General features: G+C 42.2%; 106 protein-coding genes, 2 tRNA genes, 1 other RNA gene and 1 riboswitch (2 of these 110 only partly in view). Of the genes, 59 read left to right on the top strand and 50 right to left on the bottom strand.

The window, feature by feature from the left end; genetic code table 11:
• Nucleotides 1–168 carry the 3' portion of a hypothetical protein gene (locus tag P2G54_RS05970; protein WP_275869172.1) on the top strand. 60 nt of this gene lie to the left of the window's left edge, so only the last 168 of its 228 coding nucleotides appear in the window; its start codon lies beyond the left edge, outside the window; the stop codon is at nt 166–168.
• 13 nt (nt 169–181) lie between these two features.
• Here P2G54_RS05970 and P2G54_RS05975 read toward each other — a convergent pair whose 3' ends face one another.
• The 4 genes from P2G54_RS05975 to P2G54_RS05990 are packed head-to-tail and all read right to left on the bottom strand — an operon-like array spanning nt 182 to nt 3,706.
• On the bottom strand, nt 182–1,108 hold the full coding sequence (locus P2G54_RS05975) for an aspartate carbamoyltransferase catalytic subunit (protein ID WP_275869174.1): 927 nt from the start codon (nt 1,106–1,108) through the stop codon (nt 182–184).
• A 2-nt stretch (nt 1,109–1,110) separates the two neighbouring features.
• On the bottom strand, nt 1,111–1,659 hold the full coding sequence (pyrR, locus tag P2G54_RS05980) for a bifunctional pyr operon transcriptional regulator/uracil phosphoribosyltransferase PyrR (RefSeq protein ID WP_275869176.1): 549 nt from the start codon (nt 1,657–1,659) through the stop codon (nt 1,111–1,113).
• A gap of 32 nt (nt 1,660–1,691) precedes the next feature.
• Nucleotides 1,692–3,311: a hypothetical protein gene (locus P2G54_RS05985; RefSeq protein WP_275869177.1), complete on the bottom strand. Its 1,620-nt coding sequence runs from the start codon at nt 3,309–3,311 to the stop codon at nt 1,692–1,694.
• Complete coding sequence (locus P2G54_RS05990) at nt 3,308–3,706, bottom strand: EVE domain-containing protein (RefSeq protein WP_275869663.1); 399 nt, start codon at nt 3,704–3,706, stop codon at nt 3,308–3,310. Before P2G54_RS05990 ends, P2G54_RS05985 begins: the two co-directional genes overlap by 4 nt.
• Nucleotides 3,707–3,881: 175 nt before the next feature.
• Between P2G54_RS05990 and polX the strand changes: the two genes are divergently transcribed.
• The 3 genes from polX (at nt 3,882) to P2G54_RS06005 (ending at nt 6,635) form a co-directional block, all read left to right on the top strand.
• Complete coding sequence (gene polX / locus P2G54_RS05995) at nt 3,882–5,576, top strand: DNA polymerase/3'-5' exonuclease PolX (protein ID WP_275869179.1); 1,695 nt, start codon at nt 3,882–3,884, stop codon at nt 5,574–5,576.
• 135 nt (nt 5,577–5,711) lie between these two features.
• Nucleotides 5,712–5,999: a hypothetical protein gene (locus P2G54_RS06000; protein WP_275869181.1), complete on the top strand. Its 288-nt coding sequence runs from the start codon at nt 5,712–5,714 to the stop codon at nt 5,997–5,999.
• 168 nt (nt 6,000–6,167) lie between these two features.
• A complete protein-coding gene (locus P2G54_RS06005) occupies nt 6,168–6,635 on the top strand; it encodes a hypothetical protein (protein WP_275869183.1) in 468 nt (155 codons plus the stop codon).
• Nucleotides 6,636–6,706: 71 nt separating this feature from the next.
• On the opposite strand, the gene P2G54_RS06010 is transcribed toward P2G54_RS06005, so the two are convergent.
• The 4 genes from P2G54_RS06010 to P2G54_RS06025 form a co-directional block, all read right to left on the bottom strand.
• Entirely contained in the window at nt 6,707–9,244 is a 2,538-nt protein-coding gene (locus P2G54_RS06010; protein ID WP_275869184.1) for an ATP-dependent Clp protease ATP-binding subunit, read from the bottom strand.
• An 82-nt stretch (nt 9,245–9,326) separates the two neighbouring features.
• On the bottom strand, nt 9,327–9,950 hold the full coding sequence (locus tag P2G54_RS06015) for a WbqC family protein (protein ID WP_275869186.1): 624 nt from the start codon (nt 9,948–9,950) through the stop codon (nt 9,327–9,329).
• Nucleotides 9,951–10,033: 83 nt separating this feature from the next.
• On the bottom strand, nt 10,034–10,663 hold the full coding sequence (locus P2G54_RS06020; protein WP_275869188.1) for an L-threonylcarbamoyladenylate synthase: 630 nt from the start codon (nt 10,661–10,663) through the stop codon (nt 10,034–10,036).
• 13 nt (nt 10,664–10,676) lie between these two features.
• Entirely contained in the window at nt 10,677–11,063 is a 387-nt protein-coding gene (locus tag P2G54_RS06025) for a (deoxy)nucleoside triphosphate pyrophosphohydrolase (RefSeq protein ID WP_275869189.1), read from the bottom strand.
• A gap of 150 nt (nt 11,064–11,213) precedes the next feature.
• Here P2G54_RS06025 and mltG point away from each other — a divergent pair, with 150 nt between their 5' ends.
• From mltG to P2G54_RS06045, 4 genes are all read left to right on the top strand, one after another.
• Nucleotides 11,214–12,257: an endolytic transglycosylase MltG gene (gene mltG, locus P2G54_RS06030; RefSeq protein ID WP_275869191.1), complete on the top strand. Its 1,044-nt coding sequence runs from the start codon at nt 11,214–11,216 to the stop codon at nt 12,255–12,257.
• A gap of 2 nt (nt 12,258–12,259) precedes the next feature.
• Entirely contained in the window at nt 12,260–12,664 is a 405-nt protein-coding gene (locus tag P2G54_RS06035) for a thioesterase family protein (protein WP_275869193.1), read from the top strand.
• Between the two features lie 13 nt (nt 12,665–12,677).
• Nucleotides 12,678–13,661, top strand: a complete 984-nt coding sequence (locus P2G54_RS06040; protein ID WP_275869195.1) for a YihY/virulence factor BrkB family protein — start codon at nt 12,678–12,680, stop codon at nt 13,659–13,661.
• A 178-nt stretch (nt 13,662–13,839) separates the two neighbouring features.
• Nucleotides 13,840–13,924, top strand: a tRNA-Ser gene (locus P2G54_RS06045).
• Nucleotides 13,925–14,108: 184 nt separating this feature from the next.
• On the opposite strand, the gene nagB is transcribed toward P2G54_RS06045, so the two are convergent.
• The 5 genes from nagB to P2G54_RS06070 all read right to left on the bottom strand — a co-directional run bounded on the left by nagB (nt 14,109) and on the right by P2G54_RS06070 (nt 19,663).
• Nucleotides 14,109–14,921, bottom strand: coding sequence for a glucosamine-6-phosphate deaminase (nagB, locus tag P2G54_RS06050; protein WP_275869197.1), 813 nt, complete (start codon nt 14,919–14,921; stop codon nt 14,109–14,111).
• A gap of 245 nt (nt 14,922–15,166) precedes the next feature.
• Nucleotides 15,167–15,418: a hypothetical protein gene (locus P2G54_RS06055; protein WP_275869199.1), complete on the bottom strand. Its 252-nt coding sequence runs from the start codon at nt 15,416–15,418 to the stop codon at nt 15,167–15,169.
• Nucleotides 15,419–15,535: 117 nt separating this feature from the next.
• A complete protein-coding gene (locus P2G54_RS06060; protein ID WP_345795462.1) occupies nt 15,536–17,119 on the bottom strand; it encodes a calcineurin-like phosphoesterase family protein in 1,584 nt (527 codons plus the stop codon).
• 414 nt (nt 17,120–17,533) lie between these two features.
• On the bottom strand, nt 17,534–19,042 hold the full coding sequence (locus P2G54_RS06065) for a sodium:solute symporter (RefSeq protein ID WP_275869201.1): 1,509 nt from the start codon (nt 19,040–19,042) through the stop codon (nt 17,534–17,536).
• Nucleotides 19,043–19,222: 180 nt separating this feature from the next.
• Nucleotides 19,223–19,663, bottom strand: a complete 441-nt coding sequence (locus tag P2G54_RS06070; protein ID WP_275869203.1) for a response regulator — start codon at nt 19,661–19,663, stop codon at nt 19,223–19,225.
• 247 nt (nt 19,664–19,910) lie between these two features.
• On the opposite strand from P2G54_RS06070, the gene P2G54_RS06075 reads away from it, so the two are divergent.
• The 3 genes from P2G54_RS06075 (at nt 19,911) to P2G54_RS06085 (ending at nt 25,995) form a co-directional block, all read left to right on the top strand.
• Nucleotides 19,911–20,396, top strand: a complete 486-nt coding sequence (locus P2G54_RS06075; protein WP_275869205.1) for a thermonuclease family protein — start codon at nt 19,911–19,913, stop codon at nt 20,394–20,396.
• An 86-nt stretch (nt 20,397–20,482) separates the two neighbouring features.
• On the top strand, nt 20,483–22,903 hold the full coding sequence (locus tag P2G54_RS06080) for a penicillin acylase family protein (protein ID WP_275869207.1): 2,421 nt from the start codon (nt 20,483–20,485) through the stop codon (nt 22,901–22,903).
• 89 nt (nt 22,904–22,992) lie between these two features.
• Complete coding sequence (locus P2G54_RS06085; RefSeq protein WP_275869209.1) at nt 22,993–25,995, top strand: PVC-type heme-binding CxxCH protein; 3,003 nt, start codon at nt 22,993–22,995, stop codon at nt 25,993–25,995.
• Between the two features lie 84 nt (nt 25,996–26,079).
• Here the strand turns inward: P2G54_RS06085 and P2G54_RS06090 are convergent, their stop codons facing one another.
• On the bottom strand, nt 26,080–26,622 hold the full coding sequence (locus P2G54_RS06090; RefSeq protein WP_275869210.1) for a hypothetical protein: 543 nt from the start codon (nt 26,620–26,622) through the stop codon (nt 26,080–26,082).
• 143 nt (nt 26,623–26,765) lie between these two features.
• Between P2G54_RS06090 and P2G54_RS06095 the strand changes: the two genes are divergently transcribed.
• The 9 genes from P2G54_RS06095 to P2G54_RS06135 all read left to right on the top strand — a co-directional run bounded on the left by P2G54_RS06095 (nt 26,766) and on the right by P2G54_RS06135 (nt 32,914).
• Nucleotides 26,766–27,371: a hypothetical protein gene (locus P2G54_RS06095; protein ID WP_275869213.1), complete on the top strand. Its 606-nt coding sequence runs from the start codon at nt 26,766–26,768 to the stop codon at nt 27,369–27,371.
• Between the two features lie 20 nt (nt 27,372–27,391).
• Nucleotides 27,392–27,823: a VOC family protein gene (locus P2G54_RS06100; RefSeq protein ID WP_275869216.1), complete on the top strand. Its 432-nt coding sequence runs from the start codon at nt 27,392–27,394 to the stop codon at nt 27,821–27,823.
• 112 nt (nt 27,824–27,935) lie between these two features.
• Nucleotides 27,936–28,022: signal recognition particle sRNA small type (gene ffs / locus P2G54_RS06105), an RNA gene on the top strand.
• A gap of 97 nt (nt 28,023–28,119) precedes the next feature.
• Nucleotides 28,120–28,779, top strand: a complete 660-nt coding sequence (gene fsa / locus P2G54_RS06110; protein ID WP_275869218.1) for a fructose-6-phosphate aldolase — start codon at nt 28,120–28,122, stop codon at nt 28,777–28,779.
• A gap of 55 nt (nt 28,780–28,834) precedes the next feature.
• Entirely contained in the window at nt 28,835–29,038 is a 204-nt protein-coding gene (locus P2G54_RS06115) for a fructose-6-phosphate aldolase (RefSeq protein ID WP_275869221.1), read from the top strand.
• Nucleotide 29,039: 1 nt separating this feature from the next.
• Nucleotides 29,040–29,750 carry an ATP-binding cassette domain-containing protein gene (locus P2G54_RS06120; protein WP_275869224.1) on the top strand — a complete coding sequence of 237 codons (711 nt, stop codon included), beginning with the start codon at nt 29,040–29,042 and terminating at the stop codon, nt 29,748–29,750.
• A 70-nt stretch (nt 29,751–29,820) separates the two neighbouring features.
• Entirely contained in the window at nt 29,821–31,206 is a 1,386-nt protein-coding gene (locus tag P2G54_RS06125; protein ID WP_275869226.1) for a S41 family peptidase, read from the top strand.
• A 161-nt stretch (nt 31,207–31,367) separates the two neighbouring features.
• Entirely contained in the window at nt 31,368–32,585 is a 1,218-nt protein-coding gene (locus tag P2G54_RS06130; RefSeq protein WP_275869229.1) for a S8 family peptidase, read from the top strand.
• A 116-nt stretch (nt 32,586–32,701) separates the two neighbouring features.
• Complete coding sequence (locus P2G54_RS06135; protein WP_275869231.1) at nt 32,702–32,914, top strand: hypothetical protein; 213 nt, start codon at nt 32,702–32,704, stop codon at nt 32,912–32,914.
• 56 nt (nt 32,915–32,970) lie between these two features.
• Here P2G54_RS06135 and P2G54_RS06140 read toward each other — a convergent pair whose 3' ends face one another.
• The 4 genes from P2G54_RS06140 to P2G54_RS06155 form a co-directional block, all read right to left on the bottom strand.
• Nucleotides 32,971–33,675, bottom strand: coding sequence for a tetratricopeptide repeat protein (locus P2G54_RS06140; RefSeq protein WP_275869233.1), 705 nt, complete (start codon nt 33,673–33,675; stop codon nt 32,971–32,973).
• Between the two features lie 13 nt (nt 33,676–33,688).
• Nucleotides 33,689–35,113, bottom strand: coding sequence for an HD domain-containing protein (locus P2G54_RS06145; protein WP_275869235.1), 1,425 nt, complete (start codon nt 35,111–35,113; stop codon nt 33,689–33,691).
• Entirely contained in the window at nt 35,110–35,580 is a 471-nt protein-coding gene (locus P2G54_RS06150; RefSeq protein ID WP_275869237.1) for a hypothetical protein, read from the bottom strand. Before P2G54_RS06150 ends, P2G54_RS06145 begins: the two co-directional genes overlap by 4 nt.
• Before the next feature lie 114 nt (nt 35,581–35,694).
• Nucleotides 35,695–36,036, bottom strand: a complete 342-nt coding sequence (locus P2G54_RS06155; protein ID WP_275869239.1) for a DUF6249 domain-containing protein — start codon at nt 36,034–36,036, stop codon at nt 35,695–35,697.
• Between the two features lie 110 nt (nt 36,037–36,146).
• Here P2G54_RS06155 and P2G54_RS06160 point away from each other — a divergent pair, with 110 nt between their 5' ends.
• Nucleotides 36,147–36,722, top strand: a complete 576-nt coding sequence (locus tag P2G54_RS06160; RefSeq protein ID WP_275869241.1) for a sigma-70 family RNA polymerase sigma factor — start codon at nt 36,147–36,149, stop codon at nt 36,720–36,722.
• A gap of 11 nt (nt 36,723–36,733) precedes the next feature.
• A complete protein-coding gene (locus P2G54_RS06165) occupies nt 36,734–37,126 on the top strand; it encodes a hypothetical protein (RefSeq protein ID WP_275869243.1) in 393 nt (130 codons plus the stop codon).
• A 56-nt stretch (nt 37,127–37,182) separates the two neighbouring features.
• On the opposite strand, the gene P2G54_RS06170 is transcribed toward P2G54_RS06165, so the two are convergent.
• Nucleotides 37,183–37,584 carry a hypothetical protein gene (locus P2G54_RS06170; protein WP_275869245.1) on the bottom strand — a complete coding sequence of 134 codons (402 nt, stop codon included), beginning with the start codon at nt 37,582–37,584 and terminating at the stop codon, nt 37,183–37,185.
• A gap of 125 nt (nt 37,585–37,709) precedes the next feature.
• The gene (locus tag P2G54_RS06175) at nt 37,710–38,471 is read right to left on the bottom strand and encodes a hypothetical protein (RefSeq protein WP_275869247.1); all 762 of its coding nucleotides are present in this window, start codon (nt 38,469–38,471) and stop codon (nt 37,710–37,712) included.
• A 257-nt stretch (nt 38,472–38,728) separates the two neighbouring features.
• Between P2G54_RS06175 and P2G54_RS06180 the strand changes: the two genes are divergently transcribed.
• From P2G54_RS06180 to lepB, 7 genes are all read left to right on the top strand, one after another.
• Nucleotides 38,729–40,342 (top strand): CTP synthase, encoded by a 1,614-nt coding sequence (locus P2G54_RS06180; RefSeq protein WP_275869249.1) that lies wholly within the window; start codon nt 38,729–38,731, stop codon nt 40,340–40,342.
• 45 nt (nt 40,343–40,387) lie between these two features.
• Nucleotides 40,388–42,184, top strand: a complete 1,797-nt coding sequence (gene yidC / locus P2G54_RS06185; protein WP_275869252.1) for a membrane protein insertase YidC — start codon at nt 40,388–40,390, stop codon at nt 42,182–42,184.
• 303 nt (nt 42,185–42,487) lie between these two features.
• Nucleotides 42,488–43,270, top strand: coding sequence for an AAA family ATPase (locus tag P2G54_RS06190; protein WP_275869254.1), 783 nt, complete (start codon nt 42,488–42,490; stop codon nt 43,268–43,270).
• Nucleotides 43,271–43,273: 3 nt separating this feature from the next.
• Nucleotides 43,274–44,185, top strand: coding sequence for a ParB/RepB/Spo0J family partition protein (locus P2G54_RS06195; protein WP_275869256.1), 912 nt, complete (start codon nt 43,274–43,276; stop codon nt 44,183–44,185).
• An 86-nt stretch (nt 44,186–44,271) separates the two neighbouring features.
• Nucleotides 44,272–44,781, top strand: coding sequence for a DUF5683 domain-containing protein (locus P2G54_RS06200; protein ID WP_275869258.1), 510 nt, complete (start codon nt 44,272–44,274; stop codon nt 44,779–44,781).
• Nucleotide 44,782: 1 nt separating this feature from the next.
• A complete protein-coding gene (gene dapB, locus P2G54_RS06205; RefSeq protein WP_275869260.1) occupies nt 44,783–45,505 on the top strand; it encodes a 4-hydroxy-tetrahydrodipicolinate reductase in 723 nt (240 codons plus the stop codon).
• A gap of 14 nt (nt 45,506–45,519) precedes the next feature.
• Nucleotides 45,520–46,590, top strand: a complete 1,071-nt coding sequence (gene lepB, locus P2G54_RS06210; protein WP_275869262.1) for a signal peptidase I — start codon at nt 45,520–45,522, stop codon at nt 46,588–46,590.
• A 36-nt stretch (nt 46,591–46,626) separates the two neighbouring features.
• Here the strand turns inward: lepB and ung are convergent, their stop codons facing one another.
• The gene (gene ung / locus P2G54_RS06215; protein ID WP_275869264.1) at nt 46,627–47,289 is read right to left on the bottom strand and encodes a uracil-DNA glycosylase; all 663 of its coding nucleotides are present in this window, start codon (nt 47,287–47,289) and stop codon (nt 46,627–46,629) included.
• 65 nt (nt 47,290–47,354) lie between these two features.
• On the opposite strand from ung, the gene apaG reads away from it, so the two are divergent.
• Complete coding sequence (apaG, locus tag P2G54_RS06220; protein WP_275869266.1) at nt 47,355–47,741, top strand: Co2+/Mg2+ efflux protein ApaG; 387 nt, start codon at nt 47,355–47,357, stop codon at nt 47,739–47,741.
• 1 nt (nt 47,742) lies between these two features.
• Nucleotides 47,743–48,522, top strand: a complete 780-nt coding sequence (locus P2G54_RS06225; RefSeq protein WP_275869268.1) for a class I SAM-dependent methyltransferase — start codon at nt 47,743–47,745, stop codon at nt 48,520–48,522.
• Here the strand turns inward: P2G54_RS06225 and P2G54_RS06230 are convergent.
• Nucleotides 48,516–49,103 (bottom strand): SAM-dependent methyltransferase, encoded by a 588-nt coding sequence (locus tag P2G54_RS06230; protein ID WP_275869270.1) that lies wholly within the window; start codon nt 49,101–49,103, stop codon nt 48,516–48,518. The two genes, P2G54_RS06225 and P2G54_RS06230, sit on opposite strands and share 7 nt — an antisense overlap.
• A 22-nt stretch (nt 49,104–49,125) precedes the next feature.
• Here P2G54_RS06230 and P2G54_RS06235 point away from each other — a divergent pair, with 22 nt between their 5' ends.
• The 4 genes from P2G54_RS06235 to rplI all read left to right on the top strand — a co-directional run bounded on the left by P2G54_RS06235 (nt 49,126) and on the right by rplI (nt 51,309).
• A complete protein-coding gene (locus tag P2G54_RS06235) occupies nt 49,126–50,055 on the top strand; it encodes a hypothetical protein (protein WP_275869272.1) in 930 nt (309 codons plus the stop codon).
• Between the two features lie 151 nt (nt 50,056–50,206).
• A complete protein-coding gene (gene rpsF, locus P2G54_RS06240) occupies nt 50,207–50,575 on the top strand; it encodes a 30S ribosomal protein S6 (protein WP_275869274.1) in 369 nt (122 codons plus the stop codon).
• Nucleotides 50,575–50,826 (top strand): 30S ribosomal protein S18, encoded by a 252-nt coding sequence (gene rpsR / locus P2G54_RS06245; RefSeq protein WP_026955569.1) that lies wholly within the window; start codon nt 50,575–50,577, stop codon nt 50,824–50,826. Before rpsF ends, rpsR begins: the two co-directional genes overlap by 1 nt.
• A gap of 39 nt (nt 50,827–50,865) precedes the next feature.
• A complete protein-coding gene (rplI, locus tag P2G54_RS06250) occupies nt 50,866–51,309 on the top strand; it encodes a 50S ribosomal protein L9 (protein ID WP_275869281.1) in 444 nt (147 codons plus the stop codon).
• A gap of 55 nt (nt 51,310–51,364) precedes the next feature.
• Here rplI and P2G54_RS06255 read toward each other — a convergent pair whose 3' ends face one another.
• The gene (locus P2G54_RS06255; protein WP_275869283.1) at nt 51,365–51,610 is read right to left on the bottom strand and encodes a hypothetical protein; all 246 of its coding nucleotides are present in this window, start codon (nt 51,608–51,610) and stop codon (nt 51,365–51,367) included.
• Between the two features lie 308 nt (nt 51,611–51,918).
• Here P2G54_RS06255 and P2G54_RS06260 point away from each other — a divergent pair.
• A tRNA-Gln gene (locus tag P2G54_RS06260) sits at nt 51,919–51,991 on the top strand.
• Between the two features lie 29 nt (nt 51,992–52,020).
• On the opposite strand, the gene P2G54_RS06265 is transcribed toward P2G54_RS06260, so the two are convergent.
• The gene (locus P2G54_RS06265; protein ID WP_275869285.1) at nt 52,021–52,737 is read right to left on the bottom strand and encodes an EcsC family protein; all 717 of its coding nucleotides are present in this window, start codon (nt 52,735–52,737) and stop codon (nt 52,021–52,023) included.
• Between the two features lie 122 nt (nt 52,738–52,859).
• Nucleotides 52,860–55,559 (bottom strand): M14 metallopeptidase family protein, encoded by a 2,700-nt coding sequence (locus P2G54_RS06270; RefSeq protein ID WP_275869287.1) that lies wholly within the window; start codon nt 55,557–55,559, stop codon nt 52,860–52,862.
• A 254-nt stretch (nt 55,560–55,813) separates the two neighbouring features.
• Between P2G54_RS06270 and P2G54_RS06275 the strand changes: the two genes are divergently transcribed.
• The 4 genes from P2G54_RS06275 (at nt 55,814) to P2G54_RS06290 (ending at nt 59,417) form a co-directional block, all read left to right on the top strand.
• The gene (locus P2G54_RS06275; protein WP_275869289.1) at nt 55,814–56,740 is read left to right on the top strand and encodes a ribose-phosphate pyrophosphokinase; all 927 of its coding nucleotides are present in this window, start codon (nt 55,814–55,816) and stop codon (nt 56,738–56,740) included.
• Nucleotides 56,741–56,765: 25 nt separating this feature from the next.
• The gene (locus P2G54_RS06280; RefSeq protein WP_275869291.1) at nt 56,766–57,341 is read left to right on the top strand and encodes a 50S ribosomal protein L25/general stress protein Ctc; all 576 of its coding nucleotides are present in this window, start codon (nt 56,766–56,768) and stop codon (nt 57,339–57,341) included.
• A 74-nt stretch (nt 57,342–57,415) separates the two neighbouring features.
• Nucleotides 57,416–57,976 carry an aminoacyl-tRNA hydrolase gene (gene pth, locus P2G54_RS06285; protein WP_275869293.1) on the top strand — a complete coding sequence of 187 codons (561 nt, stop codon included), beginning with the start codon at nt 57,416–57,418 and terminating at the stop codon, nt 57,974–57,976.
• A 62-nt stretch (nt 57,977–58,038) separates the two neighbouring features.
• Nucleotides 58,039–58,139: riboswitch (SAM riboswitch) on the top strand.
• A gap of 105 nt (nt 58,140–58,244) precedes the next feature.
• Complete coding sequence (locus P2G54_RS06290) at nt 58,245–59,417, top strand: PLP-dependent transferase (protein ID WP_275869295.1); 1,173 nt, start codon at nt 58,245–58,247, stop codon at nt 59,415–59,417.
• A 36-nt stretch (nt 59,418–59,453) separates the two neighbouring features.
• Here P2G54_RS06290 and P2G54_RS06295 read toward each other — a convergent pair whose 3' ends face one another.
• The 4 genes from P2G54_RS06295 to P2G54_RS06310 form a co-directional block, all read right to left on the bottom strand.
• Nucleotides 59,454–59,915, bottom strand: a complete 462-nt coding sequence (locus P2G54_RS06295) for a CBS domain-containing protein (RefSeq protein WP_275869297.1) — start codon at nt 59,913–59,915, stop codon at nt 59,454–59,456.
• 99 nt (nt 59,916–60,014) lie between these two features.
• Nucleotides 60,015–61,571 (bottom strand): VCBS repeat-containing protein, encoded by a 1,557-nt coding sequence (locus P2G54_RS06300; RefSeq protein WP_275869299.1) that lies wholly within the window; start codon nt 61,569–61,571, stop codon nt 60,015–60,017.
• Complete coding sequence (locus P2G54_RS06305; RefSeq protein ID WP_275869301.1) at nt 61,568–62,311, bottom strand: copper homeostasis protein CutC; 744 nt, start codon at nt 62,309–62,311, stop codon at nt 61,568–61,570. The genes P2G54_RS06300 and P2G54_RS06305 overlap by 4 nt, the downstream gene beginning before the upstream one ends.
• Before the next feature lies 1 nt (nt 62,312).
• Nucleotides 62,313–63,290: a N(4)-(beta-N-acetylglucosaminyl)-L-asparaginase gene (locus P2G54_RS06310; RefSeq protein WP_275869303.1), complete on the bottom strand. Its 978-nt coding sequence runs from the start codon at nt 63,288–63,290 to the stop codon at nt 62,313–62,315.
• An 85-nt stretch (nt 63,291–63,375) separates the two neighbouring features.
• Here P2G54_RS06310 and P2G54_RS06315 point away from each other — a divergent pair, with 85 nt between their 5' ends.
• Nucleotides 63,376–64,137, top strand: coding sequence for a creatininase family protein (locus tag P2G54_RS06315; protein ID WP_275869305.1), 762 nt, complete (start codon nt 63,376–63,378; stop codon nt 64,135–64,137).
• Here P2G54_RS06315 and P2G54_RS06320 read toward each other — a convergent pair whose 3' ends face one another.
• The 4 genes from P2G54_RS06320 to P2G54_RS06335 all read right to left on the bottom strand — a co-directional run bounded on the left by P2G54_RS06320 (nt 64,138) and on the right by P2G54_RS06335 (nt 75,076).
• A complete protein-coding gene (locus tag P2G54_RS06320) occupies nt 64,138–67,659 on the bottom strand; it encodes an FG-GAP-like repeat-containing protein (RefSeq protein ID WP_275869307.1) in 3,522 nt (1,173 codons plus the stop codon).
• 137 nt (nt 67,660–67,796) lie between these two features.
• On the bottom strand, nt 67,797–69,530 hold the full coding sequence (locus P2G54_RS06325; RefSeq protein ID WP_275869309.1) for a RagB/SusD family nutrient uptake outer membrane protein: 1,734 nt from the start codon (nt 69,528–69,530) through the stop codon (nt 67,797–67,799).
• 52 nt (nt 69,531–69,582) lie between these two features.
• Nucleotides 69,583–72,837: a TonB-dependent receptor gene (locus tag P2G54_RS06330; RefSeq protein ID WP_275869311.1), complete on the bottom strand. Its 3,255-nt coding sequence runs from the start codon at nt 72,835–72,837 to the stop codon at nt 69,583–69,585.
• Between the two features lie 478 nt (nt 72,838–73,315).
• Nucleotides 73,316–75,076, bottom strand: a complete 1,761-nt coding sequence (locus P2G54_RS06335; protein ID WP_275869313.1) for a hypothetical protein — start codon at nt 75,074–75,076, stop codon at nt 73,316–73,318.
• A 97-nt stretch (nt 75,077–75,173) separates the two neighbouring features.
• Here P2G54_RS06335 and P2G54_RS06340 point away from each other — a divergent pair, with 97 nt between their 5' ends.
• On the top strand, nt 75,174–75,392 hold the full coding sequence (locus tag P2G54_RS06340) for a PspC family transcriptional regulator (protein ID WP_275869315.1): 219 nt from the start codon (nt 75,174–75,176) through the stop codon (nt 75,390–75,392).
• Here the strand turns inward: P2G54_RS06340 and P2G54_RS06345 are convergent.
• Genes P2G54_RS06345 through hisS form a run of 3 tightly spaced genes read right to left on the bottom strand, consistent with a single transcriptional unit; the run spans nt 75,389 to nt 78,136 of the window.
• Nucleotides 75,389–76,396, bottom strand: coding sequence for a glycosyltransferase family 2 protein (locus P2G54_RS06345; protein WP_275869318.1), 1,008 nt, complete (start codon nt 76,394–76,396; stop codon nt 75,389–75,391). The genes P2G54_RS06340 and P2G54_RS06345 overlap by 4 nt on opposite strands.
• The gene (locus P2G54_RS06350) at nt 76,393–76,728 is read right to left on the bottom strand and encodes a YbaB/EbfC family nucleoid-associated protein (protein ID WP_275869320.1); all 336 of its coding nucleotides are present in this window, start codon (nt 76,726–76,728) and stop codon (nt 76,393–76,395) included. The genes P2G54_RS06345 and P2G54_RS06350 overlap by 4 nt, the downstream gene beginning before the upstream one ends.
• Before the next feature lie 46 nt (nt 76,729–76,774).
• Nucleotides 76,775–78,136: a histidine--tRNA ligase gene (gene hisS, locus P2G54_RS06355; protein ID WP_275869322.1), complete on the bottom strand. Its 1,362-nt coding sequence runs from the start codon at nt 78,134–78,136 to the stop codon at nt 76,775–76,777.
• A 164-nt stretch (nt 78,137–78,300) separates the two neighbouring features.
• Here hisS and P2G54_RS06360 point away from each other — a divergent pair, with 164 nt between their 5' ends.
• A complete protein-coding gene (locus P2G54_RS06360) occupies nt 78,301–78,447 on the top strand; it encodes a hypothetical protein (protein WP_275869323.1) in 147 nt (48 codons plus the stop codon).
• 58 nt (nt 78,448–78,505) lie between these two features.
• Here the strand turns inward: P2G54_RS06360 and P2G54_RS06365 are convergent, their stop codons facing one another.
• Nucleotides 78,506–79,015, bottom strand: coding sequence for a metallophosphoesterase family protein (locus tag P2G54_RS06365; RefSeq protein WP_275869325.1), 510 nt, complete (start codon nt 79,013–79,015; stop codon nt 78,506–78,508).
• A 68-nt stretch (nt 79,016–79,083) separates the two neighbouring features.
• Here P2G54_RS06365 and P2G54_RS06370 point away from each other — a divergent pair, with 68 nt between their 5' ends.
• From P2G54_RS06370 to P2G54_RS06380, 3 genes are all read left to right on the top strand, one after another.
• Nucleotides 79,084–79,485, top strand: coding sequence for a rhodanese-like domain-containing protein (locus P2G54_RS06370; protein ID WP_275869327.1), 402 nt, complete (start codon nt 79,084–79,086; stop codon nt 79,483–79,485).
• A complete protein-coding gene (locus P2G54_RS06375; protein WP_275869328.1) occupies nt 79,478–80,848 on the top strand; it encodes an NAD-dependent succinate-semialdehyde dehydrogenase in 1,371 nt (456 codons plus the stop codon). The genes P2G54_RS06370 and P2G54_RS06375 overlap by 8 nt, the downstream gene beginning before the upstream one ends.
• 85 nt (nt 80,849–80,933) lie before the next feature.
• A complete protein-coding gene (locus tag P2G54_RS06380; RefSeq protein WP_275869330.1) occupies nt 80,934–81,914 on the top strand; it encodes a pyruvate dehydrogenase complex E1 component subunit beta in 981 nt (326 codons plus the stop codon).
• A gap of 138 nt (nt 81,915–82,052) precedes the next feature.
• Here the strand turns inward: P2G54_RS06380 and P2G54_RS06385 are convergent, their stop codons facing one another.
• Nucleotides 82,053–84,722: a TonB-dependent receptor gene (locus P2G54_RS06385; RefSeq protein ID WP_275869332.1), complete on the bottom strand. Its 2,670-nt coding sequence runs from the start codon at nt 84,720–84,722 to the stop codon at nt 82,053–82,055.
• Between the two features lie 100 nt (nt 84,723–84,822).
• On the opposite strand from P2G54_RS06385, the gene P2G54_RS06390 reads away from it, so the two are divergent.
• Genes P2G54_RS06390 through P2G54_RS06400 form a run of 3 tightly spaced genes read left to right on the top strand, consistent with a single transcriptional unit; the run spans nt 84,823 to nt 87,168 of the window.
• The gene (locus P2G54_RS06390; protein WP_275869334.1) at nt 84,823–85,905 is read left to right on the top strand and encodes a sensor histidine kinase; all 1,083 of its coding nucleotides are present in this window, start codon (nt 84,823–84,825) and stop codon (nt 85,903–85,905) included.
• Nucleotides 85,902–86,645 (top strand): LytTR family DNA-binding domain-containing protein, encoded by a 744-nt coding sequence (locus P2G54_RS06395; protein ID WP_275869336.1) that lies wholly within the window; start codon nt 85,902–85,904, stop codon nt 86,643–86,645. Before P2G54_RS06390 ends, P2G54_RS06395 begins: the two co-directional genes overlap by 4 nt.
• Nucleotides 86,646–86,691: 46 nt before the next feature.
• Entirely contained in the window at nt 86,692–87,168 is a 477-nt protein-coding gene (locus P2G54_RS06400; protein WP_275869338.1) for a nucleoside deaminase, read from the top strand.
• A 110-nt stretch (nt 87,169–87,278) separates the two neighbouring features.
• Here the strand turns inward: P2G54_RS06400 and P2G54_RS06405 are convergent, their stop codons facing one another.
• The 3 genes from P2G54_RS06405 to ffh all read right to left on the bottom strand — a co-directional run bounded on the left by P2G54_RS06405 (nt 87,279) and on the right by ffh (nt 89,554).
• The gene (locus tag P2G54_RS06405) at nt 87,279–87,413 is read right to left on the bottom strand and encodes a hypothetical protein (RefSeq protein WP_275869340.1); all 135 of its coding nucleotides are present in this window, start codon (nt 87,411–87,413) and stop codon (nt 87,279–87,281) included.
• 238 nt (nt 87,414–87,651) lie between these two features.
• On the bottom strand, nt 87,652–88,005 hold the full coding sequence (locus tag P2G54_RS06410) for a hypothetical protein (RefSeq protein WP_275869342.1): 354 nt from the start codon (nt 88,003–88,005) through the stop codon (nt 87,652–87,654).
• 211 nt (nt 88,006–88,216) lie between these two features.
• The gene (gene ffh, locus P2G54_RS06415) at nt 88,217–89,554 is read right to left on the bottom strand and encodes a signal recognition particle protein (RefSeq protein ID WP_275869344.1); all 1,338 of its coding nucleotides are present in this window, start codon (nt 89,552–89,554) and stop codon (nt 88,217–88,219) included.
• A gap of 149 nt (nt 89,555–89,703) precedes the next feature.
• Between ffh and P2G54_RS06420 the strand changes: the two genes are divergently transcribed.
• The 9 genes from P2G54_RS06420 (at nt 89,704) to P2G54_RS06460 (ending at nt 98,643) form a co-directional block, all read left to right on the top strand.
• Complete coding sequence (locus P2G54_RS06420) at nt 89,704–92,124, top strand: YfhO family protein (RefSeq protein WP_275869346.1); 2,421 nt, start codon at nt 89,704–89,706, stop codon at nt 92,122–92,124.
• On the top strand, nt 92,105–92,824 hold the full coding sequence (locus tag P2G54_RS06425; RefSeq protein ID WP_275869348.1) for a class I SAM-dependent methyltransferase: 720 nt from the start codon (nt 92,105–92,107) through the stop codon (nt 92,822–92,824). Before P2G54_RS06420 ends, P2G54_RS06425 begins: the two co-directional genes overlap by 20 nt.
• A gap of 11 nt (nt 92,825–92,835) precedes the next feature.
• A complete protein-coding gene (locus tag P2G54_RS06430; protein ID WP_275869350.1) occupies nt 92,836–93,360 on the top strand; it encodes an FKBP-type peptidyl-prolyl cis-trans isomerase in 525 nt (174 codons plus the stop codon).
• Between the two features lie 140 nt (nt 93,361–93,500).
• A complete protein-coding gene (locus P2G54_RS06435; protein ID WP_275869353.1) occupies nt 93,501–94,328 on the top strand; it encodes a sugar phosphate isomerase/epimerase in 828 nt (275 codons plus the stop codon).
• 139 nt (nt 94,329–94,467) lie between these two features.
• Nucleotides 94,468–95,133: a hypothetical protein gene (locus P2G54_RS06440; protein WP_275869355.1), complete on the top strand. Its 666-nt coding sequence runs from the start codon at nt 94,468–94,470 to the stop codon at nt 95,131–95,133.
• Nucleotides 95,134–95,188: 55 nt separating this feature from the next.
• Nucleotides 95,189–95,785: a DUF2911 domain-containing protein gene (locus P2G54_RS06445; RefSeq protein WP_275869357.1), complete on the top strand. Its 597-nt coding sequence runs from the start codon at nt 95,189–95,191 to the stop codon at nt 95,783–95,785.
• A 140-nt stretch (nt 95,786–95,925) separates the two neighbouring features.
• A complete protein-coding gene (locus P2G54_RS06450; RefSeq protein WP_275869359.1) occupies nt 95,926–96,768 on the top strand; it encodes a sulfurtransferase in 843 nt (280 codons plus the stop codon).
• Nucleotides 96,765–97,424 (top strand): hemolysin III family protein, encoded by a 660-nt coding sequence (locus P2G54_RS06455; protein ID WP_275869361.1) that lies wholly within the window; start codon nt 96,765–96,767, stop codon nt 97,422–97,424. Before P2G54_RS06450 ends, P2G54_RS06455 begins: the two co-directional genes overlap by 4 nt.
• A gap of 112 nt (nt 97,425–97,536) precedes the next feature.
• Nucleotides 97,537–98,643 (top strand): DUF5009 domain-containing protein, encoded by a 1,107-nt coding sequence (locus P2G54_RS06460; protein WP_275869363.1) that lies wholly within the window; start codon nt 97,537–97,539, stop codon nt 98,641–98,643.
• Nucleotides 98,644–99,091: 448 nt separating this feature from the next.
• On the opposite strand, the gene P2G54_RS06465 is transcribed toward P2G54_RS06460, so the two are convergent.
• The 9 genes from P2G54_RS06465 to P2G54_RS06505 form a co-directional block, all read right to left on the bottom strand.
• The gene (locus P2G54_RS06465) at nt 99,092–100,138 is read right to left on the bottom strand and encodes a proline iminopeptidase-family hydrolase (RefSeq protein WP_275869365.1); all 1,047 of its coding nucleotides are present in this window, start codon (nt 100,136–100,138) and stop codon (nt 99,092–99,094) included.
• A gap of 123 nt (nt 100,139–100,261) precedes the next feature.
• Nucleotides 100,262–101,428, bottom strand: a complete 1,167-nt coding sequence (locus tag P2G54_RS06470) for a Gfo/Idh/MocA family oxidoreductase (RefSeq protein ID WP_275869367.1) — start codon at nt 101,426–101,428, stop codon at nt 100,262–100,264.
• 146 nt (nt 101,429–101,574) lie between these two features.
• Nucleotides 101,575–102,597 (bottom strand): TIM barrel protein, encoded by a 1,023-nt coding sequence (locus P2G54_RS06475; RefSeq protein ID WP_275869369.1) that lies wholly within the window; start codon nt 102,595–102,597, stop codon nt 101,575–101,577.
• Nucleotides 102,598–102,665: 68 nt separating this feature from the next.
• Nucleotides 102,666–103,874 (bottom strand): hypothetical protein, encoded by a 1,209-nt coding sequence (locus P2G54_RS06480; protein ID WP_275869372.1) that lies wholly within the window; start codon nt 103,872–103,874, stop codon nt 102,666–102,668.
• A 79-nt stretch (nt 103,875–103,953) separates the two neighbouring features.
• Nucleotides 103,954–105,012, bottom strand: coding sequence for an aldose 1-epimerase family protein (locus P2G54_RS06485; protein WP_275869374.1), 1,059 nt, complete (start codon nt 105,010–105,012; stop codon nt 103,954–103,956).
• A 277-nt stretch (nt 105,013–105,289) separates the two neighbouring features.
• A complete protein-coding gene (locus P2G54_RS06490) occupies nt 105,290–106,054 on the bottom strand; it encodes a DUF1080 domain-containing protein (protein ID WP_275869377.1) in 765 nt (254 codons plus the stop codon).
• Nucleotides 106,051–108,738, bottom strand: coding sequence for a c-type cytochrome (locus tag P2G54_RS06495; protein ID WP_275869379.1), 2,688 nt, complete (start codon nt 108,736–108,738; stop codon nt 106,051–106,053). Before P2G54_RS06495 ends, P2G54_RS06490 begins: the two co-directional genes overlap by 4 nt.
• 230 nt (nt 108,739–108,968) lie before the next feature.
• A complete protein-coding gene (locus tag P2G54_RS06500; protein WP_275869382.1) occupies nt 108,969–110,483 on the bottom strand; it encodes a RagB/SusD family nutrient uptake outer membrane protein in 1,515 nt (504 codons plus the stop codon).
• Between the two features lie 36 nt (nt 110,484–110,519).
• Nucleotides 110,520–113,618 carry a TonB-dependent receptor gene (locus tag P2G54_RS06505; protein WP_275869384.1) on the bottom strand — a complete coding sequence of 1,033 codons (3,099 nt, stop codon included), beginning with the start codon at nt 113,616–113,618 and terminating at the stop codon, nt 110,520–110,522.
• A gap of 458 nt (nt 113,619–114,076) precedes the next feature.
• On the opposite strand from P2G54_RS06505, the gene P2G54_RS06510 reads away from it, so the two are divergent.
• Nucleotides 114,077–115,343, top strand: partial view of a PVC-type heme-binding CxxCH protein gene (locus P2G54_RS06510; protein ID WP_275869386.1) — the 5' portion only. It continues 1,886 nt past the right edge of the window; the window shows 1,267 of its 3,153 coding nt (coding positions 1–1,267); the start codon lies at nt 114,077–114,079; the stop codon falls past the right edge of the window.

Raw genomic sequence — 115,343 nt, forward strand, 5'->3', positions numbered from 1 at the left:
ATGGTCAATCCTGCTGATTATACAGGGATAGAACTCATCATCCACCCTGATGGATCAGTGGAAAAAACCGAAATGACCTTCGATGAAGAAATTTTTGAAGATCTGGAAGTAGACGAATTCCAGACATGTAGCCCTCTTGAATTTCAGCTTCAGCTAGCCAAAGCCTAAATCGGCGGAAACTTTATCCTTTCACTCCGGCAAGAAGGTAGAGCACGGCCATCCGTACGGCCACCCCATTTTCAACTTGGTGAAGAATAATGGAATGCTCGGAGTCCGCTACATCGGAACTGAGTTCCACTCCACGGTTGATTGGCCCGGGATGCATGATCACGATCTCTTTATCCAATTCCTGAAGCAGCTTTTTGTTGATCCCGTAATAAAGGGAATATTCTCGCAAACTTGGAAAATACTTGATTTGCTGGCGCTCGAGCTGAATACGTAGCACATTAGCTACATCGCACCATTCCAGAGCTTTTTTCACATCCAATTCCACTTTGACCCCCAAGCTGGCAATATGCTTTGGAAGTAAGGTAATCGGCCCGCAAACCATCACTTCCGCACCGAGTTTCTGAAGGCAGAAAATATTGGAAAGGGCTACACGGGAATGCAGGATATCACCGATGATGGCAATCTTTTTACCATGAAGATCTCCCAATTTTTCCCTCATGGAATAAGCATCCAACAAGGCTTGTGTAGGGTGCTCATGTGTTCCATCCCCTGCATTGACAATATTGGCCGATACATTTCTGGAAAGAAAGTGGGGAGCTCCTGGACTGCTGTGTCTCATGACCACCATATCGACTTTCATGGATAAAATATTATTGACTGTATCCACCAAAGTCTCCCCTTTTTTCACAGAACTATTACTAGAGGAGAAATTGATCACATCTGCAGACAGGCGCTTTTCCGCTAGTTCAAAAGAAAGCCTGGTCCTAGTGGAATTCTCAAAAAAAACATTGGCTATGGTAATATCCCTCAATGAAGGAACTTTTTTGATCGGTCTATTGATGACTTCCTTGAAATTGGCAGCTGTATCAAGAATCAGATGGATATCTTCCGGTGTAAGGTCTTTGATACCCAATAAGTGGCGTGTGCTGAGTTGCGACATGATTAGCTTTTAACTTTCTCTGTGATCCAAACTGCGTCTTTTTCCTGCCCTTGATTTTCCCATTCGACGACAACGTATTGGGATTCGAGGGTATTGACCCTGATCCCGAAATAATCAGGCATGATAGGGTAATCACGGGTTAGTTTTCGATCCACCAACACCATTAATTCCACTTTCTGAGGCCTACCAAATGCGATCATGGCATCCATGGCAGCTCTTACGGAGCGCCCCTTGTAGAGCACATCATCCACCAGAATCACCTTTTTCCCCTCTACCAAAAAATCAATTTTTGTCTCATTTGCCTTTAGGGGAAAATCTCTCCTACGAAAATCGTCTCTGTGGAAAGTTGCATCCAAATAGCCGGAAAGCACCTTCACTCCTGAAATTTCTTCCAGGACTGGCACCAATTGGTCCAACAAAATAGTTCCTCGGGGCTGAAGTCCCAAAAGAACGGTATTTTCGAAATTATCGTGGTTTTCGATGAGTTGATGGCAGAATCTCCTGAGAATGATCCCGATCTGTTCCTGGTCTAGTACGAGCCTTTTATGCATGGGGTCAATTTGCCTGTAAATATAAATAAATTCTATTTCGGGCTGTCCTCCGGCTCATACAAATCGCCGGCAACAAGCACTTTGGTTAGAAAAAAAACCTCACGGCTTTTACCCGCTCCACTTTCGTCCTGATACCTAACCCTCTGTGTACCACTTAAAATATAATACCGATCATACCAATGCACAAGTTGAAGGGTTTCCGAATTGGTATCCGCGATCCGTTCATTTTCATTGATCAAATCGATTTCAAAGTCCAGATTGTCAAATATCTTTTCCCCATTTTTAAAATAGGCCAATAGGATGGACTTGTCTTTAACATAGGCATGATAAAGTTCATCCCCGATGATAGCAACTTCCCCAAAGCCCATTGGGTAGACAGTACTCAAATCATCATAGGTTGCGGCATTGTCCCAAAGAACCTGTCCTTCTGATCCCAGTTTGACGAAATGAGCAGAAATGTAATTATACTCTGTTTGTACCTGATATGAACCTCCAACAGGATACCGGTTGCTATAAAAGGGATCTGTGGAAGGCAGACCATATCGCATCCTGCTCAATCTGTCCAATGTTCCAATTGAACTTGCAGAATAAGGATTTCTGTAACTTCCTCTGGGGTTGATCACATCGTAATGATCCAAATAGAAATAGTAGCCATCATCCATCTGTCTTGCCATTCGAATTGAATACACATTTCGGATGGATGGAATTTTATTTTTATCGATTTCCTTGAGAACTTCCTTGTCTTTACGAATCTTCGATTTTTCGGTCATGTAATTATAAAAGTTAGGGAAATCCTCCAGGGTGTAGAACTTGGTTCCATACTCTCCAAATTCATTAATATCCATCAGGTACATGCCTTGATAGGAATCTCTTCTCTCTAATCCAAAGGCCCCTACCATCATCTGTCCGTAATTCTTTTTAGGAACTAGGAGCGCATCCATGATTTCCTGACCAGACTCCCCAAACTCCTCCACCTGAATACTCCTCAGTAAATTACCGTCCAAATCATAGGTGTTTATACTAATTTCCACATCCTTATATTTCCCTTTTCTACTCAAAACCACCTCAAATGCCAATACATCAGGCATTTTTTGGATTTGAAGAATTTGGGTATTGTTTCCATAAATCCCCTGAATGGTGTTGAGCCTTTTGTCGGTGAGGTTATAAACCTGAATTGCGGGTCTCCCTTCAGAGTTCCCTAAAAAAATCACCCTATCCTCCTGTACGAAAAACTCAACCAACTCCATTTCTAGAACATTATTGACCAGATATTCAAACCCTTGGCCAGTTTCTAGATCAATTTGAAGCACATATTTTTCTGCATTGAGAGAATAGCCTCTCTGAAACAGAATGTACAAGAACTTACCGTAGGTATCGTAGCCCACCATATCATAACCTTCCCTTGCAGGAAGTTCAATTATGCCCTTGCTGTTTAGGTTTTCATCAGAAATAAAATATTGAAATGTCCTGTCTGAACCCAATACTTTTTTCTGAAGGGTCCGAAAAGAAACCAGCCCATTTGCAGTATTGACAGTTTCAAAAACTGGATCAAAAAAATCTGTTTCTACTTCGAAACGAGCAACGTATTTCACTTGAGCCTGTGAGGCAATTCCCCAAAAGAGGAAGACCAATAGAATTCCAACCCTTCTCATGAACCCATTTTGAGGATTAAGTCAAACTCCTCTTTTCCGACTGGCAGAACAGAAAGCCGACTCTGTTTTAACATGGGTAATTCCGACAGACGATCTTCAGATTTGATCTGGGCTAAAGTCACAGGCTGGTTAAGGGCTTTTTTCACCTTGAGCTTCACTGCCGTCCAGGCTTCATCTTTGGGGTCTGGAAAAGCTTCCTCTGAGACCTCCGCGATTCCGACAACTTCTTTATCCTTACCACTGTGGTAAAATAAAACCAGCTCTCCCAATTTCATCTCTCGGAGATAATTTCGGGCCTGGTAGTTTCGGACCCCATCCCAGACCTCCTCCTCTATTTTTACAAAATCATCCCAGGAGTAAGATCCCGGTTCGCTTTTCACCATCCAATAGTTCATGCTCATAAGGAAAAAGGTTAGACACACTTTAGCAATCTTTGCCTTCACCCGATTTTTTACATCCAGAGTACTCCCAGGTGACAGATTGGATTTTAAGTTAAAACCTTCAGACTTTAAATTGAAATAATAATTGAAGACATTTGTCTATATCTCCTAATGAAAACTAAAAAAAATTTTGGACCACAAGAATATTCTTAAAAAACTGAAGCTCTGCATCCAACTTATGGAGCTTCATGAAGAAAACAGCTTTAAAATCAGGAGTTACCAATCTGCCTTGAACTCCCTGGAACGGGGTGATCAGGATATCATGGAGCTTAGCGAAGAAGAACTCAGCCAAATACAAGGAGTGGGAAAAAGTATTCTAGAAGCCATCCGTTCATTGAAGGAAAGAGAAAGTTTCGACCTTCTGGATGAGTTAATTGAGAAAACTCCACAGGGAATCTTGGAAGTTCTTCAAATCAAAGGACTCGGCCCCAAAAAAGTGAAGGCTCTTTGGGAAGAACTGGGCATCACTTCTACCCATGAATTGATGGAAGCTTGCCAATCTGGAAAAGTTGCCAAAATCAAGGGATTCGGAGAAAAAACCCAAGACACCATCATTCAAAACCTGGAATTTAAAGCATCCAACGAAGGCAAATGGCTGTTTGCGGATGTAGAGGAAATAATCGAAAATTTACTAGATGATCTTAAGAAACTCCTCCCAAACGTTGATCTGGCCGTGATTGGTGATTTTGCAAGGAGAATGGAGATTATTTCCAGTGCTGATTTTTTGATAGGCAGCAACTCCTCCACGGAAAAAGACAAATTGAAAAAAGCTGCGCATATTTCTTGGGACTGGGCTGCTTCGGGTCCTCGGGTATGGAGAGGGAAGTTGAAAGATGAAGACCTGAAAATAGAAGTGCAATTTTGCGAGCAGGCCGATTTTCTTTGGAAAAAGATAGCTTCTTCGGCTTCCAAGCACTTTCTGGAAACCATTATTGACGGAAAGGATACGATTGGTGAGAAACTGAAGCAAAAAGACTTCAATTCTGAGGAGGAATTTTTCGCGAAAAACGATCTCCAATTTATTCCGGTAGAAATGAGGGAAGGATACGGAGAAGTGGAAATGGCCAAGGAACACAAAATCCCGCGTCTCTTGGAGGAGAATGACCTCATCGGAATCCTACACAATCACTCGACTTATAGCGACGGAAAACACAGTCTACGCCAAATGGCTGAATACTGTAAAAAACTGGGCTATGAGTATTTAGGAATTTCGGATCATAGCCGTTCGGCATTTTATGCTGGCGGTCTGGAAGTCGAAAAAATCCAGAAACAACATGCAGAGATAGATGAACTCAACAAAGAACTGGCTCCATTCAAAATATTCAAAGGGATAGAAAGTGACATTCTAGCAGATGGAAGCTTGGACTATGAAGAGGATATTTTGGCTAGCTTTGATTTCATCGTTTCCTCCGTTCACTCCATCCTGAATATGGACATCAAGCGGGCAACTTCCCGACTTTTGACTGCCATAGAAAACCCCTATACAACCATATTAGGCCATCCTACAGGAAGATTATTACTCAGAAGAGCTGGCTACCCAATTGACCACAGGGCAATCATAGATGCTTGTGCAAAGCATAATGTGGTGATCGAGATCAATGCCAATCCATGGAGACTGGATTTAGATTGGAGATGGGTGCATTATGCAATGGAAAAAGGCGTTATGCTTTCCATTAATCCAGATGCTCATGAAATGGAAGGATATGCCGACATGAAATACGGTGTGCTTACCGGAAGGAAAGGAGGATTGACCAAGGAAATGACTTTGAATGCGCTTTCCGCTAAGGAAATTGAAAGCTACTTTGAAAAAAGAAAGAAAAAGTAAACCCCAAACAAAAGTCACTCATGCTGCCCAAAATTGGGCAGCGCTTTTCATTTTCTGAAAAAGCATCCCAATAATTAGACTCTCACACATCGTATTTCTAGCCTAATCCGTATCTTCGCCCAATTCGATTTTATCATGAAATGGACCAATCAGCCTGAGGGCGTACTCTTACAGCGCTCTTTTTTATTCGGAATCACCGGGATTGTTCTGGGAACCTTATCCATTCTGAATTCCAATTTCTTTTTTATCCAAGCCCCCATGGGCCCGCTTAATGGTGTAGCCCTTTTACTTCAGTTGATTGGATTGAGTTTGTCAGTCTTAGTTTTACGCAGGAGAAAGGTAAACAAGGAGGATTTGGAAAAAGCGAAAGTCATGACTCTGATTTTGGGTGTTTCTCTGCTGTTCTTCATCCTTTCTATTTAAAATTCAGCATCTAGCCCACTTCTTATAACTGCTGACTTTTTCTATAATCTGGCATTTTTTTAAGACAGGTTGGCAAGAAACATACCCATCCCAAAGGACTTTATTTTAAAAACTCAAACCTTTGAAATGGAATTGCCGTTTGGGTGAATGTTTAAAATTTTACCAACTATGAAAAAATTGATTTTAGGGCTAGTTGCAGTATTTGCCCTCAACCACAGCATTTTTGCGCAGGAAGTTTCTACCGCCTCCTATCAGGAATTTAAAATTGTCACGGTAGTAGAATCCATTGTTCCAATGGGGCTTGGAAGGTCAAGAATTATTGACACTCAAACTCAGGTGGACTCCAACCAATTTGCCACTGAAAGAACAGATGGAAAAAAGAGCAATCAAAAAGAAATTGACAGAAAGGACATCAAGGTAGATGAACTGGAAGAAACCAAGTTGCTCAACTTTTTTTCGGCAGCAGGCATCAACTTCCAGAATATTGCCTCGAATGATGCAGTCATTGCATCCAAGATCAACAATTTATTGGCAGAAGGCTGGAAACTAACTTTTGTGACTTCCGGCGTGGAAAGTAATTCAGGGTCTGAAGATGGACAGGGGATTTTCATCACCCGTCTATTCTTTTCCAGATAGAAATTAAACTCCATAAAAAAACAAAACCCCGAATCAGTACTGACTCGGGGTTTTTATTTTGAAAGCAGGTTTTATTCCTCTGCTTTCTCTTTTTTCTTCACCGAAATACTCAGCTCACTTCCTTTGCCATCATAATCGGCTGTAATTACATCCCCTTCGGAAAGGTCCCCTTTCAGGATTTCCTCAGCGATGGCATCTTCCAAATATTTCTGAATTGCCCGGTTTAAAGGACGGGCACCATATTGCTGGTCGTATCCTTTTTCCGCCAAGAATTCCTTGGCTTTCTCGGTCAATTCTATTTTATATCCCAAATCGGTGATTCTGTGGAATAGCTTATTCAAGGAAATATCGATGATCTTAAAGATATCCTCTTTGCTCAAGGAGTTAAACACCACCACATCATCCAATCGGTTGAGGAATTCAGGACTGAAGGCCTTTTTCAATGCAGATTGAATAGTGGATTTCATAATATCATCCATACTTTCCTGCTTGGCCTTACTGGCAAAACCGATACCTGCACCGAAATCCTTTAAGTCACGAACCCCAATATTGGAAGTCATGATAATGATGGTATTTCTGAAGTCCACTCGTCTTCCCAATCCGTCGGTCAAAATACCGTCATCCAGCACCTGCAAAAGGATATTAAATACATCTGGATGGGCTTTTTCAATCTCGTCCAACAAAACCACAGAATAAGGCTTTCTTCGGACTTTCTCAGTCAATTGTCCTCCCTCTTCATATCCTACATAACCTGGAGGCGCTCCTACCAATCTGGAAACGGAAAACTTCTCCATGTATTCAGACATGTCTATTCTTATCAGGGCATCCTCTTTGTCAAACAAATACGTTGCAAGCGTTTTTGCCAACTCAGTTTTACCTACACCAGTTGGACCAAGGAAGATAAAAGAACCGATTGGTTTCTTAGGATCCTTCAATCCCACTCTGGTTCGCTGAATTGCCTTCGTCAACTTCTTAATAGCCTCATTCTGTCCGATGACTTTTGAGCTTAGCTCCTCATTCATGTTGAGCAGTTTGGCACCTTCGTTTTGAGCGATTCGCTTGGCAGGAATTCCTGTCATCATCGCGATCACTTCAGCCACATTATCCTCATCCACTGTAAAGCGCTTGGATTTACTTTCTTCTTCCCATCGAACTTTTGCCAACTCCAGTTGCTCAAGAAGTTTCTTTTCCTTGTCTCTCAACTGAGCGGCTTCTTCATACTTCTGGGATTTCACCACACGGTTTTTCTCCGTTTTGATGTTCTCCACTTCAGCTTCCAGTTTCAGGATATCTTCCGGCACATGGATATTGTTGATATGCACACGGGCTCCGGCTTCATCCAAGATATCTATAGCTTTATCAGGCAAGAACCTGTCAGAAATATATCGGTCTGACAATTTCACACAAGCCTCGATTGCTTCATCGGTATAGATGACATTGTGATGATCTTCGTACTTATCCTTGATATTGTTCAAAATCTGAACGGTTTCTTCAGGGGAAGTAGCATCAACCATTACCATCTGGAATCGACGTGCCAAGGCACCGTCTTTCTCAATATACTGCCTGTATTCATCTAAGGTAGTGGCACCTATACATTGGATTTCTCCACGGGCCAATGCAGGTTTGAACATATTGGACGCATCCAGGGAACCGGAAGCTCCACCTGCTCCAACGATGGTATGCAATTCGTCGATGAAAAGAATCACATTTGGAGATTTTTCCAGCTCGTTCATCACAGCTTTCATTCTCTCTTCAAACTGCCCTCTGTATTTGGTTCCAGCCACCAAAGACGCCAAGTCCAAAGTCACCACCCGCTTGTTGAAAAGCACACGGGAAACTTTTTTCTGAACAATCCTTAAGGCTAAACCTTCCGCAATAGCAGTCTTACCTACACCAGGCTCCCCAATCAGGATCGGGTTGTTTTTCTTTCTTCTGGAAAGAATCTGAGCCACTCTCTCGATTTCTTTTTCTCTTCCGATGATAGGATCCAGTTTGTCTTCTTCCGCCATTTTGGTGAGGTCACGGCCAAAATTATCCAAAACCGGTGTTCTGGACTTTTCTGCCGCACCCTTGGAGGAGCTTGAACCGCCAGACCCCGGACTACCGAATAATTTCGATCCATCCTCATCCCCATCTTCGGCCTCAGCCTTGGAACGAGGAGACATGCCTGGATCAGATTGCATTTCCAGCATTTCTTTCACCGAATCGTAATTGATGTCAAACTTATTCAGAATCTGGGTGGCGATATTTTCTTCATCTCTTAGAATAGAAAGTAACAAATGCTCAGTTCCTATCAATTGACTTTTGAAAATCTTAGCTTCCAAATACGTGATTTTCAACACCTTCTCTGACTGTCTGGTCAGCGGGATGTTGGCCATGTTTTTTACATTGTGATTTGCTGTACCTTTAACTGCTCTTTCGATTGAATTTCGCAATTCATCAAGCGGCACTCCCAGCTTTTTAAGGATGGAAACAGCAACACCCTCCCCTTCGCGAATCATTCCCAGCAAGAGATGCTCTGTCCCGATATAATCGTGTCCCAGGCGAAGAGCTTCTTCGCGACTGAGAGAGATCACCTCCTTGACTCTGTTCGAAAATTTTGCTTCCATTTATTTCCTTTCTTATTGTAATGATTATCCTGTACAAATGTTACCGAATTTGTTTTAAAAACACAATGCTTTTAACGTTTGTTCAGCCTTTTTTTACGGACTTATAAAGTATTTTTTTAGCCCCTGGCCCTTCGCAAAACATCAAATCCAGAATACTGAGGTTGGGCTCAAAGTCTGAGCCAAAAAGCTGGTGATAAGGCTCTGGGGAATAAAATTGTCTCTCTGAAAAAGGGCTTTTGGGCTCAATCAGACCTCTTATATCCTTTTCTCCCTCTAATTCCTCTATTTTTTCACATTGTCTAATTTTGACAGGTAATTGAAGCAGCTTCAGACAGATTGTCAGCATTTCAAGGTTTAAATCCCAAAGCCTTTCCGGTTTTCTATCAAAAATCCCTTCGAAATACGGGGCGTAAAATTCATAAAATGGGGCCTTTCCATAGGCACTTTGTATTCCCCTTTGGTGCACAGCTTGCCATTTTTGGCTAAAATCAATCTTGATTTCTCCTTGCGGTAGCCTTGGCCTTCTCCCTACAATGGGCACCGAAAGGGTCTCAACCTTATTGGCAAGCAAAATTCGGGTCCGGTTGAAATAGGACTGCCGCTTATATTGATCCTGTGGCACCAAAATCAGTTCATCTGCTTCCATAATTGAACAGAAGTACTCAAGTGAAGGCAAATAATGTAGGTCCGCAACTACTCTGTTCATGAAAGCTTCAGAGATTATAATTCTAACGAAATCTTGATTTGGCAGTCAAATTTTAAAGGTAAACCAGTTTGGACAAAACTGAATCAAAGAAGATCCTCCAACTCTCCCAAACCCTGTCTTATGACCTCTACTTCCTCTCCGGTACAGTCCAAAATAGTAGAGGCTGTATTTTGTCCATATCCACCATCAATGACTACGTCAACTAAGTTTTGATACTTTTCAAAAATCAACTCAGGGTCAGTGCTATATTCCACCACTTCATCCTCATCGTGAATAGAAGTTGACAAAATAGGTTGCCCTAATTCCTCCACCAACATACGCGGAACATTGTGGTCAGGCACACGGATTCCCACAGTCTTCTTGTTCATCTGCATGATTTTTGGCACATGAGAACTCGCCTCAAGAATAAATGTAAATGGCCCAGGAAAGGCCTTTTTCATCATTTTGAAAACAGGTTTGTCGATCACACGGGTATATTTGGCTATATCGCTAAGATCCGCACAGAGGAAGGAAAAATTATGCTTTTTGGGATTTACGCCTTTGATTTTGGCGATTCTTTCCACGGCTCGTTGGTTGGTAATATCACAACCCATTCCATAGACAGTATCTGTTGGGTAAATCACCACGCCACCATCTCTGAGTACTTCCACAATTTGTCTGATTCGCCTTGGATCTGGATTTTCCTCATAAAGGCGAATAAATTCAGCAGCCATGATTTTTTTTGTTTTACTGTTTACTTATAAGACATCCCCATATCGAAGAAAGTTCTTCCACGATAGGGATATCTGCAGGAGCCCAATTTACTTCAAAAAGTTCTTTTTGCCCCAGCCATCTGTACTCTTCGTGCTCAGCCAACTTTATTTCTCCACCTTTTATCCGAACTACAAAAGGAATGAGTTGAATAGTCGTAGGTGCTGAATAGGTATATTCCACGGGAGAAAGTGGTTGGACTAGCTCAATTTCAAGGGCAAGCTCTTCCTTGATTTCCCGTTTTAGACATTCTTCAGGACTTTCTCCTTTTTCAATTTTTCCTCCCGGAAACTCCCAAAAACCAGCCAAAGGCATGGATTTCGATCGCTTTACAGCCAAAACCTTTTCTCCCTGAAAAATCAAGGCACATGAAACTGGTATTATTTTTTGACTTGACCCCTCCACTGTATGCAAAATGAGTATGCTAAAGGAAAAAGGCAAGGGGAATTTTGAAATGGGAACAATAGCAAGAGAAAATCAAACTTCCATTGTATTTCTTTATTTTTGCCCACTATGCTAGCCGACAAAAAGAAAAAACTACTGCTGATCCTGATGATTTCCTTTTCGGTATTGGGAATATCGATGACCTTTTATTTTTACCAGGTTTTCTACAGTCCCAACACCCTGACTGAATCAGATCAACCCTATACGTTGAAAATCCCAAGTAATGCCAACTTTCAATACGTAGCCAACGAACTTTTCGAAAACAAGGTGATCAATGACCCAGTAAGCTTTGGTTTTGTTTCCAAAGTTCTCGATTATCAGGAACTGGTCAAGCCCGGGCTTTACACCATTCAACCCAAAATGACCAATTTGGAACTGGTCAGACTACTCAGATCCGGAAACCAAACTCCAGTTCGCATCACTTTCAACAATGTAAGAACCAAAGAAGACCTGGCTGAAAAAATTACTACCAACCTAGAAATTTCACAGGAACAGTTTTTGAATATTTTGAAGGACTCGGTTTACATCCGAAAGTTTGATTTCAATGAAGAAACTGTCATGGGTATGTTTATTCCCAATACCTATGAGGTTTGGTGGAATACCAGTCCTGAAGCCTTATTTGATAGAATGTATAAGGAATATGAGAGTTTTTGGACTGAAGCCAGAAAAGAAAAGGCCCAAAAAATAGGTTTGAATCCCAAGGAAGTCACCACCTTGGCAAGCATTGTTCAGGCAGAAAGCCAGAAAGCAGACGAGAGACCAAGAATCGCCGGGGTTTATCTCAATAGATTGCGTTTGAAAATGCCACTACAGGCAGACCCTACTCTGGTTTTTGCCTTGGGGGATTTTTCGCTCAAACGAGTTCTGAATATCCACAAGGAAACAGAAAGTCCTTACAATACCTACAAATATGCCGGACTTCCTCCTGGACCTATCAATCTTCCGGATATCAATTCACTGGATGCGGTTTTGAACGCAGAGAAACACAGCTATTTATATTTCTGTGCCAAGGAGGATTTTTCGGGTTATCATGCTTTTGCGACCACACTTGCACAGCACAATGCCAATGCCCGTCGCTATCAAGCCGCCCTGAATGCAGCCCGAATCTTTTGATTATGTATACCGCTGAAACACAGATTCGCGTACGCTACGCAGAAACAGACCAAATGAGTTACGTGTATTATGGCAATTATGCCATGTACTTTGAAGTTGCACGGGTCGAGGCTATGCGAAGCATCGGGTTTTCTTATAAACAAATGGAGGAAGAAGGAATCATGATGCCGGTTTTGGAGAGCCACTTCCGCTACCTCAAACCCGGGAAATATGATGAGTTGCTGACAATCAAAACCAAAATCCCAACCCTCCCAGGTGCTCGTATTCGCTTTGAATATGAGGTTTATAATGAAGAAAATGAACTGATCACTGAAGGTTGGACTACCTTGACCTTTTTGAAAAAAGAAAGCCATCAACCCACCCGTCCACCGGGAAATTTATTAGCTTTATTAAAACCGTATTTTTAAGTATAAATCAGAAGTGGTAAGAAGAAGGATTCGAAAAGTTCAGAATCACCTGGATCAACAGGCCCAGAGGCTGAAAAAAATCCATTTTGGAGACCCTGACAAAAACCTGTACGATTTAGGAAAGCTTTTCATTAAGCAGTTGAATAAGGACGATATTACCGAAAGGGCCGGATCCATGGCCTTTAGCTTTACCATCGCCCTCTTTCCATTACTTCTGTTCCTGCTCAACTTAATTCCCTATCTACAGGATTTTTTTCCTTATGTGACCACAGAAAACATCCTCATTTTCATTGAAGAGATTCTTCCAGGAGGTCTTTATGTGCAGGTTGAACATACCATCAGCGATATTATTTCCAGACCTAGACAGAGTCTTCTTTCATTGGGCTTTTTCTTCGCGCTGTATGCTTCCACACAGGGTGTCATCTCTATGATGAGTTCTTTCAATTCCGTGTATCAGACCAATGAAAATAGGGGCTTTTTCAAAAGTCGTCTGATCGCAGTCAATATTGTTATGATTCTGGTGCTGTCGATCTGTCTGGCAAGTACCATTATGATTTTTGGGAATATCGCCATCAACCGGGTTGATGAACTCCAGCTTTTCAATTCCGGGTTTGTGATATTTTTGTTTAATGCCCTAAAATTCCTGGTACTTCTGATGGTATTTTATTTTACCACTGCATTTATCTTCAGAAATGCCCCTGCTGTTCACGACAAATGGCATTTCTTCTCAATAGGCGCCAATATTGCCGGACTTCTGATCACTTTGGGGTTCTATGTTTTTAGCTTTTATCTCAACAATTTCGCTAGCTACAACAAATTGTATGGGTCTATCGGAACGCTATTGGGATTGATGCTTTGGCTGTATATCACTTCCTTGATTGTATTGATTTCCTTCGAGGTCAATGTGACTCTAGATTTGATCGATGAGGAAAAAAAGAACCGGCAAAATGAAGGGCTGGACACTTACCACCCTCTATCCGAAAAAGACACAGATTAAAAAGCTTAACTCTTGACGGGGAACAGATTTACCTTGTCCCTACCATTTTTAAAAAATAATGATTGAAAAATCAGGGACTTAGGACAAAAAGATGAAAAGCATTTTGCAAAAGTTGAGTTTCATTATACTTTTGCAAACCGAAACGACACAAATCGGCTTCGGAATCAGCAAAGATCACAGAGGAGTGGCAGAGTGGTCGATTGCGGCGGTCTTGAAAACCGTTGTACCGCGAGGTACCGGGGGTTCGAATCCCTCCTCCTCTGCATAAAAAAAGTCTGACATTGAAAAGTGTCAGACTTTTTTCATTTATCCCCAATCGATTTTTTTAATTATTTGGTGAAATCGAAGTAAAGCCAAAACCGAGTATAGAGACCTTGGAACAGGCACAAAACTGGACTGCTGTAAAAAAGTCAGGTAAATAACTTCCCGAAGAGATTCTCAGAAAGCCTATTTGACCTTATGCCGGTTTTCAATTCGGTTCTGTTCTATGTCCTTGAAATACTTATAAGTCGCAACCTTTAAGTCATCTGTCGCTGCCTCATCACATACGATCATCGATTTGGGATGCAATTGAAGAGCACTGATGGTCCACATGTGAGACACTCCACCTTCTACAGCCTTGTGAAGTGCTCTTGCTTTCTGATGACCGCTAACGATAATCAGCACTTCCTTGGCATCCATTACCGTTCCTACACCTACAGTAAGCGCCAATTTTGGAACCTTATTGATATCGTTTTCAAAAAATCTGGAATTGACCAATCTGGTTTCCGAGTTCAGGGTTTTCACCCTCGTTCGTGAACTAAGAGAAGAACCCGGTTCATTAAAGGCAATATGCCCGTCTATACCAATCCCTCCCAGAAATAAGTCGATCCCACCTACTGCTTTGATTTTTTCCTCATATCGCCTACACTCTTCTTCCAAATCCTCACAGTTTCCATTCAAAATATGTATGTTTTCTCTAGGGATATCAATGTGATCAAAAAAGTTGATATACATAAATGAGTGATAACTCTCTGGATGGGATTCAGGCAACCCTACATATTCATCCATGTTGAAAGTGATGACATTTTTGAAGGAAACTCTGCCATCTTTATGAATACGAATCAGCTCTCTGTAGGTGCCCAATGGCGAAGAACCTGTAGGCAATCCAAGAACAAAAGGCGTAGAACTTCTTTCTTGATGCCTTTGGATTTTCGCAACAATGTATTCCGCTACCCACTTTGATAGCATCTCATAATCATCCTGGATGAGCAGTCTCATTTATCAAATATTTTTTAATTGGACGTCAAAGTTTATCTAAATTTTCACATAAACAATCTCATAAAAATAAAATAATTTTAAAAAACCGGATTGGTATTTCAGACCAACGCTGCTCAAAAAATCATAAATCAACGTAATCCAAATCCATTTGGATCACACAATGTGGCTTTTAAAGCCCTTCAATGACAAAGGTAATTTTCAATTCTATTCCCCTTCGAAAAAATACTGAGGTAAAAAAACAGTGATTATGCAATCTTTGACTCCGAATACAAATCATAGGCCGCTATAAGCAGTTGCTGGCCCGGGCTACTTCCATAGGGCTCGTAATCTTGAATTTCCTCTCTACTTTCCACAAATACCGGCTGGTATTTTGATTCTATATCATCCCAAATAATCAGCATATATGCATAGGGAATCTTTCTGGAACGACCCATTTCAAACCAAGAGTCAAAAAGGGATTCATCAAGAGCCTGTGGATAATCTGGACCGTCAAACATGGCAGAGAATAGATTTGTTTTAGGATGGAAAGGCAAGTTAGGGCACGAGTACCGGAAAGAAAAAATCCCGGAAAAATTTACCTTCCCGGGATTGTAAAGCTTTAATTCCAATACCTCTTATTTTCTCTTTACAGACATAATCTTTTCACCAAAATGCATCTGACCAAAACGGTCAGTCGCTTTTATTTTGATCACATGTTCTCCCTCCGGAAGGTTAGCCGGAATACCTATCCTCCACAGGTGCTTGCTTGCTTGAGGATTAGAGGGTCGACGTCCATTTAGCAATTCCTCGGAGGTATCCCAAGAAAACAAATCCACCAAATAGGCCGGATCATAATCCTCCACTTGGGTCATTTTTCTCCATTCACCTTCTCCAATTTTCACCATCACCTCATCTCCCTGAGAGCCCATAAAGAAATTCACAAAAATTCCTGCGGAAGTTCCTTTACCAAACTCAAGTACTTTTGGAGCAAAAATTTCCATCTGGTAATCACTGGACTTACCGGCCACCTGATAGCGTACTTTATAGGAATTCCCATCAAAATCAATCAATGCATAGCCCTTTGGTGTTCCGTCTCGCATAGTAGAAACAGGCACACCTTTTACATTCAACACGCCTTTATACCAATCCCCTGATGTGGTTCCGACATTGTAATGATGATGAGGAGTGGATTGAGCCCATCCATCTTTTTGAAAGAAAAAGTCCTGTTTCTGCAAATGAGTATGGGCAGAAAGTGACAAGGTGTATGGGTAGTCCTTTAATACATCAAACAAAAACTGTCTGTCCTCATCTCGGAAACTGTCCCCCTCTTCTGAAAGAGGGATATGCATGGCCAACACAATCAAATGGTCCTTTGGTACGAATTGAAGATCATTTTTTACAAATTGAAGCTGATCGGGCCTCATCCCTCCCCAATAGCTTTGATTGTCTCTAGGGTCCGGCCATAAAATGTCATCCAAAATGATAAAGTGAACTTTCCCAACATTGTAGGAATAAGTGCTTGGGCCAAAATGAGCTTCAAAGGTCTCATCGGCTAATTCATCAGAAGTCACATCGTAGTTCTGGTCATGGTTGCCCATTACATTGTACCAAGGCAATCCAACCTTGGCCACGGCTTTCGCATACGGCTTGAACAGCTCCAAATCATCCCCTACTAAGTCTCCAAGTGACAGGCCAAACGCAACGTTTTCTATCCCTTCCACCTCATCAACAATCCCTTTTTCAAAGAATCCCACTTCCTCCAATGTATAGGGCTGAGGATCTCCGAAAATCAAAGCCGTAAACTCCTCTCCTTCCTCTTGCTTGTAGAGCGGAAAGTTAATGGACTTAGGCAAAGGCCCCGTAGGATCGGATCCCTTGTATTTAAGTTCTGGCGATCCTTGGGGTTTATGAATATAATAGTACTTCGGCTGGTTGAGCTCATTCAAGGGCATGGCGTACCCAGAAGGCTTGACAACAAACAGCAACTGCCCCTCCGAAAGGGGAATTTCATAAAACCCTTTTTCGTCAGTTTGCACCAGGTCTATTCCATTAGAAACGCTGACACCACTGACTCCAACTTCTTTTCGTTCTTTTTTACCATTGGTATTCTCATCCACAAATACCTGTCCCTTAGCAAGGTCTTGAGCGAATAAAGGAGCCCCAATTATCATTAGCACTCCTCCTAGCATATATAGTTTTTTCATTTTCATTATAGACATTCAATATTGTTTTCAAATCCCAGTAGAGAATCACAGGTTTTCAAAAATATAGAGACACTGTTAAGTTTCTTCCCGGTTTAGTTTAAGCATTTATTATTTCATTTTTACTGGAATTCCCTGTTTCAAAACCAATAAACGATTTGCAGAATGAATTCCCTTCAACTTTTTTCCAGTCCTCCAAAACCAACTGATTGATTTCCCTTTTTCCCCGAAATAGATTGGTGTTCAAGCAGGAATTAAACTAACATCACGAAGAAAGAACTGCTCGACTTTAGGTGATTGTAAAGTTTCATAGAAATTGTTTTTTGGATCGGAAATGATATTCCCGTCTTTGTTTCACTTTTAATACAAATACTCTCAGTGAAGTTCTTGAAGGTAAGGAATCAAATTTTGAAACCCATATCCATTTAGGCATCAATCTGAAGAAGATTTAATTGGCTTGCCATTTTCTTTTTGCACCAACCAAGTGAACAAAAAGCCTAAAAGAAAAATAGTCATGGTCCCAACTACAATTGTCATATTGGTATGAAGTTGAGATCTGAAAATACTTCCCTCTGAAAACAAAACCGGGGAAAGACTGACCCAAGCAATTGCCAAAACACCTACAATCATAGCTGGAATTACGTTTGGCTTTTTGGTTTTATTAAGGATCAATCCCAGGAAAAACAATCCCAGAATACCTCCACTAAAAATCGAAGAAAGAGCCCACCAAGCTTCAAGGGCGCTGGAAACGCCATTAAAAGCCAACCCCACTAAAACACTCAATCCCCCCATTGTCAGGGATGCAATTCGCAAGAAACGCAATGACTGTTTCTCAGAAATCTGGGGGTTGATATAGCGTTGGTAATGGTCGGAAAGCAAAAGAGTAGCCGAACTGTTGATGCTGGTTGACACCGTACTCATTCCAGCGGCAAAAACCGAAGCAATCAATAGGCCTGTCAACCCCAGTGGTAATTCGGATGCAATAAAATGAGGAAAAACCTTATCTGCGTTCCCAGAGAGCTGGAGTTCAGCGGGCAGATTTTCGGGGTTTGCCTGATAAAAACTGTAAAGTGCCGTCCCTATGAATAAAAAAAGAAAGGAAACCGGGATATAAAGCAAGCTTCCCAACAAGGTGGATTTTTTGGCCTCTGCATCAGTTCTGGCACTAACATAGCGCTGCACATAACTTTGATCCACCCCAAAATTCTGAAGATTAATAAACAGTCCATAAACCAAAACCATCCAAAATGTCGAAGTAGTAAAATCCAAATCCATACTTCCTAGGCTGAATTTTTGATTTTCCATAGCAATTGAAAAAACCTGAGCGGGCCCCTCCGGCATAGATACAAAAATCACCACAATGCACGCAATTGCACCTGCAATCAGTAAAACTGCCTGAACGGCATCGGTCCAAACTACAGCCTCAATTCCTCCCAACATGGAATATAAAATTACAGAAACACCGGTCACTACTATGATCAGACCAACATCCCAACCCAACAGTGCGTGCATGGGCAAGGCCAACAAGTACATTATTGCGCCCATTCTTGCCAACTGGGTCAAAAGGTAACAAACGGAGGCATAGGTTCTCGCCCAGGGACCAAAACGCTCTTCCAAATAAAAATAGGCCGACTCACTCCTGAGACTTCTGTACAAGGGCACAAAATACCGAACCGCCATATAGGCGGCAATGGGAATGGAAATTCCAAATACAAACACATTCCAATTCGACTGATAGGCATTGCCCGGCAAAGCTAAAAAACTGATACTGCTTACATAGGTAGCAAAAATTGACATTCCGAGAGCCCAGGCAGGAAGTCGTCCTCCCCCGGTTTGGAAATCGTTGGAAGTCCTTCCTTTGAAGCTAAAAGAAACTCCGAACAAAATAATTCCCAACAAGTAGACAAAGAAAACTACAAGGTCAATTAAGGGAAGCTGCATGAGTCATAGGAATTGAGATTATTTAAAAAAGGCAGGACTAAGAACTCAATATAAGGAAGCTCTTACTTAATTCATGCTTCACTCATAAAAAAGGACAAAAAATGGATAATTCACTTCCACATCTCTAAACTGTAGAACAAGAAACTGGAATGACATGCAAGTAGACATTTATATTAAATCTCAGCAAAGGGTATTCAAATGGTTTTTACAATCTTCCAAAATCTCAAGCAATCCTTCCCCATTAAAAGGTTTATTATAATATCCACTGACTACTTGATAGGAAAGCCCCTTATTTTTATCAATTTGACTTATGGAGCTTGTCAAAATAACCACAATATACTTCTTCCTCAGCGTGAAATTCAATTCGGAAAAAATCTCTAAAAACTCCCAACCATCCATATCAGGCATATTCAAATCCAATAACACCAAAATAGGAGATTGTTCATCACCCGAACCTTGGAGTTCCTCACTTTCCATATATTCCAAAATCTGTCTTCCGCTATAAAATGACTTCTTGCCACACTGGACCCCGATTTTATCCAAAAAACGACCAAAGATAAAATGACAGCCAGGGTCATCATCTACTAGAATAATATCCTTAAAGTTTATATAATCACTCATTCTAACCTGGTATTCATTTAGGCAAACTACATAATCAATATTAACCCAAATCAATAGTACAACAAATGGATTTATGACAAGAATCAGTGAAAAAATTTGGATAGCATTTTTCCCAAAATGAAATACACTTTAGGAACAGCATAAAAAACCCGAATTCTACATAATTTATATTAAAGGCATTTTTTCAAAAATCTTACTTCTATTAGTGATATTATTCATTCCTTTAAAACAAAACTTCCAATTCAAAATGCGAACACTTTTATTCTTCTTAATTATTTCAATCATTCCAATCCCAATCCTTGAAGAGCCCCTTCAAACCAAAACCCTTGCCTTTGAAATCATCAAGTTTGTAGATGGGGATACATTTTGGATCAGAAACGAGAAAGGTGAAGACGAAAAAATCCGATTGATCGGAATAGATAGTCCTGAATCAAGAAGAACAGGCCGCACCGAAATTGAATACTATGGAAAAGAAGCGTCGGAATACCTCAAAAACTTGCTTTCTGGGAAAGGGGTCGAATTGAAATACGATGTCCAACGCTATGACCGGTATGGAAGAACTTTGGCTTATGCCTACCTTGAAAATGGAACTTTCATCAATGCATTGCTGGTCGCTCAAGGCTATGCACAGGTTGCTACTTTTCCTCCCAATGTAAAATACGCCTCTTACTTTATTCAACTGGAAAGGGAAGCTAAAAACCTAAAAAAAGGAATGTGGCAAGATCCCTCCTGAAAAAATGCAGGAAACCACCTCCGCTAAAACAGGCCAAAAATTCAAATTAGTTACTTAAATTCAATTTCACCCAAACCCAAATCAGCATGATGAAGAAAACACTATTTACGGGGGTTTTCTCCTTATTCAGTCTCTTATTTTTATTTTCCTGCCAACCCGAAAAAACTCCAATCCAAGGTTTGGAGGAAGAAGTCGAAGTCTTTCGTGACGAGAATGGCATCAACCATATCTATGCACAAAACGAGCGGGATTTGTTTTTTGCCCAGGGATACCTGGCAGCAAAGGACCGCCTCTTTCAGTTTGAACTGTGGAGAAGACAAGCAACCGGGACACTAGCTGAAATTCTTGGTGAACGAGAATTGGAAAGGGACAAAGGAGTTCGATTGTTTCAGTTTAGAGGCGACAAAAAAACCGAACTTTCACATTACCACCCCCGGGGAGAACAGATTGTGGATGCATTCGTCTCAGGAATCAATACCTACATTGAGGAAATCCGAAACAACCCAGAATTACTCCCAGTGGAATTCCAACTGTTGGGGATTCAACCCGAACCCTGGACTTGGCAGGTAGTCATATCCAGACATCAGGGACTTTTACAAAATGTCACCGATGAACTCGATATCAGTAGGGTTGTGAGTCAAATTGGAACAGAAGAGGCTAAAAAATTATACTACTTCCACCCTAACGAACCAATCCTTGACATTCCCGGCCAAATCCCCACCGAGCTCCTTTTCAAGGATATTCTCGCCCCCTATCAGGCCTTTAGAAAATCCGTCAGTTTTAAACCAGAAGATATAGTCCAGAAAGCAAGGGCCGAAAACACACGCTATGAACAGGAACTTTTAGCCATGCTGGAAGAAACACGGGAAAACATCGTTCAGGATCGATTTTCATTAGGAAGCAACAACTGGGTGATAAGCGGAAAACTAACCGAAAGTGGATTTCCCTACATGGCAAATGATCCCCATAGAGCCCAAGCTGTTCCTTCTCTCCGCTATTGGGTCCATCTAAACGCACCTGGCTGGAATGTAGTCGGAGGAGGAGAGCCTGTAATCCCAGGAGTATCCATTGGACACAATGATTACGGTGCATGGGGACTTACGATCTTTCAAACAGATAATGAGGATTTGAAGGTCTACACCCTTAATCCAGAAAACCTTTTGGAATATAAATACAAAGGCGAATGGCTGAAAATGACTTCCATACAGGATACCATTTCAGTTAAGGATAAGGAGAATGTCATTACCACACATTATTATACCCTCCATGGACCAGTCACTTTTATAGACTCGGCCCTTCACAAAGCTGTGGCTGTACAAGCTGCCTGGCTGGAACCTGGAGGGGCTCCTTACCTCGCCAGTTTGAGAATGGATCAAAGCAAGACTTGGGAGGAATTCCGGGATGCATGTACTTACAACCATATTCCTGCAGAAAATATGATTTGGGCAGATAAAGAAGGCAATATCGGCTGGCAATCCACGGGAATCCCTCCAATCAGAAAAGGATTCTCCGGTCTGATAGCCTCCTTGGGAGACGGGTCACAGGATTGGGACGGATACCTTCCAATTGCAGATAGACCTCATTTGGTTAATCCTGAAAATGGTTTCATCGCTACTGCCAATGAAAATGTAAGTCCTGAGGACTATGAGTTTCCGGAAGCCCTTGGATTTCAGTGGGCAGACAATTTCAGAGGAGAGCGCATTCGGGAAGTTTTAGGCAGTGGTCAAAAATTCACTTTGGAAGACATGGGAAGACTTCAAAATGACTACCTCTCTCTTCCAGCCCGGCAGCTAGTTCCTCATCTACTTTCCCTGACTTTTGAAGACAAGAGAGCGATCGCAGCCCAGGACAGCTTGAAAAACTGGGATTTAGTATTGGACAAAAACTCAATCGCAGGTGGAATTTATGTCATGTGGGAACGAAAAATCCGGGATCAATTCAACCAAGCTGTTCTTCACCCTGAAATCCGTAACAACTTCGGAAGCATCCAGATGACCCGAATCCTACAATGGGTCGAAAAACCGGAGATCATTTTTGACTCCAATCCCATTGAAAAAAAGAACCAAATTCTAAGCGATAGTTTTCTCGAGGCCCTAACTGAATTAGAAACCAAACTTGGTCCGGACATGAAGCAATGGCAGTATGGACAAACCTCCTACAAGCATGCTCTGATTCAACACCCCTTGAGCCTGGCCCTATCCCCGGAATGGCGAGAAAAACTGGACGCAGGTCCAATTGCCCGGGGAGGCTACAGCTACACCCCCGGAGCCAACGCCTATGGGGACAACAATACCTCTGGAGCTTCCTTCCGGATTCTAGTTGACACCAAAGACTTGGAAAAAACAAAAGGAATCAATACTCCGGGTCAATCCGGAAATCCCGATAGTCGCTTTTACAAAAACCTATTCGAAACATGGGCAAATGATGGATACTTCCAGGTCTTTTTCGATAAGGAAAAAATTGAAAACTCTGCGGTTGAGTCATTCACATTTACTCCCAAAGAGTAGTTAGGTAATTGGCTCACGGCTTTGATAAATTGCAGATAAAAATTAGTTTAGAAATAATTAACAGCCCTTTTTCCAAAACTAGTAAACCTATGAAAAATCTATTCCCAACCCTCGGAGTTCTGTCGGTTTTGATTTTTTCCTGCAACAGCCCCACTAGACAGATCAGCAGGGAGGAATATGCCAAACTCAGTGATCTGCAGAAGCGGTCGGTTGATTTTGCCTTAGCGGGAATAGAGGTTCCGGATGAGCGGCTTGAACTCACTCTTTTTGCCTCTGAACCCATGATGTCCAATCCAACCAATATGGACATTGATGACCGGGGAAGAGTATGGATAACGGAAGCCTATAATTACCGGAATCAGCTGAACCCAAGAAATCCCATCAAGGAAGAAGGTGACAGGATCCTGATATTGGAAGACAGCAATGGGGATGGAAAAGCAGATTTTTCCAAAGTATTTTACCAAGGAAGTGATATCAATGCGGCATTGGGAATTGCAGTTTTGGGAAACAAGGTGTTTGTTTCTGTCAGCCCCAATGTCTTTGTTTTCACAGACGAAAACGGGGATGACATCCCTGATAAAAAGGAGATTCTTTTTACCGGAATTGGAGGAGTACAACATGACCACGGAATGCATGCTTTCACCTTTGGCCCAGACGGAAAACTCTATTTCAACTATGGAAACGAAGGAAAAGGCCTTCACAAAGCTGATGGAAGCCCCATTTTAGATCCATTGGGAAGACCAGTCAATTCCGAAACCCGGCCCTATCAAGAAGGGATGGTTTTCCGGAGTGACCCCGATGGAAGCAATCCTGAAATACTTGCCTGGAACTTCAGGAACAATTACGAATTGGCTGTGGACAGCTATGGAAGGATGTGGCAAAGCGACAACGACGACGATGGCAACCGCAGTACCCGAATCAACTATGTGATGGATTACGGCAACTATGGTTTCAAAGACGAAATAACCAAAGCCGATTGGAGAATTCGAAGAATCAACCTGGAGGACTCTGTATTCTATCAGCACTGGCACCTAAACGACCCCGGAGTTGTACCCAATCTGCTCCAGACTTATGCCGGCTCACCAACAGGAATCGTCATCTATGAGGGGAAATTACTTCCAGAAGAATACCAAAACCAGATTATACATGCAGACGCTGGCCCCAATATCGTCAGGGCTTATCCTGTAGAGAAATCAGGAGCGGGTTTCACGGGAAAAATCGTCAACTTGATCGATGGAAATAACCGAGACCAATGGTTCCGTCCATCGGATGTGACCGTGGCACCTGATGGTTCCCTCTTTGTATCAGATTGGTATGATCCAGGTGTAGGTGGGCATGCAGTCGGAGACCTGGATAAAGGCAGAGTTTACAGACTTGCCCCAAAAGGCCATCCCTATCAAATAAGCACTCCTGATTACTCTTCCCCTGAATCCCTGATCGAGCTCCTTCAAAATCCGAACCGAGCTATTCATTTCAAGGCATTCATGGCTTTGGTTGAAATGGGGGAAAAAGCCATTCCTGAATTAGAAAAACTCTTCTCCTCCCCTGACAACAGAATGAAAGCCCGTGCCTTTTGGGTATTAAGCAAAATGCCAAATGGCAATGATTACATTTTGAAGGCGGCGGGCGATGAGGATGAAAATATCCGGGTAGCAGCTATTCGAGCCTCAAGGATCAATAAGCTAAATGATCAAGAATTTCTCCTAAAAATGGCTGGAGACCCTTCCTCTCATGTTAGAAGAGAAGTTGCCTTTGCGATCCGCTACCAATCCCAGCCAGAAGTTTGGGTTCAGTTGGCCGAAGGCTATTCAGAAGGGGATCGATGGTACCTTGAAGCCTTGGGCATCGGGGCTGAGGGACAATGGGACAGCTATCTAAATAATTATTTGGAGAGCAAGGACAATTGGATGGATTCTCCAGAAGCAAGAGATATTGTCTGGAGATCAAGATCCCGACAGTCTGCCGATTTGCTCAAACAACTGATCCAGGCAAATTCGGGGGATGCTCGGCTTCGCTACTACCGTGCCCTGGATTTTCAAGAAGCCTCAGCAAAGAATTCAGCTCTCAAATCATTACTGGATACTAAGGGTGAAGTGGACGAAGTGATCATTTTACGGCAACTCAGCTTCAATTCTTCCCAACCTGACCCGGCTGTTTTGACATTAGCTAAAGAAAAGGTGGGAGAGGTCCAAAACGATGAGGACTTTCTCGAAATCCTTGATAAATACAAATTGAAAGATCAAAAAGAAAGGCTTTTGGAGCTGGTCTTTCAGAATAAAGTAAGAAAGACTGCCAATTCAGCAGCCACTATTTTTGCAGAACTATATGGCTTAAAAGAAATCGAAAAGTACTTCAACCAAAAGGATGAAGAAAAAACCAAAGAAGCACTGGACAAATTCGGTGTAGTGGATTCAGATGAAATGGCAAAATCCCTTACAAATATTTTCCGAGACCCTTCCCGTTCACTTGAAATCCGAAAGGCTGCCATGCAGGCAATGAAGGGCTGGAATTCGGAAGCATATCTTTGGAGCCTTTCCCAAAAGGATGAAATTCCAGAGGAAGTAATGCCAGAGGCTCGTGCCATCCTGCTTTCCACTTGGCATTCGGACATCCGAAAGGCTGCAAATGAGAAATTTGGAACAGGAGCAACCACCGGATACGACATGCAGCACGTACTTTCTGCATCCGGAAATCTTGAAAAAGGAAAAGCGATTGCTGCTGCATATTGTCTTTCCTGCCACAAAATGGGGGATCAGGGAATTGATTTTGGTCCGGGTCTGACACTGATTGGAGATAAACTTTCCCGAGAAGGCCTGATCAACGCCATCATCAATCCAAATGAAGGAATGGGATTTGGTTACGAAACCCAACTCATCAAATTCAAGGATGGAAAAGAAGTTCGGTGTATTGTCAATTCCAGAACTGAAAATGATTTAATTGTCAAATTGATCGGTTCGGGTGATCAAACCATCTATAAACTAGCAGATATTGAATCTGTGACCAAATTGAATGAATCCCTGATGCCAAGTTTTCCTCTTCCTGAAAATGAACTCATCGATTTGGTGAGTTATCTGGAAACACTGAGAAAGTAACAAACAAAAAGGAGTCGAAAATTCGGCTCCTTTTTGTTTCCTTAAAACCCAAAATTTGGATTTTTTCATCTACGAATTATTTCCTCAATCCTTTCCTCCACTGCCTTTGAATTGATCCTCTTTATAGGCAAATAAAACATTGAAGGTCGTCAAAGATCCATAGCATCGAGTGATATACTGCTGTAGGTGTACCCTATCCTCATCATCCAATTTCGGATGGTTATTGATGTTTTGCTCCAAAACCCTGAGTTTTTCCCGAACCATTACAATTTTATGAAAAAAGGTCTCCATCGGAATTTCTTTTTCCTGAAGAGCTGAATCCCCTGGCTTCAATACGACATTTCCACCTATCCATTTCCCTCCTAAAGGAACCAAAGGTGCCCGTTCTGAAGTCTGCTGCAAGGCTTCTCGAATGGCTTTTTCTACATCCCTCATGGTTAGCATAGGGAAATCAGGTTTTTTGGCCTCCTCTATGTTAAACCCATCATAATCTCTCGACAGGGTTTTTATTTCTTCATTTTCATAGAAATAGATTTTATAAAAATCATCCTCCACGGACAGGATCATCCCCATCCCAAATTTGGGGTGTGAAAGTTTACTTCCCGGCGCTAAATCTCTTGCTGACATATTCTAATAGGTTGTTTTTCTAAAAGTCTTAAATATAAATTCCTGATTTGGGTAAAATCAAAGTAAATCAAAAAATTACCGGCTTTTACTTACTTTAAAAAGATTTCAAATCTACTTTTCCCGATAAACGAATCCAATATTATATGACCAGGATAAAGTTTTATACAATTCAAGCTATCTCTGTTTTTTTAGGCTTCACCTTCTTTGGAGCTGGAATGGCCAAATTATTTGCAGATCACCAATATTTCGGTTGGATTGGCCCTGTATGGTTAATTGAAAGACTCCAAGAATATGGCTTGGGATTTTTTGCTGAATTCATTGCCTACTCCCAACTCTTCATTGGCTTCATGCTCATGACTACCCGATACAAACTCCTAGGAAGTATCATGCTAGTCCCTTTGATTCTCAACACCCTCATGGTTACCATTTCACTGAATTGGAGAGGAACTCCATTTGTACTTGGCTTTTTACTGGTTCTCAATCTTGTTCTTCTGTTCCAGTATCGGGACTTTTTCATCCCCCTACTCAATGAGGGTAAAGTCGGAGGACATCTTAAAATCAGAGTTTCGAGAAGCTTGCTTGGACACGGAGTTTGGCTATCTGGATTTTGCCTTGAAATCCTTTCTATTCCCCTATCCAGTCAGTCTTGGGAATGGGCAATCATCCTTTCATTTTTGGGGATCATTCTGGGAATTTTGAGTTTCAAAATGGATGGGAATACCAGAAAAAATTACGGTAATTTGAAATAGAACCTTTAACATAATTCACTATGAATATCTTCCCCTATCTCAATTTTGATGGCGAAACCGAATCTGCATTTCTTTTCTACCAAGCTGTATTTGGGGGAGAGTTTGAAGGAGGAATAAAATACATGAGGGATGCTCCCGGTATGCCCATAGAGGAGGATGAAATGGACCGGGTAATGCATGTTTGCCTACGCCTGAGTGAGAATGTGAAAATTATAGGAAGTGACAACTTGCCTAGCATGGGGCATGTACTCAAGCAGGGTAATCATGCCTATTTATCCTTAGATATGGATTCTAAAGAAGAAGGAGAACGGATATTCAGGGAATTGTCCGAAGGAGGAGAAGTGGAAATGGCTTATCAGAAGACCTTTTGGGGAGCCTATTTTGCAAGCTTCAAGGACAGGTTTGGAGTTTCTTGGATGATTAATTATGACCTAAAAGCCGGAGAGGAATAAAAACAACATTACTCTTGAATTAAAAGCTCCTGAATTTCAAGCCAAAAAAGTGAATTTCCTGAAAAGGGCTGCCACGAATATTGGATTGAGGAGAATTTGCCCTACCTTTGTATCAGCGGCACGACCAGCTCCTGCTGAATCCCCCAGGTCCGGAAGGAAGCAAGGGTAGGCGGTTGTAGCGGTGCGATGCCGCTACTTTTTTGCCCATTTTTTTCTGCGTCCCTCCTATTTGCATTACGTATCCTAATTTATCTTTTAACTTTGCTACGTTCTGAAATTAATCAACTCACATACACATGAAATTCTTTATTGATACCGCCAATCTGGACGAAATCCATGAAGCCTATGACCTTGGGGTTTTGGATGGTGTAACCACCAATCCTTCCCTTATGGCTAAAGAAGGAATCAGCGGGGATGAAAACGTCCGAGCGCATTATAAGGCAATCTGCAATATCGTAGATGACAAAGTAAGTGCCGAAGTAATCGCTACCGACTTCGAAGGAATGATACGAGAGGGAAAGGAACTTGCAAAAATCGACGATAAGATTGTTGTAAAAATCCCTATGATCAAAGACGGTGTCAAAGCCATCAAATATTTTCACAGCGAAGGTATTCGAACCAACTGCACCTTGATTTTCTCATCAGGGCAGGCTTTGTTGGCTGCAAAAGCAGGAGCAACTTACGTTTCTCCTTTCATCGGAAGACTAGACGATATTTCATTCAATGGATTGGAATTGATCGAGCAGATTGTTCATATCTACCAGACTTATGGCTTTGCTACTGAGGTATTGGCGGCTTCTGTTCGTCATACCATGCACTTGATCCAATGCGCTGAAATAGGTGCAGATGTAGTGACCTGTCCTTTGAAAGTCATCACCGGATTGTTGAAGCACCCACTAACCGACTCCGGTTTGGCTCAGTTTCTGGCAGATCATGCCAAAGTAAATTCAAAATAAATCTTTTAAGAGGCTGTTTCAACTGGTAAGACAGCCTCTTTTTTTATCTTTCGTCATGTATATTATCAAAGTAAAAGGCAAGGCTAAGATTCCGGACTACATCCAGATCCGAGATGAAAATTTCGTCTTAGTAGCTTATTTCAGGGCAGACCGTCCCATGAAAAACATAGAGAAATTTGGACTGGAAGGCAAGGAAGCTGAATTGGAAGCGTTAATTCAGAGCTTGCCATTTGGAAAGCTGCAAAAATTAGAACTGTAAAATGGACTTTAGTACCCAACCTGTATTACAGGTAGAGCACGCAACAATATTCCAGGGAATCAATCCTGTTTTATCCGATGTGAATTTTTCGATAGAGCAGCACGAATTTGTTTTTTTAATAGGTAGAACCGGAAGCGGAAAAAGCTCCCTATTGAAAACACTATATGCAGACCTACCACTAAAAAGCGGGATGGTTGAAGTAGCCGGATTTGACCTTACCAAAATTAAAAACAGTGAGATCCCTTTTCTAAGAAGAAAATTAGGCATCATCTTTCAGGATTTCCAGCTTTTCAACGACAGAACAATAGAAGAAAACCTGGACTTTGTCATGAAAGCCACCGGCTGGAAGGACAAAATAAAGATCAAGGAACGTATGGCGGAGGTTTTGGTGCTAGTAGGATTAGAAAATGCCGCCTCGAAAATGCCGCATCAGCTTTCAGGAGGGGAACAGCAAAGAGTAGTGATTGCCCGGGCTCTTTTGAATGAGCCTTCGATTTTATTGGCTGACGAACCTACTGGAAACCTAGATCCAGACGTAGCTGATGGAATATTCAAACTCTTTCAGGAAATCAACAAAAAGGGAACTGCCATCCTCATGGCCACCCACAATCATGAATTACTCAGAAAATACCCCTACCGAGTACTCAAATGTGAAAAGGGCCAATTGCTTGACAGTAAAACCCATGATGTATCCTTTGATTCACCCTTTTAACAGTATGGGAATCAAAATGTACCAAACAAGTCTTCAATTTAGCTGTTAAATACATTCACTGTTTTTGCCTATGAAACGAACCTCCCCTATCAAGCTCATCCTGTTTCTTGCCTTGCTTGTTTTCAGCTGGAGCTGCCGGGACAAAGAAGACAGCCTACCTGCTGTGGATCCGGGATCCAATGCCGCAGTAAACCGTTGGATCTATTCTATTATGGAGGAGGCTTATTTATGGCTTGAAAATCTGGGAACTCCCATTTCCGAAAATTCCACCCCTGAAGATTATTTCGAATCCTTACTTTACAGGACTGCTGATCGTTTTTCGGTAATCTATGCAGATTATGAGGAGTTATTGAATTCACTAAGTGGAATCACTCTGGAAGCAGGGTACGAGTTTATCCTTTATAAGGAGGGGGAAAACAATGTCATTGCTGAAATCAGTTATGTCAAAAAGAACAGTCCCGCCTCCCAAGCAGGATTGAAACGTGGAGACATCATTTACACGATCAACGGCACTCAAATGACGGTCGACAATTTCGCAGAAGTGTTGGCCAATATTTCTTCTACTCATAGCATAGAATATTTGCGGTACAACGAAACCTCTAAAGCATACGAAGATCAGGGAAGCCTAAGCCTTACTCCTATCCAACTTGCTGAAGATCCCAATTTCCTAGACTCCATTTATACTATTGACAACCAAAAAATCGGTTATGTTGTCTATCACTTTTTTGCTCCAGGGCCTGGAGACAACAGTACATTATATGACGATGAAATGGACGCTGTCTTTGCAAATTTCAAAGCTCAAAACATTGATCATTTGATTGTAGATTTTAGATACAATGGAGGGGGCTATGTTTCTTCCGCGGTGAATCTGGCCAGCCTGATCGCTCCAGGAGTGAGCTCTACCAGCGTTTTTTCCAAAACCAAATTCAATAGCTTCCTGATGGGCTATGATGAACTCAAAAATGTTCAGACTACATTCAAACAAAAAGCCGAAAACCTAGGAAATACCTTGAGTGGGAATAGGGTCTATATCCTGACTTCACGCCGTACAGCCTCTGCTTCTGAACTAATCATCAATGGACTCAAACCATATATGGATGTTTTTTTGATCGGAGATGTAACAGTTGGGAAAAATGTCGGGTCAATCCCCTTTCAGGATGAAAAAAATGACCAGAATAAATATGGAATTCTTCCTATTGTAACCCAAAGCTTCAACAGTCTTGACCAATCAGATTATTCCAACGGGTTTAATCCAAACATTACAGCCAAAGAGAACTCGGAACGAATGAGACCCTTGGGTGATGTCAATGAACTACTACTCAGAACTGCAATTGCCGAAATCACCGGCACGGCCCCTTCCGGAAGATTCCAGCAGTTAAATCGAAAGGATATTGAAAGCACTCTGGACCATAAAGTTCGATCAGGCAGAATGATAGAACATCTGGATATCAGATAATTGCACTTAAGCCCCAAAAAATTGGGGCTTATTTTTTGTCTCATTTTTATTCAATAATTATTAGGAAAATTTGGCTATATAGTTGAAATTGATTCTGTTTATTTCTTATAAACAACATTTAACCTAATTATTTTATTTACAATCAACCATTACAAATGCTTATGCAAAATCAACTTTGGAGAAAGCCTGCATTGTATGCTGGCATTATGTTGGGGACTTTGGTTTTTTCATGCCAACCTCAGGATGAAAACCCAATCACCCCAAATGTAGTAGAGTATGTAAAGTACCAGAACGGAGACATTATTCCGGGCAAGTACATCGTACGTTTGAATCCCTCATCGCTCAATTTCAGAAAAACGGCAAACTACGCCACTGATCAGGCAAGCATGAGAAAAATCAGCACTGATCTTTTGGCTAAATACAGAATCGCAGAGGACAATTTGGGCTTTGTCTATGGAAGCTCCATTGAAGGATTTTCTGTAGGTCTTTCTGAAGAGCAATTCAATCAACTTTCAAAAGATCCTTCGGTAAAATTCATCGAACCAGATCGAGTGGTGATGCTTGCCCCTCCTCCTGGTAAAGGCCCAGGTGGTGGCGGTGGTTCTACTGGCCAAGAAATCCCATATGGAATCACACGTGTAGGTGGTGGAGCAACTTATACCGGATCCGGGGTTGCCTATATCATTGACTCTGGAATTGATTCCTCTCACCCTGATTTGAATGTTGATTCCTCTATAGGTTTTAATGCCTTTACAAGTGGTAGAGATTCCGATATACTTACTGATGGAAACGGGCATGGAACTCACGTTTCGGGTACAGTAGCTGCAATCGACAATTCCATAGGAGTAGTCGGGGTAGCGGCAGGTGCTACAGTTGTACCTGTAAAGGTATTGGATAGCAGAGGTTCAGGCTCCTACTCCGGAGTTATTGCCGGTGTGGATTTCGTGACTGCGAACGGCTCAAATGGTGATGTTGCCAATATGAGTTTGGGTGGTCCTGCTTCCGCTGCATTGGATGATGCTGTAGCTGCTATGGGTCAGGCAGGTATAAAAGTTGCCTTGGCTGCCGGAAATGAAAGCACCGATGCCGGTACTAGATCTCCAGCCAGAACAAACGGCACTAATATTTATACAGTTTCTGCAATTGATTCCAATGACAGGTTTGCATCGTTCTCCAACTACGGCAATCCTCCAGTGGATTATGCTGCTCCGGGTGTAGGTATCAAATCATCTGTTCCAGGAGGTGGGTATGCAACTTACAATGGTACATCTATGGCTGCTCCTCACGTTGCAGGTATCCTATTGACCGGAACCCCTAGAAATGGAGGCAGTGCAATCAATGATCCTGATGGGAATCCTGACACAATTGCGATTAAATAAATTCACTGACACCAATACTTTTAAAGCGACCTCATCCAAGGGGTCGCTTTTTTATTACTATTCTTATCCTTAACTTTTAAAACCAACATCTACTGTCGCATCTAAATCCTCTCTTTATGGAAAGATTAGCAAGCTTCTTTTTGATTCTGATGATTTATTTTTTGGGCACCCTCGCGATAGTCCAACAAGTCATCCGCCCCAAACGTCTGCTTATTTCAGACCAAGGAGGGAAAAGCAAACATTGGGTTACCAATTATTTCAAAATCATCTTATTGAGTTTCCTCCTTGCCTTATTGACCACCATACTCGCTTACTACTTATTCATATAAAAAAATAAAACCAGCTTAAGTTTAAGCTGGTTTTATTTTTCATCCGATTGCTCGTATTACATGGTTTTTTTGAGATTCTCTTTTGCCAAATCAAAATTGGGATCTAGCTGAATCGCTTCTTCAAAAGCTACTTTTGCTTCAGCTTTTGAGCCCTGATCCAAATAAATCATTCCTTTTAGATTCAAGGCGGCTGCTTTCATGCTAACCTCCTGAGTTTCGGTTTGACTCTTAGGAAAGCCGATTTTTTCATCAGCCTTGGCATTTTTAATAAGCATATTAGCAGAATTTAGAGCCTCAGCATAGCGCTTAAGGGAATATTGCAAGTAACCTGACTTATAAAGGCTAAAATTATCCCCGGTCAATAAATGTAAGCTCTCAAAATGTGGCAAAGCTCTATCCAAAGCACCCAATTGTTCTAGGGAATAGGCTGCTATCTCCAGAGCTCCTACACTCTTGTCATTCACCTCCAATATATCCATGGCAACCAGAGCAGCTGATGTGGATTGTCCCATTTCGAAATAAAGGCTTCCCAGGGCTTCCTGGAACCTCATATTCTCTGGATTCCTAACAATCAGGTCATATAATTTGGATTTTGCCATATCCATATCACTGTAGCGCATCGCCAATTGGTATGCTGCCTGATCCAGTACATTCAGTGCGTTTTTAGTCTTTGGATCCAAGCGTGCAACAGAATCAGCATTCTGAGCCAAAAGTGTTCCCGAAGTGACAATCAGGAACAACATAACTACTACTCTTTTCATTTTACTTTTTTATTTATGATTTTGTTTTGGTCGAAATCCCCTTTGATTCAGCGATCTCTAACATCAGTCTTCGTGCCTCTTCAGGGCTATTATGAATTTTGCCCTCCAATATAGCTTCTTTAATTTCTTCTTTGATTTCTCCGACGATTTTTGAGGGACTTAGATCAAAAGTTTCCATAATTTCTTCCCCACTGATGGGGGGCTGGAAATTTCTCACCTGGTCTTTTTCCTCAACTTCCTGCAGTTTTTGCTCTACTTTGTCAAAGTTTTCAAGATAGCGCTTGACTTTTTTGTTGTTTTTGGATGTAATATCCGCTCTACAGAGCTTCATCAAATCCTCAATATCATCTCCGGCATCAAAAAGTAGCCTTCTTAGTGCCGAATCTGTCACTTCGTCTTTTACAAGTGCAATGGGTCTTAAGTGAAGTCTGACCAACTTTTGAACATATTTCATGCGCTCATCCATAGGAAGCTTCAAGCGCTTGAATATCCCCGGAGTCATCCTAGCCCCCTTATCCTCATGCCCATGGAATGTCCAGCCTGCTTTAGCGTTGAATCGCTTGGTAGCGGGTTTAGCAATGTCATGCATAATTGCAGCCCATCTCAACCAAAGACTATCACTAACCTGGCATACATTGTCCAATACTTGCAAAGTGTGGTAAAAATTATCTTTGTGGGACTTGTCATCCACCGAGTCCACTCCCTGAAGTTCCACCATCTCCGGAAAAAACTCATGAAGCAATTTTCCGGCAAACAAGAGTTTAAAACCATAGGACGGTTTATCACAAAGGATGATCTTATTCAGTTCCACAATAATCCGCTCAGCTGAAATAATTTTTAATCTGGAGGCATTCTTGGTCAATGCAAAAAAAGTATCTGCATCAATGTCAAAATTGAGCTGAGAGGCAAACCGAACAGCACGCATCATCCGGAGCGGGTCATCCGAAAAAGTAACTTCCGGGTCGGTTGGGGTTTTTATTAGCTTTCGTTTGATATCCCCAACTCCATCATAAGGATCCAACAAGTCCCCATAATTCTCCTTATTCAAAGAAATCGCCATTGCATTGATGGTGAAATCCCTTCTTTCCAAATCCTCCTCCAAGGTCCCGTTTTCGACAATGGGTTTTCTAGACTCTAGCCTATAGGATTCTTTCCTTGCTCCCACAAATTCCAGTTCGGAATCTTCCAATTGCAACATGGCAGTTCCAAAATTCTTGAAAACAGAAAGAGGAACATGGTACTCAAATTGTTTAGCTACCTCTTCAGCTAAAGCTATTCCGCTACCCACGCAGGTAAAGTCAAGGTCTTTATTGACTCTTCCTAAAATCAGGTCCCTGACATATCCACCCACCACATAGGTTTCCAAACCTAAATTCTCTGCAGCCTTTGCGACCTTGGAAAAAATCTCGTTTTGGTCTAAGTGCTCTTTGAAATTCATGCCTTGATAATTTTCACGTCTCCATCCGCTCCGAGATACAGTTCTTTTACAGAAGGACTAAAAAGAGGAAATTGTAATTTGGTATGGTTGGGGGTACTGACTCCCGAGTCCAATCGTACCAAAACAGGCTGGGAAATCTGGAAAAGAAATTTATTCCAATTTGGTTCACGAATCAGTGAAAACCGAATAAGTCCTTCTTTGGCCAGTTCTTCATTGACCAAAGCATTTGCATTGCTTTGGTAGATGGTTGGCTTGCTTGCAAACTCCACAATATCCAAAGAGACCTCGGAAAACTGCTCACAAATAGACCGTATTTGAAACAGGTCAAATAACAGGTAAATCCAATCCTGCCCCATCTCCTTGTTCCACTTTTCGGGTTTCAGGAAAGTGAGCACCTTCCCATTCCCTTCCTTTAGATGGAGAATCCCTTCTTTCTTAAATTCGTTGATATAATTCGCAGATTCCAAAATGCTATAATATTTTTCACAAAAATAATCAGAATATTGAGAGCAGTTCTGCTAATCCGTTGAGCAAAAAAAAAGCCTCCTTACCAGGGAGGCTTGCAAATAAACTCAAATAGCTTAATCTTCTTTTTTGGAAAGGTTTCTGTTGATGAAAAAGCTTGACGCTAATCCTATCCCTGCAAAAATAAAAATGCTAGAAGGAAAAGCCACATTACTTTCAAGGCCTACTTTCTCCAAAACCCCTCCGATCAAGACTCCAGTACCTATCCCGATTGCCAATAAAGCCAGATTGAGCACAACTTCTCCAAAGCTGAATTTTTTTCCAGAATTGAAAAGTTTGGCGTCTGCTCCTTTTTCAATCAATGCCAGTCTTTCTTTGTTTCGGGTACTCAGGAATACATAGATGATTCCGAAAAAACTTGAAAAAACGATAAGTGTAATTAAAATTTCTCCTGCCATATTATTTAAGGTTAGTTTTCTTCTTTGATGTCTATCCTCAAAAAAAGGTTACAAAAGAGGAAAAAAAAATTTTTGTAACTTATTTAATTCAATTTGCATCTAAGATTTAAATGCATTTTCAGGAAGACGATTTTTATATTCAGCAAACTCTATCGGGCGAAATGGGTGCTTTTGGCCAATTGGTTCAAAAACACCAAAAGTTCGCCTATACACTTGCCTTGCGAATACTCAAAAACTCAGAGGAAGCCGAAGAAGCTACTCAGGACGCCTTTTTCAAACTATTTCATAGCTTAGGCAGCTTTGAGGGAAAATCAAAATTCAAAACCTGGCTTTATAAAATCGTTTATCATGAGGCGCTGGGAAGGCTACGAAAGAAAAAAGATTCACATATACAACTGGACGATATAACCGAGTTCGAATCTCTGAATACCGATTTTGAAAACGGTATAGAGGCGATGCAAAGCCAGGATAGAACAAAGTTGATCAAATATGCCCTAGATCAAATGAAATCAACAGAGGCAGCCGTCATAACCTTGTTCTATTTAGAGGAATACAGCATCAAGGAAATAACGGAGATTACAACCCAAACTGAGGCTAACGTAAAAATATTGCTTCATAGAGGCAGAAAAAACATGCTACATATCCTTCAAAAAAACATAAAAAAAGAATTAATCCATTTACTATAATTTTGCGGCATATGGAAAATAGAGACCCCTTTCATAAATGGATCAAGGAAACTGGAACAGAAAATCCCGGTAAAGATTTTCATCTCAGGATTATTCAAAAGCTGGAGAATCAAAAATCGATGGTTCCTTACTCTCCTATTATAACTGCAAAAGCCTGGGCGGCGATTTTGATATTCATAGGAATCATCATTATCAATGTTCTACTTTTTGTACCAGGAGACCATTCCACTTTCATGCTATTCGAAAAGATCCCCCAACTGAACATTTCCTATTTCACTATAAAGGTCCCATCATTTAGCTTTCCTGCTATAATCATAGATCAAGTAATGAGTATTTCTATTGCAATCTTTAGTTTATTCTCCTTTCTCTATATTTTCTTTTGGAGCAAAAAATGGCACTTTTAATAAAACAAAAAGAGGCATCATAAAGATGCCTCTTTTTTTGTCATTTAATTTCTAAATTATCCTCTCAGCCAATTTATAAAAGTCTGATAACCTACTCCGATCTCTCTTGCAAAAGCAGCCTTGGTTTTCTTTCCAGCAGCTTCTACTTTTCTCCATTCTTCAATAATTTTACTCTTTTCTGAATCAGAAAATGATCTTCTTTTAGAAGTTTTTCCAACAGAAGAACCACTTAACATTGCTACCAATTCATTCAATTCATTCAGGAATTTTCCATCAGTTAAGAATAATCCTGCCGCTTCCAATTTTTTGATAACATCATCCTTTGGGTTTACAGGAGTAACGGCAATTCCTCTGGCTGCCGCCTCGTTTAGGTCAATTTTTTTACCTTCTGCAGTTTTATAGATAAACCCATCATTTTTTTTGAGGTCTGCAATTGCCTCTTTAATTAGATCTCTCATGCTAGTACACTATTTTCATTAATAAAATGAATTCAAATATATCAGAAAAAGTATTTTATATCTACAAATACATCTCTTTAATATTGATTATTTTAAAAAAATTAACACAAACATGAGAAAAATCATTAATTAACCGAGTAGTTATTTAACCAGTGATTAATCAAATTAAAATGTGACTGTTGATTTCTAAGGGTATTAAAATATATTTTTTCCATACCAGAGTTTTGGAAATTCACCTGAAACAAAGACAAATCCAATTCATTATTCAGGTTTTCAATTAACTCCACAAAAGACGAATACTCCGGTAATTGTATATCATCATGTTCAGTTGGAACTAAAGAGAAACCTATAGAAACATCTGAATTAACTAAAAAAGAATAAGATAAACTGTCTCTATTTTTATTTCTAAGCAGTACAATTGACTCCTGTTGATTAGTCAATACCGCAATTTCTTCTGAGCTAATCCTTGTAGCCAATTCTTCTCCAATACTTTTTAATAAAAACTCAACAAACCTCTTCCAAGAGACAGATAAATTTTCTGGTAAATCGTAGGGTTTGGGTTCCTGGGAAAAAGCGGTCTCTAATTTCAACCCTGCTGAATCACATATAGATAGTATGTCAAACCAATATTGGTCGGGAGGAGTATTGGTAGGCCAGAAAACTACCAAATCGCGCTGATCCAAAATCAGAGAATCAAATAGCTCTCCGTAAAAAGAATGAAATGCACCATAAGACGATCCTAAATTTAACCAGTCAACTTTTTCCAGCAATAGAATCGGATCAAGAGCAAAGGGAATGTTCGCATTTTTTGAAATTCTGATTGAACTGGATTTCGACGAATCCTCGAGTTTATTTACCAAGATAATTTTTGGACATTGTGTTTTCATGATTTAAGGGATTGAAGAGTTTCAATGATTTTCGTATTCCTTGGGACCAAGATGCCTTTTCGGTCACTCAACCCGGAATAAAAGTAGAAACAGAAAATATTTATCGAACACATTTGTCACAAATTGTCAGCATTTACTTTTAGGCTTTAATTTGAAAAAAATGACTAAAGCACAAATTTCCGGAAAAGGAATCAGATAATTTCCTTAATTTTGAGCCCCATAAGAATCCATTCAAATTCATTCTCCACTCCATTCTTATGGCTTCATCCACCAAATACATCTTTATCACCGGAGGCGTGACCTCTTCACTTGGGAAAGGCATCATTGCTTCCTCTTTGGGCAAATTGCTGCAATCAAGAGGGTTCAGTGTTACGATCCAAAAATTCGACCCCTATCTCAATATAGATCCGGGAACTCTTAATCCCTACGAACATGGGGAATGTTATGTCACTGATGATGGAGCAGAAACGGATCTTGACTTGGGACACTATGAGCGATTCCTGAATGTGCCGACTTCTCAAAGCAACAACATCACTACAGGAAGGATCTACAACAATGTCATCACCAAAGAGCGAAAAGGAGAATTTCTTGGCAAAACGGTACAGGTAATCCCCCACATCACTGATGAAATCAAGTCCAATTTTTACAAACTTGGCGAAGAGGGAAAATACGATGTAGTAATCACCGAAATAGGTGGATGTGTCGGTGATATCGAATCCCTTCCTTTCATTGAAGCAGTGAGACAGGCGAGACTGGACTTAGGACCAAATAATTTTCTGGTAATCCACCTGACCCTGATCCCTTATCTCAAGGCGGCAAAAGAACTGAAGACCAAACCAACTCAACATTCGGTAAAACAGCTTTTGGAAGCAGGTATTCAGCCGGATATTCTGGTTTGCCGTACAGAGCACCACCTACCTTTAGAGGTTAAAAAGAAGCTTGCACTTTTCTGTAACGTACAGTTAAACAGTGTAATTGAGGCCATGGATGCAGACACCATTTATGATGTGCCTTTGCTGATGAAAAAAGAGAAACTGGATGAGCGTGTATTGTCCAAATTGAAACTCTCTTCAAAATCCAATTCGGAGCTAGAGGAATGGAAGGAATTCCTTGGAAAACTGAAAAACCCAACCCAAGAAACCACAATCGGCCTGATCGGAAAATATGTTTCCCTTCCAGATTCCTATAAATCCATCATTGAGTCCTTCACTCATGCAGGTGCATCAATTGAATGCCAAGTCAACCTGAAATTGATTTCTTCTGAAGAAATCAACCATGAAAACTATGAAACCAAACTCAGAGGATTGGATGGGATTTTGGTCGCTCCTGGTTTCGGGGAGAGGGGCTTTGAAGGAAAAATAGAAACTGTAAAATATGCCCGAGAACATGGAATTCCTTTCTTTGGAATTTGTCTGGGAATGCAGGTAGCAGTTATTGAGTATTGCAGAAACGTTCTTCAACTGGAAGGAGCAAATAGCACGGAAATGGACCCCTACACGCCTAACCCTGTGATTGCCCTGATGGAAGAGCAAAAGAATGTGGATCAAATGGGAGGCACCATGCGACTTGGCTCTTATGCTTGTGAACTCAAAAAGTCCAGCAAAGCATTTGCAGCCTACGGAAAAACAAAAATTAACGAAAGACACCGTCATCGTTACGAATTCAACAACCATTACCTGGAACAAATCGAAAATGCAGGGATGATCGCTACTGGTAAAAACCCAGAAACCGGTTTGGTGGAAATCGTAGAAATCAAAAACCATCCCTGGTTTGTTGGCGTTCAATTCCATCCGGAGTACAAAAGTACCGTACTTAGTCCACAGCCTTTATTTGTCAAATTCATTCAAGCAGCTGTAGCAAACAAAAAATAAACAATTCAAATCCCCAAACTATCTTGGGGTTGATACCAATTAAATATGGATAGAAATCAAGCAACAGGTTTGATCCTTTTTGCGGCAGTCATTTTGACTTACTCAATCTTTTTTGCCAGTAGCCCGGAAGTCCCGGAGGTAGAAACCGAAACACAGGCACAGACTGAGACCAAAATACAGGAAGTCGAGGCAACTGCCGAAATGGTCGCCGTACCAGATAGTACTCTGGACGCAGAAAGGATAGCAAAATTTGGGGTTTTAGCCCCTCTTACTCAGGGAAACGAGGAAATCGTCACCCTGGAAAACGACAAAATCCAAGTAAAAATTTCCTCCAAAGGTGCTGAAATAAAGGAGGTAATCCTCAAAGAATACCTGGACTGGAAGAAACAACCACTGGCCCTGATTGATGAAAACAGCTCATCGATCAATTTCTCGCTAGAAAGCCGCACTGGTACAATCCAACTGGAGGATCTATTCTTTTCACCTAGTCTTGGAAGTTATGAAAATGAGGAAGGAGTTACCGTTCATACCCTCAGTTTTCAGACAGGCTCCGAAAGCGGAAAACTAATTCAGGAATACCAGCTTTCCGAAGGGAGCTATGAAGTGGCCAAATCCTTCAGGATGGAAAATTATTCCGGAGTTTTCATAGGGAATTCTATCCAGATGAACTGGGAAGACCAGGTAAGAGCTCACGAAAGAGACCTTGCTGAATCCAGAAGAAAAACCCAACTGAATTACTTCACTGCTTCAGAGTCCTATGAAAACCTTGGTGTAAGCGACGATGCAGAACAAGAAGCAGTAGCAGAACCTGTCAAGTGGATAGGCTTCAGCCAAAGATTCTTCACTGCGGGGATTATTGCGGACGCTGATTTCCAAAATGTAAATTTGGCACAAAGTACTCCAGCGGATAGTGCATTTGTAAGAAATATGAGTGCAAGTCTGACTATCCCAATGCAAGATGGAGAAGTTTCTTACCGCTATTATTTTGGCCCTGACAAATACAAAGTACTCAAGAAAGTCAGTGAAGGCTTTGAGAAAAACGTAGACATGGGCTACTTCTTTGTAAGCTGGGTCAACAAATACATCATCGTCAATCTTTTCTCCTTCCTTGAAAAATATTTCAGCAGCTACGGAGCGATTATTATACTCATCGTATTCATCATCAAATTAGCTTTATTCCCATTGACCTATAAATCTTATATAGGCATGGCAAAAATGAGGGTAATCAAACCTGAAATCGATGAACTGAAAGAGAAATACGGAGACGATCAGACCAAGATGCAGCAGGAACAGATGAAGCTGTTTTCCCAGCTTGGAGTAAGCCCAATTTCAGGCTGTCTTCCAATGGTTCTTCAGATGCCATTCCTTTTTGCGATGTTCTTTTTCTTCCCGAACGCCATCGAGTTGAGACAAGAATCCTTCCTATGGGCATCGGATCTTTCCACGTTTGATGAATTCATCAAATTGCCATTTACGATTCCATTTTATGGATCACATGTGAGTTTGTTCACCTTGCTGATGACCGTTTCACAAATCGTCTACACTCACTTCAACAATCAGCTTACTACCGCGACGGGTCCAATGAAAAACCTAGGCTACATCATGCCGGTAATGTTCATGTTTATCCTGAACTCCTACCCTGCAGGATTGAGCTTCTACTATTTCGTATCGAACATGGTGACATTTGGACAGCAGTCCCTGATTAAGCTTTTTGTAGATGACAAAAAGATCAGAAAGATGGTTGACGACAACAAAGCCAAAAACGTCAACAAGAAAAAGTCAAAATTCCAGCAGAGACTAGAAGACGCAATGAAGGCGGCTGACACCAACCGAAAAAAATAAAAAGGGACCCGAAAGGGTCTTTTTTTTTGTTAAAAAAGAAGACAAAAGTATCATTCCTAAGCATTAAATGCGTTCTTAAACTACTCGTTTCCCGTTTCACAAATTAGTTACTATAAAAAGCCATCAATATTGACCACATAAATAGCTAACTAATTAAAAGCAAAGCCATTGACTAAATTCTACCAATAATTACCTACAGTTATGCGACAATTTTTGTCAGAAGGCAATTGCTAAAAAAAGAGTGAAACAGGAACGAAAAAGCATTGATTTTGCTTAATATTGAGTCTTAATTTAAACAACACCATGGGAAAAATCATTGCCATAGCCAACCAAAAAGGCGGAGTGGGAAAAACCACAACTGCGATGAACCTTGCTGCGAGTCTTGCAGTATTGGAGCACAAAACCTTGGTGATCGATGCGGACCCTCAAGCCAACACCACATCCGGATTAGGTCATGATCCCAAATCAATTAATACCAGCATTTATGAATGTATGGTCGACGGAATTGATGTGAAAGAAATCATTCTCAAAACCGAAATTGAAAATCTGGATCTGGTTCCTTCTCATATTGACTTGGTAGGAGCTGAAGTCGAAATGATCAATATGGAAAACCGGGAAGAAAAAATGAAGGAGGTGGTTTCAGGTCTCAAGGACCTTTACGACTTCATTATCATTGACTGTTCCCCTTCCCTAGGTTTGATCACGATCAATGCCCTGACTGCGGCCAACTCCGTAATTATTCCTGTTCAATGCGAATATTTTGCATTGGAAGGCTTGGGTAAATTATTGAACACTATCAAAATCATCCAAACCAGACTCAACCCAGACCTGGAAATAGAAGGGATTTTGCTGACCATGTATGATGTACGTCTCAGACTGTCCAACCAAGTGGTGGATGAAGTTCGAGTGCACTTCAAAAACATGGTATTCGATACGATCATCCCGAGAAATGTTCGCTTAAGTGAATCTCCAAGCTTTGGTCTACCTGCCATTGCTTTTGATGCAGAAGGAAAAGGTGCAATCGCCTATCTAAATTTGGCCAGTGAGATTGCAGAGAAGAATGGCATTCAAAATCAGAACGCATAAGCTATGGCAGACCAAAAACCCAATAGAAAAAAATCTGCTCTAGGAAGAGGACTCGGTGCTCTTCTGGAGGATAGCCCCGCGAAAAACAAGTCTGAGGAAATCCTCCCTGAGGTAATTAAAACCGGAATATTTGAAATCCCACTTGAAGAAATCCAGGTAAACCCCTACCAACCCAGGATTCACTTTGACAAGGAAGCCCTGGAAGAATTATCCGAATCCATCAAAGTTCAGGGAATCATTCAGCCCATAACCGTTCGGAAACTGGGACCAAATGAATTCCAACTTATCTCAGGAGAAAGAAGATTTCAGGCTTCAAAACTTGCCGGTCTAAAGGAAATCCCTGCCTATGTCCGCACAGCCAATGATCAGCAGATGCTGGAAATGGCACTGATAGAAAACATTCAGCGGGAAAACCTCAATGCCCTGGAAATCGCTCAATCTTACCAAAGACTACTGGCAGAGTGCGATTTAAAACAAGAAGAATTGGGAGACCGTGTTGGTAAAAACCGGACAACTGTCAACAATTACCTGAGATTGTTGAAGCTTCCGCCGACCATTCAGGCAGCTATACGGGACAATCAAATTTCAATGGGACATGCACGTGCCCTGATCAATATTGAGGATATTGACAAGCAACTGGCCATTTTCAAAAAAGCAGTTGATGAGGAGTTGAGCGTGCGAAAAGTAGAAGCCCTCGTTAAGGCTTTGAATGAAGGCAAGGCGGAAAAGCCTGAAAAACCAGGGCTGGACCCAGTCAAAAAATACGAAATGAACAAGATCCAGCAGCAACTGGCAAGTCATTTCGGCACCAAAGTCGCTCTCAAAGCCGACAACAAAAGCAAGGGAGAAATCAAAATCCCCTTCAATTCGGCTTCGGACTTAAACAGAATTTTGGAAATTTTGGAAATTATCTAAAATTGATCGTATCCTCTATCCCACACTCTTCGAAATCTAAAGCCCCGTGTATTATCATGGGACTTTTGGTTTTTGGCATTCTGTCTATGAGCACATTATATGCTCAGGAAGTAACAATTCCAGAAGAGGATCAAAAGCCCATAAAAACTTCCACTCTTCCCAAAAACCCAAAAAAAGCCACACTGCTTTCAGCTATTCTTCCCGGTGCAGGCCAAGTTTACAATAATAAAGCATGGAAGGTGCCAATTTTGTATGCGGGAATCATGACGGATGTTTATTTCATGAACTTCAACAATCGTCGATACAAAGTCTTTCGCGAGGCATTATTTGCTTTTGATGATGGGGAACCCAACCAATTCCCCAATTTGAATAGAGATGCATTGGTAAGAAATGTGGATTATTGGAGAAGAAACAGGGACATGACCTATTTACTGATGGGGGCCATTTATGCGCTGAATATCATAGATGCAACCGTAGACGCCCACCTTTCCGGGTTTGATATTTCGGACGATTTAGCATTGAAGGTCGAACCACATTATGAATCATTTTCTGCCCAAAACCACAGTTTGGGCTTTGCAGTAAAACTTAAATTCTAACATGAATATTTTATTACTTGGCTATGGAAAAATGGGACAGCTGATCGGTCAGATAGCCGAATCAAGGGGTCACCAAATAGCTGGAAAAATCAACATAGACAACCGGGAAGAACTGGAACAATTGGACCCTGGTAAAATCGATGTTGCGATTGAATTTAGCCAGCCTGAAGCAGCAGTAGAAAATATCTCCTGGTGTCTGGAAAGAAATATTCCAATTCTATCAGGAACAACTGGCTGGCTGGACAGGAAGACTGATTTAGATCAGCTGACACTTGAGAAAAACGGGGCTTTTTTCTACGCCTCCAACTACAGTATAGGAGTTAATATCTTTTTCAAAGTCAATGAATTTCTGGCCCGCCTCATGAACGAAGCCAGCGGATACAAGGTGTCTATTGAAGAAATTCACCATACAGCCAAGAAAGATGCTCCTTCAGGTACGGCCATCACCCTTGCCGAAGGAATAATGAATAATCTGAAGGGGTATTCAAAATGGCATCTGTCCGATGGAACGCACGAAAATGAACAATCCATCTCTATTACTTCCAAACGCATAGATCCTGCACCGGGCACTCACATCATTCGCTATCATTCTGAAATTGACGACATTGAGATTTCTCACACGGCACATAGCCGTCAGGGATTTGCTCTTGGTGCGGTTTTGGTTGCAGAATGGATTAAAGGAAAGAAAGGCGTGCTCTCTATGGATGATTTTCTATCTTTCTGAAATAAATTTTACAAATGAGTCAACCTAAAAAGAAAAAATCTGCAGCTCGGGAATGGGTAGACGCCTTGGTGTTTGCAGTTATTGCTGCAAGCTTGATCCGATGGCTTTTTTTAGAACCATTCACCATTCCAACTGCTTCTATGGAAAAGTCACTATTGGTCGGTGACTTCCTTTTTGTAAGCAAAATGCACTATGGTACCCGTGTCCCGAGAACTCCTCTTCAGGTACCATTGACCCACCAAAAAATTTGGGGAACTGATATTGATTCCTATTCCGATGCCATACATCTCCCTTATTATAGGCTTCCAGGTTTTTCAGATGTAAAAAGGAATGACGTGGTGGTTTTCAATTACCCCGTGGAATTTCAGTACCCAAGTGACCTAAAGACAAATTATATCAAGCGTGCTGTAGGAATACCAGATGATGTGATTGAAATCAAAGGAAGCGAATTATTTATAAACGGTGAGGCAGCTATGACTCCAGAGGAAATGCAGTTTTCCTACAATGTTGTGACCAACCGTCCTCTGAATTCGGAGTTTTTCAAGGACTATGGCATCAACCCAGATAGCTACATGGCCTTTACTGACGGAACCTATATGGTGTTTACAACCAATCAGGAAATCGAACGGTTGAAATCTTCACCCGTTGTCACCTCTGTTTCCAAGAGAATCTATCCACCGGGACCTGAAGCTGGTATTTTCCATGATGAAACAGACTTGGGATGGAACCGAGACTATTTTGGCCCGCTCCTGGTACCAGGAAAGGATCAGACCTTTGAAATGACTCCTGACAATGTCCTAAAGTATTCTTTTACCATTGAAAAGTACGAGGGACATGACCAAGTGGAAGTAAAAGATGGACAACTCTTTATTAACGGTGAAAAAGTAGATTCCTACACCTTCAAACAAAATTACTACTTCATGATGGGAGACAACCGTCATGATTCTCTGGACTCCAGATACTGGGGATTTGTACCGGAAGACCATATTGTAGGTAAAGCTTGGTTCCTATGGCTCTCCTTGGACAAATTCGAATCCATGTTTAACAAAATCCGCTGGAGCCGACTCTTCAAAGGAATTGAATAAATGAAAAAGCCCTGAATTCCAGGGCTTTTTCATTTATCACCAATCTACAGGCTTTTCTCCATGGGAAAGCAAATATTCATTGGCCTTGGAAAAATGTCCGCATCCAAGGAAGCCCCTATGAGCTGACAAGGGACTTGGATGGGGAGCCTTTAAAATAAGGTGTTTCTTCTCATCAATCAGAGCTGCTTTTTTTTGGGCAAAAGCTCCCCAAAGCAAGAAAACCACATGTTCACGGGAATCATTGATTGTTTTGATCACCACATCGGTAAACTCCTCCCAACCTTTATTCTGATGAGAACCCGCCTGATTTGCCCTCACCGTCAGAGTTGCATTTAGCAGAAACACCCCTTGGTCTGCCCAGCGTGTCAAATCTCCGTTGGGAGGCATATCTTTCCCAAGGTCTGCTTTGATCTCCTTAAAAATATTCAGGAGGCTTGGAGGAAAAGCAACCCCTGCACGAACCGAAAATGCCAATCCATGAGCCTGTCCCGGTCCATGATAGGGATCCTGTCCGAGGATGACCACCTTCACTTGATCCAAGGTGCAATGATTAAAGGCATTGAAAATTTCCTTTCCAGGAGGGTAAATTGTTTGATGGGCATATTCATCCTTTACAAATTCGGTAAGCTTTTTGAAGGATTCATTCTTAAAATAGTCCGCTAAGGCAGTTTTCCAGCTTTCTTCAATTTTTACATCCATAGGTGAAAATATTGGTTCTCAATGTCAGCATTGTATATTTGTTGAATTCTCAATCTCATTGAATTATGGTAACAGCTGTTACGGAAGGAATACAAGTCAGTGTAGAAGTAACCTATCAGGCAGAATTTTCCAGCCCGAATCAGCACCATTTTGTTTTCACCTACAAAGTAAACATTGAAAACAAAAGTCCCCACACAGTTCAGCTTCTTAGGAGAAAATGGGAAATTTTTGACGCTGCCGAAGACATGAAAATTGTCGAAGGAGATGGCGTAGTAGGTCAGCAACCTATTTTGGAACCCGGAGAATCACATAGCTACATTTCCGGATGCAACCTCAAGTCTGGTCTGGGCAAAATGAGAGGTTTTTACATGATGGAAAAGCTATTTGACGGAAAAATGCTGGAAGTTGTTGTTCCCGAATTCCAGATGATCGCAACAATCTTTCATAATTGATTTGCTTTCCAGAGTTTATCCTTTCCTTGCCTATTTGAAATATTGGCTTCTCAAAGAAGACCATTATTCCTTGCAAAGCCCCTTCCTATTTCAACTCTATCAAAACCTAAAAAAATTCCGAAGGGAAAGACAATCTGACGACTTGGAAATTGAGCAGTTTCGAGAATCCCTGTTGAAGAATACCCTAGAAATTGAGATCCAGGATTTGGGTGCCGGTTCGAAACGAGTACCCCAACGTATTAGGAGAATATCTAAAGTAGCCCGCTTCAGTACCAGCCCCAGAAAATACGCTCAGCTTTATCAGTATTTCTGCAGCCTTACACCTGCAAAAACTGTTCTGGAACTTGGCACCTGTGTGGGAATCACCACTAGGTATCTTGGTAAGGTCACAAAAGGCAAAATCTTTAGTTTTGAGGGTTCGACTAACTTAATTACTGTAGCTAAAAAAAGCTTAAAAAGCAGTCATATCGAATTCATTCAAGGGAATATCCACCAAACATTACCTAGTTTTTTATCACAAACTACAACTGTGGATTTTGCACTGATAGATGCCAACCACACTTTCGACAGTACTGTTGCTTTCTTCGAACTGCTTCTACCAAAAATTGATTCCGGATCCATCATTACCATTGGGGATATTCATTGGTCTTCAGAAATGAACAAAGCTTGGGACCAAATCAAAAAACACCCTAAAGTAAGCTTGAGCCTTGATTTTTTTGAATGTGGAATCTTGCTTTTTCACCACTCCGAAGAAAAAGCCCACTTTGTTCTCGATTACTGATTTTCCAAAATCAGGAATACCTCAGTTCCTGTCCTTTGGGGAATTGAGTTATAACAAGCTTCCAAAACCTGGACTTTGAAATAGGAGGAGAATATGGCCTGGTATTCCAAGAGACTTCCACCAAAAGGAGGTCCATCCTGTTCAAAATCCCGATCAAACAACACGCCCACCAACTTTCCGGAAGGTTTTAACAAGGATTTCATTTTTTCGCAATAAGCAGGTCTTAAACTAGGATCGAGCGCACAAAAAAACGTCTGCTCCAGAATCAAGTCATAAGATCCAAGATGATCAAAAAAATTCTGATGGTGGATCTGCCGAGTTGGAAAATCCGGAAAGCGTCTTCGAAAATTTTCCAAAGGGATAGTTGAAATATCGAGTATATGGGTATTGACCAGACCCTTTTGAAAAGCGTAAACAGCCTCATGAGCATTGCCTGCTCCCGGAATCAGGAGTTCTAAACCACTATTTTCAATTTGGTCTAAATATTGCAATAAGGGAGTAGAAGGATAACCAATATCCCAACCGGTTTTCCCTTGAAGATACCGTTGGGTCCAAAAATCTTCATTCAGATTTACAAGCATCTTGCCCTAGATAAAACAAAACATGAACACAAATTTTAAAAAAGATTCCGGTCAACCTAGTAACCAGGGAAAAAACATCCTGATCATTGTCCTGATTCTTTTGGTCATCATTAGCGGGATAAAACTCTATACAGACTATGTAGATAGAACCAAAAAAACAGAGGAAATCCTTTTGCTTTCTTCAGAAAACAATGAATTAAATCAAAGGTTGGACTCCATGACCTATCAATTGAATCTGAGAATACAGGAAATTGAAAAACTCGGAGGAGATATTCAGGCGCTGGAAGATGTGCGAGACCAGCTGATAGCAGAAAGAAACACGTCAAGACAACGATCTTCCGCCGAAATTGCCGCACTCAATGAAAAGATCAACAATTACAATACGCTAATTGAGGAAAAAGATCAGGAAATACTAGAGTTGAGAGCCATGAACCAGCAGCTCTATGCCGAAAACCAAGATTTGAAAAGTACACAGGCCCAAATCGAGGAAGAAGTGGCTCAATTGAACCTTCAAAAGGAAAATCTTCAGGCAAAGGTCAATGTAGCCTCCATGTTGAAAGCAGAGAACATTGCCATTGCTGCCATAAACTCCAGAGGAAGAGAGCGGATTGAAACCAGCAGGGACTTCAGAAACCGGCAGATGGAGCGTATCAAGGTGAGTTTCAACTTTGCAGACAATAAAGTAGCGGAAAAAGGCCCCAGAAATGTATATGTACAGATTCTAGCACCAAATTCACAACCTATTTTCGACGTGGCAAAAGGTTCTGGGACCTTTACAGTTAACGGAGCGGAGCAGTTCTACACAGTCAAGCAAGATGTCATTTTTGACAATTTAGGGGAAACCCTGACCTTCTTTTATGAAAAAGGCTCTGAATATAGCTCTGGAGAGCATGAGGTAAGGATATTTGTGGACAATTACCAAGTGGGATCACAAACATTCTCCGTGAAATAATCCCAGCCAACCGACAATCTTGGAAACCTCTCTTTTTGAGAGGTTTTTTTATGTGCATTCCCGCAATGCAATCGGACAGTTGTTTGGAAAACAGAAGTATTACCCCTACTTTTGCGGTCTGTTTATTCAAATTCCTTAAACACATTAAAAAATGTTCCAAAGAAATTACGAGACGGTATTCATTTTAACTCCCGTTTTGTCTGATGTTCAGATGAAGGATACTGTCGACAAGTTCGTGAACTTGTTAAAAGAAGAGGGGGCAGATGTAATCAATGTGGAAAACTGGGGTCTGAAGAAAATGGCTTATGCTATTGACAAAAAGACAACTGGTTTCTATGTGATGGTTGAGTTCAAGGCCGATCCTAGCATCATCCGCAAGTTTGAACTTGAGTTCAGACGTGATGAAAAAGTGATGAGATTCTTGACTACTGTTTTGGACAAGCACGCAATTGCTTATGCCGAAAGAAGAAGAAAAGGAGAGTTTAACAAAAAAGCTGAAGCTAAGGAGGAGCAAGCCTAATGACACTATTCAACGAGCCAATCAACAGAGGCGAAATCAAGAAAAAATATTGCCGATTCAAAAAGCACGGCATTAAGTACATTGACTACAAGGATCCTAATTTCTTGTTGAAGTTTGTCAATGAGCAAGGAAAAATCCTTCCTAGAAGACTGACTGGAAACTCTGCGAAATATCAGCGTAAAGTTGCTCAGGCTGTTAAAAAAGCAAGACATTTGGCTTTGTTGCCATTCGTAACCGATGGTTTGAAATAATTCGGTCTTGTATCGTTCAATCAAAAAAGATCATTACTAATGGAAATTATATTAAAAACAGACATCAAAGGTCTTGGATATAAAAATGACCTGGTAGATGTGAAGCCAGGATACGGCCGTAACTACCTGATCCCTCAAGGTTTCGCAGTTCTTGCAACCAGCTCCAACAAAAGAATCCTTGCTGAAAACATCAAGCAGGCTGCTCATAAAGCTGAAAAAATCAAGACTGAGGCAGAAAATATTGCAGCAAAACTTGCTGAAGTTACTCTTGAAATCAAAGCCAAAATCGGTGAATCAGGAAAAATCTTTGGTAAAGTAACTACCCTTCAAATTGCTGATGCTTTGGCAACTCAAGGGTTCAACATCGACCGTAAAAAAATCTCCATCAACACACCAGTAGAAGGTGCAGGAGAATTTACTGCTGAGGTTGACCTTCACAGAGAAGTAAAAACAAACGTGAAATTTGTAGTTGTGGGTGAATAATCCCCAAAACAATACATTAAAAAAGCTCACTGAAAAGTGAGCTTTTTTTTTCTTATTAGGCCAAGAATTTCTCCAAGTCCTCCACCAATTTCTTTGATACAGCACGGCTGTTTTTCTCGCGGGCCTCTTTAAAAAGCTCAACAGCGACTTTGCATTTCTCTTGTAAGCCAACTGGGTTTTGGTCATTCTTGTAGCTTCCAAGACACCAAGTAAGCTCCTCAGCCAAGGAACCACCCAATTTTAATTTCTCCAATTTCTGAACAGCTTCATCAACTGTTTTCTCTAATTTTTCAATTTGCATAAATAAATAAAATTTGGCGTTTTCAAATATTTTGATCAAAACTGCTTATATATTTTCAATTTTACAACATAATTGATTTAAAATTACCATAATCGCAATTTTCAATCGATTTCATGGGCTATTTTTTAATACACGAATAAATAAGACAACAATCCAAACAAGCAAAATCCCCATGAAGGATTTTTAGGCTTTGAATCAAGGGGTTAAAAGGAAACATTAAAAAACTTTGGGAGCATGTTTGGAAAAAAAGAAGCAGGATTCTACCTTTGTGACACTTTAAAGAAAGCGAAAGCGCTTTTGACACATACTGATCCATGGTGTAACTGGCAACACGTCTGATTTTGGTTCAGAAGAGTCTAGGTTCGAGCCCTAGTGGATCAACAAAAAGCCCTCCTCAAGAGGGCTTTTTGTTATTTTAATCCCCGAAGTCGGAAAGCATTCATTGCATTTTTACCAAGTTGCTCAGTCAACCTATAATTGGCAATTGCTCCTACTCCTGCACCGATCACAGGAATCAGCTGTGCGAGTTTCGCCAAATCAATGTAGTCCCTGTAATCGAGCTGAAAAGTCTTCCAATCAAACTCATCAAAACTCTTGGGTAAAGTCTCCCGATAATCTTCCCAATTCTCGATCAACGCTATCAATTCATTTCTCCGCTTCTGGCTCGAAAAACTCAATTGAAAAACATAAAGTAAAAAAAGACGCTCTTGGTAATCTTTGGTATCATACCCGTACAATGCTGCTATATCAAAGAGCATTTTCATCTTTATTGTCAGGAATGCAGGAAAGTCCGCAAAGCCAAGTAAAATCCCTCCAGCACCAGTCACAGCCCCCTCAACTGAAGCCGTATTGCGATACCATTTGATTCTATTCCTGATTTTGAATTCACGGACTTTATAAGGCATTGACTCATCAGGCTTAGGAACAATCCAAGAGGACCCGGTTAAAACAGCCTTAACCATGTTCTCTATTGCCACCGTCACCACTTGGTGGATTTTCTCTGGAATCCATTGGTTAATTTTCCCCTGTACCCCATGGGCAATTTTGCTGCCTAAAGAAGGAGGGCGCTTCATTTGATAAAGCCATGAAGTCAATTCCGCATTAATATAGTTTTGGTAATTATCCATCTCAATTTATTCGCTGCTCTCTAGACTTTTTACTCCAATCCTCCCATGAGGGTCTGCTTTGACTTGAAAATAAAAAATCCTGCCATCACTGGCAGGATTTCTCTCTTTAATATCTCTTGTTCTCACTTATATAAGCCATTAAACAACATTTTAAATGTTCCATGAGACTGGGCTCGGAAAGTGATTTCAGGTCCAAAGGCGAAAACTTTCCCCTTGCCTACTTGGGCTTCAAAAGCAGTCACTCCGTTTTTCAAATAAGCCTGTCCCCAAGCCCATCCACTTCTCAGAGGCTCTTCTTCTCCGAACCAAGCAATCGCCTTCACTCCTTTCAAAGCCGCATCAGGATCGAGTTTAAACACTGGAGAACGGTTAAACATGATATAAGAAGTCTCTCCCATCCCATAATTTATTGGCTGAGTATTGTCTACATGCATTTCCAAAACAGAGCCCGGGATGTAATATTTCTCTCCACTTAGAGCAACTTCCTCTCCTTCGGAATTCATTTCCACCAAAGCATCGTGAACCGGCAAATCCAAATGGTAGGCAAGCTGTGTAGCCGCACCAACCGCAATGATTTCTCCACCTTTCTCCAAAAAGGACTTCAATTGAGGGATGGATTTCTCCTTGGTTATATTCCCCAACATTCCTTGATATTTTGGATCAATCTCCTCTGCCTTAGGCTGAGAGCGGGAATAAGATGATTCCACGCCGGGAATTCCTGGCCCAATAAACAACAGCACATCATATTTCTCATTCAAATTTCCTTTGTCGATTTCTTGAGGGAAGACCAGCTGATACTCGAAATGGAACTGTTCCATCATCCATCTAACCCAGCCCGAAGGCATAGAGCCCCCATAATAATCAAATAGACCAATTCTCGAAGGTTTGATTTCCTTGGCACCTTTTGGCATGGATGCAGGAACTGCATAGACACCGTATTCTTTTGCGGCTTTTTCGAGAACTTTTTTACCAGATGACCCTACAAAGAAAGACCCTTCTGGAAGTCCTTTCATAGATTCCTGGATTCTATACACCTTCACTTTTTCTTTCAAAAGATCATTCACAGCCATAAAGCTGTTATTTCCCCTTACATCAATCAAGTAACCGGATCCATTTGCAAGGGATTTGGCCGGTGGGTTTTGAATCTCGCCGTACGGGACAGGCACAAAAGGCCCGTCAAAATCTTCCATAATCCGGTCTATTTCGGACCCCATCTGGAATGCTAATGTCCATCCGGCAGCATCATAAGGTCTGATTGGAGGTCCTCCCGGATACAAAAAGTCATTTGGATGATCCTGAGGTTCAAACATATCGATCACGTGGGGACGGAATGCCTGGGCAGTTTTTACGATATATGATCCTGAAGGATATTTTTTGCCATTTACCTCAAAATCTTCCGACGCTTTATGCACCAAGATCCCTGATTTGATTAACGCATTCAAAAACTTGATTGCTGTTGGGAAATCAGGCTGGTCTGCCGACAGAATATACCCATACGGGTCTTTTCTGTTTTGATCTTTATAAACCTGATCAAAGAATTCTGTTGGAATACCTCTCCGATTATTTCCCTCTACTTTACCATCCTTTCTTGCAGCTTGATAAGCATCCTCAATAGCCTGAGCATTTTTGGGATAGAAAGTCCAGGTATCTTTTTGTCCTTTTTCTATAGACCTTCTTCCCATTAGGTAAATATTTCTAAGCAATTCATCTCCATGCCTTACAGCATGATTCAAAATCGCGTAGTTCAAGGAAACCGAATAGTCAATGGAGGTTTTGAAATGCCATTCCCTAGGGGTAATAGGGTAAGGCGTACCGTTGTTGGGGATCAATCTTTCTGGTACCAAAGGAACCTCTGATGGGGTAGGGTTTCCAATTATTTCGGTCAAAATTCCAATTTGGTTGTGGTAATATGGAGTTGTACGTAGACCTCCATTCCACCAAGTGGAAAACACCGATCCATCCAACCGGGTATAACCTGGTCTATCCTCTTGATGAAGCCGGTTGATCATTGCAGCCCCAACCGCATCCAAACTCGTAATAATCAATGGATCAAACACATGATTGAATGGATCTCGGTAAGGAGGTCCTGCCACCACAGTCCCAGCAGGACCGGATTGATGGTGATTGTAAATAATCTGAGGTATCCACTCCACATACTGCTGTAAGGAAATATTGGTAGCCTCGCTCATGTTGTTCATGTAGAAATCCCGGTTATTGTCATGACCAACATACTTCTGATATAGAATGGGAATATTCTGATCCCGTTTTGTAGGATCTTCTTTTCTCATGTACCAATCAGACATGATCTCCATGCCGTCAGGATTAGCATGCACCAAAAGAATGATGACCTCGTCAAGAATTTTCAGTGTTTCAGCATCCTCTCTGGAAGCCAGTTGATACAGCGTCTCGGTAAGTTGATGTGGACCTACTACCTCATTGGCATGCAATCCCCCGTCTATCCAAACGACGGGCTTGCCTTCCACTACCAGCTTTTCAGCCTCTTCTCGAGTGATTTCAGCTCTTGCTAAGGTCTGGGAAATCTCCTTGTATCGCTCGAGCATTTGAAAGTTTTTGGGAGCGGTGACAATCAGCATAGGATGCTCTCTACCGTATTCGGTTTTTCCTATGCTCATCATTTTAACCCGGTCGGAAGCCTCAGCGACTTTTTTGAAGTAGGCTTCTGTCTGGGTAAAATTGGCCAACATGTAATCGTCTCCGATATCAAAGCCAAAATGCGATTTTGGTGTAGGGACTGTTTGGGCTTGAAGTACCGAAGTCCAAAGCCCCAACAAAAACACCAGATGAATGAAACGAATTTTCATAGGGTAAAATTTGGTGGTAATTTTTACAAAGTGTCCTTCTAAAATAGCATTAAAAAAAAGGGGATCCTGTGACTAGTACTTTCAGCCTCTGTTTTTTTACAGGATCGGAGATTTAAGACAATCAACGAATTTGGAGTTGAATTTTTTACCAAAAGAAAATTTCGATTCCCATCCATCCCTAATAGCTTCCCGATAAAAATTATTACTTTTGTTCCCGAATCCTTATCAATTCTACCCCTGTAAATCTTCCATACATGTCTGAGGTAAAAATATTCGCCGGTTCGAACAGCGAAACCCTAGCAAAGAAAATTGCTAGAAACTACGGGAAAAACCTAGGTGATGTCACCCTTTCAAAATTTAGCGACGGAGAAATGTCTCCAAGCTTCAACGAATCCATCCGCGGTTGTACCGTTTTCATCATACAAAGCACCACTCCTCCAAGTGATAGTATTTTGGAGCTTTGCTTGATGATCGATGCTGCCAAAAGAGCAAGTGCCTACAAGGTTTGCGCAGTTATACCTTATTTCGGGTATGCAAGACAGGACCGAAAAGACCGACCAAGAGTTTCCATCGCAGCAAAGTTGATCGCCAATATGCTGACTTCTGCAGGTGCCGATAGAATCATGACCTGTGACTTGCACGCTGGTCAAATCCAGGGATTTTTCGACATCCCATTGGATCATTTGAATGGATCAGCTATCTTTGCACCCTATTTGAGTTCACTGAACCTACCGGATATGATTTTCGCAGCCCCGGATATGGGCGGTGTTTCAAGAGCTAGGTCTTATGCCAAGCACTTTGAAGTAGAGATGGTAGTCTGTGATAAGCACAGAAAGAGAGCCAACGAAATTGCCTCAATGCAGGTAATCGGGGATGTTGAAGGAAAAGATGTCATTCTGGTTGACGACTTGGTAGATACAGCAGGTACGCTGTGCAAAGCCGCAGAAATCATCATGGAAAAAGGAGCCAAATCCGTTAGGGCTATCACCACTCACGGGGTATTGTCCGGGAAGGCATATGAAAACATCGAAAATTCAGTGCTACAGGAGTTAGTGATAACTGACACTATCCCTTTGAAGCAGACCTCCTCAAAAATTAAAGTACTGACAGTAGCGGATCTATTTGCCAAAGCAATCCATGCGGTAACAGGTCACACTTCTATTAGTTCCTTGTTTATTTAAGAACCAATTTTAAAAACAAATACATATGAAAACGCTTGAGATTATAGGGTTTAAAAGAGCAAATCTCGACAGTGCAAGTCTGAACGAAATCAGAGATTCTGGAAACGTACCTTGCGTAGTTTACGGCCCTGGAATTCCTGAACAAATTCACTTCTACAGTCCAGCTATTTTGTTCCGTGATTTGATCTACACTCCAGAAGTTCACCTTGTGGAATTGAACATCGAAGGAACTATCGTAAAAGCTGTATTGAAAGAAGCTCAGTTTCATCCAGTAAGTGAAAACCTACTTCACGTAGATTTCATGGCTTATACTGAAGACAAGCCAATCAAATTTGAAATTCCGGTTAAAGTGACTGGTAACTCCCCAGGTATTGCTTTGGGTGGTAAGCTTGAATTGAAAACCAGATCCTTGAAAGTAAAAGGTTTGGCCAAAAACTTCCCTGATTTTGTGGAAGTGAACATTGGAAACCTTGACTTGGGTAAGTCCTTCAAAGTTGGAGAACTTAAGCCTGAAGGATTTGAAATCCTTACCAGCCCTAATGTATCTGTTGTGACTATTGGTATTCCAAGAGCACTCAGAGGCAAAAAAGTTGAAGGTTAATTTCTTCCCAAACTCAATTAATCCTGCCCATAAAAGGGCAGGATTTTTTATTTTACCCCATTTAAAGACCCCAAATGAAATACTTGATCATTGGCCTGGGTAATATAGGCCCCGAATATGAACTGACCCGACACAATATCGGCTTCCTGACTGTAGATCGACTGGCAGATAAGGTTGGATCATCTTGGAAAAGTGATCGCTTGGCATTCAAATCAGAATTCAAGCATAAAGGAAGGGTAATTCACCTGATCAAGCCTACCACCTACATGAACCTGAGTGGGAAGGCCGTCAATTACTGGATGAAAGAACTTGGCATTCCAAAGGAAAACATCCTTGTGATTGTGGATGAGGTTGCCATTCCATTTGGAAAGCTCAGGATGAGAGCCAAAGGAAGTGCCGCTGGTCACAATGGTTTGAAAAACATAGAAGCACTTACAGGAGGGCAGGATTATCCAAGGCTTAGAATGGGAATCGGGGACAATTTTCCAAAAGGAAGACAGGTTGATTACGTACTGGGCAAATTCAGCCAAGAAGAATTCGATCAACTTCCTGAGCTAATGGACAAAGCCATCGATATGATTCTTGGCTTTTGCACTATTGGAATAGCCCAAACCATGACCCAGTATAATGACTGAGTCGGATTATTAATTTGGAAATACACTCAGCAGCCCGTTTCTTTGTAGAACTTCAGGCGACTGATTTATAAAGAAGAGGCGAGAGAATAGGCTCGATGACCCTCTGGCAACCATCCGAATATGGGAAAGGTGCCAAATCCTACCCTTGCGGGAATTATAAATTGGCTTTATTAAACAAGAATCCTCTTTTTAGTTCGGTTCCGCTTTCAGGTTTGATTTTCTTTTAGTTGTCTGATTTTCAGAAATTTTAAATCAAACCTATACCGACATGAGCCAACATTTCGAGACAAACTCCATCAGAATCAGTTCTTCCCGTTCCAACCAAAAGGAACATTCTGCACCGATTTACCTAACATCCAGTTTTACCTTTGATTCGGCAGAAGAGGCAAGGGCAACTTTTGCAGAAGAACTACAGGGAAATATCTATTCCCGCTATGCGAACCCCAATTCCACAGACCTTATCGAAAAGGTATGTGCTGCTGAGGGTACTGAAGACGGGATTGCTACAGCTTCCGGAATGGCTGCCATGTTTGCAAGTATTGCTTCCCTTCTTCAGCAAGGGGATCATGTGTTGGCTGCTCGCTCTCTTTTTGGCTCTACACACCAATTGTTGACCAGAGTATTCCCAAAATGGGGCATCACCTCCACTTACGGGGATATCTCGGGTTATGAAAATTGGGACAAGCTGGTACAGCCCAATACCAAAATGCTATTTATTGAAACTCCTTCCAATCCAGGGTTAGAAATCATCGACCTTGAGTGGGCAGGAAAGTTCGCAGCAGCCTATAATTTGATTTTGGTGGTTGACAACTGCTTTGCAACTCCCTATTTACAGCAGCCGGCAAGATGGGGGGCACATATTGTTACCCACTCCGCAACTAAATACATAGATGGCCAAGGCAGAGTGCTTGGGGGTTTAATTCTCGGTAAAAAAGAACTGATCAAAGAGGTGCAGTTCTTCACCAGACACACTGGACCTGCCATCTCCCCTTTTAACGCTTGGATTCTCTCCAAAAGCATGGAAACTCTCGGCGTAAGAATGGACCGCCATTGCCAAAACGCATTAACCCTAGCGGAGCACTTTGAAGGAAACCGGCATTTGGAGGACGTAAAATACCCCTTCTTAGGCTCACACCCTCAGCATCATCTTGCCGTCAAACAAATGAGTCAAGGAGGAGGAGTTGTTACTCTGACCGTCAAAGGAGGAGTTGCCCGCGCCCAACGTTTTATAGATCAACTCGAAATGATCTCCATCACAGCAAACCTTGGGGACAGCAGAAGCATTATCACCCATCCTGCATCCACTACCCATAGCAAATTAAGCCAAGAGGAGCGGGAAAGGGTTGGAATCACAAATGGATTGATTCGTCTTTCTGTAGGACTGGAACATCCCGATGACATTATCAAAGACATAGAGCAAGCACTCGAAAAATCGAAATAAAAAAGGGCCGGATGATTTTTATCCGGCCCTTTTTCTCTACCAGGTGGTTTGTTTGAGTTTAGGAAAAGCCCGTATCACATCACTTAGGCTAATTTGCCCGACCAGTTTGCCATTTCTTAATACTGGAAATCTTCTGATTTTAAATTCCAAAAATTGGCCAGCGGCATCAAAAAGAGACAAATCCGGGGACATAGTTAATACATCCGTTGACATGTGATCTTTCACCTTGGCGGGGAATTTGGGCGTATTGGTATACTTCCCTTTTATAATTTCTTTCAGACAGTCTACCTCCGAAATTATTCCAACCAAAGCTCCTGATTCATCAACAACAGGTGCTCCTGAAATCTTTCTTTTGGAAAAAATTTCAAAAACCTGTTCAATTGAATCCTCAGGATGAAAAGTAATCAAGTTAGTACTCATGTAATCCTCAACCAAAATATGCTGAATTGGGGACTTTTTTGGCGGAGCCATTCGAACCCCTTGAAAACTCTTTACCATAGCCAAAAGATTTAAAGTGAAATAAAAAATACTGATTTTATCTTATTTTAAAAAATATAAACCCATAAAAAATAAAAATTCAAATAATTATTTTATTTATTATTTATTACTAAAAAGATTATTCCGAATCACTAGAATAGGAGACCATTGATCCTTAGGTTGGGCATAGAGTTCATCAAATTTAAATTTCCCGATTACTACATCTAAATCTTGGTCCCCGTCTATATCTCCAGAAGCAATTGTCAACAATCCATCTCTTGGAATCTTTTCAGAATAGAAAGGATTGAATTCACCTGATTCTTCTTGCCTGAAATAAATTAAATCCAATCCAGGCGCTTCATTTTTGTCCGGAAAAAAGGAAATCACAAAAATATCCAGATCTCCATCTTGGTCAAAGTCCTCCACTGAAAGGCCGGTAGCTCCATACATGGGATAGAAGAAATCTTCTTCAAACTCTCCATTACCATTGTTGATGAAGATCCTCAAACCATGGTAAGGCTTTAAGATTTGACTCAAATCTGCATTATCACCATTCACCAAAATCAAATCTTTGGCCCCATCCCCATTTACATCCTTAAACCTAAAATCACTGGACCCAAATGCAGGCTGGAAACTCAGCAGTCTTTTCTCCTCAAAATTCCCCTGACCATCATTCTCCCAAAGATATATTCCTTCCTTAGCCTGAGTAAGCATACCCAAAACATCCAAATCTCCATCCCCATCGAAATCGTCCAATATGGTCCTAGTAGCCCCAGGTAATGATTTGAGTACCTCCTCCTTGAAAGTGGAGTTGGAATCAGCAAAATATACGCTCACCTTGCCGATATGATTTCCAAACTGGCAGATCACCTGATCTTCTAAACCATCTCCATTCAAATCCCCATAGGATATCTGAACTGGTCTGATCAACTTGTCTCGGATTTGACTTTGCGTCCAATCCCCAAAGGATCCAGAAAACCGGCTTAATGTCCCCAACGAATCATTGGAAGGATCCATCAAACCCATGGTCAATAAATCAAACTCTCCCTGTTCTTTCCAGCGAATATCCACCGGAGCTACATTGGTTGTGATAGAGTCCAATAATTTAAAATCTCTTTTCCCATCCAAAACAAATAACTTCTTAAACCTGTGCCCAACCCAAATTTGCCCGGACTCAGGATCTATACTGGCCATCGTTGTAAGGTCTGGATAGACAAAGTCAAATTTTGGCACCTCTATTTGAAACCCTGGGAGTCCGACCTGGGGTGCAATTTTGGCTTTCTGAGGCAAAGGTCCATTTGGTGCATTTTCAAGATAATAAGCCCTTAATTTCTCCCAGTCCTTGATCTTGATCAAAGGAACATCACTGTAAATTCCTTCAGGAACCCCCATATCCCTTGGTAGAGTCCTCCCAAAGTCCTCCTCCAAATACAAGCCCATCCGCATTCGCATATCGGGCAAAACATTCTTTTCCCAGGTTGCTTTATCCAGAACTTCTGGCTCTGGTTTTAGGTGGCAATTGGCACAATAAAAATTAGCCAACTGTTCTCCGCTCAAATTCAAATTGGCTGTTGCCAACTGCTCCAAGGTAGGTACAGGTTGCTTTCTTTCGGCTATAGGTTGACAGGCTAGCCCTATCCATAGGGCAAACAAACTAAGGGAATGCGGGATTCTCATTTTTCAATCAACTTCAAAAACTCCTCAACAACCTGTTGATCAATCCCCCAATGATGAGTAAAAGATTCTGGGTCATCCGAGAAGTTTACATTGGGATTAACATACTGATTGGCACTTGGAACTCTAACTTTACAGGATGCATGAATTTCCTTGAAGTAAGGGGATTCTGAAAAAAGCTCCACATGACTGGGTTTAGATCCACCGCCTGGCATGATTATGATTCTGTCACCGGCTTTTTCCATTAATTCCATAATGAAACCAAGGCCTTCACTGGTAGTATTTTGCCCACCGGAAGTTAATATTCTCTGAAACCCACAATCAATTATTTTCTCAAGGGAATCGTAAAAATCAGCTGAGGCATCAAAAGCTCTGTGGAAAGTACAAGGCTTTCCGTTTGCGGTGCGGATCAAGGATTCACAGGACTCTGTATCTACATAGCCCTTTTCGTCCAAAGCCCCAAAAACAAAACCGTCAGCGCCCATTTCTCCCAGAATTTCAATATCCCTTTTCATCACCATAAGCTCTTTTTGGGAATAATAAAAATCCCCTCCTCTGGGTCTGATCATGACAAAAACAGGAATATCTATTTGATTTTTGAGAAAACGGACCATGCCGGCACTAGGCGTCTCTCCTCCTTCAGGGAAGTTTGCACACAACTCCAGTCGGTGGATTCCAAATCTGGCAGCCTCCAAGGCAGCCTCCAAGTTAAATACCGGGGCCTCTAGCAAATAAGCACTCATCTTAAAAATGGCTTTTTGAATCAATCAATGTATTTTCATTCAAGGTGGCTTTTGCAAAATTAAAGCCCGGGTGAACGGCATAGGCTCCGACTTGCCCCTCTTTATTCATGGCCAAAAATCCGGCCTGAATATTTTTAATATCCCTGTTTTTGGCAATTAGACGTTTTACGGCTTCCTCACAGGCTTCTTGGGGAGTTCTTCCCTGTCGCATGAGTTCCACTATCAAGAAACTACCACAGATCCGAATGATTGATTCTCCGAGACCAGTAGCTGTTGCAGCCCCAACTTCATTGTCCACATACAAACCCGCTCCGATAATAGGACTATCCCCTACTCTTCCATGCATTTTATAGGCCAGCCCGCTAGTCGTACAGCTGCCGGCCAAGTTACCATTTGCATCGATCCCAATCATCCCAATGGTATCGTGATTTTCAATATTAATCACAGGCTTGTACTGGCTGGTTTTCTTCCACTGAGCGTATGCTTCCGAAGCTTTAGGACTAAGCACCTCTTCTTCCAGAGGAAATCCCTCTGCAATTGCAAATTGGCGGGCACCCTCTCCTGCTAGCATGACATGAGGAGTTTTCTCCATTACAGCCCTAGCCAAAGATATAGGATGTTTAACCTGTCTGACAAAGGCTACAGAACCACAAGATCCATCTCCAGTCATAATGGAGGCGTCCAATGTGGTGATTCCCTCTCGGTCAGGCAATCCCTGCAAACCTACCGAAAGGTTATTCATATCCAACTCCGTATCCATTACCCCTGCCTCCACGGCATCCAGGATCGTTCCTCCTGATTTAAGCTTTGAAATGGCCGCATCATTTGCTGGCATCCCATGATTCCAGGTGGATAAAATTAGAGGTTTGTCCCCTGGGGAAAAACCCTTGGAAACCGTAGTAAAGGCTTTAGAGATTCCCGGTATAAAAAGTGCAGATCCCAAGAGGGATTGTTTAATAAATTTTCTTCTTTGGGACATAGGAGCTATTTTAGATTCGAGAGTTTAAATTATCAATTTTGGCCCGAATAAAGCCATTTTCACCCTAATTCTTCCTGAAAATTACATGAGACCTTACATCCTGAAAGAAGCCAATTGGAAAAATCTCAAATCCCACCGATTCGAACTTGCAGTCCTTCCATGGGGGGCCACTGAGGCACATAATTACCATATGCCCTATGGTACAGACGTCTATGAGGCTGATGCTATTGGTGCGGAATCCGGAAGGAAGGCTTGGGAAGCCGGAAGCAATGTAGTAATCCTTCCAACCATCCCATTTGGAGTCAATACAGGACAGTCGGATATCTACCTGGACATGAACCTATATCCAAGTACCCAATTAGCTATTCTCAGAGATATCATTGAAGTTTTGGACAGACAAGGCACTAAAAAGCTACTGATTCTGAACAGTCATGGTGGAAATGATTTTAAAACCATGCTCAGAGAACTAGGACTGAAATTCCCGGAAATGATGCTATTCACCTGCAACTGGTTTCAGGCTCTGGACAAGTCCAAGTATTTTGAAGAAAGCGGAGACCATGCTGATGAAATGGAAACTGCCATCATCCAATATCTACATCCTGATTTGATACTTCCATTGGAAGAAGCAGGAGACGGAGCTGAAAAAAAATCCATCATTTCAGGAGTAAGGGAAAAATGGGCCTGGGCTGAAAGAAAATGGTCAGAAGTAACCGAAGACACTGGAATCGGAGATCCAAAAAAAGCCTCCCCTGAAAAGGGAAGGCGCTATTTTGAAGATGTGACTGATAAGATCGCTATTTTGATCAAAGAGATCTGTGACGTTCAGCCCGGTAAAATGTATAAATAATCAATTGAGGGAGGAAAGATCAAGACTTTCCTCTCTTCCTTTATAGTCTATTACTTTTACAGATTTTACTCCAGAAGGAAGGGTAACTTCCCTGGAAGACTGGGATAGAAATCCTGACCCAAGGGTACATTCAATTCTCTGTTTTTTCCCATTTTCCAATTCCACAACCAATGCCATGACTTGCTGGCCGGGAGTTACGGATTTTCCTTCCACCGAACCCGCCTGGAACACTTTCAGCTTATCTCTGTTTTGTGACGCTATATAAAGTGGGCTTCCGGTGGCACTGTTAAGCTTCACTATAGCCTTGGCATCACCTGGCACAACAAAACCGCTTTCCTCAACTCCCATCGGTCTGAAATTCCCCTGCCCATCACCGAGCAGTGCCAACCCAATCAAGGCATCCAATCTGCCAATGAAAATTTCATTTCCAAAATCATTCCCAACCAAAAGAATATCCATGAGTCCATCTTGATTGATGTCATCCGTCACTATACCATTCACAGGCCCAAGTTGTGCCAAAGTAGGTAGCTCCTTCACGCTAAACTTTCCCTGGCCCAGATTTTCCAAATAAACTGACCGGTCATAATTACCCGTCAAGACCAAAGCCTCTTTCCTTTCCTCCTCAGTAAAGAGGGTGTTTTCCGTAGTCAGGGCATAAAGCTTATACCGTTCAAATTTCCTTCTAAATAGAATGCTTTGCCCGTAAAGATCATCCCAAAAATGTCCGGGGAATGATTCGTATTTTCCTTCTCTGTTTTTATACCAAGCGAAAGTGACAGGATCCACGCTGCCATTGCCATCAAAATCCTTTCCGTAAACCTTAACCGGCATTCCCGCTGTAGAGTGATAATGGTTGTTAGCCCCCATATTGCCTACTACAAAATCCATATCCCCATCTTGGTCGAAATCTGCGCTGCTAATTGAATTCCACCATCCGAGATAATTCTCCAATCCGGTATTCTCCAGTTTTTTAAAGGACCCAGCCTGATTTTTGAAAATGCTGATCTCCATCATTTCCCCAACAACTACAAGATCTATCTGTCCATCCATGTCTACATCGGACCAAATAGCATCCGTTACCATTCCGGCTTTTCGAAGTTCAGGGGCCACTTGATCGGTTACATCTGAAAGGATCCCATTGATGTTCCTCAGCAAAAAGCTGTTTTCTGGATACGGATATTGGGCGATTGGAGTCCTACCTCCCACAAACAAATCCATAAATCCATCCCCATCGAAATCAGCTCCCCTAACTGCTGACCCACTTGCTTTTACTTGGCTGAAATTCTTGTCAAGTTCAAAATTCCCTTTTCCATCGTTGATGAAAAGACGGTCCAAATACTCAGCTGAATTAGGTGCAAACTCATTACTACCACTGACCGCATACAGATCCAAATCCCCGTCATTGTCCAAGTCGAAAAGCAACATGCCCATTTCTTCATAAGCTGGATTTTGTCCCGGTAGGAGATTCCCTGAAGAGAAAGTCCCATCCGAATTTTGGGCAAAAAGTTTTGGCTCGAAACCCGAGGAGGAACCCACAAGTAAATCCTCAAGTCCATCCCCATTCACATCACCCACTGTCAAAGAAGGTCCAAACTGAGTGAGTTTGTGCGGAAGAGTACGCTGTATATTATAGTCCACTTTATCCATCTCCTCATGGATATAAACCATTCCTTTCTCAGAGGAAACCTCTGAAAATAAAGCATCCACTGGATCCTGATCTATTCTTGAGTCAGGATACTTACCGGCAGAAGCTTCGGAATAGTTAATTTCAATTAGCTGACCCGGAGCTAAATTTGAAAGAGTAGAAATTTTCCCATCGGGCCATGTGACTGATACTTTCACAGTCTGCTGTCCTTCTCCCAAACCAAAGTGCATCACATCCTCGATGGATGACATATAGCCTCTAACCACCTGTTGTTCTTGGTACAGTTCTTTTCCATTTTCCAGGGTCAAGCGAACTTTTGCCCCAAGGCCCTGAGGATTCTGAGAGCTTCCTTTCAGTTTAATTCTCAAAAACTGATTTGCCTGATTTTTCCCGTTCAAGGTGTTTTCAAAGACGAAAGCCGGGTCGTTGATATTATTGACCACATAGTCTAAATCACCATCCAAATCCAAGTCCACCAAAGCTGCTCCATTTGAAAATGAAGGTTTATTTAAACCCCAAGATTCTCCGGAATCCTCAAATTTTAAATCACCTTGATTTTTGAAGGCGTAGTTGGGAATCTTCACAATAGGAATGGAATCCAATAACTGTCGAACAGATGCAATATTTCCTACATCCGCTCGGTAATTCGCAAAATCCTTATCGGTAATATCACGAGGAAATCCATTGGTTATCAATAAATCCCTGAGTCCATCATTGTCAACATCACCAAATAAAGGTGACCAACTCCAATCAGTCTGGTAGATGCCGGCATACATGCCAATTTCACTAAATGGTGCCTGAGGCCCGTTATTCATATGCAGCATATTTCTTACATGCTGATATTCATACCCCCATTGTTCATTGCTGATATATACCTGATAGGAGTTTTTACCAATGGTGGTTTTCTTCCTGTAATTGTCTTCGCCCAACATGTCCAGGGTAATCAAATCCGGCTTCGAATCATTGTTGAAGTCGGAGATATCCGAACCCATGGAAAACTGGCTTTGATGCTTTAACTTTTCCTTGATCTGATTGGAAAAAGTGCCGTCCTGATTATTGATATAAAGAATGTCATTTGTCACATAGTCATTGGATACATGGATATCAGGCCAACCATCATTATTGAGATCCGAAATCAATAAACCCAATCCAAACCCTTCAATAGTAATACCTGCCTCTATCGTAACATCGGTAAACGTTCCATCTCCATTGTTTCTATAAAAGCTGTCATTATTGATTGCGGAACCATCTGTTATTTTCTCTCTATAATTGGAAGGAGTGATTTTACTTTGCTCATTGTTCAGAACATAGAGGTCCAAATCCCCATCCAGATCATAATCCACAAATGCAGCCCCCATACTATTCCCAGAATCGGCAATTCCATAATTGGTGGCCATTTCACGGAAAGTAACAATACCCTCCCCATTCAAACCTTGGTTGACAAAAAGCAGATTATCTCGCTCTCCTTCTCCGGTTTTCATAGCAGAAGCCACATAAATATCCATCCACCCATCTCCATTGATATCCACAACCGTAGTACCGGTACACCAATGAGAAGCCGCCTCAATTCCAGACTGCTTGGAAATATCCTTGAATTTGAATTCCCCTTGGTTCAGGAATAATTTATTGGGAACTTGATTTCCTGTAAAAAACAAGTCAGAAAGGCCATTTTGATCAAAATCAGCGATAGCCACACCTCCTCCGTTGAAGATATACTCATCCGTCAAAATATTAAAGGAATCAGTTTCCGTGATCAAATTGTTAAAGTCCACACCTGTAAAATCAGGGCTTTTTAATTCAAACAAACGGGATTCTTTTTGGCAAGAAGTAACTCCTAGTACAATCAGAATCAGAAAGAGAGGGTAATTAAACTTCATAGGTTAATGGGGTAACTGAGTCAACCTTGAAATTAGCATTTTGAAAGATAGCAGTGAAATAAAAATCTGCTTTTAACAGTAAAAACAATAAAAAAGGAGGCCAATTGACCTCCTTTTATTATAAAATTTGAAATGGATTAGAATCCAGGGTTCTGAATAAGAATGTCAGTTCCAACCAAGTCAATTTGATCTTGAGGGATTGGAACCCACTTAAACTTATCAGAATACTTAGCTCCACCCAATGCACCGGTCAAGATTGAGCCGTCCAATGCAAGGTAGAAGTCTAATTCCTCCTGAGCTACACCCCAACGAACCAAATCGTAGAAACGGTGTCCTTCCATACCTAGTTCAAGCATTCTTTCCATCATCAATGCTTTCATAGCAGCGTTCTTGTCAGTCCAAGGCGTATCATAAGTACCGATTACGTAATTGGCCGCCAAAGAATTATCCTCTCTTTTCAGCATGGAATCTGCTGCTCTTTCTCTCACTCGGTTGATATAACCTCTTGCAACGTTTAGATCACCTGCCTGGATTTCAGCCTCAGCAGCCATCAAAAGCACATCAGCAAATCGGATAATCATAAAGTTGATACCGGTGTACCCTGGAGTCCAAGAAGAGTTATCCTGGAAAGTTCCTTGTTCATCTCTAGAATACACATACTTCTTTGGAGAGTAAGGACCACCATTTGGCTGGTTTCTGATCCAAGCAGCTCCTGGGTGATCTTGCCAACCCAAGTAAGGAATTCCTCTTCTACCTACAGTGTGGTCCAATCTTGGATCCAAGTTACCTGCATCCAATGTAAATGGATCAGCACTTGTAAGGCCCATGTCATTCTTAACTCGATTCGCTGGATCATTGTAAGACTTGTCCAACAAAGGAAGTCCATTGGCATCAGTTCTGAAGGCATTTACGAAAGTAAAGCTTGGCTGGAAGAATCCACAGCAGTTACCTGGACCAGAAGGACCTGTGTTGTAAGGGAAGTTCAAGTCAAACTCAGGGTTTGCATTCAATACCGAACCAGTACCTGCAGCAGACTGATAAGCCCATACTGACTCCTCATGGTTGTCATTAGCTCCGCGGAACATGTCATCATAATAAGGAACCAAATCATACTTCAAGCCATTACTTGTAACACCGTTGTTGATTACATCAGTTAACAAAGTTTTAGCTTCAGCGTACTTGGCCTGATACAATTTAACCTTACCCATATAAGCCTTTGCAGCCCAAGAGTTTACTCTACCAACTTGAGATTGAGTTGCAGGAAGGTTATCAATTGCATACTGGAAATCGGCCTCAATGAATGGCCACAAATCCTGGTTGTTGCTGATTTCTTCCAAACCACTACCATAATCCACTGTTTCATCTACATATGGAGTATTGTTATAGTCTCTCTTCAATTCAAAGTAATAATGAGCTCTCAAGAATCTGGCCTGGGCAGCCAATCTTGTTTTATCGGCGTCAGTTACATCCGGACCTGCATTACTCAACAGACGAAGTACGTTGTTGGCACGGGCAATACCTTCGTAACAAACATTCCACTTGGATCCCATTTCACCAGATGCAGCGTTATTTTCATATCGCTGAATTGGGTTAATGGTCGTAAAATCACCGGGGTCAGTTCCTTTGTTAGCCTCACCCCCTCTGATACTTCCCCATACCCAGTTGGAAGGAGAACCCAATCTGTTTCCACGGCCATTTACCTGAGAATATGCTGCAATCAGGGAAGCCTCGATACCTGCCAAAGATGACAGCTGAGCTTCGGCCAGCAAACCTGTAGGCGCAATGTCCAAGAAATCATCGCTACAACTCACTGCTACCATCATCACTGCAGATGACAATAGGGCTCCGATTTTTAATTTAAAATTGTTCATTTGATTAATCTATTATAGTTTCTATAACTCGATTCTTTTGAATGTGTTCAGCTTAGAAGCTGACATTCAGACCGAAAGTGTAACCTCTAGTAACTGGATAGTTACCTACGTCGATACCGAATGTCAAGTCAGCGTTACCACCAACCGCAGGATCCAAACCTTCATAACCAGTAATGGTGAATAGGTTGTTTGCAGAAGCAAATAGTCTCAATCTTTCAAGATTCCACTTATCCAACAAGTTCTGAGGAAGTGTATAACCCAAAGTTACGTTCTGAAGTCTTAGGTAAGAACCATCTTCCACATAGAAAGAGTTAGCAACAGTTGATGTAGAGAAGTTAGAAGTTCTATCCACAATTGGAATAGTGGCATCCAAATTCTGAGGAGTCCAAGCATTTTTCAAACGCTCAGAGATAGCAGCACCTTCGAAAGTTGGGAAGAAGTCAGTAAACCACTTAGACTGGTTCCAAACCTCGTTTCCAATTGAAGTGTATAGGTAAGCAGAAAGATCAAGTCCTTTGTAGCTTACGGTGAAGTTAACACCACCGGTAAAGTCTGGAATTGGATTACCCAATACAGTTCTGTCATCAGGAGTAATTACACCGTCACCATCGATATCAGCATACTTGAATCGTCCCGGAGCAGCACCGTCCTGAGTTGCATGAGAATTCACGTCCTCTTGATTTCTAAACAAACCCTCTACTTTGTATCCGAAGAAGGTAGAAAGAGGCTGTCCCACTTGGTTTCTGATCGGAGTAATTCCACGATAAGCTGGATTCACGGAAGTGATCACTCTCAAACCTGGAGCAAGAGCAACGATTTCATTCTTCAATACAGAACCTGTTACGGTCAAGTTATAAGTGAATTCTGAAGAAAGGTTTCCTTTAGTAGACACCAAAAGATCCACCCCTCTGTTTAACATCTCACCGATGTTCACTGCTGGAGGAGAAGCATTGCTACCTGCAGTCAAAGGAATTGGAACAGTGAACAACAAGTCCTTGGTATCTTTTCTCCACCAGTCAAAGATTACGTCCAAACGGCCGTTGAAGAAGGTACCATCAAAACCTACGTTTTTGGTCTCTGCAGTTTCCCACTGTGCGTTAGGGTTACCAATACGGGTTCTTCTGAAACCGATTTGAGCAGAGGAGTTAGAACCAGTGATATCATAAGAAGAAGCTCCTACGTTACCACCGAATAGAGAATACTGGTTGTTAGGGTCTACGTTGTTGGAATTACCCATTTGTCCCCAACCACCACGGATTTTTAAATCATCGATCCAGGTTGCACTTTGCAAGAAAGCTTCTGAAGAAATTCTCCAAGCAGCAGAAAACGCAGGGAATGTACCATATCTAGCGTTAGCACCGAATCTTGAAGAACCGTCACGTCTTACAACTGCACTGAACAAATACTTGTCGTTGTACGCATAGTTCAAACGACCGAAGTAAGAGTTGAAGTTTACACCTCTATACAAGCTGGAGTTAACAATACGGCTGGAAACCGGAAGGTTGGAAATATTGATAAAGTCCGGATCCTTAGAGAAAGGATTCTGACCAGAAGCAGAGATATCTCTACCTGCACCTGTATTCAAAGCTTCCTGACCAGCAATTACATCAAATGCATGCTTATCAAAAGTTCTTTTCCAGCTAACAGTGTTGGTGAAAGTCCATCCGTAAACAAATCCAGATCCTTCAGAATAACCGAAAGCAGAGTTGTTTTCAGAGTTTTCATACTGCAATCTGGAGTAGTTCCAGTAGTAGTAGTTATTGTAACGACCACCGATGGAAGTTCTGAATTTCAGATCATCCAAGATGTCATATTCAGCATAAACGTTACCAAAGATATTGGCATTGAAGTTTCTGTTGTCACGCTGACCTTCTCTGTTAGCGATTGGGTTTCTTGGGTTGTTGAAACCTCTAGCAGCCGTACCAGCATAACCTCCGAACTCATCATAAACTGGGATGATGGAAGGCATACGGAAAGCTGAAAGGATATCGTTTTCATCCTGTGCTACACCTCTACCGCCATTTCCACCAGTCTGACCCAATACCTGACGGTAAGTAGCCTGGAAGTTTTCACCAATTCTCAATTTCTTGGTTACGTCGAATTCAGAGTTAGCTCTGAAGGTCATTCTGCGGAAATTGTTGACCATCATGATACCAGCCTGATCCTGGAAACCTAAACCAACAAAGAATCTACTAGTCTCAGAACCACCGTTCAAACCGATAGAATGTCTGTTCAAAGGAGCATTTCTAGTCAACTCTTTGTACCAATCAGTTCCTTCACCAGTTGCAGCTCTTACAACCTGATATACTGGACCTTTTGTAGGATCTACGTTGTAAAGTGCTCTTTGAGCTTCCAATTCAGAAGCCGAGAAAGGACCTGCCACACCTGAGGCACCTCCTACGTTGATGTAGTAAGGCAACACTGGAGTAGAACCAGAACCAAATTGAGGGTGGCTATAGTTTGGAGCTCTTCCGTCAATCGCAGCCTGGTTAGTTTCTGCCAACCAAGTATAGGTAGCAAAATCCTGAGGGTTCATCATATCCAAACCTTGGCCAGGAGTGGTAACACCGAACATACCGTTGTAATCCACTCTCAATTTCTTATCACCTCTTTGACCTCTTTTGGTAGTATAGATAATCACACCGTTAGCTGCACGAGCACCATAAATGGAAGCCGCAGCCGCATCTTTCAATACAGTAGTAGACTCGATGTCATCTGGATTCAAGAAATCTGTAGTTTCTACAGGTAGACCATCTACAATGTACAAAGGCTCATTACCACCGAAGGCACCAAAACCACGTACACGAATGATGGAAGTAGTGCCAGGCTGACCGTTGGTAATTACAGTCACACCGGATACACGACCCTGAAGAGTTTGTTCTACGTTACCAGTTGGGATTACAGTCAAGTCCTTAGGACTTACAGTTGCAATCGCACCGGTAGTTTCGCGTCTTGAGTCGATGGTATAACCAGTTACGACCATCTCGGTAAGAGTCTGCTCGTCAGGACTCATGCTCACATCAACAACGCTGCGGTTTCCTACTACTTGTTCAATAGTAGCATAACCAATAAAAGAAAATACTAAGACCGCTTGGTCATTAGGTACATTGAGGGAAAATTTACCGTCAATGTCTGTGGCGGTACCAGTGGTGGTTCCTTTTACCAGGACAGAAACACCTGGAAGTCCCACATCGTACTCATCCAGTACTGTACCAGTTACTACTCTCTGAGCGAAAGCAGCAGAACTGGCTAAAACTAAGAGCATTAGAAATACACTTAGACTTTTGTAAACATTTTTCATAAACATAGATAGATTGGGTAACAAGATTAATCTCAATTACTTGTTTGTTAATTGATAATGCAATCGTTTGCGATTATTCTCAAAATAATTGCAATAGAAGAGTCCTGAATTTCCAGGGGTCTATTGCTATTATACCTTGGTATGAATACCTGCAAAAAGGATAAAATCCTATAGGTTTGAGCGCATCTGACGATGCTACGGTTGGGGGTGAAGTCGCTAAGAAAGATAGGTCATTGGCAATCATTTTGGGTTTTACTGTTTCACTTAATTGTCAATGTTAAAGATTCTTAAACAAATTTCAAATTTCTTAGCATAAATAAAATATGGTAAAGCTCAATTTTTCCTTAGGCTTTGTTTGCCTCTTTACCTGGATTCATCATCTTTTTTTTGAAAATCGATCAAAGTCCATACTTAAAAGTCTTAATTACCAATTAATTCCAATCAAACCCTCTTTTTTTTGACCCTTTTTCCAAATGAAAAAAAATTATTTACTCGATTTATTTTTTTTATACCAATCGAAAAATCCCTCTCTGTTCCGGAATTCTTCAAAGTTGGGATCTGTCAAAATATACTCGGAAAGGAAAGAGGAGGCAGCGAGTGCTTTCTCCAACTGAATGCTGGCCACCTCAAATTGTCCACTATTAGCGGCTATCAGCGCTAAGCCATAATAACCGAATCCATATTCCCTGTTTTTTAGAACGGATTCTTCAAATGCAAGGGATGCATTCACAAAATCTCCCGCCAAATAATAAGCCAGTCCTTTATTAAATAAGTCTTTGGAATCAGAAAATGGATAATCAAAACGTAAAACTGCAAGCTTATAGTCCCCTCTCAAAATATCCAAAGCTCCGCGAAGACCTTCATTGGTTTTCAAAAACTCCGGATCTCGACTCTTGCTTGCTGCTTCTGACAGCTTAATGTAAGCCTCCCAATACGCCCCTTTCAATGCAAGGATCTGACCCATATTATAAAATAGGTAGGGATGAGGCTCGATTCTTATCCCTTGCTCAAGTAGCCGGATCCCCTCACTCCAAAGTTTTTCTCTCAAATCTGGATCCACGGTACGTTGGGCAAGCCTCATTTTGACCACTGCCAAGTTATTATAAGGCATTGAGGAATTGAAAAGCTCTGTCATCCTTGAATAAATCAACGCTTTGTCCTCTAACCTCGGGCTTTCTTCCGCTCCTTTGACCCAGTCATCAAAAGAAAGAGAGCTTACAGAGCTGGGTTTATCCAATTCCTCCTTTAAAACTGCATACTCTGATGGGGCGAGGCCTTGGTTTGGACCTGATACAATTTCGATTTTTGCGGCCCTAAGATTTGGATACAAGTCTCGGGAAACTTGTTCAAAACCAGGTATTTTTTTCAATTCCAGCTGCTGGGACAAAAAGTCCGATTCCTCCATTAAAATTGAATAGTAGCGCTCTCTTAATGCTGAAGAGATTTTATCGTAACCTGTCAATAGTAGTCTTAGATCAAACCAATCATTCCATCTGGAGTTGACTTCAATCAAATCTTCCCGAAGCAGGATATTCTCCGAAATCAACAAATCCTTTACTACCAAAGCCCTGTCCATTCCGAGTTTACTGTTTCTCCCCTCCTCCTTTTCCGGAGATTGCAAGCCGGTCACTTTAACCGATGAAACCACAGGGTTTTTCATTAAAAAGGTCCTTAGCTGATTCAATTGATTCAAATTGTTATCAGACTCTTCAAATTCAGCAGTTCCCGGATCAAACAGAATTGTAAATTCAGCTGTCTGTTGAACAGCCATTACTTCGGCCCTTTTTGAAAACATCATTCCCAACACAGGAATATCCTCTCCTGGTATCACCTGACCTATTTTTGCCAAAAAAGCTGTCGTTTTCACCCCTTGACTGATCACACGCTTTTCGTAAGGCTTTCCTGTTTTCCTTTTTCCTTGGAAAAAAATTAGCTCGAGATTTGCACCGCCCATCCAGGGTTCAAAAGCAAGTTTAAAATCTTGCTCGTAAGAATAATTGGCCAGGCCTTTTCTCAAAAAGAGTGAGCCAAGATCAAGAGACTTTTCCCCTGCCTTAAAAATCAATCTTAATTCCGGATTTCGGGGAATAACTACAGATTCGATAGGAATGGTACCCTTGACCGAAAATTGAACTGAATCCCTGAAATATTCCAACTTGGAAGGAACTACTTCCGCATCTTTCAAAAAGCGAAGTTCCTGAGCAGGGAGAGGAAGCTCCCAAAAGCAGAATAGAAATAAAATCAATATAATTTTTGGATTCGGAAACAATCGGGCCAACATTTTGCTTTACTATTTCGTCAATGTTTTTTTTGTAAATTACCAAGTACTAAACCACAAGACTATGGAAAAGCTAAAGCTGTTTTTTGAAGAAAGGGCATTTGGGGTATGCTCCAGACTGGGTGAAAAGCTCAACTTTCCTATTGATAGTATTCGGCTGTTTTTTATTTATTCATCCTTCATCACCCTTGGATCACCTGTCATTTTATATGTATCTATGGCCATGTTGATGAAAATTCGAAAGTACTTCCGAAAAATGAATAACCCCGTACTTTTTGATTAAAGATCAGAGAAGTTCCTTTTTCGGAGGATCAGGTGATTAAAAAAAACAAAGCGTACCGGACCAGTTTTTTCCACTTCAAATCCATGTTTCGGGACAATTGGATTTTTCTCAATTAATTTCCGGCTTGTCCAAAAATCCCAATAACCCCTAACTATAGCCTTTGCCAATGGCCTTTGCCCTTTGAGAAAATAGGAAAAGGCCGCCATGTATTCCAGAACAAACTTGGGTATATAAACTAGGGCAAACCTGCTTTTTGGAGCATTTTTGAAAATCATGCTTAAACTATTTCTGATATTCAGATATAGCTTTCGAGGGCTGGATCTATCCAAAGTAGCCCCTCCCAAATGGTAAACAACAGATTTTCCTGTATAACCAATTTTCCAACCTGCCTTGCGCATTCTCCAGCAAAGGTCAATTTCTTCCATATGGGCAAAAAAATGGGCATCAAACCCTTCCTGTTGGTGAAACAGGTCAGCCCTGATTGCAAAACAGGCCCCAGAAGCCCAGTCCACATCTATTGGATTATCATACTGGCCATGATCTTCCTCCACTGTATTCCAAATTCTCCCTCTACAGTAGGGATAATATAAGGAGTCCAAAAAACCTCCCCCAGCACCGGCATAATCAAACTTGGATTTATCCTGATAGGAAAGAATCTTCGGCTGGACAGCAGCGAGATCGGAATCCGATTCCAGAACTTCGATCAAATCCAAATCCCAACCCGGAACTGCTTCCACATCAGAATTGAGCAAAATATAGTATTTGTACTTCCCTTTCAGCTCCTCAAGTCCCCAATTATAACCTCCGGCATATCCAAAGTTTTCCTTGAGTAAAATAGTCTGCACGTTGGGGAATTTAGAATTCAATAGCTGGATGGAGGAATCCGTACTTGCATTGTCAATCACCCAAATATCGAATTCCGAGCCAGAAACGACAGAAGGGAGGAAGGTCTTGAGCATTTCTTCCCCATTATAATTGAGTATGACAATAGCAGCCTTTCTCATCCAAACATGCCTCCCAGATCCATGCCTGGAATATTGGGAATCATCCCTTCAGTTGCGGATTTCATGGCAGCCTTGATTTTACCGTCAATGGCCTCCATGGCAATATTCGTGGCAGCTACCACCAAATCACTGAGCATTTCCTTGTCAGAAGGGGTCAAAAGTGATTCATCCATTTCAATTTTCAGGACCTTTCGTTCACCATTTACGGTAACTTTTACCATCCCCCCTCCGGATTCCCCTTCAGCTGTGAGATAAACAAGTTTGGCTTGGGCTTCTTTTATTTTAGCCTGTGCTTCCTTCACTTTGTTCATCATATTCATGAAATCAAACATATGCTTTGTGTTTTTTATTTTAGAACTATAGACCAATTGGCCTGAATCAGGAAAGCAGCTCCACTGCCTGAAAAATAGTCAAATCCTCCTGAACACCAGTTTCAAGATTCTTCAAGGCCAAAGAATGCCTTTCTATTTCCTGGTCTCCACAAATCCCAACGTAAGGCACTCCTTTCTTACTGGCATAATCCAACTGTTTTTTCATCTTAGCCTGGTCCGGATAAATCTCAGCCCTTACCCCAGCTTTTCTAAACTGCTGAAGAACAGACAAGGCATATCTAAATCCCTTTTCGTCAAAATAGGTCAGTAATATTTTGGTGCTTTGAATACTTTCTTCAGGAAACAATCCAAGCTCTTCCAATACATCATACAAGCGATCAACTCCAAAGGAAAAGCCAACTCCGGAAACACCAGAAAGACCAAACACCCCGGTAAGATTATCATATCTACCTCCTCCACTCACAGATCCTATGGACACGTTATTCACCTTCACTTCAAATATAGCTCCGGTATAGTAGGAAAGCCCTCTGGCTAACATGACATCAAAATCCACATGGTCCAGATTTTCTCCCATGCTTTGCAGAATCCCAAACACCTCTTCCAACTCCTTCACACCCTGAAGACCTGTTTCACTGGAAGACAAGAAATCTTTCAAAAACCCAACCTTCCCTGCATAATCGGATTGAAGTTCGACCAATGGAGCTAATTTTTCAATGGAGCTATTATCGAATCCTTTTTGGGATAGTTCTTCACTTACTTTTTCCCAACCGATTTTATCCAACTTATCAATAGCAACACACAAAGGAGCTTCTTTTCCCTCCTCCCCAATTGCCTCGGCGATTCCGGTCAGAATTTTTCGGTTATTGATTTTGATGCTGTAATCCTGAAGCCCTAAGTTTGAAAATACCCTACGGATCATCAAGACGATCTCTGCCTCGCAGACCAAGCTATCCGTACCAACCACGTCGGCATCGCATTGGTAAAATTCACGATATCTCCCTTTCTGAGGCCGATCCGCTCGCCAAACAGGCTGGATTTGGAATCGCTTAAAAGGAAAAGTCAATTCATTTCTGTTCATCACCACAAATCGGGCAAAAGGAACGGTCAGGTCATACCGAAGCCCTTTTTCGGAGACTTTGGACAAAGTCGCTGATGCCCCCTTCTCCAGGTCCTCAGCCGATACATTTTTCAGGTAATCCCCGCTATTCAGGATTTTAAAAAGCAGTTGATCCCCTTCATCCCCATACTTCCCAGTAAGCGTGCTGAGATTTTCCATTGCTGGGGTTTCTATCTGGCTATATCCAAACAACTGAAAAGTATCCTTGATGGTATCCAAAATAAAGTTTCTTCGAGCCATTTGAACCGGCCCAAAATCTCGCGTACCCTTTGGTAAACTCGGCTTTTGCATGCGTTATTTTTTGGTGATTAAAGCCCAAATTTACCGAAAAAAAGCATAAATCCCCCAGTTTAAAGAGAGTTGCATAATTTATTCCAGTATTCCCTTAGGCAGAAAGGAAATGTTTACTTACCTTTGCGCTTCGTTTCGAAACAAATCATTAAAAGCATACGACCATGGCAGTTACTACTCTGAAGAGAAAATTAAGAAGAAAAAGACAAGGTCAGAACACACGTGTAATCAAGATCAAGCAACTTTGTGCGCAGCCAGTGATTAAAAACGTGGATATAGAAGAACTGAAGAAGTCTTTCGAAAAGAAATAATTTCCCATCCCGGGATATTAGTCACGAGCGGCCAAGAGCCGCTTTTTTTTTGCCTAAACTAAGACAGCTTCCCTCTTTTACCCAGTTCAGCAACCCGGAGGTTCAGCACCCTTTCTCCATCAATTTCAAAGAGCAAAAGCGTCCGCATCTGGTGAAATCCCTGCTGCCCTATTGCCCCTGGATTCATGTACAGGCAATTCAAATCCTTGTCAAACTCAACCTTGCAAATGTGGGAATGCCCACAAACAAAAATAGTAGGCCTGAATTCCTGAATTCTTTTTTTCACGCCTTTTGCATACCGAGGTGGCTTTCCTCCAATATGGGTCATCAGCACTTTGACTCCCTCTACCTGAAAGTCCTGCCATTCGGGATAAAACTCCTGGATTTCTCCTCCATCAATATTCCCATAGACTCCCCGGATAGTTTTTTCTTTGGGCAATGCCTCCATCACTTCCAGACTTCCAATATCTCCGGCATGCCAGATTTCGTCTACATTTTCCAGAAATTGTAGCGTTATGTGATCAATGTAACCGTGAGAATCAGAAATCAATGCGATTTTAGTGGACATTTGGATTGAAAGGCCTTAAATTTTTGATTCAATATGTAACTCATCCAAAAAACTTCAAATAAAATTTCATGAAAAACCTAAAAACCCTATTCCTAACCCTTTTGATGCTGGCTGCTTTTTCAGCAGTTTCCCAGGCACAATCCACTGATTCTGCAACAGTTGTAGGGGTAGAGAAATTTCAAAAAATGACTCAAAAGCACAAAAATATACTCCTTGACATCCGAACTCCGGAGGAAATGTCTGAAGGACATTTGAAGGGCGCAACCAATTTGGATTTTTTAGATGAATCATTCAGCACTAAAATTGCAGCATTGGACAAAAACAAAACCTACCTGATCTACTGCCGCAGTGGAAAAAGAACCGCCAAAGCAGGCGCAGCAATGAAGGCCGCAGGCTTCAAAAAAGTTTACATGCTGGACGGCGGAATCACCGCATGGAAAGAAAGTGGAAAACCCATAGAAGATGAGTAAAATCAAATCCATCGACCCATTTAACGGGAAATTATTAAAAGAATATAATCCATTGACTGAGTCCGAACTGGAAGCCAAAGTGGCAACCGCTTCGGACGCTTTTTTTAATTGGAGAAAAACGACTCTGTCCGAGCGGAGCAAGCAGATGAAAAACGCAGCCGAAGTACTCCGAAAAAACAAAACCCATTATGCCAAAATCATTTCTCTGGAAATGGGAAAAGTGATTCGGGAAGCTATTTCCGAAGTTGAAAAATGTGCCTGGGTTTGTGATTATTATGCAGAAAACGCAACAGACTTTTTGAAGGAGGAGCAAATTGTTTTACCCGAGGAAAAAAAGGCCAAAGTAATCTTCCAGCCTTTAGGAACGATACTGGCAGTCATGCCCTGGAATTTCCCTTTTTGGCAGGTTTTCCGTTTTGCTGCCCCTACACTTATGGCTGGAAACGTAGGACTGCTCAAACATGCTTCCAATGTACCTGAATGTGCTTTGGCAATTGAGGAAGTTTTCACCAAAGCTGGATTTCCAAAAGGAGTATTTCAGAGCCTACTGATTGATTCTACAACTACCCAGAAAATCATTGCCGACGACAGAATTCAGGCCGTCACTTTGACCGGAAGCGAAAAAGCGGGAGCTGCTGTTGCCTCAGCTGCCGGTAAGCATATCAAAAAATCCCTACTTGAACTGGGTGGAAGTGATCCATTTATAGTATTGAAGGATGCAGATTTGGAAATCGCTGTCGAAACGGCTGTCAAAGCCCGAATGATCAATTTTGGACAGAGCTGCATAGCTGCGAAACGATTTATTGTAGAAGAGCCAGTTTATGAGGAGTTTTTGAAACGATTCAAAGAGAAAATCCAGAACTTAAAATTTGGTGAACCCTTAAGTGAAGACAGTGATTTTGCCTGCATGGCAAGAGCAGATTTAGCAGAAGAACTATACGGACAAATCAGCAAATCCGTGAAAATGGGAGCCCGTGTCTATTTGGGAGGAGAAAAACCAAAGAGTGGAAGTGCACAATTTTCACCGACCATTTTGACTGATATTCCTGTCGACTCACCGGCTTTTTCTGAAGAACTATTTGGCCCGGTAGCCATTGTCTTTAAGGCTGTTGATCTGGAAGAAACCATTCAACTCGCCAATGCAACCGAATTCGGTCTGGGGGCCTCGGTTTGGACAAAGGATCCCATAAAGGCAGAAATAGCTGCTGCCAATATAGAAAGCGGCGCCGTGTTTATAAATTCCATGGTAGCCTCCAATCCTCATTTGCCATTTGGCGGGATCAAAAAATCCGGATATGGCAGAGAATTAAGCAGATATGGCATTTTAGAGTTTGTCAACACCAAAACCGTCTATCTGGGATAAGATAAGATAGGAGAAACAATCAGCCTCTTTTTGCAATTGCCCGATTCCTTTCTATTTTTACGAGCCAAAATTTTGTCTTGAACTAATGAGAGAAATACAATTTCGAGAAGCCCTGAGAGAGGCAATGTCCGAAGAAATGAGACGTGACAAAAACGTCTTTTTGATGGGTGAAGAAGTAGCTGAATATAATGGAGCCTATAAGGTATCACAAGGAATGCTGGACGAGTTTGGTCCGGATCGTGTATATGATACCCCAATCGCTGAACTTGGTTTTGCGGGACTGGGTGTAGGCGCTGCCATGAACGGCCTCAGACCCATCATTGAATTTATGACATTCAACTTTTCGCTGGTTGCGATCGATCAGATCATCAACTCAGCCGCAAAGATGTATGCCATGTCAGGTGGGGCTTATTCCGTTCCTATCGTATTCCGTGGTCCTACCGGTAATGCAGGACAGCTGGGCGCCACCCACTCTTCCAACTTTGAAAACTGGTTTGCCAATACCCCAGGATTGAAAGTAATTGTCCCATCTAATCCATACGATGCAAAAGGCCTTTTGAAAGCCGCAGTACGTGATCCAGATCCAGTGATTTTCATGGAATCCGAATTGATGTACAGCGACAAAGGGGAAGTTCCTGAGTCTGAATACTTGCTTCCAATCGGAGTAGCTGATATCAAAAGAAAAGGAAAAGACGTAACTGTTATCTCTTTTGGTAAAATGATGAAGGTGGCTTTGGAAGCCGCAGAGGAAATGGCTAAAGAAGGAATTGATTGCGAGGTAATTGATTTGAGAACCGTAAGGCCTATTGACTATGCAACCTGTCTCGAATCAGTTAAAAAGACCAACAGGGTGGTAATTGTCGAAGAGGCAAACCCATTGGCTGCAATCTCTTCCGAGCTGACCTATCACTTCCAGAGATATGCATTCGATTATTTAGATTCTCCTGTCATCAGAGTTAACTCCATGGATGTGCCTTTGAGCTACGCTCCTACTTATATTGAGGCTACCATTCCAAATGTGAAGCGGACCGTAGAAGCAATCAAAAAAGTTACTTACAGACAATAATCATCAAACAAAAAAAAACCCGACTCTAAAAGAGCCGGGTTTTTTGTTACCCAACCTATCTGTTATTACTGTTCTAAATTATTCCCAAAAGGAAAGGACAAAAGTCTTTGATGAATCAAAGACTTTTTGTCTTATTGATTAGCGATTGTTTTGAACCATTCCGCCTTCGCCGCCTCCGCCATCTTCTCCACCTTTCAAGTCATCATTATTCACTGACTTTCTTCTTCTTGGACGGTCATTCAGGCTCATCTTTCCGATTCTGTAACTGAAGTTGACCTTGAAGTTCATGTTACGCATGGCACTGGTGCTGTTCTGAATGATCGTTGGAGTAATCGTTTCATTTTTGACAACGAACTCTTTCATCAGGAAGTTTTCTGCTCCAAATCCAATTGAACCTCTTTTTTCCTTGAACTGCTTGTTGAAATTCAAACCATACATAGCAAATCCACCGCTGGTTCCCTGAAGCTGCACTCTTCTTCCTCTTGCAAACGTAAACAATTGAATCTGCCAGTTTTTGGGGAGAGTATAATTCCCAAACATTCTTCCTGAAAGTACCCAACCCTCATTTTTAGCAGCATACAATGGATCGGTCAAGCCATTGTCTAGCATTGCATAGTAAAGGTCAAATCCACCGTTCAAAGAGAACTTGTTGTTGATATTGATATTGGTAAAGATGTTGGTACCTACCGCTTGCTCTTGTCCAATGTTTTCAAAAGTGGTGTAAATGATCCCTCCGTCTCTTACAGTTCTTACAGATTGGATTGAACCTGTAGTATTTCTATAGAATCCGGTGAAATTCAACATAGTTCCTCCCATAAAGGTACTATAGCCCAACTCGTAATTATCAGTCATTTCAGGATCCAATACTGGATTACCCTGAGTCACTTGGAGTGGATTGGAGGCCTCGATGTTAGGATTAAGGAATCTCAAGGAAGGACGCTGAATTCTGCGGTTATAGGCAGCCTTGATCATGTTGCCGTTTTTCAGTTTACGGCTTGCATTCAAGCTAGGCACCAAAGTTCCATAAGAAGGAATCTCCGCAGTTAACTCATTGGCAAAATCGGCATTGATAGTTGTGTATTCGTAACGCAAGCCTGTCTTCAAGGTGTAGTTTTTCAATAAGTTGAAAGTAAGAGAAGTGTATCCTGCAGTCACATTCTGATCATAGCTGAACTCATTGCTCAACGTTGGGTCCTGCAATTCTACAAATGGCCCATTGGCACCTTCTGCCTGGAAGTAGGCAAAGTCAGAATAAGCCTTTCTCAGGATATTCTTCGCCCCGTATTCCAAAATTTGGGTTCCATTCTTTCCCAATGGATTTACAAAATCCAATTGAACTGTAAATTCCTCGTTCTTACTTGGGTTTTCATTTCTCAATTTGGAATCGATGGTCTGAAAATCATCATTGAATAAGGTATTGACAAAGGAGCTGTTTCTAGTATCTCTAGTATACAGAGTCAGCAAGCTTAACTCCTTTCCTTTTTTCTCGTAGGTTCTGGTGTAATTCAAACTCACATCCACGGAGTTCCCGTCATTTTTGCTATTGGTTTCTCTCATGGCTGTATTCACCAGGTTTCCTCCGCTAAATGTCTGACTCAAGAAGTTATTCTGCCAGTTTTGGAAATTCCTCAGGCCAAAGTTTACCGCACCGGTGATGAAATTGAATTTGTCAATTTCGTAATCCACACCGAAGTTGTATCTGCCAAACAAATCTCTTCTTTCAGTATCTGCTTTTTGGGTAATGGTGGTTTGATTTCCGTTAGGATTCAACAGCTGCTGCTCGTTTTCAAAGCGTCCCAGGATATTATATCCTGAACGACCAAACCCTCCTAAAGAGAACCCGAATTTTCCGATTCTGGCACTTCCGTTCAACCCCAAGTTGGACCCTCTAAGCCCAGCACCACTGTTGATATTCAAAGTCAAACCCTGAAGGTTGTTTTTCTTGGTCACAATATTGATTACCCCTGAGGTACCTTCTGCATCAAATCTTGCAGAGGGAGAGGTAATCACTTCTACCTCTTTAATCTGGTCAGCAGGAATTTGTCTCAAAGCATCCGTGATGCTGCTCGCTGCAATCGCAGAAGGTCTGTTATCGATCAATACAGTAATATTGGAGCTACCTCTCATGGAAACGTTGCCATCCAAATCAACGGAAAGCATGGGAACCCGTCTCAAAACATCGGTAGCATCACCCCCTGCGGTGGTCCGGTCGTTTTCTGCCTTATAGATGGTTCTGTCCACACGTTCCTCAATGAGTTCACGCTGACCCTGTACGGTCACTTCTTCCAGAGCAACTCCTTCATCGGATAGCATCAGGTCACCCAGATTAGTATCTCCGGTAGAAGATGTGATCTTGATACCTTCCACGGTCAAAGTTTCAAATCCTATAAAGGAAACCTGAAGGGAATATTCTCCGGGTTCAAAACCTGTAATAAAAAATTTCCCGTCTCCGTCGGCGACTGCTCCGGCTATGCTTGTCTCAGACCCAGCCTTGAACAAGGCTGCTGTCACATAACCCACAGGCTCTCCCGACTTGGAATCTTTTGCCACACCTACAATCCTTGCAGGCTGGCTATCTACCTCTTGAGCTTGTGCACCCAAGAATCCAAGGCTGGTAAATAAAATGAGAAAATTGAGTAGTTTTTTCATGATTTGGTTTTCAAATGTTGGGCTGTCTGCCAATAGATACAGCAAAACAAAGCTCTTGGTTTGGCAATATTTTTTGTAATAGACCACTCCCTCAGTTTCATCGACAAACTCCCAATTCTGATAGACCAATGCCTGCAAGAGAGAGAAATCAGGATTCATCTGCTGGAATTGGCTATTTGACGGGGAAAAAGCAGAATTCGTAGATTTAACTTGAAAGCAGAGCAGACTTTGTATTAGCTTGCTTCTGAAAATCAATCGCATGTCCACAATCAGCCCCAAAAAAAATCTCTCGATCCTGGTACATATTCTAGGATGGGTGATGCTCTGCATTGTTCTTCTCCTTCTTTCTCCTCTTTCCTGGAGAATGGGAGAAATCGAGGTGCCTTTAGAATACTGGGCAAAACAGCTCTTTCTTGTTGCCTTCCTGATTACGGTCTTTTATTCGAATGCCAGTATCATCGTACCAAAGATTCTGCTCAAGGGAAACAGCTACTATTATCTGCTCCTAATTTTAGTCGGAGCGGTGTTTTTTTATTTTGCGGTGATCTATTTCGAGCAGCTGATCCAGTATGGCAGACGCATGCATGAAACCTTCAGCCCAGACAGACCTTTCGACCCCAAAAGAAGATGGATCCCTGGCGATGTGTTTCAAATGCTACTTTACGTAGTGTCAATTGGACTCAGTACTTCAGCAGCCCTCGTTCAGAAATGGCAAAAGGATGATATAGCCCGTCAGGAACTGGAAAAGCAGCGGATCAATACGGAACTTTCTTACCTGAAAGCCCAGATCAACCCCCATTTCTTTTTCAACACCCTCAACAACATCTACTCACTCACCAATCTGGACATAAAAAAGGCACAGGAAGCTCTTTTGAAGTTGTCCCGAATGATGCGGTATGTGCTGTACGAAAATCTCAAGGAGGCCACATTGCTAAGCAAGGAAGTGGACTTTATACGAGACTACATTGAGTTGATGAAAATGCGAATGACTGAAAAAGTCAAATTGGACATTCAACTCGATGACCCCAAGGAAAACCAAATCATAGCGCCCATGCTGATTTTACCCTTTTTGGAAAATTGCTTCAAGCATGGAATCAGTTCCCAAAAAGAAAGTACCATTCATATCAAGCTGGAAATCATCGGAAACACTTTGTTTTTCGAAACCCGAAACCAGATATTCCCTGTAAACAGGGACAGCCCTGAAGCAAAGGAAAGTGGTATAGGCTTGGTCAACACTCAAAGAAGGCTGAGCCTTTTATATCCCAATAAACACAAGCTGAAATTTGGGAAAGATGAAGACAATCAGGAATATTACGTAAACCTGACCATCAACCTCGCATGAAACTCAAATGCATTGCAGTAGATGATGAGCCTTTGGCTTTGGATTTAGTCTGCAAATACATAGAGCAAACCGCATTCTTGGAGCTTATCGGTAAATTTTCCAACGCCATAGAAGCCCTGAGTTTTGTCAACCAACATGAAGTTCAATTGATCTTCATGGACATTCAGATGCCCGACCTTTCAGGAATGGAATTGGCCAGAGTTCTGGACGGGAAAAAGAACGAAGTCAAACCACGGATCGTATTTGCCACCGCATATCATCAATTTGCTGTGGAAGGCTATAAGGTGGATGCACTCGACTACTTGCTCAAACCCTACAGTTACGAAGAGTTCCTCAATGCAGCTACCAAAGCGTACAATTACTTTGAGAAGCAAAGCCAACCCACAAGCGTGACCAGAGTGGTAGAAGAAAAAGAGCCTGAGTACATTTTCCTCAAGGTAGAGTACCAACTCGTCAAAGTGATGCTAAAGGATATCACGCACGTAGAAGCCTATAAGGATTACGTGAAGGTCCATCTGCAATCCAAACCTAATCCCCTGCTTTCCCTGACCAGTTTGAAAAACATGGAGGAACTTCTGCCCGCTTCCAAATTCATGCGGGTTCACCGCTCTTTCATCGTGGCCTTGGATCACATTGATTCAGTTTCCAAAAACATCATCCATATTGGCAACCACCAAATCGCCGTGGGTGACAATTACAAAGAAGCCTTTTTGGAGTTTATGAGTCGCTGGATGAATTGAGACAGTTGGCAGTAGGCAGAACAAGGACTGTTTAGTATTTTTGATTATGACTGATATGCAAAAACACTTCATGCAAATGGCCATAGACCTTGGAAAAGAGGGGATGGAAGCCGGAAAGGGAGGACCTTTTGGCTGTGTGATTGTAAAAGATGGAAAAGTCATAGGTAAAGGCTGCAATAATGTATTGAAAACCAATGATCCCACAGCCCATGCCGAAGTGGTAGCGATCCGGGAAGCCTGCAAAACTTTGGGAAATTTCCAATTGGATAACTGTGAGATCTATGCCTCTTGCGAACCCTGCCCCATGTGTTTGGGAGCTATTTTCTGGGCGAGGCCTGCCCGGGTTTTTTATGCAGGAACCAAGGAAGATGCTGCCGATGCAGGTTTTGACGATGAGTTTATATACCGGGAAATCGAGTTGAATCCATCTGATCGAAAAATCCCCATGCTGACTATGATGCGGGAGGAAGCACAAAAAGTATTCGAAATCTGGAAAAACTTAGAGGATAAAACTCTTTATTAAAATCAAAAAACCCGATCCTCTCTGATCGGGTTTCATTTTTATCCGGAATTCCTCATTCCTGATTTTTGATTGATCATTCGGCTCATTTCGGCTTTTACTCGCATCCTATACTAATGGGAAAAGCTGACGCAGATTTCAAGTTCTACCTGTCCTTCAGATTCATTAAATATTTCATAAATAAACTGAGTTCCATACTGATCTTGATTATTGATCAAGGTGTCAACTGCACCCGCTGAAATAGGCATTCGGTTTAACTGAATGTCATTCTCAACAAACCCTTGCAATCGAATTGAAGCAGAATAAATTCCATCATTCATTTCCAAACCACTTGAAATAGAATCAAGATAATATTGCTCACTAATATCAATTTCTTGGCATTTGAAACCTGTACTGGATAAACAGGACGTGGTAAGCTGTAAAACCAAAAGGAAACTTATTAGGGTAAGGCGGCTATTTCTTTTCTGAGTCATATCCCTCTTCTAATCAATTTTGCCTATTGAAAATCAACATCTTTCCGGTACCAGCTTTCATAATCACCAAAACTTCGTCGGATAAGGTCTCCAAATAGTAACAGAAAGATCCCAATTCAGGATCAGTTATTTTTAAATACTTCTGATCACTTGAATCTGTACTGTATTTAGAACAGCTTTGGGAATAATCTAATATTTGATAGGTACTAGGAGTTCTAGGTAAGGCTTGGAATTCTTCTCCATATTTTTCAATTAACTGACCAGAGGCATTAAATTCCCATGTCAATTTTGGATCTTTTTCATTGATCCATACTCCAACTATAGATGGCTGTACTTCACTAGAAAAACAGAAAAAGGAGAAAACCAAAAACACCAAATTCATCATTCTGAAATCTAAAGAGGTAACAAAATAAATACAAAAAGGAAAGAACTCTTCAACTAAAAATAAATGGAATTTTAAAACAACCTCAGGATTTCAAGAAAAATCCACTTTTGATCCAAAAAAACCCGACCATCTCTGATCGGGTTTCTTTTTTATCCGGAATTCCTCATTCCTAATTTTCAATTCATCATTCAAATCACCTTCTGCCCATTCCAGGCATCATTCGGCTCATTGCGGCCTTTGCTCCGCCCATTTTATTCATCTGCTTCATCAGTTTGCGCATATCGGCAAACTGCTTCATCAAATTGTTTACCTCCGTGATATTTCTACCGGATCCAGCAGCAATTCGCTTTCTTCTGCTTCCGTCAATCACATCAGGATTTTCACGCTCAAGAGGAGTCATGCTACGAATGATAGCCTCGATTGGTTTGAAGGAATCATCGTCAATATCCAAACCTTTCATGGCTTTTCCCATTCCTGGGATCATTCCCATCAAGTCCTTGATATTTCCCATCTTCTTCACCTGCTCCAATTGGGACAGGAAGTCGTCAAAATTGAAGTTGTTCTGACGGATTTTTGCATTGATTCGCTTGGCTTCCTCCTCGTCAAAGGACTGTTGAGCACGCTCCACCAAGGAGATCACGTCACCCATTCCGAGGATTCGTTGAGCCATACGATCCGGATGGAACACATCCAGGTTTTCCATCTTCTCTCCGGTGGAGATAAACTTGATCGGCTTATTGACTACGTGTCGGATGGAAATGGCAGCACCACCACGGGTATCACCGTCCAACTTGGTCAAAACCACCCCGTCAAAATTCAGTCGCTCATCAAAGGTCTTGGCAGTATTCACCGCATCCTGACCGGTCATGGAGTCTACTACAAAGAGCGTTTCGGATGGATTCAGAGCCTTTTTCAAAGCCTCAATCTCATTCATCATCTGCTCATCCACTGCCAAACGACCCGCGGTATCGACGATGACGGTTTTCTTTCCAGTCTTTTTGGCATAGGCAATCGCGTTGTTGGCGATTTCTATAGCGTTTTTATTTTCCGGCTCGGCATAGACCTCCACTCCGATCTGCTCGCCCAGTATCTTCAACTGGTCGATCGCAGCAGGACGATAGATATCACAGGCAACCAAGAGAACCTGTCTACCCTGTTTTTTGAGGAAGGCTCCCAATTTCCCTGTGAAAGTGGTCTTACCGGAACCCTGCAAACCGGAGATCAAAATTACAGCCGGGTCTCCAGAGAGTTTGATATCCACCTTGGTGCCCCCCATGAGTTTGGTCAACTCTTCCTGGGTGATCTTCACCAACAACTGACCTGGGGAAACAGAGATCAATACATCTCTTCCCATCGCCTCATTCTTGATCTTATCGGTGACCTCTTTGGCTACTTTATAGTTAACGTCAGCATCGATCAGGGCTCTTCTGATTTCCTTGACCGTGGTTGCAACGTTGATTTCGGTGATTTTCCCGGTTCCTTTCAGGGTTTTGAAAGCCCGATCCAGCTTGAGACTTAAATTATCAAACATTCGATTTATCTACTATTTGGTGCAAAAGTAATGAATTTCATCAGGTATGGAAACCTGAATCCTTCCTATTACAGCACTAATAACACAGCGATTTGGCTTTAAATTCCTAATTTGCGCCCATTCATTTTAACTGAGAAAAATCGCCTTTCATGCAGCTGGATTTTAAAAAGGAAATACTACCCCACCTGATTGGTATAGTGGTCTTCTATTTATTGATCGTTTTTTATTTCTCCCCTCTTGTATTTGACGGTAAAGTAATCTTTCAAAGTGACATTCTTCAATGGGAAGGATCGGCCAAGGAAGTGATGGATTTCCGTGAAAACACAGGGGAAGAAGCTCTCTGGACCAATTCCATGTTTGGAGGTATGCCGGCCTATTTCATCAGCATGGAGTTTCCCGGAGACCTGACCAATGCTTTGGTCAAAGTTCTGACCCTGGGTCTTCCCCATCCGGTCAACGGTTTATTTATGGGCATGCTGGGGATGTATATTCTTCTGCTCAGCTTTGGGGTGAGGCCGGTATTTTCAATTGGGGGTGCCATTGCCTTTTCCTTCAACACCTACAATCTGCTAAGCTTGGAAGCAGGGCACAATGCCAAAATCTGGGCAGTCTGCCTTATCCCTTTGATCATTGCAGGTATTCATTTGGCCTTCGAAAGAAAAAGAATTTTGGGAGCCGCACTTTTGGCCTTGGGCTTATTACTCCAACTGAAATTCAACCACCTACAAATCACTTATTATACCCTACTCACCTCCCTGATTTATGTACTAGGAAGAATCATTTCCGACTGGAAAAAAGATAGCCTAGCGGAATTGGGGAAAACCTTTGCCTTTTTGATCTTGGGAGCCATCCTCGCTGTGGGAGGAAATTTGGGGAGATTGGCCACCGCTTTGGAATACAGTGCCTACTCCACCCGAGGCAAGGCAAACCTTGAAACAGAATCTGCAGGTTTAGACAAGGATTATGCATTCAGCTGGTCCAATGGCAAACTGGAAACCTTAACCCTATTGGTTCCAGACTTCTATGGAGGAGGAAGCCAAACTCCCTTGCCCGAAGGATCTGCATCCGAAAAAGCGCTGCGAAGCAATGGAATTGACCCTGCACAAACCAGTGGATTTGTTCAGGCAGCTCCTACCTATTGGGGAGACCAACCTTTCACAGGTGGACCGATTTATGGAGGGGTGATCCTGGTGTTTTTGGCAATATTGGGAATCTGGGCTGCACCCAAGGAAAGCCTGTATACCTTCGGTGCCATCATCCTATTTTCCCTCATGCTAAGCTGGGGTAAAAACCTTTCCTGGTTCAACTACCTCCTCTTCGACATTTTACCCGGATACAATAAGTTCAGAGCAGTCTCCATGGCATTGGGCATGACCCTTTTTGCCATACCCGTTTTGGGGATGATTTCCTTGGAAAGGCTAATAAGTAAGGGAGACCTAAAGCCCCTGTATATGGCAGGAGGGATTGTAGGAGGGCTGCTATTGATTTTGGCAGTCGCATCTGGAGCCTTTTTCAGATTTGAAGCCCCAATGGACACTAATCTGCCCGACTGGCTTGCCAATGCTCTACAGGCTGACCGAAAGTCCATGCTTCAGTCCTCAGCTTGGAAAAGCTTTGCATTTCTCGCCACATCAGTAGGATTGATCTATGCCAGCCTGATTGGAAAAATCTCTGACCGCATTTTGGGAATACTTCTACTGGCTCTGATTTCTCTGGATCTCTGGACCATTAACAGACACTACCTGAATGAAGACTCCTTTCAGGGCAATCCAAACCGCCAGTTTTTTGCGGAAACTCCTGCGGAAAAAGAAATCGCACAGGACTCTGGCTATTTCCGGGTTTTAAGTCTTACAGAATCCCTGACACAGGGAGCCAGAACCAGCTATCGTTTCCATAGTTTGGGTGGATATCATGGAGCCAAACTAAGACGCTATCAGGACCTCCTTGATCACAGCCTTCAGCAGGAACTCCAGGATTTCATCGGGAAAGCTCAGGAGGGGAATTTTGACTGGGCAGGAATTGGGGTGATAAATATGCTCAATACCAAATATCTGATTGCTGGCAAGGACGCCAATTCAGTCTTTGAGAACCCGGAGGCTAATGGGCCGGCATGGGTTCCTTCAGAGATTCTGGAAGTTTCATCCAATCAGGAAGAAATGGATCTACTTGCCAATCTGGACACTAAAAACCAGGCAACCCTTAATCAGGAAGAGTTTAATTCAGTAGAAGCGGGATCTGGTCAGATCCAACTTCTTTCCTATCAACCCAATGAGTTGAAATACCAAGCCGAAATGGCAAAAGGGGGACTGGCTGTCTTCTCTGAGATTCATTATCCCAAAGGCTGGACAGCTACCATAGATGGGATAGAAAGTCCAATTTTGAGAGTAGACTATCTGTTGAGAGGACTGGAAATTCCGGCAGGAAATCACGAAATACAATTCACCTTTGCACCAACAAGCTACACAGCCACCAAAACCCCAATGGTAATTTTCCAGTACCTGATTCTGGTAGCCTTAATTGGAGGTGTGTTTTTTACCCTGAAAAAAGAAAATGGAAGATCCCAAGGATAAAGTCGTCAGTTTCTACGATCAATTTGCAGAGAAACAGGAAAAGACCGGTATCAATTCTCGTCACCTTAGTATCTTGGACAAGGTGATGGAAGCTGGGCTTCAAGCTCACCATCGGGTATTGGAAGTCGGCTGTGGAATCGGCACTGTCTCCCATTTGCTTGCCGGACAGGTAAAAAAAGGAGAAGTTCTCGCGGTGGACATCTCTCCTGAAAGTATAGAAAAGGCAAGGATATTATGGAAGGATCAGAAGAACCTGAAATTTGAGGTTTCTGATATGTCTGATTTCGACAAAGGGGAACTGAAGTTTGACTTTTTTGTGTTTCCAGATGTATTGGAACATATCCCAGTGGATCAACATCAGGCACTTTTCCAAAAAATCCAAAAGCATTCCCATCAGGATTCGGTAGTCTTCATTCATATTCCTGCACCTCGATATCTGCAGTGGATGATTGAAAACGAACCGGAGAAACTGCAGGTCATAGACCAACCTCTAGATTCCGGAGACCTGATCAAAGGCCTAACCAACAATGGTTTTTTCCTGGAAAAAATGGAAACCTACGCCATTTTCTTTGAGGAAAAGGACTATCAGTACTTTGTATTTCGGGCTGCAAAACCTCTCCAGAAATCAACAGCAAGAAGCAAATGGGAGATTTTGAAAGAAAGAATCAGCATACGCCTGAAACATGGCATCATCAATTAACTATCCTACTAATGAAAATTCAGGAAAATGCAGTCGTGGGACTGACCTACGAACTCAAAGTCAGCAAAATCCAAGACGAAATCGAATCGGTGCCATTCAGTGTGGAAATCCGGGATGAAGACGACCCATTTTACTTCCTATTTGGCCAAAGTGGTCTTCCCGAAAAGTTTGAAGAACTGCTCGACGGAAAAAAGGAAGGGGATGAATTTACCTTTTCCCTGACCAAAGAAGAAGCTTATGGAGAACCAGACGATGAACTGATCATCACCCTTCCCAAAGATCAGTTTTCCAAGGAAAGAGGATTTACAGAAGACATGATCAAAGAAGGAGAATTTCTTCCTTTGGTAGATGAAAATGGATATTCCATGCAGGCCAAGGTACTGAAAGACCTGGGAGAAAACCTTCTACTCGACTTCAATCACCCCTTGGTGGGATTTGACCTTCACTTTGAAGGGACAATCATAGAAGTCCGTGAAGCTACCCAAGACGAACTTTCACATGGTCATGTTCATGGCGAACATGGTGCTCACGACTAATCGGAACAACCTCTAATTTAAAGTGCATGGATTTCATGCACTTTTTTTTTGCCTGATGGAAATGGCGGAAAACCAAGTCACCTCCCTTTTATATCCAAGCATTTTTCCATAGCTTAGAACTCACCCAAAATCAACCTCTTATGAAAATGAAAAGCCTTTGGATGGTGCTGGCATTAATGCTCCCTTTAAGCCTCAGCGCCCAGGAAGTTGCTCTGCAACTGTATTCCCTTCGGAATGAAATGAAAGTCGACCCAGTCAAGTACCATCAGCTGATTTCCAAATGGGGTATTTCAGCTCTGGAAGGTGGTGGCAACTACGGGATGAGTGATTCCGAATACCAAAAGCTGTTGGCTGACAACAAACTTAGAATTGTGGGAGTTGGAGCGGATTACAATGTCCTGAAATCCGACCCTTCACAAATCATCAGCGAAGCAAAAAAATACGGGGCCAAATTCGCAACCTGCTATTGGATCCCTCATACTGACGGTCCTATCTCTTTGGAGGAAATCAAAGCCGCTACAGAACTTTTCAACAAAACAGGAGAAATGCTGGCAAAGGAAGGGATTACCTTGACCTACCATCCACATGGCTATGAATTTGCAGAAGCTGGCGAAGGAACCGTGATGGATTACATGCTTGATAATGCCCGAAATTTCGCCTTCAATATGGATGTCTATTGGGTAAAAATGGGTGGAGGAGATCCATTGGCCATTATGAAAAAATATCCCGGAAAATTCCCCCAGCTCCATCTGAAAGACCGAAAGAAAGGAACTCCCGGTTCTGCTAATGGTCATGGAGATGTAGAAACCAACGTTGTATTGGGAACAGGCGACATTGATATTGCAGGACTGATTGCAGAAGCCAAAAAACAAGGCACAAGCTATCTGGTAATCGAGGACGAAAGCAGCCGTTCAGTAACTCAGATTCCTAGGAGTGTCGCATTTATCCAAAAAGAACTGAAAAAATAAAGAGCAAAGGCCCACTTAAATTGGTGGGCCTTTACTTTTCAAAGCTTTTAGCATTTGACTTTAACAGGACTAAACTGTTTCAAATTCTTTTTATTTTACTGATGAAATTTTTACCCATTCATTTTTAAACTCTATACATATGAATCCTATTCCCTCTTCCTGGTTTTCTACTTACGAAGATCAAAATGCTCTGGTCAATGACGGGACCCAGATCACCAATCAGTACATTGCCGACATCCATTTGATCCAGCCCAATCTGAAATTTGACGTGCAGGTGATCATCAACACCACTCCTGCTCTGGTGTTTTTTGACCCAGCTACCAAGACCGTCAATTTGCCCTTTTGGGATCAGCTTTCTTCCGACTCAGTGGGTTTCTTCAACCAGATGGGAGGTTCTCCAGAAGAAGGGAAAAGGCTCTTTGGATTGTTTTTCAATGGATTTTACCTTCCACATGAATTAGGTCATGGCCTTCAGTTCTTCGCTAAAGGAGACGAGAAGGGTTCTTACAAAAACGAGTTTTTTGCCAACCAAGTAGGGCTATCCTGGTGGAGAAAACATCTGGAAGATTCCGACCTGAATGCCTGTTATGCCTTTGCCCAACATATTATTAGCATTCTCCCTGACCCGGTTCCGAAAGGTATGACCATTGAGCAATACTTCAATGAAAACTACGATAAGGTATCCAGCAACCCCTATATCTATGGATACATGCAGTTCAACCAGTTCATCCAAATCTATGAGGATAAAAACCTGCCTGATTTCGATACCTTGGTAAGTGATTATCTAAAAGCGAACGGGCTATAAAACAAGCCTCAGTTTTTTTAGTTAGCTTTCTGAAAAACATTAAATCCAAAAACCAATGAACAACAACAAGTTCTTCTTTTTGGCGATCATCTGTTTGATTGCCACCTCATTTTCAGCCTTTGCACAGTTGCAGCAACCAGCAATGAGCCCTGCGGCCCATGTTTCCCAGGTAGTTGGCTTTACCAAAATCAGCATTGATTATTCCTCTCCTGCAGTAAAAGGAAGGAAAGTCTTTGGAGAACTGGTAAAATATGGGGAAACCTGGAGAGCAGGTGCAAACGCCCAAACTGTTATCGAATTTAGCACAGGGGTAAGTGTAGGTGGAAAAAACCTTCCTGCTGGGAAATACTCCATTTTCGTGACACCAGCTGCAACAGGAGAATGGACAATTCACCTCAATAAAAAAGCAGAAAGCATCTATGCCTACATGAAAGATGGTAAAATCGATGAGTCAGCCCTTGCTGCGGATGATGCTGTAGCTGTCAAAGCCAATCCATCCGCTATGGGACCAACAGAGCGACTACAATACATGATTTCTGCCGAAAACAACAAGGTAGCCAAGGTAACCCTGGCATGGGAAAACACAGCTGTTTCCTTTATGGTCGACACTCAGGTTGATCAAAAAATGGAACAGTTTAAGAGCCAATTTTAAGATTGAGTAAGAAAGGAGAAGTCTTTTCAAACTTCTTAATTCTAACCTGTAGGCAATAAGCCTACAGGTTTTTTTATTCCTATTCAAGCACCATCCTAGATTATTCCCTAAATTTCAGCTTTGCCAGTTTCTTAAAAAAAATGAATTCACCTATCATCTCAGCAGAGCAGCTCGCTGCACAAATCGGTCAAGCAAATCTAATTCTAGTAGATGCCAGAAACACTCCGGATCCAAAATCAACTTTTTCCAAAGGGCATTTACAGGGAGCCAGATTTGTGGATCCAAATGAGGATTTGGCAAATATCAAGGAGAATTTAGCCGATGGAGGAAGACATCCTTTGCCGTCTGTGCCTGATTTCTGTTCTGTTCTGGGAAAACTGGGAATCACGCCGGAAAGCCATGTGGTGATTTACGATGACCAAAATGGTGCAAATTCAGCTGCCCGAATGTGGTGGATGTTAAAAGCCTTTGGTCACCAACAGGTTCAGGTTTTAGAAGGGGGAATCCAAGCCGGAATAACAGCCGGAATCCCTGTAGAATCCGGAACAGACTCCAACGAAGAGGCGCCTTCCTATCCAGGTAAAGCCTGGGAATTGGGCATTGCTTCCATGGAAGAAGTGGAGCGGATTTCAAAGGACAAGGATTATCTATTGATCGATGTCAGATCTCCGGAAAGGTATCGAGGAGAGCAGGAACCCATAGACTTGGTGGCAGGGCATATTCCGGGAGCTATCAATATCCCCCTCAATAGCAATATGGACGCAAATGGGAAATTTCAAGCTCCCGAAGAAATTGCAAAGAAATATACAGAGGTGTTTGGAGAGCGCTCCAATGAACATATCATTGTCCACTGCGGATCTGGGGTTTCTGCATGCCATACCTTACTTGCACTTGATTATGCAGGCTTGGGCATTCCAAAATTGTACGTTGGGTCTTGGAGCGAATGGAGCCGAAATGACAAACCCATTGGCAAAAGTGTATGACCCGATCGGGAAAAACAGCTGGAAAAAGAGTACAATCTCCTTCTGAGGAACGAGCCAATGCACTTTCCCATGGATTAGGCTTGGTTTTGGGAATTATTGGAATTCCCTTTCTGATTTTAAAAGCTTGGGAACAGGAGGACAGCAAGTTTCTCATTGGCGCGATTGCCTTTAGTATGGGAATTTTGATGGTGTATGGCTTTTCTACAGCCTATCATGCTGCAAAAGATTCAAGGAAAAAAGACAGACTGCAGATCATGGATCACGTTTCCATTTACTTTTTAATTGCAGGTTCGTATACTCCCATGGTTCTGGCAATCCTGAATACAGAAAAAGCCCTCCTCTTTCTTTCCATTATTTGGGTTTCGGTTTTAATCGGAACTTTTTTCAAACTCTTTTTCACCGGAAAATTCAAAACGCTATCTGTGATCATCTACCTTACCATGGGATGGCTGGCGGTCCTGTTTTTTAATGATTTGGTGGAAAAAATTCCTCTTGAAACTCTCATTTGGATTGGTGCAGGAGGTTTGAGTTATACCTTGGGTGTCTTTTTCTATGTTAAAAGCAACAGACCCTTTTTCCATACCATTTGGCATGTATTTGTTTTAGGAGGAACTGCAGCCCATTTCGTGGCAGTATATCAATTGGTGTCCAATTGATTGTTTATTGCCACTTTTCTTTCTTTCCAATAGGAACTAGTATCCACTGGTAAAATTTTATTCCGGCATTAGAGGGGATTTTCTATATTGGAACGAACCCAAAACCCGCTCTATGAATTTACAGTCACCCCAACCCACCCAAAGATTGGTGTCACTTGACGTGTACCGTGGACTCACGATGTTTCTCCTTGCAGCAGAAGCCTCTTTGATATACGATGCTTTTCTGGAAATTTTCCCCGAAGGAGTTACAGGCCATGGATTTTTCCTTCAGTTTACCCATCATGAATGGAACGGACTCCGATTTTGGGACTTGATACAGCCATTCTTCATGTTTATTGTAGGAGTGGCTATGCCTTTTTCCCTGAACAAGAGATTGGCACTCAGTGAGGACAGAAGCAAAGTCACCTTACACATTCTGAAGCGTTGTTTATTCCTATTTCTCTTTGGTACCGGTCTGCATTGTGTGTATTCGGGAAAACTGGTATTCGAACTCTGGAATGTCTTGACCCAGCTGTCCTTTACCATTCTAGTGACCTATTTTCTTTTGAGACAGCCTTGGAAAATTCAACTGGGAGTTTCCCTTGCCCTATTAGCTTTAACTGAAATCCTCTATCGGGTCTACAATCCCGAAGTTCCTTTTGAGCATGGAACCAATTTTGGCAACTATACCGACCAACTTTTGATGGGTAAGATCAACCGCGGTGGTTGGGTAGCTATCAATGCCATCCCTACCGCAGCCCATACTATTTGGGGGGCGATCTGTGGCAACTTGCTGCTTTCGGCCAAAGCTCCCTCAGAAAAAATCAAAACAATCGCATTTGCGGGAATCATTGGCTTGGTACTGGGTTATGGGCTGGATTGGGCAGGAATCACGCCTATTATCAAAAGAATCAGCACCACGGCATTTGTCTTTGCATCCGGTGGATTGGCATTACTTTCTCTGGCCTTTTTCTACTGGTGGGTAGATATCAAAAACCGAAGAAAAGGAATCTTTATATTCCTGATCGTAGGAATGAACTCCATCTTTATTTACCTCTTTGCCGAAGTTCTGGGACACCGCTGGCTATTTCAGTTTCTTGAAATCTTTACTACCGGCTTTTTAAGCTGGATGGGATTCGGAGAACACGGCCTTGCTTTGATTACCGCATTTGCAACCCTGGGAGCCATGTGGGGACTTTGTTACTTCCTCTATAGAAAAGGGATTTTCTTTAGGATATAAGAGTTCTTTCAAAATGGAAAATGAAAACAAAAAATCAATAAGAAAAATAAGACCAAAGGGCCTAAAGTAATCCAAAGGTATATTTTCCAGTACTTTTTTCTGACAGGTTCCTCCAGAAGAGTTAAAGGTTCTCCAATTGGAACCAGCCATTTATAAATCATTCTGGAAGCAAACCTCAATATGATCAAAGAGCCAAAAGCAAGAATTAAGGTCCATAATGCTTTATCATTTTCAGATTGAAAATGATATCGAAATCCAAATTGGGTGAGGATCAAAACTAAAATCCCCATCCCTGAAATCCAGGGTAAAAGAAGAAGTGAAAAAAGGCCATGTCTATAACTGGACAGGGTAATTTTCTCACCATATTTTTTATACTCTTCAGTATAAAATAAATTCCGAAATGCTAAAAAATACCTTTGAAGGAAGGAATGCATATCCTATTTGTGGATCAAAAATTCCCCATATCCACATCCTTGACAAACTGAATCAAACCCGGGAAGAAATGTTCTTGATCGTCATATTGAACTAGGTGGGCTCCTTCCGGGCAATGGAGATAGCGTCCGTTTTGAACTTGGGAAGCCATCCATTTCATATGCTCCGGATCCATGGTATCATATTGACTTCCCACTACCAAAGTCGGAACTGAGATGGTAGGCAATTGGCTTTTGACATCCCAGCCTTTCAGACTTGCACCGGGAGTGATCCCAAACTCGCTAAAACCCTGCATATAGACATAGACTCCCGGGTTCATATGTTTCATAGCCCGGTTGAAAGCCTCCGGCCACTCTTCCAAAGGTTTGCGCAATACATGTTCGGGGTAATAGTATTCCATCAGCAATTCACCATAACGGGGATTGGAAAAATCCTGATTTTGCTCCATCTCCATTACCTCCTCATACACCTCCTTGGGCATCTGAGGCCCCAAAACTTCCTTGGCATAGTTCTCATAATCTTCCAGACTTGCCATCATATTGGAGATGATCAGCCCCTTGAGTTTATCCTGATGACGGAAAGCGTATTCCATAGCCAATATTCCTCCCCAGGATTGGCCATATAGGTAAAAATTATCCTGATCCAAGCCCAAGGCCTGACGAACCTGCTCCACCTCATCCACAAAGCGCTCAATGGTCCAGAGGCTAGAATCCTCCGGCTGATCCGAATAATAGGAGCCCAACTGGTCGTAATAGATATACTCAATCCCCTCTTGAGGCAGATAGCCATCATAGCTCATGAAAATCTCATGGGTCCATCCTGGTCCTCCGTGAAGGAGCAAAACCTTTTGAGTGGGGTTATTTCCTACCCGTTTGGTCCAAACCTTGAATTCCCCTTTTGGAGTCTGTATCGGGATCATCCTGATCCCTCCCTCCCACTGATCATCCCGATTTGAAAAATCCAGATAGGATGATTCAGAAATAGCAACTTGGGTATCAGGGGACTTTTGGCAGGAAATCAAAAGGGAGAAAACCAAAAGCCAAAAAGGGATATTTTTTTTCATAGCTAGTATTTGAATGATTTTTTTGAAAATACGGGAAAAATTTTTGTAGCTCAACCTCATCTCTTTTTTAACAAAAAAATCCAAGCCTATCGGCTCGGATCTTTTCTATACATTCAAAAAACCCTAGACTTTTTCAACCCAGTCCACCCCTGTGTCCTTCCAGGCTCTTTCCTTGGCAGAATCGAGGACTGCCTCACAAACTTTTTGGGTTTCGAAGGCATCCCTGAAAGTTGGATGGCAAGGTTCACCGGTTTCTAGACTGTGAAAAAAGTCTGCAACCTGATGGATAAAGGAATGCTCATATCCAATGGAAGTTCCCGGGATCCACCAGCGACTCATGTAGGGATGATCTCCATCCGTGACGTGGATTGATCTCCAGCCTCTGAGTGTACCCTCATCATCATGGTCAAAGTATTCGAGACGGGTCAGGTCATGTAAATCCCAACGAATGGAAGCATGCTCACCGTTGATTTCAAAGGTATAAAGCGCCTTATGACCTCGGGCATATCTTGTAGCCTCAAACAGTCCCAAAGAACCGTTGGCAAAATGACACTGGAAGGTACAGGCATCATCGATTCCAACAGCCTGTTTTTCACCTGTGCCCTGATGCACACGTTCCTTGATAAAGGTTTCTGTCATGGCAGAGACATCCTTGATTCCTCCGTTGATCCACATGGCAGTATCGATACAGTGTGCCAGCAAATCCCCAGTCACCCCGGATCCAGCAGCGGCTACATCCAGTCTCCAAAGTGCATCTCCTCCCTGAGGCAGATCCGGACTGATGGTCCAGTCCTGAAGGAAGTTGGCTCGGTAATGGAAGATTTTACCAAGTTTTCCTGAGGCTACGATATTCTTCGCCAAGGTCACAGCTGGGATTCTTCTATAGTTATACCAAACCGTATTCTTCACTCCGGCTTCCTCCACGGCTTTTACCATTCCGGCAGCTTCTTCTACAGTTCTTGCCAAAGGCTTTTCACAAAGGATCATTTTTCCGGCTTTGGCTGCTGCAATGGCAATTTCCGCATGGGTGTCATTTGGAGTACAAATGTCCACAGCATCAATGTCATCCCTCTCAATAATTTTCCTCCAATCGGTTTCGTAGGATGCATAGCCCCATTGCTCAGCAAAGGCCTTAGCCTTTTCTTCCCTTCGGGAGCAGCAAGCCTGCAATACCGGGTTGTATTTATATTCTGGGAAAAAGTCAGCCAAACGCTTGTAGCCATTGGTATGGATCCGGCCCATCAATCCTGTTCCGATTAGGCCGATTCGTATAAGTTTTTTATCGCTCATTGTTTAGAAATTTAAATTTGAAAGATTAGAGGTTTGGAAAATCGCAAGGAAGGTTTGGGAAGTAGAAACTATTGAACTCAGGAGGCTTTGCTCCTTTCATGTCCTGTTATCACCCTTATTTCTTAATTCCCTATATCCTTCACAAATCACTCTTTCCAGCCATGCGCTTCCCGCACTTTGATCATCGCTGCTAGGATATCGTTCCAGGTTTGCTGGTTTTCCATCACTGCATTTGGGAACATACAACCGTCCCAACAGATGTGCTTGAATGCTTTGGTCAGGTTTCCATTTTCATCCCTCAACCAGTAGCCTGCATCGTGAGCAATATCCAGGAGTCCATTTGGATCTGTCGCCTGGCAGTGCCTTCCTGTTTTGTCATGGGAGCCAGAACCGAAAACAGAACCGTCATTTTGCGCCACATGAAAGTCTATGGTCCAAGGACGAAGGGCATCCGTAACCGTCTTCAAAGCTGCTTTGATCGCCTCTCGGTCATGCAAGTCTGCATCTGCAGGAAGGATTCTGTGCTCAGGAGCATTGTAGCCTAATGTATATAAAAAAGTATGGGACATATCTGCTTGGAAACCTATATTCGGACGATCCACCATTTCAAGGAGTTCTACCATGTGTTTCCAGCTATGCATGGCTCCCCAACAGATCTCTCCTTCTGCCGCGAGTTTTTCTCCAAAGCCGGCAGCTACATCACATGCCTCACGGAAAGTCTCTGCGATCTGCTTGGTATTTCCAACCGGGTCTTTGGCCCAATCGGATACTCCAGCAGCAGAATCAATTCTTACAACTCCATAATGGCGAACGCCGAGTTCTTTTAGCTTTTGGCCGAATTCACAGGATTTGCGCACCATTTCGACAAAAGTTTTTCTCTGCTCTGCGGTTCCCATTGCGGAACCGGCCCAAATGGGAGCAACCAAGGAACCTACGTTCAGATTGTATTTGGAGACTTTATCGGCCAGTTTCTTTGCTTCATCCGGATTGTTCAGATCAAAATGCGGTTCGAGCAGACCCACATCTATTCCATCAAATTTCACCCCATTGACTTCTGCGGCTGCAGTCATTTCAATAAGGGAATCAAAAGGAATTACCGGTTCGGAATCCGGGCCTTTGCCCACCAATCCCGGCCAAGTGGCGTTGTGGAGTTTGGGAAAGTTATTCATAATATTAAGGTTATAGGGTTATTTGATTCGAAAAAGAAAAGGCAGAGGGTAGATCCCTCTCCCTAGGATTATTTTACGATGAGATCCGGATTATCCGGGCCAAAGTGCTTCAGCATCACAATAGGATCAGTCTTGGAAAGGTTAGTGATTTTCACGCCTGCTTGTGCTGCCTGCTCGCTCACGAAGTACTCATCATGGGTCAATTGCCCGAAGCGGATCAGAGAGGGGGTTTCAATATCCCAAACTCCAAGCTTCCCATGGCCCTGCATCATGATAAAGCCATATGCACCGGAATCCTTGATGACCACCGTCTGACCTGGGAATACGGTCAATTCCTTTGCACTGTAATCATGGGAACGGTAGCAAATCCAGTTTTCATAATAACCTGCAGCATGCATGGTATTTACATCAGTCACCGGCAATGGCTCCATGTAGTGATTATCCATCAAATTAGGGTTGACATTGAGATCCCAATCGATCATTTCCACCAGAAGTTCGTAATCCCCCCATCGGTTTTTAGGAGTCGCATTCCATAGCAGTTCCTCTGGAATAATGGCTTCATTCACCAGAGATTGGTACATAGCGAAAATATCAGAAGCCTTTTGAGGCTCATAGGTACACAAACTACCTGGAGCATGAAGCATTCCTGGAGGCACATCCCAACCTGTTCCGGGTTGCAATCGGAAAGCCTGGGAGTAATTGGTGATCTTATTGTCCCCTTTATTGAAATTTTTAAGGCAATCCAAAATTGTTTCCTTGCTGGTTCCCGGAGCTATTCCGAAGAAGGTATAAGGGAAATCTCCCCCATGGTTATTCACCTGAGGAGGAAAATAGTATGCCTCAGGTTTTCCATTTTGTCCAGTCAGTTTTCCAAATTCATCACTCGGGTGAATATGATGTGGAAGAGGCCCCATATTGTCAAAAAATTTGGAGTACATGGGCCAGGACTTGTACTTGTTCCAAAGTCGGGAACCGATGATGTCTGCTCCCAGCTCATCTATGGCGTCCTTTAGTAGGAACAGTTCTGTTTTGCCTCCATCTTCGTAGGCAATATGGCTCAATCCTTCATTTTTGGAAGTAAGGGGGCCGTTTTCAGCAGGAGTAGTTGAGGCAAACCAACGCTCGTCAATCCCTCCTCGGGCACCTCCCAAAGCATAATAATCATCAGGGTGAAGCTTGATTCTCCTACCGGGTACGCAAAAGGAACGCGGCACCCAAGTTGGTGTCAATCTTAAAACTCCCTCGCCCTGTTCCAGGGCTTTTTTTGCTAAACTCATAGTATTGGTTATTAGGTAATTGAGTTATTGTTATTTGAAGATTGAAAGAATGAAACCTTCCAATTCATCATTTCTAATTCTACATTTTAAATCCCCTTGCTTTTTCTCCTGTCAACACTTCCAACCTCAAATCATAGGTTCTGCTTTCCCCGGGTTCGAGAAGGATCAAGGTTCCGTTTTCCCTTGCCGCAGCCTGACCAATTGGTGGATGGGTGGCCGGTTCAAGGGCCGTTACGTATTCGTTTTTTCCCCAGTGCTGCCAGTTGATCAACCAGGGCATCTGATCTTTGGAGAAGGAGATTTTCAAAGCCAAGCCCAATTGATCATTGGCATAGCCACAGGTCACCATTCCTTCTGAATCAGCCTGGGGATCAATAAAGGCCACATCCTCCCCAAATCCTGTATGCTCCTCCATGGGTGGGGCACAGAGTGTAAATTCATGTACCCTATTGAACTTCGTGTTATTGGCATCCGTAGCTTTGGGCTTCTTTTCCCCTTCCCACACGATCCTCGTCCCCTCATCAATCAGAGGCCATCCGCAATTGATATGATATAGGATCATATGAGGTGCGGGGGAATTTCCACGATTGGTCACCCTGTCCTGGATTCGGATTTCAGCAGAACCTATGCTCCCGGAAACAGATCTCAACATCTCCAGGCTAGGACCAAAGGTGGTCGTTTCCCGCACTTTGGCTACAATCTCAAAGCTGAGATCCCCGAAAAATATATCCGGCTGCCGTATGGAAATGAGTTCGGCAGGCGTATTGGAATAATTCCCGTGAAGTCCCCTTGTACCACTTTCATCCGAATTGGGCGGTCCCGCATTGGAAAGACCACAGGTGGTCAACAAGCCACCTCCAAAAGTTCTCAACCAGTCGATCCCTTGATTGGAAAAAGGCTGAGGGCCTGTCAAGCCTGCATGGGAAATCCAAGCCAGGCTGTTTTGATTGAAGAAAGCATCCAGGATATCCATTCCCCGATCGAGCACCAATTTGTATCGGAGCCCGGTACCGGTATTGATCCAAGCGATTCGAACATTGCGCCCCGGACCATTATCCAAGACTGAGGTTTCGATTCCCCCGAGTTGCTGGGAATTTGAGAGCTTATATTTCCAATTGCCGATGTCGGAAAGATTCATTTGCTAGGATTAAAAGGATTGGTAACCTATAAAAAAGAGCCTCTGAGACTGTCCTGCCCTATATGGGTTAGACATTTCTGCCGGATAGGAAATTAGCCAAAAAGACAGGGAAGATTCTGCCGTTTGTCAAAAATTGAGTCGAAAAATTGGGTTGGTGCTGCAAAGGCCGATCAATGCCAACAAAACTTAAAAAAGAAAGGCGCAGTATTCAACTGCGCCTTTCTTTTAGGATAACCCGGAAGATTCTCCGAGTTTTTGTTTTAATCATTGATCGAGTTTACATTTTTTTCAACTGGATATTTTTAAACATCACCTTCATTGGAGGACCCACATGGACCTGAAAGCCCATCAAACCAGAAAGCATTCTATTTTTCGCATCCTCATCATGGACTTCACTCATTAATACCCCATTGACATAATGTTTCATTACATTTCCTTTGATCACGAGATGAATAGAATTCCAGTCCCCTTTTTTGATCAGATTACCGAGTTCTTCGCGATCTCCCAATTCCTCCACAAGATTGAGTCCTTTCCAGGCATTTCGCTCCACATAGCCACGAACCTCAGTAATGCTATCCGGCTGAGAAGTAATTCGCGTCTTCTGGCCACGGTAAGCCAAAGTAGTCCGTTTTCTTTCCTCGTAATTTTGACCGGTGTAGCGATTGCCTCCGTCAATATCCGCCTGATAACCACGAAGTGCATAGGGAACCTCTGTAAAGCGATCACTTCGATATTGCACGCCGGAATTACCCTTTTCTGAAATCCAGTAATCCACTTTCAGCTCAAAGTCGCCCAATTCTCCGCCTTTCCAAATGATGAAGGTATTGGCTTTGAGTATAGTTTCAGGTGTAATTTCCCCAACAATCGCCCCATCTTTTACCGACCAATACACAGGGTTGTACTCCCATCCATCCAGAGTTTTTCCATCAAAAATGGACACAAAATCCGATTCCTTTTCCTTGGACATAAAGCCCGCAAGGAAAAGTACAGTAGCCGTCAAAACGGCCACTGACTTTAATGTATATGAAGTTGAGAGTTTCATTGTTCTGACCCTTCAGGTTGATAAACAGCGTGATTTGGATTGCCCGCAGAAATCAGATAGGCCATCAAATCCTTCAGTTCTTCCTCATTCATTCGGTTGATCAATCCTGGGAACATGATGGAAACATCTGAGTTTTTGGTGATCAAAACCGAGCTTTTAGGAACTGTACGGATCACGTCCGGAGAGAATGGATTTTGGGAAACATAATAATTCTGCTCATCCTCATCAGTGATTCTTCCGACAACAGAGCCTCCTTCTTTCAACTCCAATACGGTGGCATGATACTGTTCAGAGATCACAGCGCTTGGATTGATTGTAGCTTCGAGAATATCCTTAGGAGAAAAGCGCGTTCCCAATTGGGTAAGATCAGGCCCGATAATGCCTCCTTCTCCCTGAATGGTATGGCAGGACTGACACATGGCAGCTGCATACATTGCCTTTCCTTTGACAAGATCTCTGCCATGCAGGTTTTCTACCAAAGGAAGTGCTTCCTCCACGGTCCATCTTCTTCCCGGTCCTTCAGGCTGAACACCAGTATTGGCAATGTCATTTCCACTTGCCGTCAACAGTTTTCCTCCGGAGAGTTCATCGTATTTTTCAAAGTCAGCTTTGTCTACATTGGCCAAAGCCATTTTTCTAGCTCGGTCCAAGAAGCCCACATAACTTCTGCCTCCTTTGTAATTGGTCAGCGCATTTTTGATCCAACTAAAATATTCATCACGCATTTCAGGAGTCCAACCTTTGTCTGCACCACCCAAAACTGTCGCAAAGTAAGTCGCCTGAGCAGGTGGCACATTTGCCAGCATATTGGCAATATCCATTCCGTATTGAGGGTTTCTGAACACCAAGTCAGAGGAAGCTGTAAACGTCTTTTGGTAGTTCTCATCATCCTTGGCTGTTTTTAGGAGAGCAAGGGTTTTCTCTACTGCATCCGGAGCATCAAGATATACCAAAAGCACACTCAGGGAGCGGTTTAGCATATTGTCATTGGAAGGGTAGTTGGGATCCAAATAATCAATCAATTTGGATTTCACACCACTGGCAACCTGTCCATGTCTGTACAAAATCACCTCAATAGTTCTCAGCAGATCCTGCTTTCCTTTATCAGATAGGGCTCCATAGTCTATTCCCATCAGGGCATTCAACATTGGTGTTGCATCTGCATCAGAAGCGTGATGTGCCAAGGCTAACATGGCATGGGTTAATTTCACAGGGTCTTTTTCAGAAAGTGCTTTTTCCTTCCAGCTGGAAACCGGCTGATGTTCCAATACCAAGCGTGCTGCATACTGCACGTAACGATCCGAATGGTTTAAATTGTCCCAAGCTAAATCCAGTCCTTCTGCCGGAGTACCGTCCACATGGTACTGCTCCAACTCTCTTCTCAAAAGGTTTTCCTCTGGCAAATCCGCCAATGTCAAAGGCTTGTATTCGCTTTCGTTGATGTCACCCGCGTAATGAATTCTGTACACATCAGATTCCAATCTTCTACCTCCGGTCATGAAATACATGGCTCCATCCGGACCGATTTCCCCATCTGTCAATGGAAGTGGTGAGCCGGAAATAAATTCCTCCGCGGTAGCATCATAGGAAGCTCCTGAAGGTGTCAGGTTGATGGCATAAATAATTCCAAAGCTCCAATCAAAGGCATACAGTGCTTTTCTGTATTTGGCCGGAAACTTAGCGTTAGTACCAAACATAGCATTGGTTGGGGAACCCTGTCCAATGTTCAAAACAGCCGGCAGGTTGTCCGGGTAATTGGGAGACCATTTGGAATTACCGGTTCTCCATCCGAATTCAGACCCGCTGGTCACATGATTGATTCGGGTAGGTCTATACCAAGGCATCCCAAAATCCCATTCCATATCCGCGTCATAGGCAAACAAATCTCCAACCTCATTGTAGGCAAAATCAAAGGCATTTCTAAAACCTGCACTTATCAATTCCCAATCCTTGCCTTCAGGATCGATTTTGGCAATCCATCCACCGGGGGCCATTCGCTCATTGGCATGGCCTCTTGGGTCTTTGATCAATGGGAAAAGATTATCCTCATCCCATACTCTAGGCAATCTGTAGGAGTTCATCTCCGGCACATCCACATGGTTCCCCGCGATCAGGTAAATGGATTTGCCATCGGGAGTAAGTTTCATGCTGTGAGGGCCGTGCTCACCGGGCTGACCTTTCAATATTCGGATTTCTGTAACAGTCTCATATTGATCATCCCCATCCAAGTCCTGAATTCTATAAAGACCTGTATTGCGGCTGAAAGTCTCGTTGGCATTGTGGTTTACCATCACATAGATGGAATTGAAGGCATAAAGTAAGCCCTGTGCATAGCCCATACCCACCTGAGGCTCGGATACATGTCCAATGATCATTTTTTCCACTTTTGGAGTCAGGTCTGGGGAACCCACTGGCGGGATTTCCAACCTATATAGAAAACCATACTGATCAGCAGCGATGAGTCGGTTTTTGTCGTCAAAAGTCATGGCTACCCATGAGCCCTGTTCGTTTTCTCCAGGACTGTAAATATGCTCAGCTACAAAACCTTCGGGCAGCTTGAGTTTGTCAATTTTTGGGTTCCCCGTCAGCTGCCGGGTACTTTCTTCCTTTTTGGCACAAGAAACTGAAATAAACAGCACTGCCATAAAGAAGCTTATACTTCTGATTGTAGTTTTAAGAACCATAAGAATTGGGTTTGTTGCTAATCGTATTCATAAAATTGATTGAATTTCAAATTGGCGAAATTTTATTCCATTCCGAAGCCATTCATGCAGAGTATTTTGCTTCCTGTCAAATTAAGACCACTTCTGAAAGCAAATCCACTTCTGCTTTTATTAAAGTAACCCAACATCGATAAATGGGAAAACCATTTAAAGACGTTGGGCTAAGTAATCAACCTATCTAGCTTATGAAATTAGAAATATGGGCTCAGGTCAGATTCTGCCGCAGGTAGCGGATAGAATTTGCTGAGGTTTGTAAATGCATTGGATCTTGGCACTGCTCCGGCCACCGGTGGATAGTAGTAATCCAATGGATTGGCAATGATACGCTGACCATAAGGAACAATGATTTCCTGGATGCGATCCGTACGTGCGATATCAAACCAGCGCTTGTTTTCAAATGCCAGTTCCACTCTTCGCTCACGGAAAATCGCCTCTCTCAATTCAGCTTGCCCACTTGCTGAGGTATCATCCAAATCCGCTCGGTTTCGAACCATATTCAGATAACCTGCCGCCTCTGAAGTTTTACCCTGCTCATTGAGAGCCTCTGCCAAGAAGAGTAGGGTTTCTGCATACCGGTAAATAATCCAGTTGGTACCATGGTTTCCATGAAGAGAATGAGGCTTCGCGTGCTTTTTGATATAAGGATAAACTTTGTCATCCCGGAAACTTCCTGAAAGCTCTACATAGCCAATGGACACATCCTTTCTCAGGTCACCTTCCTCGTAGGCCTGGATAATATCCGGAGTAGGGATATTGTTTCCTTCCCCGTCAATATTCTGAGGATTGGAAGTGCCAGTGATTGGCTGAAGTTCCGAGGCACTGATAGGTCGAGGCATGAAGTTGTAAATAAAGCTACCATTCAAACCTGCGGCGCCTTCCAAAAACTGCACTTCAAAGATGGATTCCAAATTGTTCTTGTTTGCAGCATTTCCAGGAAAAACATCTTCGTAATTCTCAATCAAACCATATTCTCCACTGTTGACAATAGCCTTCAGCAAGCTCTCAGCTTCTGACCAGTTTTTACGGTTGATATACACGTTGGCAAGCAGCATTCTGGCAGCTCCTGCAGAAGCTCTTCCTAACTCCTGCTGCGACTTTTCAGGCAAAAGCGGAACAGCCGCAGTGAGGTCACTGATTATCTGAGCAAACAATTCCTCCTCTGTAGCCAAAGGAAGGGCAGCCTCTTCTCTGGTAGCAACCGGAGTCAGATGCAATGGAACACTTCCGAAATAACGAACCAATTCGAAATAGGCATAAGCTCTCAAGAACAAAGCCTGCCCCTTCACATTGGCTTTGGCAGCCGCATCGAAATCCACATCATCTATCAGGGCCAAAATCTGGTTGGTTCTGGAGATGATCAGGTAATCCTGACGATATTGGTTCAATACGTGCGTATTGGAAGTCAGTCCATTGGCCTCTGGCACAGCAAAATCCGCGATATCCTCCTGCTGCTCCGTAGCACCAAAAAGGATGTTTCTGGCATAGTAGGTATTGTCGGAGTGCATCTCTCCTAACAACCAGGAACGGTCATTGGTGATTGTTCTCAATGGAACATAGGCTGCATTGACCGCTTGCTCGAAATCGCTTTGGGTTTTGAAGAAAGTAGCCGAACTCAACTGGGTTTCAGGCACCACTTCCAGAAAATCCTCACCACATCCGGTCAATAGCAGTCCGGAGGTCAATAAGGTTATGATATATTTTTTCATGATCTTGTCTTTTTTAGGTGAATTCAACATACCTGATTAGAAATTGATGTTTGCTCCGAACGTAACCGTAACTGGAATCGGATAACCAAACAGGTCAACTCCCGGGCTCAGGTTACCACCATCACCAGCTCCATTATTCTGCATACTAACTTCAGGGTTAGATCCACCCCAATAAGGAGTCCAGGTGATCAGGTTCTGAACAGAACCATAAATACGGGCTGATTTCATGAACTTGTTGGTCTTATTCACTGTATAACCGACTGTGACGTTTTTGATGGTCAAGTAAGAGGCATCCCACACGAAGTTGCTATTTGCCCAGTCACGCTCGATACCGGTCACGTTACCTCCACCTACAGTGGTTCCAAAGATTCCCTCTCCAGGGTCCTGTGGAGAACGGAAGCGATCAGTAGCCTTTCTCACCATGTTGAATACCCCATCCAGGTTGGCAGTACTATAAAGGTGTCTCATGTACAACTGGTTGCCGTAAGAACCCTGACCTGTGATGCTCATATCCCAGTTCTTGTACTTGAAGTTTTGAACAAAACCATAGGTGAACTTAGGGAACGGATTTCCGATGATGGCACGGTCATCATTGTCCCCTCCGATGGAGATAATTCCATCTCCATTCACATCCTTCAGCTTGATACTACCTACTGTGGATCGTCCAGGAACCTGAGGAGAATTGGCTAAATCTTCCGCATTCATGTAATTGCCCAGCTTGATCAATCCGTAGAATTGTCCAAAAGGCTGACCTACTTGGGTAATGTGAAAATTACCATACACCCTATCAATGCCTTCGGCAAGAGAAACTACCTCATTTCTATTGATGGATAGATTGACGCTACTGTTCCAGGTAAATGCCCCTACTACAGGAATAGCATTGATGGAGAATTCATGTCCCCAGAATTTGATCTCACCAATATTATCATTGAAGTTTGTGAAACCGGATTCCTGAGGTACCTGCACCGAATACAAGAGATTGGTTGTACGTTTCTGGTAGAAATCATACACAAACTGGATTCTGTCATCCCACAATCCCAAATCCAAACCAGCATCAAAGGATGCAGTTGTTTCCCAACCCAGTCTGGTATTTGCCAGGGAAGTAACAGCTGCTCCAGAAGCTACGTTGTTTCCAAAAACAGCATTGATGGTATTGTTTACCAATGCATACTGAGTGAAGTTACCGATGTTGTTGTTACCGGTCACACCGTAGCTGGCTCGCACTTTTGCAAAAGAAACGGTTGGATTATCCACCAAAAATCCCTCATCAGACATTACCCAACCCACAGAAGTGGATGGGAACACACCCCAACGGTTATCCAAACCAAAACGGGAAGAACCATCCGCTCTCAAAGAAGCGGTGAACAGGTACTTGCCTTTGTAGTTATAAGTCAATCTTGAAAGAACAGAAGAAAGCGACCATTCTCCTACATCAGAGAAGGTTCCTCCTCGGTTGATGTTGATTGCACCCTGAATAGTTGGCAGTCTGTCATCAGCATAAGTATCTGCCTGGATGCGGGTACGCTCCATTCTATAGGTCTGGTTGGTGTAACCAACCAACATCTCAAAGTTATGATCATTGAAGCTTCTGGTGTAAGTAGCCAAGTTCTCATTCAACCAAGATAGGCTTGATATATTATCCCGTACGGACTGGGCAACTGTAGGAATCGAAACGTTGATTCTTGAAGTTGCGGTGGAAGGGTTGAAAGAGAAGAATTTGCTATCTCTGATCTCTGTACTGAAGCTAGACTTGAGCGTTAACCCTTTGATTGGCTGATATTGTACATAGGAAGTGGTCAGTAAGTTAACCTGGTCTGTCTCGTTTACCAGTTCATTTGCAGACCTTACCCAGTTAGGATACGCAAAAATATTTCCGGTATAAGACGGGAATCTGTTAAAGTAAGTCAACTCACCGGCTTCATCATAGATCGGCATCACGGGCCAAGTGTGAATGGCGTTGAATAGAATACCTGTACCTCTTGTACCGTCAGTCTGAGGGGTATTATCATAAATATAGCTAGGAGCCAGGTTGACACCCACACTCACTTTGTCAGACACATCATAATCCGCATTCATTCGGAAAGAATAGCGCTGATAATCCGTGTTGACAACAACCCCCTTCTGATCAAAGACACCGGCAATTACCGAAGTTCTCAATCTATCCTTGTTGGATGTCAAAGTCAGGTTATAACTGGTAATCGGTGCCGTTCTAAGTACAGCATCATACCAGTCATTATTTTTACCTCTATATATGGAGGGATTTTGAAAAATATCAGGAACTGGCTGTCCTGCGTCTTCATAGTATTCTTTCTTAAACTGGGCAAATTCCTCCGCATTCATCATTTCAAGTCTGCCCCTAACAGGCACCTTTTGCCAACCGGTGAAGACATTCAAGTTTACATTGGTCTGCCCTGATTTTCCTCTTTTCGTAGTGATCAAAACTACGCCGTTTGCTGCTCTTGATCCATACAATGAAGTCGATGCGGCGTCCTTCAAGACTGTAATATCTTCGATCTCATCCGGGTTGAGGGTATTGATGTTGCCGGTGATTGGAAATCCATCCACCACATAAAGAGGATCACTACCTGCCGTCACGGACAACTGACCTCTGATCCTTACAGTAAGTCCTTGTCCCGGCTTACCGGTTGTTTGGTTGATTTGCACCCCAGCCAATCGGCCTTGTAACTTTTGTCCAATGGTGGAAACAGGCAAATCCTGAAGTTCCTCGGATTTTACCGTTTGAACAGCTCCGGTCACTTCCCGTTTCAACTGACTACCATAGCCGACTACCACAACTTCGGTCAAGTCCGAAGTGGAAAGCGGAAGAGCTACCTGAATGTTGTTTGTACCAGAAGCGACTGCTACTTCTTGAGAGGTAAAACCTACAAAACTTACAACGAGCACCTCCCCAACAGAGGCTTCAATAGTAAAGCTCCCATCGATGTCAGTGACGGTCCCCTTTTGGGTACCTTTGATCATGACAAGAGCTCCAGGTATAGGTTCATTGTCTCCTTCGGAAACAACCACCCCACTTATGGATCGGGTTTGGGCCTGAGCCTGTATACTCAGGGTAAAGAGTAATAATAAAAACCCAACTAGCGGGATTTTTATTCTAGACAGATAGTGGTTTTTCATAATTCAGGGTTTATGATTAATTGTTAAAACATCAACCAATTAGCCTATACCAAACCCTTTTTCTATCCTGCTCAATCCTGTTTTAATACCCTATATATCAGTATTTTAAAAAAATTGAAAATCAGGACAGCGCAGGACAGTGAATTTTTATAATTTAAAAAAAATGCATTTTCCACTTCCAGTTCAAGTCAAAAAACCAATTACAATCAAGTCTAATATTAAGAGACAAAAAAAAGTACAGCCTGAAATTACCAATCAAACAAAAAATATATAAACAAATAAAACAAAATCTAAAAACAGGATAGAACAGGATAGTTTACATATAACAAACGGTTTTTTATACTGATTTTTTCAAACTCATAAATCACATAATTATATTTCTTATAAACCAACAAAAGTATTTTTGATAATAAGCATCATTCTCCCTAATATGGAGCCTGAAAAAGTCACACTTCATCATGAACCTATTCAAACCCACTCGTTCCCTACTCCTACTATTTTTTGGAGTGTTAGCATTCCAATGTACTGAACGAAAGCACCTCCCATTACAAAAAGACTCCCGAATCGCCTTGGTTGGCAACAACCTCGGTTCACGGATGATGGAATTTGGCTGGTTTGAGACCGAAATGCACCTTCGATATCCAGATAGCACTCTCTTGATTCGAAACCTTTGCGACCCGGGTGACACCCCTGGATTTAGACCCCGTTCGGGAACCAATGACCCTTGGGCATTTCCGGGAGCAGAAGATTTTCAGGAAGAATATGCCACCCCTTCTGGGAGTGAAGGCTTTTTGGAAAAACCCGACCAATGGCTAACCCGCCTTCAGGCAGACCTGGTGATCGGTTTTTTTGGATTCAATGAATCGTTTCAGGGAAAGGAAAAACTCCAAAATTTTAAGGATGAGCTGGAGGCTTGGATTCTTCATTCCAAAACCCAGCAATACAACGGAAAGTCCGCTCCCCAACTTGCCTTAGTTTCGCCAATTGCCTTTGAAGATATATCAGCAATTGTAGATGTACCTGATGGAAAAAAGGAAAACGAAATCCTGAAACTTTATACGGAAGGCATGGCTGAAATCGCCAAAAAGCACGATTTGGTTTTTGTGGATGCTTTTTCAGCCAGCCAGAAATGGTATGCAGATTCGGAAGAACCATTGACTATAGACGGCACCCAGCTTACCGAGGAGGGATATAAAAAGTTAGGAACCCTACTTGCAGATGAACTTTTTGGAAAGAAAGATAGAGAAGCTGAAAGCAACCTGGGCCTGATCCACCAGGCAGTCATGGAAAAAAACTGGCTCTGGCACAATGACTACAAAATTCCGAATGGAGTTCATGTTTTCGGAAGACGCTATGATCCTTTTGGTCCAGACAACTACCCCTTCGAACTGGAAAAAATCCGGCAGATGACTGCCATCCGGGACACAGCGATCTGGGAAGCAAATCAGGGACGAGTAAAAGATTTGGCAGCAGCCGATGCTAAGACCCGCTCCCTTCCAGAAGTCAAAACCAATTTTAACCCAGAGGCCAATGGCAGTTTGGAATACAAATACGGAGAAGATGCCTTAAAAACCATCAAGGTTCCAGAAGGCTATAAAATTGAGCTCTTTGCCTCCGAACAGGAGTTTCCGGATCTGGCAAACCCTGTACAGCTTTCCTTTGACAACAAGGGAAGACTTTGGGTGGCCACCATGCCGAGCTATCCCCATTACAAACCCGGAGATC

It is taken from the genome of Algoriphagus sp. CAU 1675 (assembly GCF_029222925.1).
Taxonomy (GTDB): Bacteria; Bacteroidota; Bacteroidia; order Cytophagales; family Cyclobacteriaceae; genus Algoriphagus.

What these genes read in the sequence shown, in the direction of transcription:
- P2G54_RS05975 (WP_275869174.1), bottom strand. Translation starts at nt 1,108, where the DNA reads ATGTCGCAACTCAGCACACGCCACTTATTGGGTATCAAAGACCTTACA.
- pyrR (WP_275869176.1), bottom strand. Translation starts at nt 1,659, where the DNA reads ATGCATAAAAGGCTCGTACTAGACCAGGAACAGATCGGGATCATTCTC.
- P2G54_RS05985 (WP_275869177.1), bottom strand. Translation starts at nt 3,311, where the DNA reads ATGAGAAGGGTTGGAATTCTATTGGTCTTCCTCTTTTGGGGAATTGCC.
- P2G54_RS05990 (WP_275869663.1), bottom strand. Translation starts at nt 3,706, where the DNA reads ATGAACTATTGGATGGTGAAAAGCGAACCGGGATCTTACTCCTGGGAT.
- P2G54_RS06000 (WP_275869181.1), top strand. Translation starts at nt 5,712, where the DNA reads ATGAAATGGACCAATCAGCCTGAGGGCGTACTCTTACAGCGCTCTTTT.
- P2G54_RS06005 (WP_275869183.1), top strand. Translation starts at nt 6,168, where the DNA reads ATGAAAAAATTGATTTTAGGGCTAGTTGCAGTATTTGCCCTCAACCAC.
- P2G54_RS06010 (WP_275869184.1), bottom strand. Translation starts at nt 9,244, where the DNA reads ATGGAAGCAAAATTTTCGAACAGAGTCAAGGAGGTGATCTCTCTCAGT.
- P2G54_RS06015 (WP_275869186.1), bottom strand. Translation starts at nt 9,950, where the DNA reads ATGAACAGAGTAGTTGCGGACCTACATTATTTGCCTTCACTTGAGTAC.
- P2G54_RS06020 (WP_275869188.1), bottom strand. Translation starts at nt 10,663, where the DNA reads ATGGCTGCTGAATTTATTCGCCTTTATGAGGAAAATCCAGATCCAAGG.
- mltG (WP_275869191.1), top strand. Translation starts at nt 11,214, where the DNA reads ATGCTAGCCGACAAAAAGAAAAAACTACTGCTGATCCTGATGATTTCC.
- P2G54_RS06035 (WP_275869193.1), top strand. Translation starts at nt 12,260, where the DNA reads ATGTATACCGCTGAAACACAGATTCGCGTACGCTACGCAGAAACAGAC.
- nagB (WP_275869197.1), bottom strand. Translation starts at nt 14,921, where the DNA reads ATGAGACTGCTCATCCAGGATGATTATGAGATGCTATCAAAGTGGGTA.
- P2G54_RS06055 (WP_275869199.1), bottom strand. Translation starts at nt 15,418, where the DNA reads ATGTTTGACGGTCCAGATTATCCACAGGCTCTTGATGAATCCCTTTTT.
- P2G54_RS06060 (WP_345795462.1), bottom strand. Translation starts at nt 17,119, where the DNA reads ATGTCTATAATGAAAATGAAAAAACTATATATGCTAGGAGGAGTGCTA.
- P2G54_RS06065 (WP_275869201.1), bottom strand. Translation starts at nt 19,042, where the DNA reads ATGCAGCTTCCCTTAATTGACCTTGTAGTTTTCTTTGTCTACTTGTTG.
- P2G54_RS06070 (WP_275869203.1), bottom strand. Translation starts at nt 19,663, where the DNA reads ATGAGTGATTATATAAACTTTAAGGATATTATTCTAGTAGATGATGAC.
- P2G54_RS06075 (WP_275869205.1), top strand. Translation starts at nt 19,911, where the DNA reads ATGCGAACACTTTTATTCTTCTTAATTATTTCAATCATTCCAATCCCA.
- P2G54_RS06080 (WP_275869207.1), top strand. Translation starts at nt 20,483, where the DNA reads ATGATGAAGAAAACACTATTTACGGGGGTTTTCTCCTTATTCAGTCTC.
- P2G54_RS06085 (WP_275869209.1), top strand. Translation starts at nt 22,993, where the DNA reads ATGAAAAATCTATTCCCAACCCTCGGAGTTCTGTCGGTTTTGATTTTT.
- P2G54_RS06090 (WP_275869210.1), bottom strand. Translation starts at nt 26,622, where the DNA reads ATGTCAGCAAGAGATTTAGCGCCGGGAAGTAAACTTTCACACCCCAAA.
- P2G54_RS06095 (WP_275869213.1), top strand. Translation starts at nt 26,766, where the DNA reads ATGACCAGGATAAAGTTTTATACAATTCAAGCTATCTCTGTTTTTTTA.
- P2G54_RS06100 (WP_275869216.1), top strand. Translation starts at nt 27,392, where the DNA reads ATGAATATCTTCCCCTATCTCAATTTTGATGGCGAAACCGAATCTGCA.
- fsa (WP_275869218.1), top strand. Translation starts at nt 28,120, where the DNA reads ATGAAATTCTTTATTGATACCGCCAATCTGGACGAAATCCATGAAGCC.
- P2G54_RS06115 (WP_275869221.1), top strand. Translation starts at nt 28,835, where the DNA reads ATGTATATTATCAAAGTAAAAGGCAAGGCTAAGATTCCGGACTACATC.
- P2G54_RS06120 (WP_275869224.1), top strand. Translation starts at nt 29,040, where the DNA reads ATGGACTTTAGTACCCAACCTGTATTACAGGTAGAGCACGCAACAATA.
- P2G54_RS06125 (WP_275869226.1), top strand. Translation starts at nt 29,821, where the DNA reads ATGAAACGAACCTCCCCTATCAAGCTCATCCTGTTTCTTGCCTTGCTT.
- P2G54_RS06130 (WP_275869229.1), top strand. Translation starts at nt 31,368, where the DNA reads ATGCAAAATCAACTTTGGAGAAAGCCTGCATTGTATGCTGGCATTATG.
- P2G54_RS06135 (WP_275869231.1), top strand. Translation starts at nt 32,702, where the DNA reads ATGGAAAGATTAGCAAGCTTCTTTTTGATTCTGATGATTTATTTTTTG.
- P2G54_RS06140 (WP_275869233.1), bottom strand. Translation starts at nt 33,675, where the DNA reads ATGAAAAGAGTAGTAGTTATGTTGTTCCTGATTGTCACTTCGGGAACA.
- P2G54_RS06145 (WP_275869235.1), bottom strand. Translation starts at nt 35,113, where the DNA reads ATGAATTTCAAAGAGCACTTAGACCAAAACGAGATTTTTTCCAAGGTC.
- P2G54_RS06155 (WP_275869239.1), bottom strand. Translation starts at nt 36,036, where the DNA reads ATGGCAGGAGAAATTTTAATTACACTTATCGTTTTTTCAAGTTTTTTC.
- P2G54_RS06160 (WP_275869241.1), top strand. Translation starts at nt 36,147, where the DNA reads ATGCATTTTCAGGAAGACGATTTTTATATTCAGCAAACTCTATCGGGC.
- P2G54_RS06165 (WP_275869243.1), top strand. Translation starts at nt 36,734, where the DNA reads ATGGAAAATAGAGACCCCTTTCATAAATGGATCAAGGAAACTGGAACA.
- P2G54_RS06170 (WP_275869245.1), bottom strand. Translation starts at nt 37,584, where the DNA reads ATGAGAGATCTAATTAAAGAGGCAATTGCAGACCTCAAAAAAAATGAT.
- P2G54_RS06175 (WP_275869247.1), bottom strand. Translation starts at nt 38,471, where the DNA reads ATGAAAACACAATGTCCAAAAATTATCTTGGTAAATAAACTCGAGGAT.
- P2G54_RS06180 (WP_275869249.1), top strand. Translation starts at nt 38,729, where the DNA reads ATGGCTTCATCCACCAAATACATCTTTATCACCGGAGGCGTGACCTCT.
- yidC (WP_275869252.1), top strand. Translation starts at nt 40,388, where the DNA reads ATGGATAGAAATCAAGCAACAGGTTTGATCCTTTTTGCGGCAGTCATT.
- P2G54_RS06190 (WP_275869254.1), top strand. Translation starts at nt 42,488, where the DNA reads ATGGGAAAAATCATTGCCATAGCCAACCAAAAAGGCGGAGTGGGAAAA.
- P2G54_RS06195 (WP_275869256.1), top strand. Translation starts at nt 43,274, where the DNA reads ATGGCAGACCAAAAACCCAATAGAAAAAAATCTGCTCTAGGAAGAGGA.
- P2G54_RS06200 (WP_275869258.1), top strand. Translation starts at nt 44,272, where the DNA reads ATGAGCACATTATATGCTCAGGAAGTAACAATTCCAGAAGAGGATCAA.
- dapB (WP_275869260.1), top strand. Translation starts at nt 44,783, where the DNA reads ATGAATATTTTATTACTTGGCTATGGAAAAATGGGACAGCTGATCGGT.
- lepB (WP_275869262.1), top strand. Translation starts at nt 45,520, where the DNA reads ATGAGTCAACCTAAAAAGAAAAAATCTGCAGCTCGGGAATGGGTAGAC.
- ung (WP_275869264.1), bottom strand. Translation starts at nt 47,289, where the DNA reads ATGGATGTAAAAATTGAAGAAAGCTGGAAAACTGCCTTAGCGGACTAT.
- apaG (WP_275869266.1), top strand. Translation starts at nt 47,355, where the DNA reads ATGGTAACAGCTGTTACGGAAGGAATACAAGTCAGTGTAGAAGTAACC.
- P2G54_RS06230 (WP_275869270.1), bottom strand. Translation starts at nt 49,103, where the DNA reads ATGCTTGTAAATCTGAATGAAGATTTTTGGACCCAACGGTATCTTCAA.
- P2G54_RS06235 (WP_275869272.1), top strand. Translation starts at nt 49,126, where the DNA reads ATGAACACAAATTTTAAAAAAGATTCCGGTCAACCTAGTAACCAGGGA.
- rpsF (WP_275869274.1), top strand. Translation starts at nt 50,207, where the DNA reads ATGTTCCAAAGAAATTACGAGACGGTATTCATTTTAACTCCCGTTTTG.
- rpsR (WP_026955569.1), top strand. Translation starts at nt 50,575, where the DNA reads ATGACACTATTCAACGAGCCAATCAACAGAGGCGAAATCAAGAAAAAA.
- rplI (WP_275869281.1), top strand. Translation starts at nt 50,866, where the DNA reads ATGGAAATTATATTAAAAACAGACATCAAAGGTCTTGGATATAAAAAT.
- P2G54_RS06255 (WP_275869283.1), bottom strand. Translation starts at nt 51,610, where the DNA reads ATGCAAATTGAAAAATTAGAGAAAACAGTTGATGAAGCTGTTCAGAAA.
- P2G54_RS06265 (WP_275869285.1), bottom strand. Translation starts at nt 52,737, where the DNA reads ATGGATAATTACCAAAACTATATTAATGCGGAATTGACTTCATGGCTT.
- P2G54_RS06270 (WP_275869287.1), bottom strand. Translation starts at nt 55,559, where the DNA reads ATGAAAATTCGTTTCATTCATCTGGTGTTTTTGTTGGGGCTTTGGACT.
- P2G54_RS06275 (WP_275869289.1), top strand. Translation starts at nt 55,814, where the DNA reads ATGTCTGAGGTAAAAATATTCGCCGGTTCGAACAGCGAAACCCTAGCA.
- P2G54_RS06280 (WP_275869291.1), top strand. Translation starts at nt 56,766, where the DNA reads ATGAAAACGCTTGAGATTATAGGGTTTAAAAGAGCAAATCTCGACAGT.
- pth (WP_275869293.1), top strand. Translation starts at nt 57,416, where the DNA reads ATGAAATACTTGATCATTGGCCTGGGTAATATAGGCCCCGAATATGAA.
- P2G54_RS06290 (WP_275869295.1), top strand. Translation starts at nt 58,245, where the DNA reads ATGAGCCAACATTTCGAGACAAACTCCATCAGAATCAGTTCTTCCCGT.
- P2G54_RS06295 (WP_275869297.1), bottom strand. Translation starts at nt 59,915, where the DNA reads ATGGTAAAGAGTTTTCAAGGGGTTCGAATGGCTCCGCCAAAAAAGTCC.
- P2G54_RS06300 (WP_275869299.1), bottom strand. Translation starts at nt 61,571, where the DNA reads ATGAGAATCCCGCATTCCCTTAGTTTGTTTGCCCTATGGATAGGGCTA.
- P2G54_RS06305 (WP_275869301.1), bottom strand. Translation starts at nt 62,311, where the DNA reads ATGAGTGCTTATTTGCTAGAGGCCCCGGTATTTAACTTGGAGGCTGCC.
- P2G54_RS06310 (WP_275869303.1), bottom strand. Translation starts at nt 63,290, where the DNA reads ATGTCCCAAAGAAGAAAATTTATTAAACAATCCCTCTTGGGATCTGCA.
- P2G54_RS06315 (WP_275869305.1), top strand. Translation starts at nt 63,376, where the DNA reads ATGAGACCTTACATCCTGAAAGAAGCCAATTGGAAAAATCTCAAATCC.
- P2G54_RS06320 (WP_275869307.1), bottom strand. Translation starts at nt 67,659, where the DNA reads ATGAAGTTTAATTACCCTCTCTTTCTGATTCTGATTGTACTAGGAGTT.
- P2G54_RS06325 (WP_275869309.1), bottom strand. Translation starts at nt 69,530, where the DNA reads ATGAACAATTTTAAATTAAAAATCGGAGCCCTATTGTCATCTGCAGTG.
- P2G54_RS06330 (WP_275869311.1), bottom strand. Translation starts at nt 72,837, where the DNA reads ATGTTTATGAAAAATGTTTACAAAAGTCTAAGTGTATTTCTAATGCTC.
- P2G54_RS06340 (WP_275869315.1), top strand. Translation starts at nt 75,174, where the DNA reads ATGGAAAAGCTAAAGCTGTTTTTTGAAGAAAGGGCATTTGGGGTATGC.
- P2G54_RS06345 (WP_275869318.1), bottom strand. Translation starts at nt 76,396, where the DNA reads ATGAGAAAGGCTGCTATTGTCATACTCAATTATAATGGGGAAGAAATG.
- P2G54_RS06350 (WP_275869320.1), bottom strand. Translation starts at nt 76,728, where the DNA reads ATGTTTGATTTCATGAATATGATGAACAAAGTGAAGGAAGCACAGGCT.
- hisS (WP_275869322.1), bottom strand. Translation starts at nt 78,136, where the DNA reads ATGCAAAAGCCGAGTTTACCAAAGGGTACGCGAGATTTTGGGCCGGTT.
- P2G54_RS06360 (WP_275869323.1), top strand. Translation starts at nt 78,301, where the DNA reads ATGGCAGTTACTACTCTGAAGAGAAAATTAAGAAGAAAAAGACAAGGT.
- P2G54_RS06365 (WP_275869325.1), bottom strand. Translation starts at nt 79,015, where the DNA reads ATGTCCACTAAAATCGCATTGATTTCTGATTCTCACGGTTACATTGAT.
- P2G54_RS06370 (WP_275869327.1), top strand. Translation starts at nt 79,084, where the DNA reads ATGAAAAACCTAAAAACCCTATTCCTAACCCTTTTGATGCTGGCTGCT.
- P2G54_RS06375 (WP_275869328.1), top strand. Translation starts at nt 79,478, where the DNA reads ATGAGTAAAATCAAATCCATCGACCCATTTAACGGGAAATTATTAAAA.
- P2G54_RS06380 (WP_275869330.1), top strand. Translation starts at nt 80,934, where the DNA reads ATGAGAGAAATACAATTTCGAGAAGCCCTGAGAGAGGCAATGTCCGAA.
- P2G54_RS06385 (WP_275869332.1), bottom strand. Translation starts at nt 84,722, where the DNA reads ATGAATCCTGATTTCTCTCTCTTGCAGGCATTGGTCTATCAGAATTGG.
- P2G54_RS06390 (WP_275869334.1), top strand. Translation starts at nt 84,823, where the DNA reads ATGTCCACAATCAGCCCCAAAAAAAATCTCTCGATCCTGGTACATATT.
- P2G54_RS06395 (WP_275869336.1), top strand. Translation starts at nt 85,902, where the DNA reads ATGAAACTCAAATGCATTGCAGTAGATGATGAGCCTTTGGCTTTGGAT.
- P2G54_RS06400 (WP_275869338.1), top strand. Translation starts at nt 86,692, where the DNA reads ATGACTGATATGCAAAAACACTTCATGCAAATGGCCATAGACCTTGGA.
- P2G54_RS06405 (WP_275869340.1), bottom strand. Translation starts at nt 87,413, where the DNA reads ATGCCTATTTCAGCGGGTGCAGTTGACACCTTGATCAATAATCAAGAT.
- ffh (WP_275869344.1), bottom strand. Translation starts at nt 89,554, where the DNA reads ATGTTTGATAATTTAAGTCTCAAGCTGGATCGGGCTTTCAAAACCCTG.
- P2G54_RS06420 (WP_275869346.1), top strand. Translation starts at nt 89,704, where the DNA reads ATGCAGCTGGATTTTAAAAAGGAAATACTACCCCACCTGATTGGTATA.
- P2G54_RS06425 (WP_275869348.1), top strand. Translation starts at nt 92,105, where the DNA reads ATGGAAGATCCCAAGGATAAAGTCGTCAGTTTCTACGATCAATTTGCA.
- P2G54_RS06430 (WP_275869350.1), top strand. Translation starts at nt 92,836, where the DNA reads ATGAAAATTCAGGAAAATGCAGTCGTGGGACTGACCTACGAACTCAAA.
- P2G54_RS06435 (WP_275869353.1), top strand. Translation starts at nt 93,501, where the DNA reads ATGAAAATGAAAAGCCTTTGGATGGTGCTGGCATTAATGCTCCCTTTA.
- P2G54_RS06440 (WP_275869355.1), top strand. Translation starts at nt 94,468, where the DNA reads ATGAATCCTATTCCCTCTTCCTGGTTTTCTACTTACGAAGATCAAAAT.
- P2G54_RS06445 (WP_275869357.1), top strand. Translation starts at nt 95,189, where the DNA reads ATGAACAACAACAAGTTCTTCTTTTTGGCGATCATCTGTTTGATTGCC.
- P2G54_RS06450 (WP_275869359.1), top strand. Translation starts at nt 95,926, where the DNA reads ATGAATTCACCTATCATCTCAGCAGAGCAGCTCGCTGCACAAATCGGT.
- P2G54_RS06455 (WP_275869361.1), top strand. Translation starts at nt 96,765, where the DNA reads ATGACCCGATCGGGAAAAACAGCTGGAAAAAGAGTACAATCTCCTTCT.
- P2G54_RS06460 (WP_275869363.1), top strand. Translation starts at nt 97,537, where the DNA reads ATGAATTTACAGTCACCCCAACCCACCCAAAGATTGGTGTCACTTGAC.
- P2G54_RS06465 (WP_275869365.1), bottom strand. Translation starts at nt 100,138, where the DNA reads ATGAAAAAAAATATCCCTTTTTGGCTTTTGGTTTTCTCCCTTTTGATT.
- P2G54_RS06470 (WP_275869367.1), bottom strand. Translation starts at nt 101,428, where the DNA reads ATGAGCGATAAAAAACTTATACGAATCGGCCTAATCGGAACAGGATTG.
- P2G54_RS06475 (WP_275869369.1), bottom strand. Translation starts at nt 102,597, where the DNA reads ATGAATAACTTTCCCAAACTCCACAACGCCACTTGGCCGGGATTGGTG.
- P2G54_RS06480 (WP_275869372.1), bottom strand. Translation starts at nt 103,874, where the DNA reads ATGAGTTTAGCAAAAAAAGCCCTGGAACAGGGCGAGGGAGTTTTAAGA.
- P2G54_RS06485 (WP_275869374.1), bottom strand. Translation starts at nt 105,012, where the DNA reads ATGAATCTTTCCGACATCGGCAATTGGAAATATAAGCTCTCAAATTCC.
- P2G54_RS06490 (WP_275869377.1), bottom strand. Translation starts at nt 106,054, where the DNA reads ATGAAACTCTCAACTTCATATACATTAAAGTCAGTGGCCGTTTTGACG.
- P2G54_RS06495 (WP_275869379.1), bottom strand. Translation starts at nt 108,738, where the DNA reads ATGGTTCTTAAAACTACAATCAGAAGTATAAGCTTCTTTATGGCAGTG.
- P2G54_RS06500 (WP_275869382.1), bottom strand. Translation starts at nt 110,483, where the DNA reads ATGAAAAAATATATCATAACCTTATTGACCTCCGGACTGCTATTGACC.
- P2G54_RS06505 (WP_275869384.1), bottom strand. Translation starts at nt 113,618, where the DNA reads ATGAAAAACCACTATCTGTCTAGAATAAAAATCCCGCTAGTTGGGTTT.